Here is a 115,343-nt window from a genome sequence, read left to right as displayed (position 1 = left end):
GGGGAGGGCAGGCTCGCTTCGCCCGCCGAGATTGCCAAGTTGGGTATCCGCACCCGAGTGCGGCTTGTCTTCACCGACGTCGCCCCTGGTCTTTCGCTGCCGCAATGGACGATCGATGAAGATGCGAGCCGGTCAGCCGTCCGTCCGTGGCGCTGGGATGCTGCGGGCGTTATCGGGTCTGTCGGGGAATAAGTCTGTGCGCTGGTGCTCGCTTGAGCGGAGATTCGCTCAGACGGCGTCGGCAGAAACCTTTCTGTCGCGCAATAACCGCTTGGTACTGGGTTTGCCGGCAGAGTCATCGGGCTTCCCGAAATGGCGCTTTATCAATTCTTCGGTGCTTTGAAGATGCTCGCATGCCAAGGCTTGCGCCGTCGCGGGGTCACCTTTCCGGATGGCATCAACGATCGCCGTGTGTGCAGCGAAGTTTTCGCGTATCTGGTCGTGCTGGCCGTGTATCAGGAATCCCAGTCTCATCATATGACTGCCGAGCTCCGCGATGGCGCTTTCCATCAACGGATTTCCGACGCTGCGCGCAAGGACGGAGTGGAAATCCATGTTCGCGTCAGGCCAGGATTCCCAGTTCCCGGCAGCGATGAGGTCCCGCTGGCGGGCGAGTTCTGCGTCGAGCTTTTCCAGCACCTTGCGGCGGGGATTGGACGCAAGCGTCCTTGCACAGTAGCCGTCGATTGCCGCCCGGAACTCGAGTATGTAGGTCAGGTATGCGGGGTCGATCAGGGCGATTCTGACGCCTCGGTGCGGGATTAGTTCAACGAGTCCCTCGGAGGCGAGTTGTAGTAGCGCTTCCCGCACCGGACTGCGGGATACGCCCATCTTGTCGGCAAGGCTTTGTTCGGAGTAGAGCTCCCCGGCCGGTAGCACGCCAGTGATGATATTGCGCCGGATTTGCTCGAGCGCCTGGGACCGCAACGAAAGGGGTCGGGATACTGAAAACATGTCAACCTGCCAGTGGATAGTAGCGATTGGTCTCGGTCCTGAAGGACCCTGCAAGGCGTATTTTGGTGGAGTCGGCCCGCGCGCCCGTCGGCGCCAAAACGGCCGGTATGGACGCAGAGAGTGGCGCGGTCTTGGCGCGTATGCCATCCATAACGGTGTTCTGGGACAGCGGACTCGTGCGAACTGATTCGCTCTCGCTAACTAGTATGTTGCATTCGGCGTGATTGTGGCATACCCCTCTCTACCGTGCAAGGGCGCGGTTGGGCCACTCGTCACGCTTTCGACTGGAGGGGGACGAGCGGTAGTTTCTCACGCGCATGCTGTTGCTGCTTGCCGCACGGCCCCTGGTTGGCGAATTTTGGAGGAAAGTCGCCGTCGTCCAGGTACTCAATCTCGATCAACTTTGCGTTGTCGTCTCAGGCGCCGGTTGTTGGTCATTGTCGGTGGTGTGGTGCATCGCGCGTTGCTGTGGCAGTGATCGCGATGTTTGTAATCGAGATTGACGCCTTCGTCATCTCATCGTTTGGGGACGTAATCGAAAGGATGGCGGTTTCGCCTCGGCAAACGAGAATTTCTCACGTCGGACATGAAAAATCTTCGTTTCCTCCCGGCGGACGGACGGCCGATCATCCCGCGTAAGGCCTTGCGCAACGTTGCCGCGCTTTGCCCACTAACTAAAACATTATCGGAGACATCATGGCTTCTATTTCGGAGATTGCGTACGAGCGACACAACTTCCGCACGCTAGGAACAGTAGCGTTGTGCGCGCTCGTTACTTTACTCGACGGTTTTGATTTACAGATGGTCGGCGCCTTGGCTCCGTCGCTCGCGCGCCACTTCTCTGTGCCGGTCAGTGCATTGGGACCAATGTTTAGCGCGAGCTTTTTGGGGCTCGGTATTGGCGCTATTGCAATTGGACCCATCGCGGACTGCTGGGGGCGCAAGAAACCGCTTATCGCTTCGACGCTGTTGTTTGGAATCTGTTCGCTTTTAACCATCAGAGCTACTTCGTTAGATCAGCTTGTCATTTTTCGTTTTCTTACGGGGCTTGGACTTGGCGGCGCGATGCCGACTACAGTAGCGCTGTCTGCTGAGTATTCGCCCCGACGCCTTGCCGGGTTTACGGTGTCGGTTATCGGCACGTGCGTACCGGTAGGCGGTCTCCTTGGTGGGCTTGCGGCGGGAGCAATACTGCCTAGATGGGGGTGGCAACCGCTCTTTGTGCTTGGCGGCATCGTTCCGTTGCTCATCGCAATCTTTCTCGTTTCCTTGCTGCCCGAGTCACTTAGCTTTCTTGTGGCACGAAAGGCAGACGCCCGGTTGATCGAAAAAGTGTTCCGCCGGGTCTATTCGCGCGATGTCACGGACGAAGAGCTCAGGAGGTTGAAATCGGTCGGCCCTACCAACCGGAGTCCGGTCAGCGAACTTTTTACTGACGGGCGTGCCCCGACGACGGCGCTGTTATGGCTCACGTATTTCATGAATATGCTGATCGCGTACTTCATCGTCAATTGGCTACCGTCGTTGCTTGGTTCTATAGGCTTGCCGCCCGGAGCGGGTGCGCGATCCATCGCATTTTTCAGTGCGGGGGCGATTGCCGGCGGTCTCATGCAAAAGCGGATGGCACGATTTTGCGGCGCCTCTCCAGTGATGATGGCTGAGTTTGTGATTTTCATCGGCGCGAGCCTAATGTTGGCCAAAGGAAGCGTCGACTATGGCTCCACGATGGCACTGGCATTCGCGATGGGTTTCTGCATCATTGGCGTACAGATCGGCCTTAACATGTTTGCGACTGCATTCTACCCAACAACTGCACGCGCAACCGGTCTTGGATGGGGTTTGGGTATCGGCCGAGGCGGCGCAATCGTCGGTTCGCTTTTGGGTGGAGTCATGCTCCAGGCGCAGTGGTCGATAGCAGAGATCTTTCTGGCGGGCATCGTGCCTGCAGCAATTGCTGGGTGTGCGGTTGCAGCGAACGGTGTGCGGGTCAGGGCTCGCTTTGGGATTGAAGCAGGGCAGTGATCATAATCTCAAGGATGCGAAGTCTTTGATAGGGGGCAGCGCGGGTGTCGCGGGACGATACCGGCTGCGCTCAATGTGCTTTATCTGAGTTCCAATTCCCGCAACTCAGCGGCAGCGGCTTCGCAATATCATGCTGTTTCAACTGATACCATGTGCAGCCATCCGGGGCGAGTTCTTTCTCGGCTTCGCCTCGATGCACAAGATAGTTCAGGTGTGCGATGCTCTCACCGGTGGCCATGCCGAGCAACGCCGGCTCAGATCCTATAGGGCGGGAGAAAAGCTGTTCGAACACATCCACTGCGCGCTTCGGTTGTACTAGCGCACGCCGTAGCCGATCGAGCGCTGTATGCTGACTGCGGGTCAAGTATTCCAGGCGGGCATGAAGCCCCCGGAACGGCTCGTTGTGTGCAGGTAGCACGAGCACGTCATCTGGAATCAATTGCCTTAGCTTATTAAGAGATGATAACCAGTCGGCCATAGGATCGGCATCCGGTTCGGTTGGGAAAACCGATACGTTTGAAGATATCCGCGGCAGAACCTGGTCCCCCGAGATCAATAGTTTCAACTCCGGACAGTAGAAGCAGGCGTGCTCAGGTGAGTGCCCATTACCGATCACCACTTGCCACTGGCGCCCCCCGATGTCCAGCAACTCGCCATCATGCAACCGACGGTAGCTATCCGGTAAAGCGTGAACAAACTTGCCAAAGCCGCCAAAGCGGGCCCGATAGGTTTCGATTGCGTCGTTGTCCCAACCCGCTCGCTGGTAGAAGCGCACACCGTCATCCGGTGCCCCACGCCCGCTGTCTGCCGCGAGGACCCGGCACATCAGATATTCAAGCCTGGTCATCCACAGCCGGCAACCGAATTTGTGTGTGAGCCAGCCTGCCATGCCGATATGGTCAGGATGCATGTGAGTAGCGAAGAGGCGCGTCAGCCTGCTCTGTGCCATAGCACCATCGTCGGCAAACAATTTGCGCCAGGCTGCAGCGGTGTCGCTAGTTTGCAGGCCGGCATCGACGGCCGCCCAACCGTCGTCATCGCGCAGTGCCCACAGATTGATGTGATTGAGCCCGAGCGGCATCGGCATGCGTATCCACAACACACCGGGAGCAACCTCGCTGGCCATGCCCGGTGCCGGTGCTTCGCCGCATGGATAATCCAGGATGGGCCTGTCTTTTGAAGGGGGGGTGAGAGTTTCGTCGCTCATGATGTAGCCAGTTTGACCTGGGCGCGTGTGCGCTGTTACTTGATGACGCGGATACCTGTCCCGAAGCCCCCTTTTTTCGACTGCTACAAGCAACCTAGCGTACCGGCGGCCGTTGGCGATAGGAATCGTCTACGCGATACACCCTATCAACTTGCGTGTCTGGGGGAATACGGAAAAGCACCTCGGCATTCCGGAGGAGCAGCGCGGATTTTGGTGGAGGACGTACGTAAAGACCGGCCAGCTATGCGAGGCGCTGAGGGCACAGCAAGACGCCGGCGTTGCCGACGTCTTGTCAGAGCTACTCGATCAGAGCCTGGACACTTCACTTTTTGACTGTCGTATGTGACGGCGAATACGGCGAAAAAACAAGTCGGGATCACCCGAGCCCATTCGACTTCAAACCTGGCTTAAGCAATAAAATTCTCTACCAATGCTTCCGTCGCGAATACATCAACCATCACACAACTGGTCACGTTTGTTGCCAGATGTCCGGAGCAATTTGGACGCCAGTAACTCATATCACGCCGGAATTCCGTAGACGCTCGATCTCGTCTTTGCTGATGCCGAGCAGCCCTTCGTAAATAGCCTCGTTAGACGAACCGAGTCGCGGCCCGGTGTGAACGACCTTGCCTGGCGATTTCGATAGTTTGGGAACCACACCTTGCATTCGAACAGGTCCCAATTCGTCATCGTCGAGCGCAATTATCATTTCCCGTTCAGCAATATGCGGATCGGTGAGAAGGTCGTATCCGTTTTTCACGGCAGCGCCAGCCGCCAGGTACTTGGCGAATAGGGCATCGATATCGTCCAGGTTCCGCTCAGCCATCCAGGTGGTGACCTCTTTCATAAACGCCTCGTGATTCTCCAAGCATCCATCCCACGTGTTGAAGCGCGAGTCCTCTTCCATGCCCATGGCACGGAGCACGTCCACGGCGCTTTTATCAGTGAATGCTGAAAATGTGTAGTAGCGATTGTCCTTGGTCTTGAAAGACCCTGTGTAAGGGATATTTCGGTGGAAATTGCCGGCACGCGAGATCGGCGCGCCAAACTGATCGGCAACAATGATTTGCTGTTCGATCTGCCTGTAAATGCCTTCGTAAAGACCGATGTCAATCACCTGGCCGACCCCGCCGCCTTGGGCGTCGCGCCAGTACAGCGCCATCATTACGCCCATTGCGGCCCAAACGCCCGCTACGGTGTCGCCAAGTGCCATCGTCGAATGCATGGGAGGGCCGTCTGCCTCGCCTGTCAGATGGGCGAAACCGCCGAATGCTTCACCGATACGTCCATAGGCGCGGCGGTCCTTGTTGACGCCGGTTTGGCCGTAGCTCGACAACCGGCAGAACACAATTCGCGGGTTGATTGACGATAGAGTGTCCCATCCCAGCCCCAGTCGCTCCATAACGCCAGGGCGATAATTCTCGACCACCACGTCGGATTCCGCGACGAGCTGTTTGAAAATCTCGACGCCCTCAGGCGACTTCAGATTCAGTGTGATCGATTTTTTGTTGCGGGCCTGTACCTTGAAGTAGAGCCCGACGCCGTCCTTCGGATGCATCTTCCGGAGCGGATCCCCAACTTTCGGCATTTCGATTTTCAGCACTTCCGCGCCGAAATCGGCCATGACGGACGCGGCGAGGGGGCCGGCGACGATATGACCGACATCCAGCACACGGATTCCTTCGAAAACGGCTTTGGGTGACGGCGAGTTTGTGCCCGCACTTTCTTTCTCACTGGTTTGTTGCATTCGGCGTCTCCTTCTCACTGATATGTTGTACTCGAGGTCTTCGTTTGATTCGTAGGTCCGTAGTATACCTGGGTAACTAGTATGCTGCATACATGTGCAGTGTGGCATACTACACGCTACTGCGCAAGGACGCTGCTGGGCGAGCAGATCAGTATCATCGTTGCGAATGCAGTCTGCTAACTGTAGAAATACTATACACGTGCGTGCCCACGCTTGTTTTGATGTGCGTTTGCCGTGGTTCGGGCTATGAATGATAGGTTGGTGAGATGCTTAAACTAGTATGCTGCACGCAATATTCTGACTGACGTAGGAGAGGAGACATCATGACGATTGAGGCTGAAGTCGAAACCGCCAAAGCCATGCGCAACAAATACGCCGTCGCTGGAGTAGGCGAGACCGCCTATGTTCGGGGTGCAGGAAAGACCACGCGGAGGCTCGGCGCCGAAGCCGTCCGAAAGGCAATTTCCGACGCCGGCCTGGAGCCGGGGGATGTCGACGGCATGTTGTCCTATCAGTTCAACGATTCGGCATTCTCGACTGCGGTCGCCAGCGATGTCGGAATCCGCCTCAATTTCCACATGGACGTTTTCGGCGGTGGTTCTTCGATAGAAGCGTTGATCGGCATTGCGTGCGGGGTCATCGAAGCCGGTCTGTGCAAGGCCGTCGCTATATTTCGCGCTATGAATGGTTATTCCGAGATTCGCATGGGCGGCACGGGTGCGCGCTCTGCGATACCAGTCACAGGCGACATGATGCATTCCCGGCCTTATGGTTGGTACTCGCCGGCGCAGATGTTCAGCCCCACCTTCATCCGGCACATGCACGACTACGGCACGCGGCCGGAGCAGGTCGCGGCAGTCAAGGTTATCCACAGTGAGCACGCCTCCAATAATCCGAAGGCGCTCTATCGCAAAAGGGTCTCGGTGGCCGACGTGCTCGACAGTAGACTCATTTGCGCTCCGATCCACCTCCTCGACTGTTGCGTCGAGACCGACAACGGCGTCGCCATTATCGTGACAAGCGCAGAACGGGCAAGGGACTGCCGGCACCCGTTGGTGCTGATCAGTGGTGTTGTGGGGCGATGTTGCAAGCCGAGAGTGGATATGCATTATCAGACCGGACCCGTCTCCATGGCTGCGGGGTATTTTGCCCGCGACATTTTGTGGCGGAATGCCGGCGTCGGCCCTCAGCACGTCGATGTGACCGGCGCCTATGATGCCTTCACGTTTACGACTCTCATGCAGTTAGAGGCTTACGGGTTTTGCAAGCCGGGGGAAGGTGGTGACTACGTCAGCGACGGGACAATGCGCTTGGACGGGCGTCGTCCCAACAATACGAGCGGCGGCCAACTGTGTGAGGGTTACACGCATGGCGTCAGCCTGGTAATCGAAAACGTGAGGCAGTTGCGGCATGACGCCGACGACACCTGTCCAATCGGCCGGGATGGCAAACGGCAGCATACCTATGACTACAGCGAAGGTGGTTGCCGCCAGGTCAAGCAAGTCGACGTCACCGCAAATCTGGGATGGGCAGGCCCGCAGATCACTTCCGCCGTGGTGATGTGCCGCGGCTGACCCCACAGAGGCGGGTGTAGTCATACCGTTTACAGAGAGGGGCAGACTATTTCCGTAGGCAACGACTCGCAATACGGCTTGGCCGCATACGGTGTGCAGCCACGGATGCGCTTCGGGTTCATAGAGTTGAAAGAAACATCAATGTGGGAACAGTAGGCGTCAACTATTGGACGCGGATTGATCCGCACCGCTCCTAGAGTGATGTAAGGACCAGGGGTATCAAAAGAAAACGGTCTTGCTGATTTGCTCACCGATATCGACGGAGAGATGATTTCCGTTTTGCAGTTCTGACAGAGGATTGAAAGCAACAGGGTGCAGTCGATGACGTGTCTGCTAGACGCGCACCCGATGCGGATTGTCGGGCTCGCTACGGTCTCGCTAATGCTAGTGATATATCGAAAAACTATTCTCGAATCATCATTTTGATTAGTAATACATAATATTAAATTGATGGAGATGACAAGTTTTTGTAAACAAAAAATCTATATCCGGAGATCGTCAACATGAAAAAAACACTGCTGACCATAGCGTTTCTCAGCGCTTTTCCCATATCCACTTTCGCTCAGAACAGCATTGCTTTGTTTGGCATTGTAGATGCTGGCATAACGTATACGAACAATTCTGCCGGGAAAAGCCTTGTACAGGCTCAAAGCGGAATTGCGCAAGCGAACCGATGGGGACTGAGAGTCATTGAAGACATTGGAGGGGGAACAAAGGTCATCGCTACGTTGGAGAATGGCTTTAATGGCTTCACTGGAAAACTCGGGCAGGGAGGGTTGGAATTCGGGCGGCAAAGTTTCGTCGGAGTTACGAATCCAACTTGGGGGACTTTGACGCTGGGGCGGCAATATGATCCTGTAGTGGACATGGTTCAGACAACTACCTTCAACGGTCACGCAGGCCCGTTTTTTGCCCATCCAAGCGACATCGACAATACCGACAATGCGTTCCGTGTCAATAATGCGGTGAAGTACGTGACGCCTACGTGGAACGGTCTGACGGCGGAGGGCATGTATGCATTCGGTGGTCTTGCAGGGAACTTTCGCGGGAACAGCACGATAGCGGCGGCTCTGAGCTACGTTAATGGGCCGCTTTATCTGGCTGCCGGCTATTTTTATGCACTTAACCCCGCACAACAATTCCCGGATGGAAATTTCCAGCCGAACGGCGCACCGGGGGTATCGAATGGTGAAGGCACTTTTGGATACGTCGGGAACCCCCGGAACATGCAAACGATTAGTGCAGGGGGAACGTACACGCTAGGCGCACTACAACTCGCTCTAAATTACTCTACCGTACGATTTGACAATGCGGACGGCATTGTTGGAAACACCGTTTCTTTTGATAGCTACGAGACTTGGGCTCTTTACTACGTTACTCCGGTAGCATCAGTTGGCGGCGGATATACCTTTACTGAGGGCAAGGTGGACTTCAACAATGCCAGGCCGAAGTACAATCAGTTCAACCTGTTTGTCGATTATGCGTTGTCAAAACGTACTGACGTATATTTGATGGCCGCCTATCAAAAGGCCTCAGGCGGTGCAAACGCCGATATCTATCAGGGGATCGTGGGACAGCAATCGAGCACTACTGGGCAAGTGGTGGCGCGGATCGGTATGCGCCACAAGTTCTGATTCCCATCAAGTGGCAGATGAGTGGAAACGGTCGATAGCGATCTCCGGTCGGCGTAAACCGGAATTTCGCTAACAATGTATCTGTGGTTAAAGTTGAACGACATGGGGCGCGCCGGGCCAAGACATCGGCGTGGTGCGTGCCAAGTTCAAGGTTCGGCAATGGCTAAGTCGCTCTCATCGAGATTAGCTTGCGCGCGCAAACCTTATTCAAGGACATAACTTTGCGGCGTGCTGCGGCGCAATAATTTACGTGGAAGTGTCCAATTGAGAGGTACGGTCGAAGGCACGCCAGTTCGTGACAGATTTCCCAAGTGACCTCTATAACAACCGTATGAAGCGGTCATCTCGCCGCGGTTCCTTGGCGCTTGTTGTGACGTACTAAATGGAGACAACTTGAAAGCGACATTACGGCCGAACATCGCTGCACTTCGTGCCTTGGAGTCGGCGGTGAGGCATCAGAGTTTTTCGTTGGCCGCAGACGAGCTCAACGTCACGCACAGCGCGGTAAGTCATCAAATTCGGCAACTGGAAGCGCTGCTCGACAATACGCTCTTCTTCCGCGTGGGGTCTGAAGTAATCCCGACGCCAGTGTGTTCGCAACTTGCGGAGCGGCTGCGCCACGGTCTTGCAGAAATCGACGCAGCACTCAATGACGCCGCATCGCGAGGCGCACCGCTGCGAAGACAGCTCAACATAAGTGTCATGGCGGATTTTGCGAATGTATGGCTAATACCGCGACTGGCGGATTTCTCGAATCGATACCCTGATATCGATCTGTCGATGACGGTGCATAACGACCTCGTCCCGCCGGATCCACACGCCGTGGACCTAGGCATATGGCATCGCCGGATCGACCGGGAAGGTTTCCGGTCGGAGGTGTTTTTGCAAGACCAGGTGATCGCTGTATGTAGCCCGGAATTCATGGCAGAACATGCTCCGCTTACATTGGATCATCTGCCTGAGGTTCCGCTTCTTCATTTCAGTCGACGTTCATGGAGTGATTTCTTTCAGGCGGCAGGACTTGGCGACAGAAGACCGAAGTCCGGTCCCACTTTCAGCGACGCTTCGTCGTTGCTGAATGCCGCGATTGCGGGATTAGGTGTCGCGCAGATGCGTCAGCAGCTAGCGCATCCATTTTTAGAAAATGGCGCGCTGGTCCGCGTTGGAATGGTCCAGATTCAATCGCACCTCGACTATTACTTCGTCTGGCAGGAAGATAGTCCGCGTGAAATGGCCATTCAGTGCTTGCGAGAATGGTTGAAGCAACAATTTGCAATTCCGGGTGACGCGGCAAACGGTGAGCCTGACGAGCCACCTCTGAACGTGGCCCACAGCCGCGCGCGTTGAATTTGCGTTCATTTACCATCCGAGCGTCAGTGCAAACTGTAAACCGCCACTGCGGCGACCACCACGACAAGTCCAATCCCCCACAACCAGGTGCGGGCCCCGCGTGACGGCACTTCCTCAACGGGTTGCCGCATCGGCGCAGCGAGTGGTGGCGCGCCGGCATCTTGGTGCGGTACGTCGGCCTCTGCGCTGGCTGGCTCCATGATTGCAGCGGTGAATTGACCAAAAAATTCTTCGGCCATCTTTCTGGCGACGCCGTCGATCAAACGCGCGCCCAACTGGGCAAGACGGCCACCCACTTGCATATTCGCGCGGTACGAGAGTCTTGTGCTATCACCATCGGGTTTAAGATTTACCTGCGCGCTGCCCTTGCCAAAGCCAGCGGCGCCCCCTGAACCTTCGAACGTCAGCGAATACGACTCGGGCGCGTGCAGATCGGTCAAAATCAGCTTGCCATTGAAACGTGCCTTGATTGGGCCGACCGCCGCAGCCATTACCACCTTGTATTGATTTTCTTCGATAAGTTCTAGCGATTCGCAGCCAGGCACAGACGCACGCAGTATTTCTGGATCGTTTAGTGCCGCCCATACCCGTTCGCGTGGCAATTGTAAAACCTGTTCACCGGTCATTTCCATATGGTTCTCCTTTTGTTGGGGACAACACGCGTACCTACAGTGCGGTGTTGAACAAAGCGCTTTTTCGGTGAGGCATCGAATGCGGGAGCCCAGTCGACGCTGATCACTTCAGTGACGGCCCATCGCGCCGCGTTCTGGCAGCGAGTCGCCCTCTTCAACGCTGAGTGAACAAATGAGTATGCACGCGCTTGCTATGCCAATACCTATGCCGGCGAAGTTTGTCTCGACGACAGCAGCATTCAAGTGGCCACCTTCGGTATTTCCGCCAGAATGGACTGCTTGAGTTCCCGCTTCAGAATCTTGCCGTAGCTGTTCTTGGGCAGATCATCCTGGTACCGGATGAAACGAGGCTTCTTGTAACCAGCCAGATGCTCCCGGCAGAGCGTGAGGAGTTCGCCCTCTGTCGGGGACGCCCCAGGGCGGGGGCGCACCACAGCCATAACGGATTCGCCCCACAGACGATCCGGAATACCGATCACGGCTACCTCGAGTACGCCCGGGTGCAAAAGGAAGACCTCTTCGAGTTCGCGAGGATACACATTCGCGCCGCCGGAAATGATCATCTCTTTCTTGCGATCGAGAAGGAAGACATAACCATCGGCGTCTCGCATGCCGAGGTCGCCTGAGTGATACCAGCCGCCCTTGAATACTTCGGCCGTGGCTTCCGGCATGTTCCAGTAACCACGCATCACGATTTCACCACGTATCGCGATCTCACCGATTTCACCCTCGGGGACTTCATGATCTGCTTCGTCCAGAATGGCGAGTTCGATGTCTTCGCGGACTCGTCCCGCTGACGCGAGACGGCGTTCGGCAGCGGGATCGCCGGGCAATTTATGATCCTCGCGCTTAAGCAGCGAGATGGTCATTGGAGATTCGCCCTGACCGTAGACCTGGCAAAGGATCGGTCCCCATTGCTGGATGGCGCGCTTGAGATCTTCCACATACATGGGCGCGCCGCCGTAGCCAAGGAAGCGCAGTGATGAAAGGTCGTGGCGATCGATGGTTGGCGCGTTGAGGAGCATGGTTATCATGGTCGGCGCAATGAAAGCGATCTTCGTCACCCGGTGTTTCTCGATCAGCCTGAAAATCTCGTCCGGATCGAAGCTCGTGCCGCTCGGAATGAGATGGGTGCCAGCGCCTGCAGTAATTGGAATCGACCACAGGCCGCTGCCGTGGGTGAGCGGGCCTGGGTGCAGCACAACGTCATGCGGGCCGAGTTGGTAAACCTCGCGAGGGTAATGGTCGGACATGAACTGAAGATTGGCGTGGCAGTTCATGGCGCCTTTAGGCTTGCCTGTCGTACCCGACGTATAGAACAGCCAGGCGAGGTCGTGCGGCGCGCAATCGACGTCGGCGTCGGCCGGATCGCCACTTGCGACGAGGTTCTCGTAGGGCGTCGACCAGGTCGAGGCCGCACCAATGGCGATGAAGATGCAGAGATCAGGCAACGCGTGGCGTACCGTATCGAGACCCGCTACGAAATCCTCCTGGAAGACAACTGCGCTACAGCCTGAATTCTCGAGGATGTATGCATATTCTTTCGGGTGCGAGCGCGCGTTGATCGGTACCGCCACGGCACCTGCCTTGAACGTGGCGAACAGGGTTTCGAGCAACTCGGGGCCGTTGCGCTGCAGAATGCCGACCCGGTCTCCCGGGCGAATACCGAGCGCGCGGAATTGCGAGGCCAGCCTGTTGGCGCGCTCGTTGAACGCCCGGTAGCTGAGTGTCTTGTCGCCGTGGATGATCGCGATGTGATCCGGATGCGCAGCCGCTGCCTGCGTGAGCGTCGAGCCGATATTCATGCCTTTAGTCCTTGCGGTAGATATGTTCCGTCCTTAGCATGCAAGCCCGCTATGTTTAACGTGGGGCCGGAGTGCCGAGGATTATTTGAAGAGTTCGTCTTTACTTTTTTTCCTGGAGTATTTCTGCCGCGTCGAGTACCGCAGCGACGATGCCGTCATAGCCAGTACATCGGCAGAGATTGCCCGACATTCCTTCGCGGACGCTTTGCTCGGTTTGCACCGGCTGGCGTCGCAGAAGGTCGACGGCGGTCAAAACCATACCTGGCGTGCAGAATCCGCACTGCAGGCCATGCTTGCGGCGGAACGCATCCTGAACCGGATGGAGTTGTCCCGCCTCTGCGAGACCTTCCACCGTCGTCAGCTCGTGGCCTTCGGCCTGGACAGCGAATAGCAGGCAGGAGCGCACCGTGACACCGTCAAGAAGAACGGTGCAGGCGCCGCACACACCGTGTTCGCAGCCCACGTGTACACCGGTCAGGCCGAGCTCGTAACGGAGGAAGTCGGACAGGAGCGTGCGAGGCTCGGCGACACCTGAGCGCGCCTGCCCATTCACGGTAATCGCGATGTCGAGTTTGTCAGTTACTGGCATCAGATAACTCCTTTTGATGCGACGCATTCGCAAAGGCGCGCCGCAGTACAGTGTTCAGGAGGTGACGGCGGTAGGCCTCGGGATAGTGAGGATCGCCGTCGATCTCGATGCTCTCGACGGCCTCTCGAATGGCCGAGGTCTCCTGGGCCGAGCCGAGCGCACGTCCGCCTAGTAGCGCCGACTCCAGCCCGGCGAGCCGCCTTGGCGCTCCAGTGCCGCCGGCTATCGCCGCCCGGATGAAAGAGATGCGTCCGTCGGGTGCGATGTCCAGTACGACAGCCGCGGCGGCAATCGCGAAATCGCCGTGGCGGCGGGAGACTTCGACAAAGCTGGATCTGCTCGACACCGGCGGCACGTGAACGCGAACTGACCGTATATATTCATCGTCCTTGCGGGTCGTATCGAGGCCGCCCTGGATAAAGTCGGCAACCGGCGTGGTACGGGCTCCACCTGTCGATCGCAGTTCGACCTCAGCGCCCAGGGCCACGAGGGCGAGCGGCATTTCCGCGCCTGGATAGGCCAGTGCCAGGGTACCGCCCAGCGTGCCGCGGTGACGCACCGTGCGGTGGGCCACGTGGCGCGCCGCATCGCGCAACAGGGGGCAAGTCGATGCGATGGTCGCGGAGTCCTCAACGGCAGCGTGCCGTGTTAGCGCGCCGATCTGCAGAATGTCACCGTCTGACCTGACGAAATCCAGCGTCGGCAATACGTTCAGATCGATCAGCACCGCCGGCGAGACGATGCGAAAATTCATCATTGGGACTAGGCTCTGACCACCCGCCAGCAAGCATGCGTCGTCGCCATATTCGGCGAGTGCTGCGACCACCGCATCCTCGTCCGCTGGCTGTACGAATTTGAACGGCGCAGGTTTCACGAAGCCTCCGAGATCTGTGTCCACAGTGCTGCGGGCGTGACTGGCAGAGAATGGGTGAAGATCCGGTACTGAGTCAGTGCATCATCGATCGCGCTCGCAATGGCGGCGGGTCCCGACATGGCGCTGTTTTCACCGCAGCCCTTCACCCCCAACTCCGTGAAAGGGGAAGGGGCGCCATGATGGCCGATCGACATCAACGGTGCTTCGGAGGCGGTGGGGCATAGATAATCCATGAAGGACGCAGAGAGCATCTGGCCGCCTTCGTCGTAGTCGAGGTGTTCATACAACGCGCCTCCGATACCATGCACAATGCCGCCGGCAATTTGACCGTGAATCAGTTGTGGATTGATCGCTCGTCCCACGTCGTGCATGGCGATGTACCTCCTCACGCGCGGAATGAATGTCTCAGGATCGATCTCGACCATTGCGAGATCAGCCATGAAGCCGTAGGTCGCCGCAGAATTGACCCGGTTTTGCGAGTCAGGCGAGGCGAGGTTCGGGGCGGTGTAGCTTTCGCTGACGTGGAGCTGGATATCGGCGCCGGGCGGGAAGTCACCGCGATTCCACTGAACCGCACCTGCGATTTGCCGGAGCGACAAGGTGTTGTCGCTCCCCGGCCATGAGAACCTGCCGTTGCTGATCACGATCTCGTCGGGTGGTGCCTTCATCAAATATCCTGCGATGACCCGCAGTTGCTTCGCAAGCCGCAGCGTTGCGCGTTGCACCGCGCCACCGACCATCACCGAAAACCGGCTTGCATACGAGCCAGTGGTGATCGTCCACGGCGTGACGTCGGTATCAATGCGGTTAATGACATCGACGTCTGTCACTGCAAGGCCAAATTCGCGAGCGACAATTTGCGCCACGGTTGTCGCATGTCCCTGACCGGAACCGGCGGTGCCGACCTGGACACGCAGGCGTCCGGATGGATCGAGCGCTATCTGGGCGAAGTCGCCGCTTCCGGACTTCGGGTTGTATCCTGGCCGGGAGCGCTCCTCCGGCGTGAGTGACAGCGTCACATAGCCAATATTTGAGCCGGCGGAATGGACTGCGGTAGCGATGCCGATGCCTACAAACCGCCCCTCGCGTCGCAACGCATCGCGCTCGGCTTCCCAACCTTCTTCGTTCGCGATTTCCAGTGCCTTGTCGAGGCAACCCGCGTAATCGCCACTGTCATACAGGCTTCCGGTCGTAGTTCGATAAGGAAACTCCTCCTTTGCGAGGAAATTCCGACGGCGCAGTTCGATGCGATCGATGCCCATTTCCAGGGCGATGCGATCCATCAGACGTTCCAGCGTGAACATATATTGCTGGCCGCCATAGCCTCGATTGAGCCCAGTGGGCAGTTTGTTCGTCAGGACGCACGCTGCTTCGATCTCGCCGCTTTCGATACGGTAAGGGCCGGAGAAGGTCGTAAGCGAACGCATCACGCAAGACGGTTCCGGTGCGCGAAGATAGGCCCCGACGTTTTCCTGCAGGTTCATACGGATGGCATGAACTCGCCCATCGCTGCTGACGGCAGCCTCGACGTGCGAGTTGCGGTCAGTTCCACTGGCGCTACCGAGCAGGTGCTCGCTGCGATCCTCGATCCATTTGACGGGGTAGCCCACAAGACGGGCACAGGCTGCGATCAAGGCCATGTAGGGGTAGATCATCGCCTTGTTGCCGAAGCTTCCGCCGATATCCTGCGGAACGATCAGCCGGATGCGGGAATCCGGTACGCGCAACGCTCGCGCCATCACGGGCATCAGCGAAAACGGACCCTGGAAGTTGCCGTTGATGACATAGCTATCGGTCTCCTCGAGATATTCGGCGATGACGCCATAGGTCTCGAGAGGAGTGGTGCTGTACTTCGGAAAGTGCAGATCGACGGTGACGATCTTGTGGGCTGCGGCGAAAGCCGCATCTGGGTCGCCGTAGCGGTAGCGTTGCGACCAGACGATGTTAGACGCGAGCGAGTCATGGAGCCGCGGGGCGTCTTCGCGGCACGCCTCGGTGATTTCGACAGCTACCGGTAATGGATCATAGGTGACCTCGAGCACGCCCGCGCCGTCCTCGGCCGCGTAGCGATCTCGTGCGAGAACCACGGCAACGGGTTCGCCCACATAGCGGACGCGATCGATGGCGACCGCCCGATAGGGCGGTGCTTCGCGGATGATATTCGGGAACGCATCCAGCACACGCGCGATGTCTGCTCCGGTGTAGACGGCTCGGACGCCTGCGGTGGCAAGCGCGCCGGACGTGTCGATGCCGGTGATGTGCGCGTGGGCGTGGGGACTCCTGACGATTGCCGCGTGAAGTGTGTGTGGGCCGACAGGAAGATCGTCGATATAGCGGCCGCGTCCGGATATAAGACGCAGGTCTTCCAGGCGGCCTTCTATCTGAGGGAACGGTGCGTCATTTGAGACCATGTCAGCTCGCACGTTTAGCGCCCTGTGAACCTGGCCGGGCGCTTTTCCTTCCAGGCGGCGACGCCTTCCTGGAAATCTTCCATGCCACACAGCACGGTCATGGCTTTTCCTTCCATCTGGAATCCACCTGCCAGTGACGTATCCGGCGCATGAGACACGACTTGCTTCGCGAACGCTGATGCCAGGGGCGAAAGCTTCGCAAGGTGATGCGCGAGGGCATCGACCTCCTTGTCGAGTTCGTCGGGCTGGTAAAGCCAGGTGACGAGACCCCACCGCTCCGCCTGCTCTGCTGTGATGGGCCGACCGGTTTGCACCAGCGCGCGGGCCCGCCCCACGCCCATCAGGCGGACGGCGCGCTGCGTGCCACCACTGCCCGGGAGCGCACCGAGCGTGACCTCAGGGAACGCGAAGCGACCGGCGGGCGTTGCTATACGAAAGTCGCAGGAGCAGGCGAGCTCAAGGCCCCCGCCATAGCAGTGTCCGTCGATTACGGCAATTACAGGCTTCGTGCAGCGCTCCGGCGCGGACATCGAATAGGCAAGATTGGCAAGCTGGCGAGGCGGCACTTCAAGGAATTGGGGGATATCGCCGCCGGCGCTGAAACCTCGTCCGGCAGTGGCACCACGCAAGACAATGACGTGGATCCGTTCGTCTTCCTCAATCATGTCGAAGAAGCGGACTATCTCCTGACGCATCGCCATCGTGATGGCGTTAAGCTTGTCCGGCCGGTTGATAAACAGACGGCCGATGGGTGCGTCTTTATCGATCTCGAGCCGGAGGTTTTCGGAAACGTAGTCAAAGGTCATGGCGTTGGTTCAGTAAAAGGTAGCGGATGTGGGTCAGTCGACGTCCTGGGACCTGATGATCCGGGCAAAGACGGGGAGGATCTGGGTAATGGCGAACTCGTGCCATGCAGGGTTGGGGCTGGCGCAGCAATCTTCGACGACGGAAACGGCAAAGCCTGCATCGTCGGCATAACGGGCGGCGCTTTCGACCACCAGGTTGGTCGCCGTGCCAGCCAGATAGAGCGTGTTCAGGCGCTTGCTGCGCAGCCACTCGAGCAGCGACGTGCCGAAGAAAGGATTGACACACTGTTTGTGGAAGACCATGTCACCCGATTCAGGCGCGACCGTGTCATGGAATGCGGCACCCCAGCTACCTAGCGTCGCCACCTTGTTCTCGCGGGCCTTGGCGATTCGCGGGGCAACGCTGAGGACATCCGCGTAATCATCCCGGTAACCGAGACCGACATAGACGACTTTGCCGCCATTGCGGCGTACGTTGGCGATCAGGGTGTGCAGATTAGGGAGCACGTTACGCTCCGCAACGATCTTCGCTAGTCCTTGCGTGCCGATCTTTCCATCGGGGTGCACGAGATCGTTTTGTACGTCCAGCACGAGCAGTGCAGTGTCATTCAATTGGGCCATTGTCGTTTCCGGGTTCTCTTGAGTGGATAGTTGGATTCGGGCGGAGCTTTGACCGAGGGTTATCCGGCTGCTTCAACCAGCGCTCTCAGCCTGTCATCGTCGATCGGACGCTTCGTGCGCAGGGCCTCAGCCTTGATGCTGGCGAGGATTGCCGGGATTTGGTCCGTGGGTACCGTCAGCCCGAGTGCGGCCAGTTTCGCCTCAACTGAGGTGACACCCGATTTCTTGCCGAGGACGACGCGGCGAGATTGCCCGACGAGTTCCGGCACATAACTCTCCGCCGTGAATGGATCTTTGAGCAGTCCGGCAACCACCATCCCGGATTCGTGCGCGAATGCGCCACGCCCCACAACGGGCTTGTGCGCCTGGAGCGAGATGCCGGATCGCTCTTCCACGAGTCTGGAGACGTCCATGAACTGCGATAAGTCGACGCCGCAATCGACGCCGTGCAGCACTCTGAGAGCAAGCACCGTCTCTTCAAGCGAAGCGTTGCCGCTACGCTCTCCAATCCCGTTCACGGTGACCGACATGTATTGGGCTCCTTGTGCGAGGCCGGCCACGGTATTGGCCACTGCCAATCCAAAATCGTTGTGGCAGTGAATCTCGATCGGGATGTCCGATACCGCGCGCATCCTGAGCACCAGCAGCCCGATAATCTCCGGCGTCGCGCAGCCTGTGGTATCGACGATGCGCACGCGGTCGACGGTTTTTTCCTGTGCGAAGGTTTCAAGCAGACGGGCGAGAAAAGGAAAGTCCGCGCGAGTCGTATCAAACGGGCTGAAGATGCATTCCAGACCGCGCTCTTTCACCATGGCGGCGGATTCCAGCGCGAGCTTGATGTACTGATCGTCGTCAAGCTTCAGCTTGGCGTTGCGCTGAATCGTGCTGATAGGCAGGCTGATGCGCGCACCCCATACGCCACATTGCGCCGCTAGATCGATGTCGTCGCGCCGTCCTCTCACGAGGGCGCTAATTTTGGCTCGCAATCCCAATCCTGAGATTTCTTCGATAGCGGCACGATCCTCGTCCGATGACGCGGGCGTGCCGGCCTCGATCTCATAGATACCCAACCTGTCCAGCGCGCGCGCGATGTCTACCTTGTCCTGCCGTGTGAAGACGATGCCAGCCTGCTGCTCGCCATCGCGAAGCGTGCAATCTGTAACGCGGACGTCCGAATGGAAATGCAGCGCAGCATGCGCTTCGTCGGTGAAGGGGCTCGTTTCCCAGAGTTTTCTGGTTTCGTCTGACATGGTGTCTCCAATGTGCTTGACGCCTGCAGGGGCGGCTAAGTCGCTGGAGTCAGAATGCATGACCGACTGGTTCGCGGGCAAACGAAGAATTCTCATCTCCGGTGTGAGAAAGTTTCTTTTCCCCACAGCCGGCGGACAGTCGATTATTTCGAGTGCAGGCTAGCGCTGTAGCCGTGCCGCGCATACCGGCGAAGACGAAAAACATATCGGGAGACACTGTGGCTTCTATTTCAGAGATCGCCCATGAGCGATATAACGTCCGCACCGTGAGCACAATCGCGTTGTGCGCGCTGATCACGTTGCTCGACAGTCTGGACGCACAGGCGGTGGGTACGTTGGCGCCATCGTTTGCTCATCGTTTTTCAGTGCGGGTTAGCTCGTCAGAGCCGATGTCCGTCGCAGCGAAGTAGAAATCATGGACAGTGTGGATATCGAGGTCCTGAAGTCCACTGCCCGATGGCTCAAGCAGGGACATCGCGCGCTATTGGTAACTGTAGTCAGGACGTGGGGCTCGTCACCGCGTCCGGAAGGCGCGATGCTGGCCATCCGCGACGACGGACGCGTGGTCGGATCAGTGTCGGGCGGTTGTATCGAAGACGATCTGATTGAACGGGTCAGGCAGCGCGGCATCGAGCAAACGCTGCCGCAGGCGGTCAAGTACGGTATTACTGCCGAAGAGGCGCATCGCTTCGGGCTGCCGTGCGGCGGCACGATCCAGTTGGTTCTTGAACCGCTGAGTCAGCAGAGTGGAATCGAAAAGTTATGCGACGCGGTTGAAGAGGGCCGTCTGATCGCACGGCGCGTCGACATGGGCAGCGGTGCGGTGCACCTCGCTCCCGCCGAGACCACCGCCGGCGTTGACTTCGACGGCCAACGAATATTGACGATCCACGGTCCGCGCTACCGCATGCTCGTGATCGGAGCGGGGCAATTGTCGCGTTACCTCTGCAATATCGCGGCGGGGCTCGACTACCAGGTGACCGTCTGCGATCCACGCGAGGAGTACACCGATGAATGGGATATCCCCGGCACGATGATCGTACGCACGATGCCCGACGACACCGTGCTCGACATGAAGCTCGACGCGCGCTGTGCAGTGATCGCCCTGACACACGACCCGAAGCTCGATGACCTGGCATTGATGGAGGCGCTTAAAACACCTGCGTTCTATGTCGGGGCGTTGGGGTCACGGCGTAACAACGCAGCCCGTCGGGAGCGGCTCAAGGAGTTTGATCTGAACGATACAGAATTAGCACGGCTGCACGGGCCGGCGGGTATCTATATCGGCAGCAGGACGCCGCCCGAAATCGCTGTGTCAATTCTCGCTGAAGTTACGGCGGCAAAAAACGGTGTGTCGCTCCCTACGCTGCTTCAAGTCGAAGGTGCGAAGGCGGCGCGTGAAGTTGCCGCGAGCGGTGGCGCGGCCTGCAGCGTGTAGTCGCTGTTTGCCCGTTACAACGTGTTGCGGGATGACGGGGAGCAAGTTGCGAGGCCCCAATGCCTGTAGCGGAGCGTCAATAGCGCAAAACGCATGCCGAGCTTGTTCGCGGGCAAACGAAGATTTCTCATCTCCGCTGTGAGAAAGTTTCTTTTCCTCTCTGCGGGCGGACAGTCGATCATCCGGATACGGATTTGTGCGGCAGTTGGCCGACACATTCCCGACAAACACAAACGTATATTGGGAGACACCGTGGCTTCTATTTCAGAAATCGCCTACGAGAGATATAACGTCCGCACTGTGAGCACGATCGCGTTGTGTGCGCTCGTCACGTTACTCGACGGGTTCGATGCCCAGGCAGTGGGTGCGTTGGCGCCATCGCTTGCGCAGCACTTTGCTGTGCCGGTCAGTGCGCTAGGCCCGATGTTCGGCGCCGCGATGTTCGGGCTAGGCATCGGAGCTGTTGCAATGGGTCCGATCGCCGACCGCTGGGGCCGCAGGAAGTCGCTGATCTTGTCGACCTTGGTGTTCGCAGTCTGCGCGCTTTTGACTACGCGAGCGGCTTCGCTGGATCAACTGGTGATCTGTCGTTTCGCAACCGGTCTTGGACTCGGAGGTGCGTTACCCAACACGTTGGCGCTGGCGGCTGAGTATTCACCCCGCCGCTCCGCGGGGTTCGCAGTGGCCGTGGTTAGCGCGTGCGTGCCAGGAGGAGGGCTTCTTGGCGGGCTCGCAGCAGGAGCGATTCTGCCTCGGTGGGGATGGCAATCGTTCTTTTTCCTTGGGGGCACCATTCCGTTGCTCATAGCGATCGCTCTGGTTTTCTTTCTGCCCGAATCCTTGAAGTTTCTCGTCGCACGAAACGCCGACGCCCGATTGATCAGAAAGATTTTTCGCCGAATGTACTTACGCGATGCCACGGATGAAGAGTTCGAGCAGTTGAAACCTGTGCGTGTTGTCAGCGGAGGCCCGATCAGTGCGCTTTTCACTGAAGGACGTGCTCCCACGACAGCTTTGCTATGGCTTACGTATTTCATGAACTTGCTGATCATGTACTTCATTGTCAGCTGGTTACCTTCGCTGCTGAGTTCAATCGGTTTACCTTCGTGGACGGGTGCCCGGTCCATCGTGCTTTTCAGTCTGGGCGCGATTGCCGGCAGTCTGATGCAAAGGCGGATGTCGCGATACTGCGGCGCTTCTCCTGTGATGATGGCGGAGTTTGCCGTTTTCAGTGTCGCAAGCCTATGGCTGGCCAATGGACACCTCGACTACGACTCCACTATCGCAGTGGCGTTCTTAATGGGCTTCTGCATCGTTGGCGCACAGATTGGTCTCAACATGGTTGTAACCGAGTTTTATCCGATCACTGCCCGTGCGACTGGGCTTGGCTGGGGTCTCGGGATCGGCCGCATTGGTTCAATTGTGGGTCCGCTGCTGGGTGGCTTCATGCTGAGAGAACAGTGGTCGGTGGCGGACATCTTTCTGGCGGGCATTGCGCCGGCTGTAATTGCCGGATGTGCCATGGCAGCGTACGGTGTACGGGCTAGAGCCCACATCGCCATCGAAGTCAAGCGTTAAGTGCTTCGATTGAAACGCGACGCAGCTCGAGTGGTTTCTCGCAACATCGCTCACTGTCACTCTTGCAAATTTGGAACGGGAGATTTCAATGTCAAAGAGAAATGTGATCGTTACCGGCGCAGCGGGCGGTATCGGACTGTCGTGTGCCAAGACGTTGTTGAGGGAGGGACACAAACTGGCGGTAATGGACATTTCCGCAGACCGGATGGACCAGCAGTTTGGGGACGAACCCAATGCCATTCAGATACACCTTGACGCTGGTTCGACAGAAAGCTGTCGGGCGGCAATTGATGAAGCTTATGACCGACTCGGCTCAATTGATGCCCTCGTGCATTTTGCGGCGGTCTGGTCGGGAACGGCGTGGGACAGGTCGTGTGCTGACGAGTGGCACCGCGTGCTGACGGTGAACCTGACGGGTAGCTTTTTGTTGGCGCAGGCTGCTGCTGAGAAGATGCTGCAGGATGGCGGAAGTATTGTTCTCACAGCATCCGATTCGGCTCGCGTGGGCGGGGTTGCCGGCGGTCCTGCCTATGCGTCCTCCAAGGGGGGGGTAATTGCATTGACGCGTTCGCTTGCCCGAGCTTTGGGGCCTAAAGGCATCCGGGTCAATGCGATTAATCCGGGTGTGGTCGAGAGTCCGATGACTGAGAACTGGCCTCGTGCACTGATGGAGCAGACCGTTGCCCGTACCCCGCTTGGGCGTATTGCCAGGCCCGCGGACATCGCGGACGTCGCCTGCTTTTTGGCTTCCGATGCTGCGCGCTTTATCACAGGCGAGATCATTGAAGTGAACGGTGGGTTCTACTTCGACTAACGAAACTCCCTGGGTGGTGTCGAGGATCGTTCGTTGAGAAATAAAACGTACCTTAGTCCGCACAATGGAGAGAGAGCATGGTTCTGCATGAATCAAAACGGATTACTGTCGTCGGTGCCGGGTTCATGGGATGCGTAATCGCCACCATGTATTCGAATTACGGCTACGAGGTTGTTCTTAACGACGTGAAAGAGGACTTGCTTAACACCTATGCCGCGCGCGCATTGCCGATTGCTGCCGGACTTGCCCGTAGCGCCGAGGAGGCACGAGCCATCGTGGGTCGGGTGACGACGGAGGTGGACTTCGCGAAGGCGGTTGATGGCGCGTCGCTCGTCCATGAAACCATCCACGAAAATCTGGATGCAAAGCGTGAACTGTTCAACCGGCTCGACGCGCTTTGTGTGCCCGAAGTCATTCTCGCAACGAACACATCTTCGTTTCTCCTATCAGACATTTGCAAGGATGTGCACAGGGCAGAGCGAACCGTGGGCATTCACTACGTAACGCCGGCTCACGTGATCAAGACGGTAGAAATCATCAAGGGACCGAAGACCAGTGACGAGGTAGTCCAATGGGCGAAGGCGTTCGTACATACATTGAATCACGTCGGAATCGTCTGTGAGGAGCGTCCGGGTTTCATTGTCAACCGGCTTCAGTTTGCAATGCTTATGGAGATATATCGGATGATCCATGAGGGTTATGCGGTTCCGGATGATATAGACGAAGCGGTGAGGGGGAGTCTGGGGCCACGCCTCGCGCTCTGGGGTCCTTTGATGTGCGAGGATCTTGTAGCCAGTAAGTCAACGATGCTTGCGGTCACGGACTATCTAGGCGGAGAGACAGGACAGGCGTCGTTCGATCCGTCTGCCGTTTTGAGGGAGCTTGTGTCGGCTGATCGGCAGGGCGCCACTCACGGCAAAGGATGGTACAACTGGAAGCGTCCCTATCCCGAACTTGTCGAGGAGAGAGACCGACAACTCGCGGACCTTTTCGAGTGGTTGGAGCAACGCAAATCGGTAGAGTCGCTTCGTGCAGTTAAGTGTTGAACTCTCTGCTCCGCAGAAACTTGCCGCCGCCGTTAAGACAGTGGCTAGGCCAACGGAGCCCACTTGTTATCAACAAGGTGCGGTTTATCGAAGAACAGATGGCAGCCGAAGCATGCGTGGCGATCGCAGGTCTGTGTCGCAAGCGTAGGTATTCCGGGCGCAACGTCCTTACATACGTGAATACTTGGTACTGTGGCGTCAGATGGAAATTGGGCTGCCTGATTGACAGCGCACCGGATCTTGTGCGTTCAGGGTAATTGAGTGTGTTCGGAAATGAATAGTCTATACATAAATGCACAGCTGTCTCTTCATAATGTAAGAATCTTCTACGTATCGTTCCTATGCCGGGCCGAGGATTGGCACCGTCGTGGACAGCGCATATCGACCGATTGGGACGATATCTCGTCGCGGGTCACGCGAGGCATAAGCGACATCCACCGAGACGATCGGCAGCTAAATGACCACTTCGATCAGGATGAGCGGCGGCGTTTTGTGACTCGGTATCTAGTTCAAACGATTCGGTCGCTGGCCTTTTGGGTTTCTTGCGGGAATTCGTCGCGAGGAGTGTTACGCCGTGACGCCGCAAGCACGCACACCGCTGTGACGAAAAGTAACGACGCGATCCAGATCAACCCACCTTTGAAGTTGCCAGCAGCATGATTTGCCACACCTACGACAAACGGACTGACTGCGCCGCCAAGCAGTCCGATGGTGCTGACCGTAGCGATTCCGACAGGACGCGTATGGGGCGGAAATGCAAGGGTTGCAATGGTCCAGAATATTGCTTGTGCAGCAAAACTACCGGTGATGGCCGCTGTGAGCCCTAGAAGGCGTACGACGGGAGTATTGCTGAAGGCAATCAGGAGCCAGCCGGCGGCCGCGACGAGGACGGGGAGAACGGTATGCCAGACCCGTTCGCCGCTGCGGTCAGAACTCTTTCCCCACAGCGACATCACTACTACGCACACTAGGGGAGGGAGCGCGAGGATTTCGCCAAGCCTCAAAAAACCTGCCTTGGGAAGAACATCCTGCACGATAAGCGGGGCCCATGCCGCATAAGAACTAAGGCTGGACGGTAATCCGAAATATGCGAGGCCCAGAAGTAAAACAGCCGGATTCCTTAGCACTTTCGGTAGCAGTCGCCACTGACCGCGTTCGACGTAGTCCGTGTGATGACCGAGAATCGCTGCCAACTCGCTCTTTTCGCTACTGGACAGCCAACGCGCCTTCTCAGGTTTGTCGGTTAGGAAAAAAAGGCCGACGATTCCCAGTGCAACGGCCGGAAGGCCTTGCAGGATGTATAGCCACTTCCAGCCTGCAAGTCCTGCGATGCCGGTCATACCGAGCATCTGTCCAGAAATTGCGCCCCCGAGCACAAAGGTAACCGGTTGGGCCAACAAAAAAATACTGGTTGCTCTCGCGCGGCTTGATTCAGGAATCCAGTAGGTTAGGTAAAGAAATACGCCCGGCAAGAAACCAGCTTCGGCAAGTCCCAGCAAGAAGCGCACTAGAAAAAAGCTGCGAGGACCAACCACCAGGGCTGTCGCCGCTGCGGCGATACCCCAGGTGATCATGATACGGCTAAGCCAGACTCGCGCGCCGAACCGCGACATGGCGATATTGCTCGGAATTTCCGCAATGATGTAACTGATCCCGCCAATCCCGGCTGCCAATCCAAAGACTGCTGGATCCAGCCCGAGATCCTTGTTCATTGCAAGGGCAGCAAAACCCAGATTGATCCGGTCGAGCGTATGAAAAACGAGGCAGATGACAAGAAAGGGAATGACGCGACGAAAAACTTTAGCGGTCACGCGTGTCTGAGCAACGCTGGTACTGGAATGGGGTATGGCTGGTTGCATATGGTCTCCTATATAAGTTTTGAACTGACTTGGATCAGGCATATGTCAGGCGTGAGAGTTTCGGATCAATCGCGCTGGACTTGGACTGTCAGATTGTGGTGGTGCCAGCGAATCGCTGGCGCATGATTCATGTGTCGAGTAGTAGATAGAATTTACAACCCCACTCTAGTCTGAAACCTCGGGAACAATTGCATTGCGTTGCCTTGCATGATAAGCGCGCGATCCGCCGCGTTGAAGGGTTCAAAGTTGTCGAATGCAGTCATCGCTGGCGCAATTTCTGATTCGGGCATCATGGGGTAATCGAACCCCATCAACAGCCTCGATGGTGGGACAAGTTGCCTCAGTCCCTCCAGCGAAACGCGACTGGTCCCCGCCGTCAGATCGAAATAGAAGCTGGATAGACCCTTGAAAATTTCTTCACTGCTCAGCATGAGCCGACCAGGCCCTGCGCCAAAGATTGGTTCCAGGATCGAAATTCGCGGCGCCAGGTAAGGGATCGTGCCGCCAGCATGAGTGCAAATGACGTTGATGTTACTGAACCTCTCTTTGGCGCCCGTGAGTACCATGTTCGTCGCCATGCGTGTGGTTTCGAACATGAACTCGAGAATTGCAGGGTTCAGGCACGGCTTGGAAACATCGAACCCCGGCGGCCACGTTGGATGAACGAACAACGTTACCGACCTCCGATGCATTTCGGCAAACAGTTTGTCGAAGTGCGGCTCGCCCAGATAGCAGCCGTTGACATGGGTGCTGCTTGAAATGCCGTCGAGGTGAAGGACATCCAGTGCATATGACATCTCGTCAAGAGCCGCATCGATGTCATCCATCGGCAATATCGCAAAGGCGCCGAATCTGTCCGGATTCCGGCTGATGATTCGTGCGAATTCTTCGTTCATGGTTCTCGCCAGTTCTCGTGCTTCCCTCCCGCCGGCCCTGATGATCGAAGTGGCACTCGGCCACGACAGGACGCTTACGGCGATGCCATTGGCGTCCATCACGGCAAGGTGTTTGGCTTCACTCCACGTCGGAACAGGCGCCCCCGCAATTTTCGGTTGTACTCCCGGGGCGGTAGTTTTTCGCAAAGCATCGAGCCATACCGGAAGCAGCGCATGTGAATGCACATCGATGATGGCCGGCAGGTGATGCAGCGATGGGGCAGGATCCGGTAGGCCGTCGGCTGCGTCAGGTTTGTCAGCATAGGTGCTCATGACTGGATGGTCCTATGGATGGTCAATGCATATATCAAATCATATAAGATTATATTTTTCAACAAAAATGATGTCGTCGGCAAGGCTGTTGCGATGAGCAGCTTCATCGTTGCAGCGATCACTGTGGTAGCAAGATTGGACAAATATCGATTCTCCGCAGCGCGATTTTTCTTGAATCACATAATCATATGTGATTTAATGTATGGCAGGTAGCATGTAACACTACGGAGCCTGGACATGAAGGAACAGACGCAGTCGGCGCCCCCTGCCACTCATGATTTGCAATCGCCGCGCCTCAGCGAAATTGTCCTGAAAACTTCCCGCTTTGAGGTTGTCAGGGATTGGTATCAGGTCGTACTCAGCTCGACACCGAGCTTCGAGTACGAACGCCCCTTGAATAGCGAGGACGGGGGAAGCTCGAGGGTGGAAAACTTTCGGCGCCTTTGCTTCCTGAGAGTTTTCGCTGAGTTTCCCTACACGCAGGTCCTGGCAATTTTCGATGTTCCGAATCTCATCGGTACCGCTGGAAACACGGGTCTGCATCACATGCAGTTTCGCGAGCGTTCACTGGAAAGTCTCGTCATTCGTTACGAGCGACTGCTGCAATTGGGCGTCGCACCGTATCAGAGCTTCAATCATGGTCCGTCTACAAGCTTTTACTATGAAGATCCTGACGGCAACCTCGTCGAACTGTCCGGTCCTAACTACGAGACCGAAGAGGAGTATTTGAATTTTTTCAAGACGCCGGCGTTTCAAAAGAATCCGTCTGGCATCGAAATCAATGTTGCCGATTTCGTCCGCCGATATCGGGCTAAAGAACGCCTGCAGACGCTGATTCGGCTGCCAGACTGAAAATAGAAAGGGGCGCAATACCATGTTGTTGAACATGAATTCGGATGTTTCAGGAGGGGTTCCGGTCGTCATTGTTGGAGCGGGGCCGGTGGGCCTTGCCTTGGCAAACGATCTGTCGTGGCGTGGAATCCCGACTGTGTTAATTGACCGTCGCACGGAGCCGTTGAATTTTCCGACCAGCGAATCTATTCATACACGCACGATGGAGCAGTTTCGCAGATGGGGAATCGCGGACGAAGTCCGTTTCTCCGGTTTCCCTCCCGATATGCCGCGCGACGTCCACTTTGCAACGCGTGTAACCGGATATCGACTTGGGCGAGTGACTCGAGCATCGAACCGGCAGCAACAGGAGCTGAGCAACTCGATTAGTCCGGAAGGGCCGATCTGGTGCCCGAAATCTCTTTTTGAGTCTGTCATGCGCAAGACGCTCACGAAGGACCGCGCCACGCAGTTTCTGTTCGGCCACGATGTTCTGAATTTCGACGAAGACGAGACTGGCGTTAGTGTCTCCGTGAGGGATCTAGCGACCGGTAGGGACTTTTCGTTGCGCTGCCGATACCTTGCGGCGTGTGATGGCGCTTCAAGCGGCATCCGAAAATCGTTGGGTGTTTCCTTCCACGGAACCTTTGCGGAGGGGAAGAATCTCGGGATTTTCTTGCGATCCACCCAGTTGCGCAGCCTCATGGAAGACCGCGCTGGCGTGATGATCGACATTGTAAATCCGGATTTCAGTGCCAACCTTTCCGCCGTAGACGGGCGAGAACTCTGGCGATTGATCATTTTCATGCGCGACGGGGATCCGAACGAGCTCGATCCGGCAACTTGCGTCAGGCAGGCGGTAGGCCGCGATATCGATGCCGAGATACTTGATGCCCGTGCCTGGGCGGGACATACAGTTGTTGCTGAACGATTCAGGAAGGGTTCCGTTTTTCTGCTTGGCGATGCCGCGCATCTTCTCTGGCCGCGCGGCGGTTTCGGAATGAATACCGGCGTGGGAGATGCCGCTGACCTCGGCTGGAAACTTGATGCGGTGCTCAAAGGTTGGGGCGGACCGGGTCTTCTCGACAGCTACGAGGCGGAACGGCGTCCTGTCGCCTTGCGCAATGTCTCCGAAGCTGCTGCGAATTACCACTCCGAGGCGTCGTTGCCAGTGTCTCCCGCGCTGGAAGACGCCGGCCCTGCAGGTGACGCGCAGCGGCAGGCGCTTGCCCAGGCTATCGTCGAAACTCGTTCCCGGGAATGGAACACGATGGGCTTGCAACTGGGCTTCCGTTACGACGACTCGCCTATCTGCTGGCCCGAGCGCAGTCCTGCTCCACCAAACGACAATGCGCAATACATACCGACCACGCGCGCAGGGGCGCGAGCTCCGCATGCGTGGGTGCGACAAGGAGTATCCACGCTGGACTATTTCGGCCATGGTTTTTGCCTTGTACATCATGGCGGACAATCGACGGCTGATTTCGAGGCTGCTGCGGCAAGTCGTCACGTTCCGTTGACGACACTCGAACTGGAAGAGGACGCGCCTGCAGAGCTTTATGAACGCAGATTCGTGCTTGTACGTCCCGATGGTCACGTCGCCTGGCGCGGCAACGAGCTTCCTGCCGATTGCGGGTGCATACTGGATCGTGTGACAGGCACCAACTGAACATGATACTGACCGCGCCAGAACCTCCTGCGGGCGCGGTTCCACGCAAATTTAACGGAGTCGATTATGTCCTTACCGGAGAACGGAAGCGTTGAGTTCGCCCTTACTCTATTGTTGAATCGTTTCTTTGTTTACCTGGACGACCGAAAGTACGACGAGCTGATCCGGCTCTTTGCCGCAAACGGCGTGTGGCATCGCCAGGGTGTAACGCTGGAGGGGCCAGCGAAGATCCTGGATGCACTTCAAGCTCGACCTGCTGACCTGACTACGCGCCATCTCCTGACGAATGTGGTTCCTGTCGTCGAGTCGGCCGACTCCGTGCAGGCTGTCATGTATATCACCGTTTTTGCGGACAATGGGCCGCAGCAGCCGAGTCCGTTACCAATGGCACTCCCACTGCAGGTCGGTGTTTATCGTGCACGCTTTGTGTTGATCGACGAATGGCGAATCGCGGAGCTTCGTGGAGACCCCACATTTCGCAGAGCCGACCGGTGAACATAGATGAAACTCGTGAGCTTTAGTCACAATGGTCGTGATTCATTCGGCGTGTGCGTTGGCGATCGAATTGTGGACATCGGACGACGCTATGCAGGTCAGTTTGCGACGCTCAAGGATGCGATAGCCGGAGAGTTGTTCGAGGTAGATTTCACGGTTCCTGCGGCTGACGCAGCCGACCCGTCGATCGCTGAGGTGCGTTTACTCCCACCGGTCCCACGTCCGGACAAGATCATCTGCGTGGGCCGTAACTATCGCGGCCACATTGCCGAAGCGGGACTTAAACTGCCCGACTATCCGAACTTATTCGTTCGGCTGGACAATACGCTCGTTGCTCATGGCGGCGCTTTGGTTAGGCCGCAGGTTTCGACCAGCTTCGATTTTGAAGGCGAATTGGCCGTGGTTATCGGTAAGACAGCGCGTTACGTGGCACGCGATAAGGCCTTGGACTACGTATTTGGCTATGCCTGTTTTAACGATGCCACCTTGAGAGATTTTCAGTTCGATCATTCGCTGACGGCGGGCAAAAACTTCGAAGCAACCGGAGGTTTTGGGCCATGGATTGCGACTTCGGATGAAGTCGGCGATCCCCGCGAGCTTGCGCTGACGACCCTTGTCAACGGTACGGAAATGCAGCACGGGCACCTCAAGGACCTCATTTTCGACATACCCTATCTGATATCCTACGTGTCCCAGATTACGACGTTATCCCCTGGCGATATACTTGCTACGGGGACACCCGACGGAGTCGGGTTCGTTCGCAACCCGCCGGTATGGTTGTCCCCGGGAGATGAGGTTGAGGTGCGTATCTCGCGGGTCGGCGCCTTGGCCAATTCAGTTATTTCATCTGCGGGTCAGGCGAGCTAGTTTTTCGTGGTGTCACTAGACCGCGAATTGAATCCGGCCTGTTTAAACCTGCTATCACGGAATCCAACCAACTTGGCGATGCTCTTTGATCCGGACGTTCCACTGCATCATCAGATTTACCAGCAGATGCGTTCAGAAATTCTTGACGGTGTGTGGGTAGGGCGAGACGACTTTCCTGGTGAAGAGGATCTGGCTACCCGTTTCGACGTGAGCGTAATTACCTCGCGTCGCGCATTGATGCGCCTCGCGGACGAGGGTCTTGTCGTCAGGGAGCGCGGCAGGCGCCCGCGTGCCACCTTCGAACCTTCCCGTGTAGGGCGCCCTGGGAAGAGTCCCGTTGTCTTTCCCATCGGCCCTCAGCGACCGTACGTGTACAGGGTAATCGAAATCGAAAACAGAGTCGCTTCGGCAGAGGCGTGCGCCGTGTTTGGTCTGCATTACGGTGATTCTCTGTGGCATTGCAGCCGCCTTCGTCTGTTCGAGGGGAGACCCCACAGCGTCGTGCTGAACGTACAGCGCAAGGCAGTGGGCGAGCGCCATTCGAACAAGCAGCTGGAAACGCTCCCCATGAACCAGATTTTGATGAGTGAGGGTTTCAAGCTTGGCGTCATCAAAAGGAAAGTCGCGGGAAGGCTGCCAGGACCGCTTGTTGCCGAGCAATTGGGCATATCGATGCAGACGGTCATTCTTGTCTACACGTTTGTGTTGACCGACGATACCGAGTCGCCGCTTGAATGGGTTCAGATTTCCCTTCACCCTGACGACGAACCTCCGCTTGAAGTGTTTGATCTGCGGACCGGAAGTGCATGGACGACGGACATTGTGTAATTTGCGCGGATTATTTGAGCGGCCTTGTTAAACGGCAGGCAGCTCGGCATCGTGAGCGCCTTCACGTCTGCCAACGCTTCAAACACTTTCGATGAGGAGATCGGGATGCCAACGCGCAGCGAGACCAACAAACCTGTCACGGTTCGTTGTACGTGCCGATAACATAGGGTCATGTGCTAGGGCCCAAGTGTCAACCACCCGAACTGCCCCGTAGGGCGTTCGATTCAAGGTTTTAGCGCCAGAATTTCTAGTTTCCTTCACAGGTGTCCCATGATCCCGCCCGCAGAGAGTTTCTACGATGACATGGCGTCCTCTTATCACATGATTTTCGATGATCGGGATAAAGCGATCGAGCGCCAACGGGTGGTTCTGACGCGACTTATGCCTACGCCCGATGCGCTCGGAACCGTCCTGGATTGCGCATGCGGGATTGGTACTCAATCGTCAGGTCTTGCACGCGCTGGCTATGACGTTGAGGGAACGGATATATCGAGGGCGGAAGTCGAGCGGGCATCTCGTGAGGCAGCCCAGCGGAAGCTCGACGTGAAGTTCCGGGTCGACGACATGAGGCAGCTTGCCACGTGCGAACCGCAACGGTTCGGCGCGGTAGTCGCTTTCGATAACGCCATTCCGCACCTGGATAGCGACAAGGACGTGGCCGAGGCGCTGGCTGCTATGCCCAGGAGTCTACGAACGGGCGGAAGCATATTCGTTAGTCTGAGGGACTATGCCGCGTTGCTGGTTCAACGCCCGAGTGTAATACCACCGTCAATGTTTGTGGACAACGGCCTTCGCCGCATCGTGCATCAGGTCTGGGACTGGCACGACGACCGGCGATACTCGGTGCATTTGTACATCACTCGCCAGACGAGTGGCTTAGACTTGAAATCGAGCCATTTTGTTGGGCATTATCGGGCCATCACTCCGGACGAGGTGGCGTCTCTTGCCTCGCGGGTCGGATTCAATGACGTTCGGGTTCTTTCGCCAGCGAGCACCGGCTACTACCAGCCGATCGTCACGGCCGCGACTGCCTAGTCCGCATGCACGTGCGCGGCCCCTCTCAGGGGACGCGGACCTAATAGGCACATCGCGGCCAACAAGCAACGGTTAAAATTCGATCTGTTCTTGACCAGCTATCCTCGCAGGCCGGTGCGAGACAACAAATGCTCAAGCGTGGCATGCTCGTGCTGGCGCTCGCTGGCGCGCTTGATGGCACGGTTGAGCTAGTCGTCTAAAAGCTCGCGAAAACGACGGCCTCGGATTAAGGGAACCCGCACCACGCGACTCTATCCGACCGCATCTTGATGTATTCAGGATCAGAGGATAACGAAGGAGAGACTTCGCTCCAGGTTAACTCCGATGGCGGTCCAAAATAAAGGATAGCAGTCGAACTGCTCCTGCATTACATGAGAGCGGATAGGATCAGCATAAATTTCTTCCGCGACACCATCGTGCATGGTGATCATGGCGTGCGGATAATACGATCGAAAGCTCACTACTCCAAGCGGAGTGCCACGAATCGGCGCGAGACTTGGAACCCCCCAAGAATTGACATCGGGCTGTAAAGTTGCCAAGTCGATAAGCACCGTGGTCCAGACTGAATAAACTTTGGCGCTCTGGCTTTCCAGCAACGAAACGATGGAATTCGCTGGCGCGTTGAATCGCCGCTCTGCCTCCTCCTGGTCTTTCATTTGCCAGTACGGATTCTTGCGCAAAAAGTGCATGCCGCCGTAGACGACCAACGCGCGGCGCTGCTTGGCTAGCACTTCGCGTTGGATAATTTCCACCGGACAACTATTCCGGTCGGCCATTGTTCTGAAGGCTTCATCGAATTCGCCGGCGTTGTTGATTTTCGACCAATCTACCGGCGGATCTCCCAGCAAGACGCGAATCTGACGGTCTTCTGGCAGCGAGGCATTCAAATCGCGCACTTCACGAAAAAACCCCTCAAAAATAGGACGATCCCACCCATCATGGGGCTGCGTAGTGTTCTGCCAAGCTTGGCGCAGTTCTTTTTCGGTATGTCTTCCCCAGCAACGAACCGGTCCATCATCCCCTGGTAGAGAGAATTTCCGCTTTCGACTACGATATCGTTCACGATGTCGGCAAACCGGGGGCCCGGATCAGCGAGACCCTCAAAGCATAGGCTTGTTCACAGCCATGGCCGCCATCGCAGAGCGCGACGACGTCATGGAATTTGAAGGCTTCAAGAATGCCAGTGACCGGATCAATGGGAGTTGCAGCTGTTGTCATCGGTTGGGCTCCGTCTCGCCAGCAAACCATTATAGGTCCCAGTGCACCGCTTTCCACGACCGTTAGACAGTCCACTAAAGTTCTGCGTGCGGCAGTGGGTTCGAATATCCGGTATCAGTCACCATGACCGTCTCTTGTGAGGTGTGAGCAGGAGTTCGCCCTGGGGCGGGGGCGCTCAGATGCTGCCAGTAATCGCAGCACGGAGCTCGAGCATGAACGGTTTCTCGCTATCCATTAGTGGGTGTCTGCTGACCAGCGGGGGCGCAGTCACACTGGACGCGAGCAGCGTTCTCAAGCTGTCCGATTGGCTATCGTGCGCACCAATCTTATGTGGGGAAAATCAAAATGATGAAGAAGACGAGAATTTCGAGCATTCTGCTCGTGCTGGCCGCGCTCAGCCCGCTGGCGCATGCGAGCCTGGCTACAGGTGCTCATGAGTTCGACGATCGCACGCTTAGCTAAGTCGATATCAACTGCGACAGCGCCGTCGTTCTGCCGCCAATCTGTGATGCCCAGATCGTGGCTGGCGCCTGCCTAGCCATTTTACGCGCTAACTGCCGATAACACGGCCTTGCAGCGAGGGGGGAATTGTCACCGAACAACCCGCCGACCAGAAACGTCCGACTGCATCCAACTGTCGTGGAATTAGGGACTCAGCTGCTATGTGATGTGGGTTTGGACGCCTGGCAGTTGGCGTGTGGCGTCATCGGACTCCGTGCGGCCATTTTTAGACGTTCGACCGTACCGTAAGCCGGTGACAATCATCGCTCTCCGACAAGTATCGACTCAAATGAGCAAAATTGAACTGTTGAAGCCGACGACAGCATCGCTGCCGAGCTACGTTGCGGCCCTGGAGGCAGGGTGGTCTCCCGACAACGTTCGCGAGGAGGCAACTGCGCGTGAACAATTACTCGCTATCAAAATGAACGCGGATGCGTTTGTCGACGGCCTTGATGATCCGACCGCGTCGGGTGGACGGATTCCTTTGCCCGATGGCACAACCATCGCTCGTCTGCCTGGCATCGTTCGATGGATTTGGGACGGAGACATTAGCGGCGCGATTGGATTTCGTTGGCAAGCTGGAACTGCCGAATTGCCACCGAATGTGCTTGGCCATATCGGTTTTTCAATCGTGCCGTGGAAGAGAGGCAACGGCTACGCCAGGCAGGCGCTCAATTTAATGCTGGGCGAAGCGAAGCGACAAGGCTTGGCCTACGTCGAGCTAACCGTTGATCCTGACAACATTGCCTCGCAGAAGGTCATCGCAGCTTGCGGCGGTGTCTTGGTCGAGCGTTTCAGAAAGACGGCGGCGTATGGATTCGCTGAGACTCTGCGATACCGTATTGAGCTGGGAGGTTGAGGAACGTGTTCGGCCGGGCCCGGCCACTCGACGCAGACACATGGATCGTCGACTATGGCTAGAACATCCGAGTTTGGAGATTGGCATACCACCGAAACGAAACCCGGGCAAGGTCCGGATTTCGGTTGATAGGCTTTGTCACTGGACGTGGTTGGGTAAGTAGATACTGTTGCAGCCTGACCAGTCCCTGCGAAATCACGCCTGGGTGGGAAAGACATGACCGGACGCCAGTTTCCGGATCATTCATGGGCCTAAATGTTCTCGATGACTTGACGGCGAGCGACGCAGCCGCTTGTGTGCGCTGTGCTTGTCGCAGCGGAGAGAACGCTCGCCTGTCAGGAAGCGGGAGCTACTGATGCCCCGACGACGCCGTGACGCGCCAAGGCATTCGCAACGAAGCCGGAGGATTTCATTGCGTCGACAAACGCGTGCAATGTAGCGGCGGCCGCTTCACCCCGGCCTTTGGGCGTGCCCATCGCCTGTTGAATGACCATGAAGCGCGCGTTCAGTATCCGCAGTCCCGGTGTGACGCGGGCGTCGGCCTCGAGTTGTTGCCTGACGCCCGCGGCGACCTCCAGATTTTGTTCGACGAAAGTCTGAACTACCGCAGGTGAGGTTGGTGCGCGCACGATCCTCGCATGCTTCAGTTCGCGTGAGAGGAACAGATCGTACGCGCTTCCCCTGCCTACTGCGACACGATTGTGCGGCTGGTCCACGTCCGCATTTTCAGAAATAGACGAGTCTTTACGGACCAGATAGAACCCTTCGATCAGCACATAGGGCGACGTGAACAAGATACCTGCGCCGCGCAGCGGATCGATGGCGAAAAATCCGATGTCGGCCTCGTTCGCAGTGACTGCCGCGACAGCCTCGCCGGCGGATTCGAACACACGAAGATCGATGTCGACGCGGAGCATCTGTGCGAACCTCGTCGCAAGATCGATGGATACGCCATATAGCTCACCGGTTATCGCGTCGCGATTCGCAAGAATCGGGTTGCCGACGTTGATCGCAGCACGAAGTGTTCCTGTGGGTGAAAACCTGCGGACGACTGCTTCGTCCACGCGCGGATGAAGATCTGTCATGGACGTGAGCTGCTTTTCGAAAAGAGGTTTCGTTTATCGCGTTTCAAGCCGTGAGGCCATTGCAACGGTGCGATTCATATCGCACGGGTCTCGCCGCCGTCGACGTCGAGAATGGCACCCTGTGCGAACGCAGCGGCTCCAGACGCGAGAAAGGCCACAGCTTGGCCGATTTCGTCCGGCGTGCCGAACCGCTTGATCCCGCATTCTTTTAACAGCAAAGCGATGGCTTCCTCGGTGTTAAGGCCCGACGACTCTGCAATGCGCTGTATGTTGCGTGTCAGCCTGTCGGTCTCGATCCTGCCGGGATTGACTGCACACACGCGCACGCCGTCGCGCTTTCCAATATCGGCCATCGCCTTGGTGAAGTTTATCAATGCCGCATTGACCACACCGCCAATCGTGAATTCGCCGATGCCGGTCCATGCGCCGACGCCAACGATATTGAGGATCGTGCCTTGAACTTCGACGAGCCGCGGCCATGCTGTGCGCGTCATCCGCACATATCCGTGCAGCTTGAGCGCGAGTCCGTCCTGCCAGTCCTCGTCGGTCAGGTCGAAGAAATCGGCCCGCCGCGTGGCGCCGGCATTGTTGACCAGCAGGTCGATTCGCCCGAACGCGCCGAAGGTCTGCTCAACGACCTCTGCGGCCGATTCAGGCGCCCTTAGATCACATGGCAGCGTGATGACGTTGCGACCCGTCCGCTGCCTGATGTCGTCCGCAGTACACTCAAGCCGGTCCGCGTCGCGCGCGACCAGCGCGACATTCATGCCCTCGAGCGCGAGCTGCCGGGCGACGCCCGCACCGATGCCGCGATTCGCGCCGGTGATGATTGCTACTTTGTCCCGCAGGTTCAGTTCCATGTTGTCTCCTCGTCCCGTATGAAGGCAGCGCGCTGGTTCGCGCGTGGTCCATCTATCGCTGCGCTTCCTGTCCTTGACGCTCACTTGAATTGCACGAACACCCGCCTGTCGACAATGCGGACCGGAAAGGACAGCACGTCCTCGGTGAGTGGGCTGCACAATGCCTTGCCGGTACGGACGTCGAAGCGGCCCTGATGAAGTGGGCATTCGATTTCCGTACCTTCAAGAAAGCCATCGCACAGCCGGGCGTGACCATGCGTGCAGACGTTGTCGGTAGCGAATACCTCGCCATCGACGACATAGAGCGCGATTTCACGATCTCCTGCGCGTACGGCGATGACGTCGTTCGCGGGCAAATCCACTTGTGCGGCAACGTCAATCCATTCTTCGCTCATATAAACATCCTCTTGATAGTCGATCAGGCTGGCAAGGGTATTGCATCGGGCTGTGCAAAGAACGCATCCGCATAGATGTGTTCGGCACTCAGGCCTTTTTCGATAAGCGTTTGACGCACTGCGTCAACCATCGGCGGCGAGCCGCATACATAGGAGCGGAAGCCGTCGAGTGTGGTCCAGTCGGAATCGATCGCATCGGTCACGAGACCCGCACGGTGCCCGTCGCGCGAAGGGCCCGTCGCGATCACCGTATGGACGCTCAGGTTCGGGAAGCGCTGGGTGATTGCCGCAAGTGTCTGAGCGCCGTACACGTCCGCTTCAGAGCGCACACCGAAGTAGAGATGAACGGCTCGGCGGTCACCGGCTTCAAGTATTGCGCGTGTGATCGATAGCACAGGGGCAAGGCCAGTCCCGCCCGCGACGCAGATGACCGGTCCGTCGTGCTGTCTGCGCAAATATGAGGTACCCAGCGGTCCGCTTATGCGTGCGGTGTCGCCGCACTTCAATTCATTCGCGACATGTTCGCTCACGACGCCGCCCGGCACGATGCGAATGTGGAATTCGATCAGTTCGTCCGTGTCGACGCCCGCCATCGAGTAAGGCCGTTCCCTGCCGGGCACGAATTGTACGGACGCGTACTGACCGGGCGAGAATGAGAGTGTGCGGTTTAGGCTCATCCTCACGACGCGAACGTCGCTGACGGGCGCGTCGATCGACACGACAGTACCTTTCACGATGCGCGCAGGGTGGACGACAATTTCGTCAGGCTCAGGAATTTCGATCGTACAGTGGTCGGTCAGAGTCGCCTGGCATGCAAGCACGGTGGCGTCGTCTGGATCCGCATCTGGCGATGCAGACGTTACCTCGACGGAGCCTGCGATCACTTTGCACCGACAAGTTCCGCAACGGCCGGACGAGCAACTGTACGAAATGGGAATCGCCGCGCGCCGCAACGTATCCAGCAGATTGGCACCGGTCTCGAATTCAATCGATTCACCGAGTGGTTGTACGAACAACTGCATGATGTCTCCCGCCATAAGATCTGTTTTTTCGATCTTAAGTGGGACGGTGCGGTGCAGGAACCCATTGTCAGCAATGGACGATATTCCTGAGCCGAATAACGTAGATGGGCGCTAGGGCGTGGGCACCGTTGTACCGGGTAGAGCCTTCGGTTCGCCTTCTCGAAACGTGTCGAACATTACGCTGCGCAGCCATTGGTTAGCGGGATCGCGGTGGTATTTGGCGGACCAGAACACGTTCAGCGGAATCGGTTCTAGTCGCACGGGCACGGGCGCCCAGGCGAGATTGAACGGTACGAGACTGCGATTGACGAGCCGTCCGGGCAGCGTTGCGATCAGTTCCGTCTCACTGAGAATATGCCCAACCGCCGCGAAATGCGGGATTCTCAGCTTGATGTTGCGCCGTATACCCATGCGTTCAAGGTCGTGATCGACCATCATGTGACCAGTGCTTGCCGCGACCACGACGAGATGGTCGGCGGCGGAAAACTCCTCCAGCGTGACCACGCCCTTATCCAGCGCATGATCCTTGCGGAACACGCAGGCGTATTGGCTCGAAGTCAGGCGCCGCTGGAAAATGCCTGCATTCAGGTCCGGCAGCCACCCGACCGCCAGGTCGACGGCACCGGTCTCCAGGTCATCCTTCAGGTTCGATGCCGCTTTGCGCACCGTGCTCAATGAGACTTGCGGCGCAATGCGCTCGAGTCCACGCATCAGGTTGGGCAGGAAGTCGATCTCGCCGATATCCGTCATCGCAATGGTAAAGCTGCGGTCGCTGGTGGCCGGATCAAAATCCATCTCCATGTTCACGACACCGTGAATCAGCCTCAGGGCTTCATTCAGCGGGCCGGCGAGGCGCTCGGCGTAGGGCGTTGGTTGCATGCCGCGACCGGTACGCAGCAGCAGATCGTCACCGAGCAGCGTGCGCAACCGGTTCAGTGCATTGCTCATGCCGGGCTGCGACATGCCGAGATTCAGCGCGGCTTTGGAGACGCTCTTTTCTCGGACCAGTTCGGCAAAAACGAGCAGCAGATTGAGATCCAGGTCCTGTAGTTCCATTGGAATCGTCCTGATATTGCTGCGGATTATATCGTGCATTCACGGCCGTTTATGGATCGCCGAGGCGCTCTGGCGGATCATGTGTCCAGCAAGAACTACTGTGGAGACGTCGTATGAACATGGAACCTGTTCCGATCTCGTTCGTTCCAAAATGGAAGGACGATGGACAGAGCCGCATCCCGTTCTGGGTCTATACGGACCCATCGGTTTATCAGCGTGAACTCGAACGCATCTTCTACGGCAAGCACTGGAGCTTCGTCGGCCTCGAAGCCGAACTGCCGAATTCCGGTGACTTCAAACGCACGTGGGTTGGCGAGCGTTCGATCATTCTCGCGCGCAGCGAAGACGGCACGATCAGCGCGGTCGAAAACATCTGTGCGCACCGCGGCGCCGCGTTTTGCCGCGAACGCAGCGGTAACCGGAAAGAATTTCTCTGTCCTTACCACCAGTGGACCTATGACCTTAAGGGCAACCTGATGGGCGTACCGTTTCGCCGCGGGTTAAAAAAAGATGGCGAAGTGCGCGGAGGCATGCCGGCCGACTTCAATCCCGCCAATCACGGCCTGAACAAGCTGAAGGTCGCCACACGCCACGGCGTGATCTTCGCCTCGTTCGACCACGATACCGAGCTGCTCGAAGCCTACCTTGGGCCGGAGATTCTGCCTTACTTCGACCGCACCTTCGACGGCCGCAAACTGAGGATCCACGGTCACGCGCGCCAGCGCATTCCGGGCAACTGGAAGCTGATGCAGGAGAACATCAAGGACCCGTATCACGTCGGATTGCTACACACGTGGTTCCTGATGTTCGGCCTGATTCGCGGTGACCAGAAGTCACGCATCGTGATGGATGCGCATGGTCGGCACGGCGCGATGGAGTCGACGCGCGAGGCAACGGGCAAAGGCGCGGTCAGCGAAGGGCTGAACAGTTTCAAGGAAGACATGAAGCTGAGCGACGAGCGGATCGTCGACATCAAAGCCGAGCCGTGGTGGAACGGGCCGACGGTCGTGATGCTCACGCTGTTCCCCAATCTGATCGTACAACAGCAGTCGAACAGTATGTCGGTGCGTCAGATCATTCCGCGCGGCACGGGTGCCTTCGACTTCGTCTGGACGCACTTCGGTTTCGAGGACGACGACAAGGACATGGAAACTCGCCGCCTGCGTCAGGCCAACATGTTCGGTCCGGCAGGATACGTTTCAGCAGACGACGGTGAAGTCCTGGAGTTTTGTCAGGAGTCGTACGAGCAAGGTGACAGCGGTCGCACGACGATTGCCGAACAGGGCGGCAAGGACTGGAATGGGTCAACTCATACGATTACCGAGAACGTCCTTAGGGGCATGTACGCGTATTGGCGCAATCTGATGGGGATCTAGGCAATGCAGGGTCTGAACGATTTCATGGACGTGTTGGCGCTTCACGGCGAATACTCCGCCTGTCTCGATGCAGGGGAATTCGAGCGCTGGCCAGATCTCTTCCTCGAGAACTGCGACTACCGGATTCAGTCGCGAGAAAATTATGACGCGAGATTGCCACTATCGATCATGTGGCTGGAAGGCAAAGGCATGTTGAAAGACCGCGTCTACAGCGTGCGTGAAACGCTGTATCACGATCCGTACTATCAGCGGCACATCGTTTCTGCGCCACGCATCGTGGCGGTGAACGAAGACGAGATTCAGGCAGAAACCAACTACCTGGTAATCCGGACGAAGCGTGACACATTCTCCGAACTGTTCAACGTAGGCCGCTATCTTGATTCGATGCGCCGCACGCCGGACGGACTGAAATTCAAGTCGCGTGCGTGCGTGTTCGACAGCGAGTGGATCCGTAACTCGATCATTTACCCGATCTGACGTGCGAACGCACCGATATGGCGCTTGAGGAGAAGATGAAATACACCAAACTGGGCAATAGCGGCCTGAGCGTATCGAAAATCGCACTCGGTATGATGTCATACGGCTCATCGGAATGGCGTCCGTGGGTGCTCGACGAAGCACAGTCGCGGCCGCTCGTGCAGCGCGCGGTGGAGTTGGGCATCAACTACTTCGACACCGCCGATATGTATTCTGCCGGACACTCTGAAGTGTTGACGGGAAAGTTTATTCGCGAGTTTTACCGGCGCGAGGAAGCGGTGATCGCGACCAAGGTCTTCTATCCTGTCGAGATGGGCTTCAAGGGCGGTGCAGCAGGTGGCGCGAAGCCGCTTAAGCGGGCCAATGCCGACGGTCTCTCGCGAAAGCACATCATGCATGCGGTGGACGCCAGTCTCACGCGGCTTGGTACCGACTATATCGACCTGTACCAGATTCACCGGTTCGATCCCGGCACGCCTCTGGAAGAAACGATGGAAGCACTGCATGACGTGGTGAAAGCCGGCAAGGTGCGCTATCTCGGCGCGAGCAGCATGGCCGCCTGGCAGTTCGCGAAAGCGCAGCAGATTGCGGGCGAATACGGCTGGACGCGGTTCATCAGCATGCAGAACCACTACAACCTGGCGTACCGCGAAGAGGAGCGCGAGATGATCCCGCTGTGCCACGATCAGTGCGTGGCTGTCATTCCGTGGAGTCCGCTCGCACGCGGTTTTCTTGCGGGCAACCGGGACACCGTCGACGCATCGCGTAGCGCGACGATCCGCGCGCAGTCTGATGATGTCGCGCAGAAATACTACGGCCGCGCAAGCGACTTGCGTGTGCTGGAGAGGCTCACCCACCTCGCGAAGCAGAAAGATGTCAGCAATGCGACGCTGGCGTATGCGTGGCTGCTTCACAAGGGCGTGACGGCACCGATCGTAGGCGCGACAAAATTGCCACACCTCGAACAGGCCGTGAGCGAGCTCGACGGCTGGCTCACCGACGAAGAAGTCGCGCTCCTCGAAGCACCCTATGAACCGCACCCCGTGATCGGGCATTCGTGAAGACGTCGCCGCTTACGCGGTACAGGTTTCAATCAATCGACGAGAGAGTTTCAGATGGACACTTTGCATGACGTGAAATCCGGGCATATCCGCGTGCGCGACGGCACGCGAATCTCGTACGGTCTTCATGGCAACGTCGACAGCGACATCCGGATGGTGTTGCTGCATTCGCTCGGGATGGACCGGCATTTCTGGCAGCCTGTCGTCGAACGCCTGTCGGCCCAGGCGCTGGTGCTCACCGTCGACTGTCGTGGACACGGCGAATCCGACAAAACGGAGGGGCCGTTTACCGTCGAACTGTTTGCACGCGATGTCTTCGATCTCGTGTCCGCATTCCGTTTCGACGATGTGCTCGTCGCCGGTGCGTCCATGGGTGGTTGTGTTGCCTTGCAGTTTGCAGGCACGTGGCCACGCCTGACACGTGCGGCCGGTCTGATCGATACGACTGCGTGGTACGGTGAAGCGGCGCCTAAAAACTGGGATGAGCGCGCGACGAAGGCGGAACACGGCGGACTCACGCCGTTGGTCGAATTTCAAATCACACGCTGGTTTAGCGATGCATTTCGTGCGACGCATCCGGAAATCGTGCAACGCTGCGTTGATACGTTTCTTCGCAACGACGCGCAGGCGTTCGCGTCGACTTGCCGGATGCTCGGGGCGTTCGACGGGCGCGCATTGCTGTCAAAGGTGCGCGTACCTTGCAGCGTGATCGTGGGCGAAGAGGATTATGCTGCGCCGGTGGCGATGGCGCAGGCGTTGCACGACGGCATCGCCGGTTCCTCGCTCACAGTTATCCCGAACGCGCGTCACCTAACGCCGCTGGAAACGCCGGATGTCGTCGCCGGTGAACTCGCCAGGCTGCTCGCGTTGACGTGTTAGTGCTACCGCGAGCACGCGCAAGATTAAAAAAGCAAATGGAGACAATTGATGCAACATTCCGCAGGTACTCCCGGCCGAGGCACGACCGAAGCCGCGTCTCTGGCAGGTGACGCTTTGCCTGGAGCAGAACACTCGCCCGTCTGGTATCGCTCGCTGAACAAGGCGCAGTGGAGTGCGCTCTTCGCGTCCAATCTCGGCTGGCTGTTCGACGGATACGAAACGTACACGTTGATTTTGACAGTTGGCATTGCGCTGCGCCAGTTGCTCGAACCGGCGATGTATGGGCAGATTCCGTTCTATGCCGGACTGACGATTGCGCTCACGCTATTGGGGTGGGGCATAGGTGGACTCGTTGGAGGCGTGCTGACCGACTATATTGGTCGTAAGCGGATGATGATGCTGGCTATTCTCGCCTACTCGTTGACGACTGGTCTGAGTGCGTTTGCGTGGAACTGGGAGTCGTTTGCGGTCCTGCGTTTCGTTGTTGGACTGGCAATGGGTTCTGAATGGGCAACGGGGACGGCCATGACCGCCGAGCTGTGGCCCGATCGTCATCGCGGCAAGGGCGCGGGCCTGATGCAATGCGGACTGGGGATGGGCTTCTTTGTCGCGTCTCTCGTCTGGCTGTTTATGAGTCAGACCGGCGAAGACGCATGGCGCTACATGTATCTGCTGGGTGTACTGCCGGGGTTCGTCACACTGTGGATGCGAAGGGGCATTCCCGAATCAGAGCAGTGGGAGCGCGTGAACGACAAGCGCAAGCAGACCCGCGCGCGCAAGCGCAAAGGCGGCGAACTGTCAGCGCACGAAGAGGTGCTGAGCCGTTTCACGCTAGTTGATCTGTTCTCGGTGCCGGCACTGCGTCGCCGGACCTTGATCGCCGTATTTATGTCGCTTACGACGACGCTCGGATGGTGGGGCATCTCTACCTGGGTGCCGCCGTACATCGGTTCGGTCGCCGCTCACGCCGGCCTGCCGGCCGCGCGCTGGGCCAGTTTCGCGGGCATGGCTTATAACGTCGGCGCGATTGCCGGCTATGTCGGCCTCGGCTTTCTCGCCGACGCATACGGCCGCAAGCGCGTCACGTTCATGTTCTTTCTGATGGCGTTTCTGTTGACGCCCGTGTTGTTCCTGTGGACACACGATATCGGGCTACTGTTGCTGGTTTCCGCCATCACGGGATTTTTCAGTCTCGGGCAATACACGTGGATGCCGACCTGGCTTCCGGAGCTATATCCGACCCGTATCCGCGGCACGGCGATTGCATTTTGCTTCAACGTGCCGCGCCTGCTGGCGTGGTCCGGGCCGCTCGTCGCTGGAACTCTTATCGCGCGTTTCGGAGGATATGGCCACGCCGCGGTGACCGTCGGTTTCATCTACCTCTTTGGTGTCGCGCTGACCCCGTTCTTGCCTGAGACCAACGGTAAGCGTCTTCCAGAAGACGTGTAGGGCAGTGTCAATCGCATAACGAAGGGCGCGCGCCGCGTCTAGTTAGTCACTCCGTCGACGCACCTCCGTGGCAGGGCGGCGGCTCGCGCTGCCCAATTTCATCCATATCAAAAAAAAATTTGGAGACAGAAGAAGATTAAAAAAATATATTTAGGCGTGCTTTATATATTGTTATATGGGTCATCGGCTCGGGCACAAAGCAGTGTCGTGTTGTACGGTAGTATCGATGAAGGCATCACCTTCAACACCAACGCGCAAGGCAGCCGGACTGTCACGGTGGGTCCAGTTGCTGTTCCAGACTTCTACGGCGTTCGCGGTAAGGAAGATCTCGGCGATGAGTTGAGCGCTGTCTTTGCCCTGCAAAATGGCTTTAAATCCAACACTGGCCAGGGGACGATTGCCGGCGATGCATTCAGCCAGTTCGCATGGGTCGGGTTATCAAGTCCTCGGTATGGGACGCTCACGCTCGGTCGCCAACTAGATCTGGCGACCGATGCGCTGCGGATCAATTCGAACGGTAGCGTGCAATACAATTTCTATCTTTTCCATCCCGCCAATCTCGACAATCTGGGCATCACTGGCGATTCGATCAGTAACTCCGTGAAATACACCACGCCGACTATTGACGGATTCAGCGCCAACGGCATTTACGGTTTCGCCGATTCGAGCACTCAGCCGGGCAGGGTCTACAGTGCGGACCTTGTCTATTCTCGGGGACCGTTCCGCGCGTCCGCGGTGTATAGCAGTTGGCGAAACCATGTGATCAATCTCGTCTCGGGTCTGGGGGATACGCATTTCCTCGGCGAATCGCTTGCCAACGGTGCACTCTTTACCGCGCAGCGTCAGGACATCATGGGACTGTCTGCGTTATACAAGGCGACGGACAAGTTCCAGGTTCATGGCGTGTTCACGCAGGTGAACCTCGCTGCCGTGGCCAACTCCGTGCGAATGCGCACGGTCGAACTGGGTGCTGACTACAGCACCAACTTCGCGAATTCCTTGACGATGGGCGGATATGTATCATGGCTCGGCGGCACGCAATATGACGAAATGGGTGTAGGAGATGTGTACTCACTTTCGAGGCGCACCATCGTCTACGCTCAAGTCACGTATCAGCGCACGGCCGGCGTCGGCAATGCTGCGATGCCGCTGCTGGCGCCCGCAAACGGATCGAACCAGACGGCGTTTCGCGTGGGTATGCATCATTTCTTTTGAGGCTATCGGTCTGCGCCAGCCAGCATTGTGGGTCCCTGGGCATTCGACGGGGCAGCATGTACGGCACGATATATAGCTTGGACGCAGTTGTCAGGCCGGTGATGGATCACAAGAGAGCTTCCCGCGAGATGGTGACTGAGTAGTCGCTCCCGATCGGATTCGTAGACTGCCAGGAGTCTGCTTTCTTGAAGCGCGAACGTGTGCAAAGGGTCGAGGCGGTGTGAAAGCGAGTCATTTCCTCTCGCGACGCGATGGGCAGAACCAGACTGCAGGCAGACGCCGCTGCAGGCGCAGTTCCTGTCCCCTGGGTGCCAAAAACGATATGTGCGTCGAGCCCGGTACGAGCCTCGGCTTATGAGGATCTAGTAGTTCTCGCGGGCCACGACCGGGCACTTGAGTTGACACCACGCGCCGACTGTCTGTCCAGTTTCGTGGCATCATGTTATATGCCTTTACACCGCTGCCGGAGTTAAAAATCATGGCGACTTACATTGTATTCACACTAGAAAGCACGCAGGATCAGGCCGAGCTCGACATCTACCGAAGCAAGGTCCGCGAGACCTTTAAAGGTCACCCGGTCAAGATCCTCGCTGCCTATGGACCTCAGCAGGTACTCGAGGGCGATGCGCCCGAGGGAGTCGTGATCATGGAGTTTCCGTCTGCCGCGGAAGCTCGTGCCTGGTACGACAGCCCGGAGTATCAGGAAGCCGCACGGCGCCGTTTCAATGGGGGGCAGTATCGTGCTGTTCTCGTCGAAGGTGTCTAACGAAAGACGGCGACGGTCAGACCTACTGCGGATTCGCCCGCACGGTATTTTTACGGCGTAGTCTCGAAGAGGTTAAGGCAATCATAGCCTTGACGTGCTACCCGCCCCAATGTCAGCCCCAACAGGCGCAATGTTTCGCCAAGCATCGTCCTGGTGCGAAACCCCTTCGATGGTCTATTTGCGCAAGCGTCTGGGTGAGTGCGCCACATGAAGGCCGACTAGGAAGGCGAGGGTACCTCACAGAGTTCCGCGCAGCCCACCGCATCAGACCGGGCTGCTGGCTTCAGCCCGAACGCCAAGAATTTTCCGTGCCTCACGCGGCGAAGCGATTTCGCGCCCGGCTTCCCGTGCGATATTTGCCATCGCATCGATCAGATACGCATTTGACGTCGCACGCTCGCCGTCCGGCAGGTAGAACGTATCTTCGAGGCCGGTGCGAAGCTGGCCGCCCAATTCCGCGGTACGACGATGCAGCGCCCAGATGTTCGACCGTCCGATGGCCGTCACCTGCCAGTTGGAATCAGGGCGCAGCAGGCCAATCAGAATGGGCAGCAGATCGAGATGAGCAGGCATGCCCGATTCGACGCCCATCACGAAGTTGTAGTTGGCCCTGCTCCTGAAGAGTCCCGCGCGTGCATACATATCGACGCAACGCACGATGCCGACGTCAAAGCATTCGAATTCGGGCACTGAGCCGGTCTCCTCCATCATCTCGAGAAACGACTGGATTTTCTTGACCGGGTTGTCGAACATCAGTGGCGGCCACGCCCACGTGCCATCGGTCTTGACTTTGAGGTAGTTGAGCGAACCTGCATTGCAGGCGGCAATTTCCGGTTTGATGGCGTGGATGCAGGAGAGCGGCCCGTCGATGTCCGGGCCGATGATGCCAGTGGTCTGATTAAGAATCACGCCCGGACAGGCTTCCCGGATCGCCTGGTTGATCTCGCTGGCGAGTTCGGGATCCCACGACGGCAGATGGCCTTTACCATCCTCCTGGCGGCGAAAGTGTATGTGCATGCACGATGCACCAGCATCGTAAGCACCTCTCGCTTCGCGGGCCATCTGCTCGGGGGTGACAGGGACATTGAACTGCTGCGGGTCAGTGAAAATTCCGTTCAACGCACAGGTGATGACAACGGGCTTGTTCATGAGATTTTTCCTTGCATTGAATTTCGTCTGCGCTTAACCGGGTAATGGTTCGAGCTGCGCGAGAATCTGTCCAGGCGCGACCTGTTCGCCAGTCCGTATGCCGATCGACATCACTTTGCCGGCGAACGGCGCTGCAATCGCGTGTTCCATCTTCATCGCTTCAAGCACCATCACGGTTTGACCCGCTTCCACCGTCTGGCCTTCCGTGAGGTCGACTGCGATCACCCGGCCGTTCATCGGCGCGCGCAGGATGCCATCGGCCTCGGCCTCGTCGCTGCTTTTCGCGCCGTCGCGGTTATGCGATGCGAAGAGGTAGTCATCGCCATCCAGGTGCAGCCAGAGATGGTTGTTTTCCCACGCGTGGCGATAGCGGAACGTACGTTCGCCGATTGTGACGGAGGCCAGGTCGCCCGGGCGTCCCGGCGTATCGTGGAGGAGGAGCGGCTCGCCTTCGTCGAAGCGAACCCATGCCGAGTGACTGCCGAGCAGCACGGTGCCGCGCCGTGTCGCGGACTGATTTTCCGCCCGCGCGCCGAGCCACGCGAGGCGGCAGGGTACCGGCAGCGCGGCACCGCTTCGCCAGCCACGCCACGCAGGTCCTTGCGACTCGGCGCGATCCGTACCGGCGGCCGAAAGCCATGCGGCCAGCGACCATGCTACATGTCCGGGCTTGTTGATCCGGCTCTCGTTGGTAGGGAAATGTTGCGCGATGAATGCGGTCGAAACCAGACTGCCTTCGATGAAGGCTGGATGGCGCAGCACGCGCGAAAGGAAGCGCCGGTTGCTCGTCACGCCGAGGAGTACTGTCTCATCGAGTGCGTCGGCGAGCCGCTCGATTGCCTCAATGCGTGATCCTCCATGTGCGATTACCTTGCCCAGCATCGAATCGTAGAACGGACTGATCGACATGCCGTCCGCCAAGGCGTGATCGCTGCGCACATGCGGGCCCGGCCGCCATACGAGAACGTTGCCGGTCCGCGGCAGGAAATCGTCGGCTGGATCTTCGGCACAGAGCCGCACTTCGACGGCGTGCCCGGTGATGCGGATATCCGATTGCGCGAGCGGCAGCGGTTCACCCTGAGCGACTCGCAACTGCCATTCGACGAGATCCTGTCCAGTAACGAACTCCGTCACCGGATGCTCGACCTGCAGGCGCGTATTCATTTCCATGAAATAGAAATGTCCTGCGCGATCGAGCAGGAATTCAACCGTGCCCGCGCCGGTGTAGCCGATTTCGCGGGCGACGGCGACCGCCGCGTCGCCCATGCGCTTGCGCAATGTCTCGTCGACGGCAGGCGAGGGCGCTTCTTCGACGATCTTCTGATGGCGACGCTGCACGGAGCAGTCGCGTTCGCCAAGATGAACGACGTTACCGTGCGAGTCGGCAAATACCTGGATCTCGACGTGCCGGGGTTCGATGACGGCTCGCTCGAGGATCATGCGTCCATCGCCGAAAGCCTTTTGCGCTTCCGACACGGCAAGCTTCAGTGCTTCGGGCAACGCGTCGGGTGTATCGACGCGGCGCATGCCACGTCCACCGCCGCCGGCCGACGCTTTCACCATGATCGGAAAACCGATGCGTGCAGCCTCAGCGAGGAGAAGGGCTTCGCTTTGATCGTCACCGTCGTAGCCTGGCACAACCGGGATGCCGGCTTCGGCCATGCGGCGGCGCGCGCGGGCCTTGTCCCCCATTGCGTCGATCGCGCTGGCTGGCGGACCGACAAAGACGAGACCCGCCTCGCTCACACGGCGCGCGAAAGTTGCATTCTCGGACAGGAAGCCGTAGCCGGGATGAATCGCCTGGGCGCCGCTTTGCCTTGCTGCGTCGATAAGCTTGTCGACGACGAGATACGATTCGGCGGGTGTCGTGCCGCCGATCGATACCGACGTGTCGCAGGCCGCGACGTGCGGATTATCGCGATCGGCGTCCGAATAGACGGCGACAGTCGTAATACCAAGCTGTTTGGCCGTGCGCGCGACACGCACGGCGATTTCGCTTCGATTAGCGATCAGAAGACGTGTGAACCGGCGTTCCGTCATGAGAGTTCCGGTGTGGTGGGCGCTGCGATGCGCCAGCTCGGCGCACGTTTTTCGGCGAGAGCCACGAGTCCCTCGGTCACCGTGCCCGATCGTAGTGCCATTGCGAATGCGTCGGCAGCCGCGTCGAGTACCAGCGGCAATTCACGTTTGGCGGCGTCCGCGACAATGCGCTTCGTCGCGCGTTGCGCGACGGGTTCAGCTGCAAGCACACGTGACAATTCGCTTTGCAACACGATGTTGAGCCCGCCCGGGGTAGCGGTTTCATCGGCCAGGCCCGCGTACAGTGCCTCGGCCGCCGATAAGCGCCTACCGGTCAGCATCAGCCAGCGCGCCCGGGTTTTGCCGATGCGGGCGACAATAAACGGCGCGATTTGTGCGGGCGGCAACCCCAAGGTGGTTTCGGGCATCGAGAAATGCGCGTCGGCTGCCATGATTACGTGGTCGCAAGCTGCGGCGAGACCGCAACCGCCGCCTGCCGCCGCACCTTCGACCACAGCGATCGTCGGCATCGGCAGTGCCGCGAGCTTCTCGAGCAACGCGCCGAATTGCCTGTTATAGCGTGCGATTGGATCGAGCCCCACGGACGGCGCAGGCTCGCGCATCAACGCCTTGAAGCCGGAGAAGTCGCCGCCCGCACAGAAGGTGCCGCCGGCGCCGCGCAGCACGAACGCGCGGACCCTATCGTCGTCGGCGACTCGATCACACTCGGCGCTCAAAGCGACCACAAGATCGTCGCTCAGGGCGTTGCGTTTGTCCGGCCGGTTGAGCGTCGCATAGACAACACCGTCGACGAACCGGGTGAGCAAGGGGGCGGAGGATTGCGAAGTGAGCGTACTCATGCGTTCACTCCTTCGGCAACGTGCCGAGTTTTTTGCAGATAATCCCGAGCATCACTTCGTCTGCTCCGCCGCCGATCGAAAGCAGGCGCATGTCGCGATAAGTGCGCGAAACGCTGGATTCCCATGCGAAACCCATGCCGCCCCAGAACTGCAGGCAGCTATCAGTGACCTCGCGCGCCAGGCGGCCGGCCTTGAGCTTGGCCATCGACGCGAGTGCCGTTACGTCACCGCCGCCGATGTAAAGCTCGGCAGCGCGATAGGTGAGGGCGCGGAGCGCTTCCACTTCGGTCTTGAGTTCGGCGAGCCGGAAATGGACGACCTGATTGTCGAGTACAGGTCGGCCAAAAATCTTGCGCTGACGGGTGTAGTCGATGGTTTCGTCGATGGTCCGGTCAAGTACTTGCAACACGCCAGCAGCACCGTACAGACGTTCCTCCTGAAACTGCACCATCTGATAGGTAAATCCCTTGCCTGCCTCGCCGATCAGATTGCGTTGCGGCACACGCACTTCGTCGAGGAAAATTTGGGCGGTATCCGAGGAGTGCATGCCGATTTTGCGGATCTTTTTCTCGATCTGCACGCCCTTCGATTTCAGCGGCACGATGATCAACGACTTGTTACGATGAGCCAGGCCGTCGGACGTGTTAGCGAGGCAGCACATCCAGTCGGCTTGTGTGCCGCTGGTAATCCAGAGCTTGGTGCCGCTGATGACGTAGTCGTCGCCGTCCTTGCGCGCCGTTGTGCGAATCGACGCGACATCCGAGCCAGCCCCCGGTTCGGAGACGCCAATACAGGCTACCTGCTCACCCGTGATCGCCGGCACGAGAAACTCGCGGCGCAGTGCGTCTGAGCCGAAGCGTGCGAGCGCCGGAGTCGCCATATTCATCTGCACGCCAATCGCGAGCGGCACGCCGCCTGCCTGGCAAACGCCCATTGCTTCAGCCATCACCATTTCAAAGCTGTAGTCGAGCCCGCCACCGCCATATTCTTCCGGTTTGCTGAGCCCCAGCATGCCCAACTGACCTAGCTTTCTGAACACCTCATGCGCAGGAAAGATACCCGCTTCTTCCCATTCGTCGACATGCGGATTGACTTCGTCTTCGATGAAGCGCTTGACGGTTCGTGCGACCGCCTCGTGTTCTGTGGTGAATTGCATGTTGTCTCCTATATCAGGGGCGCGCCACGCCGAACGTGAGCGGGTTGACTATTTTCTTGCGACCATCGCGGCAGACGGACAGCGTCATGGCGATCACCTTGCGGGTGTCGCGCGGATCGATAACGCCGTCGTCGAGCATCCGGCCAGAGGTATAGAACGCGTGTGTTTGACGTTCGAAGTTGGCGACGATCTTCTGCCTGAGCGATTCAATGCGTTCAGTGTCGGGTTCCAGGCCTTTCGCGCGCGCGGTGCCTTCCATGACGATTGCCATCGTGAGGGCAGCCTGTTCCGCGCCCATTACAGCGGTGCGGGCATTTGGCCACGAAAAGAGGAAGGACGGGTTGAATCCGCGTCCACACATACCGTAGTTGCCTGCGCCAAATGCCGAGCCACACAGGATCGTGATTTGCGGGACAGTCGCGTTGGAGACGGCCTGGATCATCTTCGAACCGTGCTTGATCATCCCGGCACGCTCGGAGTCCTTACCGACAATAAAACCTGTCGTGTTCTGCAGGTAGACAAGAGGGATGTCGCTCTGGCAACAACTCTGGATGAAATGCGTCGCTTTCGTGGCGCCCGCCGGATCGAGCGGGCCATTGTTCGTAATGATGCCAACTGGGATGCCGTGTATGCGAGCGTGGGCGCAAACGGTCGCTGGACCGTATAGCGGCTGGAATTCGAGCAGATCGGACGCGTCGACGATGCGTGCGATGACCTCTCGCATGTCCGTTGGTTTTTTACCGTCGCGCGACAGCACGCCGAGCAGATCCTCGGGATTCAACTCAGGGTCCGGACCGACAGGCAGCGACGACTCGCGCGATGTCCAGTCGAGCTTGTCGATCAATTCGCGAACGATGCGAATGCCGTCGGCATCATCCTCGGCCAGGTACTCGGCGAGCCCGGACGTGCTTGCGTGCATCAGGGCGCCGCCGAGTTCTTCGTCGGTAGCGATCTCACCTGTTGCAGCCTTCAGCAAGGGCGGACCTGCCAGAAACGCCTTTGCGCGATCGCGAACCATCACCACATAGTCTGACAGTCCTGGCATATAGGCGCCGCCCGCGGTTGATGAACCGTGGACGAGCGTGATGACCGGGATGCCGGCAGCGGATAGCCGCGCCAACTGGTAGAAGTTGCCGCCACCGTTGATGAATTCCTCGACGCGGTACTGCATCAGGTTCGCACCGGCTGATTCGACGAGATGCACGAAGGGCAGGCGGTTATCGAGCGCGATTCGTTGCAGACGCTGAAATTTCTCGAGGCCCATCGGCTGCAATGCACCGGCGTCGATGCCGGAATCGGCGACGACGATCAGACAGCGAGTGCCGCTGATGTAGCCGATGCCCGCGATCAGACCGGCTCCTGGAACTGACTTGTCCGGATCGGTTTCGCCGACGAGATAGCCAGCGAGCGCAGCAAGTTCGAGAAAGGGCGAGCCGGAGTCGACGAGCAAGGCCAGCCGTTCGCGCGGCAGTAGCTGGCCGCGCTTCGCGAAGCGCGGCCTCGCCTTTGCCGATTCAAGCGAAGCGCGCTCCTGCAGCGTATGCAACTGGCCGATCAACGTCTGTAAATGCTCGACGTTGTCGCGAAATACTGGGCTGGCTGTATTGAGACGGGAGTGGAATGCCGGCATGGTCAGTTCTTGAAGATATCTGGCGTCACCGCGCGATGGAAGCCGTCAAATGCAGGCGATGGCTCTGTCGGTTCAAGTGCGTAATGACGACGTGCGTTTGGCGCGCCACCGTCGACGCGCAGGCAAGTGCCGTTAATAAACGCCGCGCCGTCCGACAACAGAAACGTTATCGCGGCTGAGACTTCCGCCTCGTTGCCGATCCTGCCGAGCGGGACGTGTTTCGGCAGGTTACGAATCATTGGCTTGATCGCATCGGGGTACGTGTCCATGCCGCTTGACGCGATCCAGCCTGGCGCGACCGCGTTGACGCGCACCGGCCCCCATTCGGCGGCCGCAGTCTCGGTGAAGTTGAGCATCCCGGCGCGTGCGGCGCCGCTATGCCCCATGCCGGGCATGCCGTTCCACATGTCGGCGATGATGTTCACGATTGCGCCGGTGCGGCGTGGTTTCATCGACTGTGTATAACACTCGCGCGCGACGAGAAATCCGCCCATGAGGTTGGTATTGAGTACGGCCTGCCAGCCTTTCGCGCTGATGTGCTCAAGCGGAGCAGGGAACTGGCCGCCCGCGTTGTTGACCAGCAGATCGATGCGGCCGTGCCGCTCGACGATCTGCGCGATCGACTGGCGAACGGCTTCCTCGTCGCGGATATCGCAGGCGACAGCATCGACGATGCCGCCGTCTTGACGGATTTCCGCCGAAACGCGCTCGAGCTTTGCCGCATCGCGGCCCAGCAGCACCACGTGTGCGCCGAGCGAGGCAAGCTCATGCGCGCAGCAGCGGCCGATCCCGCTGCCGCCGCCTGTCACGAGCGCTACTTTGGCAGTGAAACTGCCGGCTCGAAGTTGAGAGCGGTAGGACATGGTTCTCCTCAGTCCAGGAACAGATCGTTGGGAAACTCGGTAGTGCCGGGCACGACCGCGTACTTGGAGAAATCGGTTTCGCCCTGCTCGGCGAGTACCGTTTCATCGATGAAGAACCGGCCGGTTTGCGTCGTCGCATCGAGCCTCAGGATGCGAATGGCGGCATCGGCCATGATCTCGGGTGTGCGACAGATTTCGGGCGCAACGCCCGGAATCATCTGCAGCGCGGCGGTCTGAATCACCGTGCGCGGCCACAGCGCATTGACTGCGATGCCCCACGGGCGAAACTCTCCCGCATGCCCGAGCACAGACAGGCTCATGCCGAATTTCGCCATCGTGTATGCGACATGCGGCGCAAACCATTTCGGGTTCAGATTGAGCGGCGGAGAGAGCGTCAGCACGTGTGGATTGTTACCTCGTTCGGCCGCCTGCTTCAGGTAGGGGAGCGCTGCCTGAGTGCAGGCATAGGTTCCTCGAACATTGACGTCGAACATCAGGTCGCACTTCTTCATCGGCGTATGCGCCGTTTCGGTGACGCTGATCGCACTGGCGTTGTTGACAAGAGCGTCAATGCCACCGAAATGGGCCGCAGCTTGTTGCATTGCCGCCGCAACCTGCATTTCGTCGCGGATGTCGACCTGCAGCGCAAGGCAGCGTCCACCTGCGGCTTCGATTTCTGCGGCGGCGCTATAAATGGTACCTGGCAGCTTTGGATTGACCTCGGCCGTCTTGGCGGCGATCACCACGTTGGCGCCTTTGCTGGCCGCTGCCTTGCCGATCGCGAGGCCGATGCCGCGAGAGGCGCCGGTAATGAAGACGGTCTTGCCTTCCAGGGTCGTCATGGGTACGTCTCGAATGTTGTTGTTTCGAAGTGAGATCATCCTAGCGTGGCTTTTTTAATAAATCAATCGGTTGATTGATTTATTTGTGGGTATCCTCTGGAATTGTCTCCGCCTGCTCTGGAAGCATTCAATATCAGGCGTCGATGCAAACCGGCTGTGCGAGCTGGGCCAGGTCTACTCCCGGATACATCGAGCCGCAAAGTATCGTTCGGCGATACGTGAGCGAGACGAAAGATGAGCGACGGCGATGGGCAGGCCAACTTTCCAAGCCGTGTACACTGGTCGATAATGACCCAATTTCCTTGGCTGGCGGGCTGGTCAAATACGCCAGCTGTGCAGAGAACCCGAGTACTTGTTCTATGAACGCCATTCCCCAACCAGTGCGCAAACGCGGTCGTCCTTCGAAGGGCGAAAGTGCGACCTTGCGCGACGAGCTGATCCTCAAATCGGCGAAACTTTTCCGTACGCAGGGCTACGAACGCACAACTGTGCGCGACATTGCGGCCGCAGCCGGTGTCCAGGCCGGCAGCTGGTTCTACTACTTCAAGACCAAACAGGACATTCTGGTCGCGGTGATGGAGGAGGGGCTGGCAAGCGCACTTGAGCGTATCGAGGCGCTCGATGTCGATAATCTTTCGCCGCGCGAGGCCTTTCGCGCGCTGGTGCAGGCCCACGTAAAAACCTTGGTGTCTCCCGATTACGATTTTATTCCGGTCCTGCTGCGTGAGTGGACGTCGGTCAACAAGGATATGCGTAAGAAGGTCCTCGAACTGAAGGACCGGTATGAGGCGATCTGGGATGGTGTGATTGCCCGACTGCATGCGTCAGGCGAATGGGCGACGCCAACGCCCATCGATCGTTTGATGATGTTCGGCGCGCTGAACTGGATGATGCAGTGGTATCAGTCCGAAGGGCCGCTGAAGTTTGACGAACTGACTGATTACGCCGTCCAGTTTTTGTTGCGGACTGAGGCTAAGAAAAAGAAAAAATAGTCGCTCTCTATCCTTGGCAGTCGGGTCGGTAGCGGCTCGCGCGCATCAGAGGAGTATGGGCAAGCGTCTGATACGCTTGCCCGTCAAGCGATAGAGCGCATTTGCGACGGCCGGCGCAACGGGCGGAACGGCCACCTCGCCGACGCCGGAGGGGGGCTCGGCACTGGCAATGAGATGTGTCTCGATGAGCGGGGCGCTCGCCATCGTTACGACGGGGTAATCGGTGAAGTTCGATTGCACGACCTGTCCACCCGCAATCCGGATGTCGCCATACAATGCGGCGCTCAAGCCGAAGATCACACCACTTTCTACCTGCTGACCCACGATCTGCGGATTGACGACGAAGCCGCAGTCGATCGCACAGACGATCCTGTGAACCCGCACCTGGCCGTCCTGCAGCGAAACCTCGGCGACCTGTGCGGCAACGGAGCCGAACGACGCGTGCATTGCGATGCCGTAAGCTTGCCTGCCGTCACCGGACGCCGCTGGCATTGACCCTTCAATGCCGGCGGCCTGCGCCGCGGCGTCGAGCACGCGAACGTGACGCGGGTGAGCGCGCAGTAGGGCGCGCCGCAATTCCAGCGGGTCGCGGCCTGCCGCGGCGGCTATTTCATCGACGAAGCACTCGAGAAAGAACGCGTTGTACGAATGGCCGACGCTGCGCCAGAAGCCGATCGGCACCGGCAGATCGACGTTCAGATGCGCAACGTGCTGATGCGCGAATTCGTAGGGCATGTCGAACATGCCCTCCGTGGTGTATCGGTCGAGGCCGATACCGGGTGCTCCGAAGGTTCTTCCGAGTTCCTGCGCGAGAATCGACTGGCCGACGCTGCGCGACGCGATGGCGATGGGCGTCGTCCCATCAATGCGTGCGCGTAGTCGCGCGTGCACTTGCGGCCGATAGAAGTCGTGGCGCAAGTCGTCTTCGCGCGACCAGATCACCTGGACCGGCCGGCCGTTTGCGTGCAGGGCAACGCTGACCGCCTGTGCGACGAAATCAGATTCGGCGCGCCGCCCAAAGCCACCGCCGATGAACGGCACCTCGATATCGACCTGGTCGCCACTGACGCCGGCTACGCGGGCTGCGACCAGGCGCGCGAGCGTCGCCGCCTGGGTTGGTGCCCACAGACGGACGCGGCCGCCGCTCACCTGCGCGGTGCAGTTGGTCGGTTCCATCGCCGCATGGGCGAGGTAGGGCACGCGATACTCCGCTTCGATCACGGAGCCACCGCGGCTGTCGTCGAATGCATGGAGGCCGTCGCCCTGCGTGCGATAGGTGATGCCGTCGCGCGGGCCTGCGAGTTCGGCCGAGAGCACGGCGTCGATCCGGTCACTGTCGAGCGTTGCATGCGGTCCCTCGTTCCACGTCGGGGACGCGCTGTCGAGGGCCTGGCGCGCCTGCCAGTAATGCTCCCCGATCACCGCGATGCCACATGGTCCGCCTGACAGACCATCGAGGCGCACGACCGCGACCACGCCCGGCATCGCGCGCACGGCTGATTCGCGGAAGCGCGCGAGCGTACCGCCGAATTTCGGGCAGAGCGATACCGCTGCGTAGCGTAGTCCTGGTGGCCGGACGTCGAGTGCGAACACAGCGCTGCCGTCGGTTTTCGGCGCGACATCGACGCGTGGCGCGGGTGTGCCGAGCAACGTATAGGACGAAGCGGGCTTGAGCGTTACCGACGAGGGAGGTCGCAGTCGGGACGCGTCACCCGCGAGATGTTCGATGGGCAGGCGACGTTCATCCGGCCCGATGATCATGCCGTCGCGAATCGAGACCGCGCCGGGATCGACGTTCCAGTTGCGCGCCGCGGCCTCGACCAGGATAGTGCGCGCGCTCGCCGCCGCCTCGCGCAGCGGCTGCCATGCATCGGCGACGCTGCTGCTGCTCGCCGTGATGATGAGGCCCAGTTCCCGCGCGGATTTTGCGAGCATCCAGCGCAGTGCGCGCGCCCACGGCTTGCCGTCGTCGTCCGGATGGATCGGCAGCGAATCCACCAGCGCGGCGACGTTTCCGTAGATCCGCTCCCGGGTGACCGTCTGCGTGCGAACCCGATCGAGCGGCACGCCCAGCTCTTCCGCGACCAGCATCGCAAACGCGGTATCGATACCCTGCCCCATTTCGACTGGCGGCACGGCCACGGTTACCGTTCCGTCCGTGCCGATCTTGATCCAGCCGTTGAGGGCGATCTGACCGGGCGATGCGGGAAACATGTCCGGGACGCCCGTGCGGCTTCTCGGCGGGACTACCCCCCAGCCAATCACAAGCGCGCCCGTCACGCCTAGCGCACCGAGCAGGAAACGCCGCCGCTGCTTATTCCGAGGATGTTCTGTGCCGCCAGCGGGACGCTGCTTCGTCGAGCTCATGGCGAGGGGGCAGACACCGGCGACACGGCGGCGAGCCGGATCGCCGCGCGTATGCGCGGATATGTGCCGCAACGGCAGACGTTGGTGATCGCCGCATCGATCTGTGCATCCGATGGCGTGGGCGTTGCGGCCAGCAATGCCGCGGCGGCCATCAGCATGCCTGATTGACAGTAGCCGCATTGCGGAACCTGCAGTTCGATCCATGCGCGTTGCAGCGGATGTGCATCGCCGGCGCCGAGCGCTTCGATCGTCGTGACGCGTCTGTCCGCGATCGCACTGACCGGCAGCACGCACGAGCGAACCGCGGCGCCGTCCATGTGGACAGTGCAAGCGCCGCATGCGCCGATGCCGCAGCCGAACCGTGTGCCGGTCAGATTCAGATGATCCCGCAGCACCCACAGCAGCGGTGTCGCGGCCTCGCAATCGACCGCGCGGCGGGTGCCGTTCACATCGATGTCGATCATGACGTGCTCCCGTCGCGCGTGTTCAGAAGATATACGCCACGTTGAGGAACGTGATGATCGGCCGCACGCGGACCTTTGTATTGGCGACGATCTCCGTTCCTGTTGCGGTTCGGGCGGTCAGTGTCAAGTTGGTGGAAGTGGGGATGTACATCACGGTCACGCCTGCCGTCCAGTGCTGTGCGAACCGATAGTTCGCACCGACCTGGAAGACCGGATCCCATGAACTGGACGCCTTGGCGCTGGCCGAACCACCGGGTCCGACGAGACTGGTAACGAACGACTGGTTGGTGATCTTCGCATTGGTGTACCACGTGTAGGCCACGCCGATTCCCGCGAACGGCCGGAACTTGCTGTCTGCTGACATGAAGTGGTAGTTGAAGATCAGTTGCGGCGACCAGGGCCGGCCTTTACCGAGGACTCCATAGCTGGCCAGCGTTCCGCTGCCTTTGAGATTCATGTAGGTCGGATAGCCGCCCAGCATCGATACACCGATGTTGTCGGTGAAGTAGTGTTCGAGGCCCACGCCGACGGTATCGGCATTCGTTGCGTCTGCCCCGGTTCCTTCCTTCGGTTCATTAACCGGGTGGCCGGCGATGCTTGTCACGGTGAGTGGATCGCTACTGCTGATGGGGCTGATATGTACCCAGCCGAAACTGGCGACCGTGTTGCCGGCGCTTTGTGCATACACCCTGTGCGAGGTTGCAATAGTAATACTAATTAAGAGTACTAATTTTATTGAATTTTCCCAATGCCTTGCCATTTCGAGTCTCCGTCCATAGTTATTTGTGGTTTCGAAAATTCAGCTGCGGGTCAATCTGATTCAGGTAGGAATGATGGTCGCTGGGTCTCCTCGGTAGGTGGGCGCGTCGGCCGCATCGTGCGGACCGGTGTTGCACGACCGGTCCGCTGGTATTCAGATCGATTCCGCCTCCCAGACCACAGGCGTCCGCAGCGCGTACCAGTGATTGAGCCGCGACGTGTAGCGATCCTCGACGCGACCGCGGCGAATCTTGAAAGTGGGCGTGACGAGGCCGCTGGCTTCGTCCCAGATCGCATCGACGACTACGACGAAGCGCATCTTTTCGTGTTCGTCGAGCGCACGGTTGATCTGCTCGAGATGCTCCGCGAGCGACACGGTGAGCGTGCTGCGGCGCCCGTTCCCGCTCAGACGGCGGCCTTCTTCGGAGAGCGCGACGAGTGCGCAGGGCTGCGGCAGGCCCTCACCCACGACACAGCACGCTTCGACATAAGGATGCATCGCGAACCGGCTTTCGATGGGGCCGGGCGCGACGTACTTACCTTTCGTAGTCTTGAAGATTTCCTTGATGCGGCCAGCAATCTTCAGATGACCTTCTTCGTCCAGTTCGCCTTTGTCGCCAGTGCGGATGAAGCCGTCGTCGGTGAACAGCGCCGCGCTCAGATCGGGGCGCCTGTAGTAGCCGGTCGTATTGGCCGGCGAGCGGATCTCGATCTCACCGATGTCAGACAGACGGCTCTCGATGCCGCCAACCGGCTTGCCGACATAGCCCGGACGGGTCTTGCCGAGCGAACTGGTATGCGACAGGCCGCATATTTCGCTCATTCCATACCCCTCCAGCAGTTCGAGCCCGAGGTCGCGATACCAGACGAGCAGTTCGGGCTCGAGAGCGGCCGCCGCACTACCGGCGAGGCGGATCTGGTCGAGGCCCAACTGTTGCAGGATGGTCGGCTTCAGATGTTCGGGAATAGGTCCGGGCGGCAGACGCCCGACGATCGCGCTCCTGAATTTGGCCCACAGCCGTGGCACGGAGAGAAAGAATGTCGGCCGTGCGCGCTGCAGGTCGGCATTGAAACTCTCGAGCGATTCGCTGAAGTAGACGGCGAAGCCGCAGCGCACAGACAGCATCTCGACATACGCGCGCTCGGCCACATGTGACAACGGCAAGTATGAAATCATCCGGTCGGCGGGGCTGAACGACATCACATCGAACAGCGGTTCCGCGCACCAGCCGAGCGAACCGAACGTGTGCATCACGCCTTTCGGCTCGCCGGTCGTGCCCGACGTGTAGACGATCGTCGCCAGTTCGTCCGGCTCGCGATGCACGGTTTCCGTGAGCGGCGCAGTGTCGCGCATGATGTCGTCCCAGCGTGGCCCGTCGAAGACCTCCGGTGCGAGGTAGGGGAAACCGATGCAATGCGCCCCGTGAGGCACACCTGCTCGCATCGCCGGCCAGAGATCGAGCTTGCCGACGAACACCACGCGCGCTTCGCTGTGCTCGAGCACCGAGCGCACCGAGTCGGCGGTGAGAGTCGGATACAGTGGAACCGAAACGTGACCGCTCATCATGATTGCAAAATCGGCCAGCAACCAGTGCGCGCAATTCTTCGACAGGATCGCGATATTCGATTTCGGCGGCAATGCCAACGAGCGGAGGTAGGCTGCCATGCGGCGGGCTTCGCCGACGGCTTCAGCCCAGGTCAGGCTGCGCACCTCGCCATTTTCCATCGGCTGAATCAGGTAAGGTTCCGCGGCACGTTCCCGCTCCCAATGATAAAGGCGGGCTAACGGCAGGTTTTCCGAATCGAGCATGATCAACTGTGTCTCCTTGTGTGGGAAGGTTGCTCAACGTTCCTCGCACCGTAGCATGTCAGTTTAGTTGTGCCGTGCTGTTGTTCGACGCACGTGGATTGCCGTCGCAGTGCGCGCGTTGCCGCAAATGTCGACCGGCCGTGGCACTCCTGACCATCGTCAGGGCATCTCCGCGAGAGGTGCCAGGGATGAAGGCTGTCTTGCCGTGCAAGGATGTCATGGCTATGTCTCGAATATTCTTGTCCTGATAGTGGGCAATCCTAGCGCAGCATTTTTAATAAATCAATCGGTTGATTGATTATTTTTCAAGCAACTTCTGGTTGGGTTGGCTGCATGAAACGCAGGGTGCGCGCGCACGGTGAGCCGATGTGGCCGGCAGATTTCTTCAGCGTTCGGTCTGCCGCCTCGCACCGCCTGGCGCATCAGCGTGCTCGAAATCCAAGGAGTAGCCAGATCGTCAAACACAGCACGTTCGTGTCGTGTATCAATCACCCATTCGTCGTTCCGGACAGTACATCCAGCTGCAAATTTCCCATAAATAAATCAACCGATTGATTTATTAAAAATACCACGCTAAGATAGGCTGACTATCGCTAAAACAATACTCGAGACACATCCATGACATCTCTGGAAGACAACGCTGTCCTCACCGCCGGGGCAGGCGCAGAGGTAGCGGTCGATGCCGTTTTCCATGACTACGCTTGCACGCGTCAGGGTGTCGTACTTCAGATTTGAGAACTCGAAATTAAATGGAGGAGGACAGGTATGGGCTTAGACAGGTTGATCAATCTACGGTACGACGCGTCCACATGCATTCATTGTGGACATTGCAAGATGGTCCCCTTGCCGGTCGTCAAGGACGGCGACTATATGGACCAGTGCCCGTCGTCCATGCATTATCACAACCATGCCTATTCGGGCGGTGGAAGGTCGATCATGGCGCTCGCCCTGATTGATGGCCGCGTCGAGGCCAATAAGGCGATGGCAGATATCGTATTTGCCTGCGATGCCTGTGGCTATTGCGATACTGCGTGCAAGTTCATCATGGATTCTGAGCGGCATCTCGTGAACATGGCTATGCGGGAGCACATGGTCGAAAAAGGCTTGGCCCCGCAGGTCCATACGGACACTGTTAAGTCCCTGAAGCGTTACGACGCATTTCCATCTGAACGACCGCAGTTGCCGGCTTGGGCAAATGGACTAAATCTCCGCCTCGTGCCGGAAGAAGAGGCCGAGGTCCTGCTTTATGCAGGTTGTGATGGAGATGCAGAGGTCGACAAATCTACGGCTCGCAAACTGGCAAAGCTGCTCCTTGCGGCGGGCTTGAACGTTGGTGTCCTCGGGACGGCTGAACCTTGTTGCGGATACCCGGCCTACAGCCGTGGCTACCGTGACGATTTCACCAGAATTGCCAACGCCAACATCGACTTGTTCGGTGAATTGAGCGAGGTTGGCATCAAGACGATCGTGACGCTATCGGGTACTTGCATGGGCACGCTCCGTTCCAAGTATCCGGAATATGCGCATCCTTTCTCCACGCAGATATTGCATGCTACGGAGATGCTTGACTCTCTGGTCAAAAGCAAGCGGCTTCGGCTATCGAAGCCGCTAAAGCGGAAAGTGACTTACCACGACCCTTGCTTTCTCGGTCGGCAGAGTGAGTCACCCGTCAATTATCACGGAGTGCGCCAGGTTTCCTTGAAGCAACTCAGAACCTGGGACCCGCCGAAGAAGGTCAATACGGGCGCCAGTGGTGTATACGATGCGCCGCGAGATCTGCTCAAGGCCATACCCGGTCTTGAGTTCGTGGAGATGCATCGGATCCGTGAGTACGGATTATGCTGCGGCGCTGGTGGCGGTGCTGCGGACGTTGCGCCGGAAATGGCCTATGGGGCCGGCAAGAATCGTGTCGAGGAAGCTCGCGATGTAGGCGCGGATATCATCGTCTCCGCGTGCCGAAAATGCGAGTCACACTTGACGAAGTCCCAGCAATCCAGTGACGGCGCCACACAGACCATGCAGATTGCCGACATCATTGACCTGGTGTTTTCGGCATCGGGATTGGAGAACTAGCCTATGACTGAGACTACCGTTGAGCGCGGGCAGAGGAGCCCTGGTGCCGTCGCCGCCCGGAAGGATCTGTCCGCCTATAGAACGGAAAATCCATTGCTCGATCAAGGCATCAAGCCGGCTGGGGTGATTGTTCCTAAAGACGTGCTCGATCTTCAGGCGATTCTCGCCGATGCCAACGCGCGAGGAACTGCATTGGTTCCTGTCTCTTCGGAGGGTGCACACGTCAAAGGTGGCATCTCGTGCGGCGAAAACCACGCCATGCTCGACTTGTCGGGATGGAAAGAGATTCTGCGCGTCGACCGAAGAAATCGTGTGGCGATGATCGAGCCCGGCGTGACCTACGCCGAGTTATCGGCCGCGCTCGAGCCGCAGGGCATGATGGTGTCCATGCCGCTCGCGCCCAGACGAGGTAAAAGTGTGATCGCGGCGGTGTTGGATCGGGAACCCACTACCTGGCCGAACAGGCAATGGGATCCTATGGATCCGATGGCCAGCAGCGAATTCCTGTTCGGCACGGGCGACCTCTTCCGTACCGGATCGGGAGGCGGCCCCGGCTCCCTTGAGGTGCAGCGCAAAGTCGGCGGCGCGCAAAAATCGTCTCAGGGTCCAGGTCAAACCGACTTCGTGCGGGTGCTCTCGGGGGCACAGGGGTGCATGGGCATCATTTCATGGATCACTATACGAACAGAGCTAAAACCTTCGATCGAGAAGCCGCAACTACTCGGTTCGGACAGGCTGGAGAAGCTGATTCCGTTCGTCTACGACGTGCAACGCCCCTGGCTTGGGGACCATTGCCTGCTGCTGAATCGAACAGCTGCTGCCATGTTGATAAGTGCGGTCCGCAAGGTCGAGTACAAATCGGTGCGGGCAAGTCTCCCCAGCTATCTGTGCTTGCAGAATATTGCGGGGTTCGAACGGCTGCCGAGACAGCGCGTAATCCAGCAATACGCCGACATTAGCGAAAAGGCAAAACTGCACGGGCTAAAGATGGACGAGGGCCTTGGCGGGCTGGCTGCAAGAGATCTTCTCGACGCGGCACGCAAAGACTGCGGAGAGCGTGACTGGCGGCGTGATCTGCAGGGGCACTGCCTGTCAACTTTCTTCCTGACGACGCTTGACCGCGCGCCTCACTTTATCCAGACCATCGAGGCGTTGGCTGGTAAGCACCAGATCGATCCGGAAGCCTTGGGCGTTTATGTGCAGCCGATCGTTCAGAATCATGGATGCCATATCGAATTCATGGTCCCTTACGATCCGACCAAGCCTGCTGACGTGGCCCGGATTGCAGCCTTCGAAAGTGAAGCTGTCAAACAATTAGCGGCTGTCGGCGCTTACTTCAGTCGCCCTTATGGAGAAGCACAGAATATTGTCTTCCAGGCGAATCCGGGGAACTTCGAGTTCGTGAAAACTATCAAGTCGCTCTTCGATCCCAATCGAATTCTCAATCCGGGCAAGTTCGGCCTATAGAGGATGGGGTGATGTGTACGAGTTCCATCGCGTCGAGTGCTTCAGGCTGCACAGTAAACCTTGAGCCCCGCTTCGACGTTGAGGCAGAAATGGAACTGATCAGGCCGTTAAGTTCCTAAGGAATAGACCATGCTGACTAGTGACCAGATGAAGGCAGTTCAGGATATCGTTGGACCACAATGGGTCACCGACGAACCGTGCTGCACCGATACCTATTCGATCCATCGGAATCCTGAATGGACAACCGGAGGGAAGTCACCGTGGTTGCCGCGACCTACCGCGGTAGTGACGCCGGCCACGGCACAAGAAATTGCAGAGCTGGTTCGTTTCTGCAACAAGACGGGACTGATGGTGAAACCGTTGTCGACTGGGCTAGGACCAGAAAGTGCCGTGTCCCGGGAAGGTGTCATCCAGATCGATCTGAAGCGGATGAACAAGATCATCGACATCGACGTAAAGAACCAGATCGCCGTCGTGGAACCCTACGTCAAGGCTATCCGGTTGCAAACCGAGCTCTGGAAACTGGGTTTGAACGTCAATGTCGTGTCCTGTGGGGGTACATCTTCCGTGCTGGCGTCAACGACCTCAGGTTGGGGCTACGGATTCTCCGGGCCAGGTCTCGGCTATAGCGGGCGTAACTACATGGGCGCCGAATGGGTCTCCCCGGCGGGCGAGATCATTACCCTTGGCAGTGCCGGTCATGGAGCGGGGTGGTTCTCCGCGGAAGGTCCGGGGCCGTCGATGCGCGGCATTCTCAGAGGCCAATGGGGGGCCCTCGGCGGCCTGGGCGTTTATACCAAAGCGGCGGTGAAGTTGTACAAGTGGGACGGCCCGCCCCAGCCGGAAATTGTTGGCAGCAATCCCCACTACTACTTGCGCGATCCGCTGCCGAGCAACATGGGATTCTTCATGCTCGCTTGCCCGACCGAGCAAGCGTTGAAAGACATTGGTTACAAGCTTGGCGAGGCCGAGATCGCTTATGCAGATTGCCACCTGCCGGTTTTCCAGTCCGCCTACATTGGCGGTGGCAGCGACTGGAGCAAGGTGGAGGAGGTGATGTCGACTGGATTCTTCCAGAAGATGACCAAGAATTCCCTGATCGTTGCGGTGATCGGCCACAGTCAGCGAGAGTTCGATTGGAAGAAAGAAGCAATCAGGCAGATTGTCAAAGAGGTGGATGGTGCCAGCATGCCTGTCGGGGTCCAGCCCTCGATCGAACAGCTCAAGAAGATCGCGCCGTTTATCAAGGCACTCAACAATCCATTGCGGTTAGTACGCTGGTTAGGTGGGCTAGCCAATGGTGGGAGTAGAAATTCTGCCGAGAAGCAACATATTATTTCCGAACTTTTTATGTTCCTCCTGCGGCACGCGATCAATCTGCAGGGCGCCTACCCGATGCCTAATTCCTTCTTCACCCTCATGGGCTCGCTGGACACCTGGGACAAAGGGGTTAGCGAGGGAGCATGTTCAGACGGCTTGCGGCAGAAGTACATCGATGCAGGCGGACTTATCGACGATGGTGGTCAGGGTGGCATCGGCGGCACCTACGAGAATGGGCACCTGGGCTACATGGAGGCGTTGGCCATGTACACCCCGAGTTCGCGCAAGTCCGTGCGCGCGTTCCTGTCTTATAGCGACGATGCCCACGAGGTGGCAATTAAGGATGGGTATGGCCTTGGGCTGCTTGCGGCGGGGGATGTCAGAAATCGACAGTATGGACCTCACTGCAGTAATTATCACGAGTGGATGGTGAAGATCAAAAAGGCGCTGGACCCGCACACTGCCAGTGACCCTGGCATGTACATCGATCCCGGCAAAGCGTGAGATGAGCGGCAGCCCGCCTGTTTGCAAACAGGCGGTAGTTTGACCGATCCGCGCTCATACATCGGTACCCCAATTTAAAGACGCGACAGTCAATGTCGAAACATGGAGTGATCATGACGGCACAGGATTTATCAGGCTCGAAGACCTACCTAGGCACGGGACGAGGAATCATTGACGTCCATTCTCATGCGTTGCTTCCGGTGTGGCTCAACGCTGTTTCTTCCCTTACCGGATTGCCAGTCGATAAGGTGATGATAGCCGGGACTCCAGTGCCTCAGTGGTCGGTCAACTCCCATCTCGCGATGATGGACGTGAATGGAATTGCCGCCTGCGTGCTGTCCTGGCCGGGCGCAACCTCGTTCCTGAAGGGCAAGCCTGCACGCGACCTTGCGCGTGCGATGAACGAGGAGTTCGCCAACATCGTCTCGCACCATCCAACGCGATTTGGGGCCTTCGCTGTCGTGCCCACTGACGACATGGAGGCATGCGTCGAAGAGATGGCCTACGCGCTCGACGTACTGAAACTCGATGGCGTTTCAACTGGTACGCACGTCGGCGGCGTCTATCTGGGCGACCCGCAATTTGACACGTGGTTCGACGAGATGAATCGCCGCAAGACGACGCTCTTCATACACCCAATGCCACCACCGGGAGCGGAGCACGTCGGCATGACGATCAACCCCGCCATTCTCGAATTCATGTTTGATTCGACCCGGATGGCGACGAACATGGTGCTCTCCGGTGCGAAGAAGCGTTTCGGTGACGTCAAGATGATCTGCACGCACGGGGGTGGCACGATTCCATATCTGGCCTCGCGCATCAGCTTGCTGGAACCCGTGTTCGGCGCAGGTCCTGGCCGGCCGCGGCTGACGGCCAGGGAAGTACTGGACGGTCTTTCGAGTTTTTATTTCGATCTCACGGCTTCGACGGCTGCAACTCCGCTCGCGGCAATGCGTCGATTCGTGCCGTCATCACAGTTGATGTTGGGTTTTGATTTTCCAATGATGCCAGTCGAGACAGTGCCAACCGTCTGGAACATGTTCGACGGTGATCGTGAACTGACAGAGGACGACCGGCACAGCATTGTACAAGGTACAGCGCTGGATATTCTACCCACGCTGTCTCGCCAGATCGCGTCTGGCGCGTAGTCAATCTAGCAACGACCTTTGATAGGCGCAATGTAGGTCGGCGCCTTATGACGTGGCCGTTGGCGAAACAGCAGGGTGACAGTCAGGGACGGGCCTATCCGGATAGGCGCAGGAGACGAAGCATGCAACTTGCGTTAGATGTTTCCCGTCGGGAGCGGCTGTCTGCCCAGCGGAACTCGGACCGAGTGATGTGGATTACGCCTGACCGTCTGTTCTACTCCGGCTTGCTAGGTGCGCCGTCGACGAGAACGATGGGCTCGGTGATGGCCTATGTTGCTGTTGAGGATTCCCTGCACATCAGCATCGATGGCGGAAAATGGCAAGTATGCGAAGTGGCGGTGGTGCCACCGTATGTGCCGCACCGGATACTGTCCGAGGCGCGGTTGATCAATCTGCTCAAGATCGAAGCCGAGACGGTGGATCTCGCCGCGTTACCCGAACCGTTGCGCGGCTGCGGCGCCGTCGTTGCCCCCAGATTTGTTGAACGCATGCGCCGTTGTCAACGCGAACTGTGTGATCTGGGACGCGACCTCGATCTCATGCCGCCTGATTTCGACCTGCTATTTTTCGAAGCGCCGCTGGTGGCGCGCCGCATCGACCGGCGCATACAGGGAGCAATCGACAGAATCAAGCACGATCCCTCCACATCCGCTAGCGCCGAAGAATGCGCACAGGCGGCGCATCTGTCGTTCTCGCGTTTCCTGCATCTGTTCAGGCAGGAGGTAGGCGTACCTTTTCGCAGCTTCCGCACCTGGAAGCGCGCGCGCGGTCTGCTTCACTATGTCAATCGGGCTTCAAACCTGGCGCGTGTTGCGCTCGATACGGGCTACCCGGATTCCACACATTTCAGTCATTCGATCCGCCAGGTGTACGGCCTCACGCCGAAGGAAATCTTTGCCGGCTCGCGCCGGCTCGCCGTGTATGCGCATGCATCAAAATCGTCCGATCGGACTAGGGCAGAAGACTCATCTCATTCCTAGAATGAACTCCAACAGCACGCCCTATCGTGCGCCTGGAGCGAGGAAACCGAATGACCCATGTTGTCACCGAGGCGTGTATTCGCTGTAAGTACACCGATTGCGTTGATGTGTGTCCCGTAGATTGCTTCCGGGAAGGGCCCAATTTTCTTGTGATCAACCCCGACGAATGCATTGATTGCGCCGTATGCATCCCAGAGTGTCCGGTCAACGCTATCTACCCCGAAGCTGACGTACCTGAGAACCAGCGCCAGTTCATCGCGATGAACCGTGAGTTGGCTCAGCAGTGGGATTCGATCTCTACCGGCAAGGGCGCAGCAGACGATGCTGATTCATGGCGCAACGTCGGTGGCAAGCTCGCGTTTCTGGCGCGCTAGGCAGAAGGCCATCGTATTCCTATTCGTTATCCCTCTTCCCTAGATCTACATGAGTGCATTTTACGAAGCCGAAGTTCTGGGCGTGCATCACTGGACCGACAGGCTCTTTTCGTTCACGACCAGCAGGGACCCGACTTTCCGCTTTTCGAATGGGCACTTCACAATGCTTGGTCTGCGAATGGATAACAAGCCGCTTTTGCGTGCCTATAGCATCGTTAGCGCGAACTATGAGGAGTACCTTGAGTTTCTGAGTATCAAGGTGCAAGACGGGCCGCTCACATCCAGGCTGCAGCATATTCGTCCCGGCGACGCCATTGTGATTGGTCGAAAGCCCACCGGCACATTACTGATCGACTATCTGTTACCGGGAAAGCGGCTGTACCTGTTGTCTACAGGCACGGGTCTGGCACCATTCATGAGTATTGTGCGCGACCCGGACACCTATGAAAAATTCGAGAAGGTGATCTTGGTGCACTGTGTCCGGCGCAAGGACGAACTGGCTTACCACGACCTGCTCGAAACGCGGCTGAACGACCACGAGCTGCTCGGAGACCTTGTTGCAGGAAGGCTGCACTATTACCCGACGGTGACTCGCGAATCGTACCGCAATACTGGCCGCATCACGGAGCTGATCGCATCGCGCAAACTGTTTGTCGATCTGCACCTGGAGCCACTCGATCCGGTTCACGACCGCGTCATGATTTGCGGAAGCCCGGAGATGCTTAAAGACCTCAAAGACTTGCTGGAGACGACAGGCTTTGTCGAGGGAAGCACGTCGAGGCCTGGTCAATTTGTTATCGAACGGGCCTTTGCGGAGCGATGAGAATCATGGGCGCGTCCGAAGACTTTTAAAAGGAATTGCCATGCTGGTTGTGGATCATGTCGTGGCTGTGGACGAGATCAAGTGTATAGGCTGCAAGGCTTGCGATCGCGTTTGTCCGACGGGGGCCATCGTGACCGTGGACCGCATTGCTCGCGTCGACGAGCCGCTGTGCACCGGTTGCGACAAATGTGTGGATGCCTGCGTCGACCACGGAGCCATTACGCTGCTGCCTCTGGCCACCGCCCGGACTTTGCGTACTGACTTCCGCACTTGTGATCCGGTAGCGCTTGAAGCGCTTTGTCGCACTGCCCAACTGGATCCTGACGATTCGGTTTGCCCTTGTACTGGTACCAAAGCGCGAGAGATCGCTGCGGCGATTCTGAATGGCGCTCACACGGTTGAGGCTGTCACGCTGCAAACGGGTGTGCGTGGCGCGTGCTCGATCTGGTGCAGCAGCCCTACGGTGCGCTTGCTGGAGATCGCTGGCTTTCCACCTGCGATCGAAGAAAAGGACTGGCGTCTCTACCCAGATGGTGTGGACCCGAAGATGTCGCTATCGGGAATTTCCGAAGAGATCGCAGCCCGCTATCCAGAGTACCACCTGGTGGAGAACCGACAAATACTGGCGACAGAGGGGCGCGTCGACTTGCCGTTTTTTCCTTCTATTATGAGAAAAACGAAATGAGCGTCATGGCTCCCACGGTCTCTCCGCCGCCGCTTTCCCGTTCTAGTCTGGGGTTTGATCTTCCGGATATTCGAGCGGCGCAACTTCCTGGGATGACTTCGGTGAACGTGCGAGATCTGTTCCCCGACATTCCTGAGCCATTGCAAGGCCCAGGCGACAGTGTCGTGGGCGTGCGCAAAGCCGCTGAAATAGCGCTTGAGCAGATCGACATGAGTTGCATCGGTCCTTCCGAAACGGTCAATCTGCTGTGCTCGGAGCACGGCTTCGCGATGAACGGCGGCGAGGCATACGCTGAGCTGATCCGTACGATCAAAGACGTGGTCGAGCAACGCACTGGCAACAGGAAGATCCGGCTCGGCTTTGGCTGCGCATTGAATTCCATTGAGGCGCTGGAAGTTCTCCCGCGCTTCGGTCTGGAGGAGTATTTCGGCGGCCGCACCGTCCATTTCGGCCCCTACGACAAGGGTGTGCCGATCGAGACGGAGATTGGCACGCTCTATGGCGTGGGCCGTGCGTTTAAGGCCGACAAGATCATCCACGTGCACTATGACGATCCTCGCGAGGTGCATTTTCATCGGTTGAATGGGCGAGCGCTCAAGGCTTTCGCGATGAGTTATGCGCGGCTGGAGACGCGCAGCGTGTTCCACAACCATTTCCCTAGCGTGTCGGCGAATCTGGTGCCACGCATGATCTACGAGTCGCCCTTTATTCGCGACAAGTGGGCTTTCGCCGCAATGCTCACCTCGTCTCCGGCGGGCATCACCGGCGCGATGGCGGACAACGATCTGATTCGGCTCGATAAGCGCGTCAATTCCAGGCTACTGCGTCTGTACGGCAAGATGGTGCGGCTCTTTGACGTTATCGAAGACTGCATTGTCGTGATGGACGGTCACCGCTGGATTCACTATTGCCACGCGGGCGGGTTGACCAGTTGCAATCTTTTTTTCGGACCCACCGAGCATCTTGATCTCGATTTGCGGCAACCGCGCCGCGGAACCAACCGGGCCGTGCGTGCCATCGTGATCAACTACATGTGGAAGTACCTCGGCACTATCTCGGGAATTCCTACCATCACCACAAGCCCCAGCGTTACGGCGTTCTTCAGGTCCACGGATCCTCGCAAGGTGTACCACTATGCCAATGACCTACCGGAGGCAATGGACAAGGCGCGGGAGATCGCGCAGACCGACAAGGTCATGATCTTCGACGGTAGCTACGGAGCTATCAACTGCAGTCCGTCCATGGCGGAATTCCTGCGGCAACGCGCGCCCGAAATTTCGCGCGAGGTCGATGAGGTGTTGCTGCCCAAGTGGCTCAAGCAGCGGGGGTTGCCTCTCGATGAGTGATCCGCGAGACAGATTCTTTGAGCCGGTGGCGCATTTTCGGGTCACCGCCCACGCGATCGCACAGGCCGACGGCATGATCGCTGGTACTGACGCGGTGGTGGCTTCGATGACCGAGATCGGCATCACGCCCGTGCGGTTGGTAGAGGAGGGAACACGAGTAAGCGCAGGTGCTGTACTCGTTGAAATTTCCGGTACTCCGAAGCAGATCGCACTGGCTGAGGAACGGTTGGTTGGTGTGCTGGCGAAGCCTTCGGGCATCGCCACCGCGACGGCCGCCTTTGTCGAGCGCGCCGGGCCCCGCATGCGGGTGGTGTCCGGTGCCTGGAAGAAGCTGCCGTTTTCGCAAAAGGAGATGATCCGTCACGCCATCATCGTGGGCGGGGCCATGCCTCGCATCGCCGAATGGCCCTTCCTCTACATCGACAAGAACTTCGTGCGTATGCAGGGTGGGCTCGCGGCCACGCTCGAGGCAGCCCGTCGTTTCGAAGGTTGGACGCGCATCGTGCAGGTGCGAGGTGAATACGGGGATGTTTCGGTCGAGGCCGTGCATGCCGCGCGCGCCGGGGCAACCATCGTGTTCGTCGATTCAGGCAGACCGGCAGATGCGGCCGCGGTTGCCGAGGCTCTTCGACGTGAGGGGCTGCGTGAAGCCGTATCGCTGGCCTTCGCCGGTGGCGTCCAGCTTGGGGATGTGGAAGCGCTTGCCAGCATGGACGTGGACATCGTTGACATCGGCCGGCCCATTGTCGATGCCCCGTTGCTCGATATCAATCTGGACGTAGTGTGTGTCGAGAGCGCACCCGTTCATTCGGACTGAACCATGACCCATAGCTACTCTTTGCTCGACAAAACCGAACTGACGTTGCAGCCGATCGTGTTAAACGGAGCGAACCTGCGTCAGGTGGCCGACACCGCAGCGGCGGTTCTGGGTCTGGCAAGTGACGAGGTCTACGTGATCGACGCGCGCGACGACCTGCTGACGCTGGATATTCTGCGCAGCGAAATCCGCGCCGAAACACTGGTTGGCAAGAGCCACGAGTTGCTTGCCGCGCTTGGGCGCTTGCCCGGCATCATCGTCGACGACCGCACACGCGTGATGTCCCAAGGCATTCTCGGCTGGATAGCGGGTGATGCCACGGAGGTGGGCGCAGCGTTGCAGGCCTCGAATCGAATAGTCGACGAAATGCGGGCGAACATTGCTCGCCGCGCAGTAGTTTTCGCCACTGGTCCGGAGGTGATCCAGCACCAGATCGTCGACACCAACACGCCGCTGATTGCACGTTTGCTCGCCGCGCAGGGCGTCCGTGTTACGCCCGGCGGCGCGCTGACTGACGATCCGGACGTCATCGCGGGCGCCCTGCGCGAAGCAGTGACAGAACGTGGCTTCGGTCTGGTCGTTACGACTGGCGGCGTGGGTGCAGAGAAGAAGGATTGCACTATTGATGCGGTGCTTGCGCTGGACCCGAACGCGGCGACACCCTATATCGTGAAGTTCCAGGCGGGAAGCGGACGCCATCTGAAGGATGGCGTCCGCATCGCAGTGGGTACCTTTGGCCACGCGTTGCTGGTGGCTTTGCCGGGGCCCAACGAGGAAGTGCAGTTGGCAATCACAGCACTGTGTGAACGGCTGCACGATGGGCTGGATAAACATGCGCTGGCACAGGCTATGGTCGAGCCTTTGCGCCAACGCTTGCGCGGTGGGCACGGTTCCGAAGGCAGTCACCACGGACACGTCGCGCGATGAGAGCTCTCCTTTATGAATGCGCCAGCGGCATTAGCGGCGACATGAATCTGGGCGCGCTTATCGACCTCGGCGTGCCTTACGAGTATCTGGTGGGCGAGTTGGCGGCACTTCGTCTGGACGGCGAGTTCGCGTTGTGCGTCGAGAGGGCTCATAAGATGGGCATTCACGGCACGCGCGCGACAGTTGTTCTTGCAGCGAGCGCTGCCACTCAGCCCGATCATGGCGGCGGCCGCGATCACGACCACCATCACGACCACCATCACAACCACGACCACCATCACAGCCACAATCACGATCACGATCACGATAGCGAACATGAACGTAGTCCGGATACACACGTTCATCGCCGATATCGCGACATTCGCCGATTGATCGAGAATGTAGCCTGCAAGACACAGGTCAAGGCCATCGCCTCACGCATCTTTGCAGCGCTTGCCGAGGCTGAAGCGAAGATCCACGGCATCGAACAGGATGAAGTGGAGTTTCATGAGGTTGGGTCCATCGATTCGATCGTCGATGTATTCGGTGCGGCCATCTGCCTGGACTATCTTGCGGTCGATATCGTGCTCGCCGGGCCGGTGGAATTGGGTACAGGCTTCGTGCGCTGCGCGCATGGACGCTTGCCAGTGCCGACGCCGGCGACCCTGGAGATCCTTCAGCAGATTCCCTGCACCCGCGGCGGGGTGGATGGTGAGGCGACCACGCCCACCGGCGCGGCCATTCTGAAGGCCACTGTGCATCGGTTTGGCGACCGGCTGTCGTTTATGCCGCTGCGTACCGGCTACGGCATCGGGCAGCGCGACTTCGCGATCCCAAACGTACTCAGGGTGAGCCTCTGCGAAGTCGATGACGCCACCGGCAAGTCAAGCGAAATGCCGCCATATCGCGTGGATCGCACCAACGTTGAGATCGCCGCGAATATCGACGACATGTCGCCTGAGGCCATCGAACCGTTGATGGATCAGTTGTTCCAGGCGGGTGCCAGCGACGTCTTCGTCACACCGATCATGATGAAGAAGAGCCGCATGGCCCAAACGATTTCCATACTGGCGCAACCTCACAAGGTCGACGAGCTGGTCGATGTGCTGTTCGAGAACTCGACCACCATCGGCGTGCGGTTGTACGCCGTTGGCAAGCGCATGTTGGTGCGAAAACTCCAGACTGTGGCGACGCGCTTCGGCGACGTACGCGTAAAGGTCGTGACCCTGCCATTCAATGGTCGTCAGCGCTGGAAGGTGGAGCACGATGACGTTCGGCGTATTTCGGTCGAACAGGGGGTTCCTTATCTGAGCTTGTATCGGGAGATAGAGCTGGCGGTGCAGCAGAGCCTTGGCGAGCACTCGCCGGTAGTTGACCGGGAACGGTCATGAGCGAAGTGGCAAAGGTTCTCGACGACTACAAGCGCTCGCAACTGAGCCTCGAAGACGCTTGCGAGGCGCTGTCGCGGGCTTATACGGTGCAACTGGGTCACACCACGTTGGACTTGCAGCGTGAACGCCGGGTCGGCTTCGGAGAAGTTGTCTACGGTGAAGGCAAGACGTCCCGGCAACTGTGTGACATCTTTGCCGCCCTGATCGAGCGCCGCCAAAGCGTGCTGGCCACTCGGGTCAGCGCTGAAGCTGCACTAGCTGTTTGTAGCTGTCTGCCCGGCACCGTGCACGATGCCGTTGCTCGGACGCTGGTGCATCACAATGCCCCGCCGCAGCCGGTTCCCGGCCGGATCGCCGTGGTCAGCGCGGGTACCTCTGACCAACACGTAGCCGAAGAAGCTGCAGTTACGGCCGAGTTTTACGGTAACGATGTACTGCGCATCTCCGATGTTGGCGTGGCTGGATTGCACCGTCTGTTTGCACGCCTCGACGAGATCCGCAGTGCCAGCGTGATTGTTGCGGTCGCCGGCATGGAAGGCGCATTGGCTAGCGTCGTCGGCGGACTGGTGCGCGCGCCGGTGATCGCCGTCCCAACCAGTGTTGGCTACGGCGCGGCGTTTGGCGGGTTGGGAGCACTTCTTGGAATGCTAAATAGCTGCGCCTCCGGCGTGTCGGTGGTGAATATCGATAACGGATTTGGAGGCGGCTACATGGCGGCAATCATCAATCGTCTCAGTGCCGGGCGCGCGGGTGATGCGTTGCGAAGCCCGGACGGCGAATTGCGAACGATGGGAGGTGCGTGATGGATCGGAGTGGACTGCAGTCGAAGCACGATGCGCTGCGTAATTGCTTGCGGGGCATGTCGAGTGTCATCGTGGCATTGTCAGGCGGTGTGGATAGCTCGCTGGTGGCTTATGTTGCGCATCAGGAGTTGGGCGACCGGGCGCTAGCGGTCACCTCCGGCTCAGCGAGCCTGAAGCGGGAAGATCTGGAACTGTGCCGCTGCATCACGGCGGAGTGGGGCATGTCTCACCTCGTCGTCGACACGCCGGAGCTGCACAACCCGGACTATGCCGCCAATCCCGTCAATCGCTGCTACTTCTGCAAGTCGACGCTATATCAGGCACTCGCAGACGTCGCTCGCGAGAAGGGTTTTGCGACAGTACTCAATGGCGCGAACGTGGACGATATGGGAGACCATCGCCCAGGAATGCTCGCCGCCAGAGAGTTTGCCGTGCGTTCCCCGTTGCTCGAGTGCGGTTTCCGTAAAGCGGATATCCGCGCGCTCTCGGCTGAACTGGGATTGCGCAATGCTGACAAGCCGCAGGCCGCGTGCCTGTCGAGCCGTGTGCCGTACGGCACACCCATTTCGCAGGACTTGCTCGACCGCATCGAACGCGCCGAACGGGCTTTGGGCGATCTGGGATTCACGCAATGCCGGGTTCGGCATCACGGTGAGGTCGCGCGGCTGGAGATCCTGCCTGGCGAATTCGAACGAGCGATTGCCTTGCGCGAAGAGGTGTCGCGCGCGCTTAAAGCTTGCGGCTACGTGTTCGTGTGCCTCGACCTTGAAGGGTTCCGCTCCGGCTCACTCAATCATGGCCGGTTGGCTGGCGTTTCGATCGTCACTGTCTGAAAAGCTTTTCGATGAACCGGGGCGCAAGCTGCTCGTGCCCGCAAAAGGCCAGCTTTGGCAAGGCCAATCCTTTTGCCATGCCGTATCGCTGTCGGTAATTAACAGATTTCCTTAAATGCGAGACATTGCAATGAACAATAAAGCTGTAATCACCTGCTCCCTGAATGGCGTGCTGACCGATCCAGTACAGCATTCGGTCCCCGTCACCCCGGAAGAGATGGCACGGGAGGCTCGGAGAGCCTATGACGAGGGTGCATCGGTCATGCACATCCATCTTCGGCAGCAGGAACCCGGCAAAGGCCACTTGGCCAGTTGGGACCCCAAGCTCTCGGCTGAGATTCAGCAGGCCATCCGCGAAGCCTGTCCAGACGTGATCATCAATCACACTACGGGCGTGGTCGGGTCAAAATATGAGGGGCCGCTCGCCTGTCTGCAGGAAACACGACCCGAGATGGCCGCGTGTAACGCAGGCTCGTTGAACTATCTGAAAATCAAAGCCGACGGTAGTTGGGCCTGGAAGCCCATGATATTCGACAACCCGCCAGAGAAGGTGAACGCCTTCCTCGAAGTGATGAAGACCGTCAACTGCTTGCCCGAGTTCGAATGTTTTGACGTGGGCATCGTGCGCTGCGTGAAGATGTATCGCGACGCTGGCATGTACACCGGCGTGTTGGAGTACAACTTCGTCATGGGAGTGGAATCTGGCATGCCGGCGGATCCGGAACTCCTGCCCATCCTGCTCAAGCTGATCGTGCCTGAGTCTAACTGGCAGGTCACTGCCATCGGGCGTCAGGAAATCTGGCCTACTCACCGCCGTTGCGCGGAACTGGGCGGTCACATGCGTTCGGGTCTCGAAGACACGTTTTACCTGCCCGACGGCTCGAAAGCTACGTCAAATGGCCAGTTGGTCGCTTGCCTCGCGACCTATGTGCGCGAGGCCGGCCGCGATGTGGCCACGCCTGCCGAAGCCCGCGAGCTGCTTCACCTACACACCGCACATTGATCGACGCGACGGTCTGGTGAATTCCTCCAGCAAGGATACTTTCCCATGCGCCATACGGTCCACCCAGAAAGCATCGGTGCCGCGCTGCAACGAGCTGCCGAAGTTCATCGTGGATCGGCGGCCTACATTGACAGCGGGGAGATCTATTCATACGACCGAATGAACGAGATCGTCGATCGTGTTGCTTGTGGACTCCTGGCCCTCGGGCTAGAGCGCGGTGACCGTCTGGGTGTGGTCGGACTCAATCAGATTGCGTGGTTGCAACTGTTCTTCGCGGCGGCGCGGATTGGCGTGGCCATCGTCGCGCTAAGTGTGCGGCATCGAGCAGATGAGGTTCAGGTCATGCTGAGCGACGGCAACGTCAAGGCAGTCGCCGCACTGGGGCAGGCCGACGGATTTGACCTGATCGGCCTGATTGAGAAGTTGCGCCCCGGATTACCCAGCCTGCGATATGTGATGAGGGTCGACGACGGAGGCCCGGGCGTCGTCGATCTGGCAGCACTCGCTCGCACCCCTGTGAACCATGAACGGCTCGACACAGCGCGTGTGGCGGTGATGGCGGACGACGTTGCAATGGTGATCTATACGTCCGGCACGACGGGGCGCCCAAAGGGAGCCTTGTTGACCCACCGCACCATGCTTGCGGCGGCCAGATCGCAAGCCGTCCACATCAAGGCAAGTTCTACGGATGTGCTACACCTTGCCATGCCGTTCAATCACGTCGGCGGTATTACATGCGAAGTGCTGATGATGTTGCTGGGTGGTGGCTGTTGCGAACTGGTGCCCGCGTTCAAGGCAGAGGTGGTGCTCGACATGATGGTGCGCAACCCGCCGACGCTTCTCATGGGTGTTCCGACAATGCTGACCCTGTTACTGATGAACCTTGCAAAAATACCGGTGGACATGCGTTCCGTTCGGCTGGTGATCACAGGGGGAGCTAACGCCGATGATACGTTGCTAAACCAATTGATCGAGAACATGCCGCATGCGACTGTGATGCAACTCTATGGACTGTCCGAATCATCCGGGGCGCTCGTGATGACCCCTTGGGACGCGAGCCGGGAAGAGTTGATTCAATCGCTTGGGAGGGTGTTACCTGACGTGCAGGTGCGGGTCGTCGATGCAGATGGCCAGGACATCGCACAAGGAAACGTGGGAGAACTTTGGTTTCGCAGCGCTGGCGTTGTTCCCGGTTATATCGGTGGAGACGCGCAGGCTGATTCGCTTGCTGCCGGTGGGTGGTTGCGTACCGGCGATCTCGGCTACATCGATTCAAGCGGCCTCATCTATCTCAAGGGGCGCAGCAAAGACATGTACATTCAGGGTGGCTTTAACGTCTACACGGCGGAGGTAGAGGGCTTCATCGCGAGGCACCCAAAGGTGCTGATGGTTGCTGGAATCGGCGTTCCCGATCCGGTACTCGGGGAGGTCGGCCGATACTATGTTGTACCCAAACCCGCGAGTGGGTTGACCGTCGACGAGATTCGTGCGCAGTGTGCACTCCATCTCGCCGACTACAAGATACCGCGACAGATCCTGCTTCGCGACGAGCTTCCGCTCACTCCCGCGGGCAAGATTCACAAAGCGGCGTTGCGAGCTGAGACACAGCCTCAGGGAAGTGCGCAGAAGTAAGCCTGACAGTTAATTGTTCCTGCGCGGCGGCATTCGCTGCGGACCGGGTAGCGGGACTCCTCATCGCAGCTAGTTTACGCAAGACCCGCACAATGAGAATGTGTAGGGTGAAGTACCCACCGGAGACGTCACGCGATGTGGCGCGGTGAGCCGATCGATCTACCCATGAATTTCGCAGACCCTTTACTGGCCCAGTGTCCGATCTCGTCCAATGAAGAGTCGCATGCACGCCCGGGTGCACATGCGTCACTGCGCAGGATCACCTAGGCGATGATGGACCATCGGCGCCTGTGGCTGTCACCCAAACTCGACCCCATTAAGCCCTCGCATCGGGATGTGTCGCGCACGGATTTGGAAGAGCATATCTTCAGTGCGGGCGGTGTCAGGCTGATATTGCTTGACGCCCCAGCTGGTTTTGGCAAGACCACGCTGATGCTGCAGATGCGGCAGCGTTTTCAGCATAGCGGCATCCCGACGGCATGGTTGACACTGGATGCCGCCGACAACGATGCGGGTCGCTTCGTGGCTATGCTGGCAGCCGCGCTGAGTGCCGTTCTGCCGCCCATGGCCCCTGCAGGTAAGGATGTTCCCGATGGCACTGACAACGCCACTCGTGATCTGGCAATGCGGCTACTGGACCAGTTGGCAGCACATCCTGCGCCGTTGATCATTTTTCTCGACGACGCCGAAGTCCTGGAAAGCCCGGCTGTGCTAGGTCTGATTTACGAATTAATTGAACAGTTGCCTCGCGGCGTCCAGGTTATCGTCGGAAGCGTTCCAGCCAATTTCCGGATTGGCCGCTTGCGATCGCAACAACGCCTGATTGAACTCGGCGTGCCTCAGTTGGCCTTCAACGTCGAAGAAACGCGGGCCGTGCTGCGGCAAGCCGGGAATCATCATCTCAACGATCAGGATGTGCGCCTGCTGCACCGTGCTGCTGATGGTTGGCCGCTGGCCATCGGGCTCACCGCCAATATATTGCGCCACTGCGCTCGGCCCGGCAGCCTGATCGCCGAGGTCTCGGCATCGACCGTGCCGATACTGGACGCCCTTGTTGCCGCGTTGCTGGTGTACCTGCCCGACACCCGGCAGCGCGATGTGCTACGGCTGAGCATTCTGCCATCGATGAACGCGGCGCTATGCGCTGCCGTCTGTGCGCTCGACACGACGTCCGCCAGCGTCCTGCTGGAAGAACTATCGCAAACGTATGGTCTTGTGTCGCCACTGGAAGGAAGCAGCGGTTGGTACGTATTTCATCGTGCCATCCGGGTGGCCATGCAGTCAGTCTTCAAACACCGGGCACCCGACGAATTGCCCGCTTTGCATCGTCGTGCATCGGATTGCTTTCTGGCGCACGGACGCGCTGCGCCAGCCATCGAACACGCGTTGGCATCTGGCGATCTCGAGCATGCGTTGCCACTTCTGTCTGCGCACGCCGAACAGCTATTGCGGCAAACCCGCATGTCCCTGCTCGTTCGTTGGCTCGACCCGCTGGCGAGCTGCGGTGCGCTGCAAAACTGGCCGCTGCTGCAGGCGGCCCTCGCGTGGGCTGAACTGTTCTTCCACGGTCCGCAGCAGGCCCGACCGCTGATCGATGCATTTATCGAGCGATACTCCAGTGATCCAGCTCTGGCTGGGCATGCCTGGGTGATGCGCCCCTGCCTGTTGACGATGTCGGACCAGCATGAACAGGCACTCCCGCTATGCACGTATGAAGGTCCGCAATTGCCGCTCGATTCGGTGTTTTTGCGCGCCATGTATGCTTTTACGATGGCAACCCTCGCGACTCTATCCGGTCGCTATAGTGCTGCGCACCGCTTCTTCGAGGCTGGTCGCCATATGAGCAATCTCAAGAGCGGTTTCGACACCATGTTTGAGGCTCTTGAGGGTGCGTCAGACCTTGCGCAAGGGCGATTGAAGCAGGCTACCGACCGGCTGCGCAGTGTCGCAAGTTTTCATCAGGATCGCAATCGGGACGTGCCCGGCACCACGAATGGAAATGCAGTCGCCAACCTGCTATTGGCGCAGGCATTTTACGAAATCGATCACGGCGACCGCTCCGAACGGTTGCTCAGTGTCTACGTGCCAATGGGCCGCGGCATGGTCTGGCCCGACCAGTTAATTCGCTCGCACACGCTACTTGCCCGTGTTCTCGCCAACCGCGGTGACATCGAACGGGCGAACGATGTGTTGACCGAATTGGAGTTCGTCGGGCGCAGAGGAGATTTGCCGCGTGCCATCGCGTCGGCCAGGCTCGAACGCGCTCATCTTATGGCGATGAACGGGCAGATCGAGGAGGCCGCTCGTGAACTTCAGCGCCCTGAAGATACTGGTTTGTGGGAGCACATGGCGTGTATTGACATTCGCGCCAACGACATTGAAACCCGCAGCCTTGCTTTGATACGTTATGGCATTCGTATGGGGACGGCCTCGCTGGCATCTGAGCAACTTGATGCCGAGATCGCCAGTGCCGTCCGGCAACAGCACGTTCGCCGGGCGCTTACGCTACGAATGCTGCGAGCAGAGGCGCTCTGGGCTGAAGGCCGCAGCACGGAAGCACGAGAGCCATTAGGCGAGGTATTGCGTCTCGCGACCCGCGAAGGTTATGTAAGGCCGTTTGTGGACGAAGGCGCAAGCCTGATTCCCTTACTTGAACACGTCAGTGACTATCCCCAGCGGGGGGCCACTGATGACGCAGTGGCCTTGACGGCGCGCGCGCTGTTGGCCAAATTGCGCGACGCGTTACCCGTGCATACCGCTCGACCTGTGGAACCTGTACCTGGCCATGCCATTTCAAACACGGAAGCACTGACCTTGAGAGAAAGACAGGTGCTGCAACTGCTGGCTGAAGGCATGTCCAACTCAGCGATCGGCGAACATATGTTCGTCGCTACAAACACTGTGCGCACGCACCTACGCAACATCAACGTCAAACTTGAAGTGCGTACCCGTACCGAAGCGGTAACCGTCGCGCGGCGCCTGGGTCTGATCCGTTAGCTCTTCGACACTTCCTCGAACGTGTGCAGCTCCCGCCTGTTATTGCCCGACGCACCGGAACGTCCATTCTGTTGGAGTCCTTTGCATTCAAAATTGTGAAAAATCGGAAGGGCAAGCAGTACTTCGCTTAAGTGACGTTACGTCGGGTGGTCCGACTCATGTATCCGTTGCTCAGGCGGCATCCGCCGTCGTATCGTTGTCGGTCCGCTTCCGCTTGTCTTCGACGCGGTCGTAGATAGGGCCACGCGGCTGAGGACATTCGGCTATCGGCGCGTATGCGAGTTCCCGCGCGTCCTGCTCGCGAATGCCGAACGCCTGAAGCAGCGCGAACATGGCCTGCTCTGCGTAGTCGGCCGGCACCTCACCGGAAAGCAATGTCTCGATGCCGTACATGATGGCTCCAAGGGCAATGTCTCGCGCGACAACGACCGAGACGACGCGAAAGCGTCCGCTGTCCACGGCCAGTTGCAAGTCACGGGTCAGGTATTCATCCAGCAAGCGGCCGCGCGAGCCTCGTCTTGTGCCGATCCGCGTGATGAAGGCTCCCCACAGCGGATAGCGGCACGCCATTTCCATGTAAAGCCGCGAGCCTGTAACCACTCGTCGCGCCGGATCGCTTATTTCGCGCACTAGCGGGTCGATGACGCCCAATACTTCGTCGCTGGTTTCGCCAGCCACAGCAGCAAGTAGTTCGGCGGTTGTGCGGAAGTAGTTGTAGAACGTGCCCCGGGAAACGCCTGCTGCCGCGATGAAGTCGTCAATAAGCGGTGCGTCGGGTCCCTTAGCCGCAAATACGCCAAGTGCGCTTTCAATAAGCCGGTTGCGCGTTTTCTCGCGTCGCAAGGCGCCGACGCGGCTTTGATATTTCTCGGTGGCGTGAGTGTCGACCATGGTTTTGTGGAGTGTGGTTCACGAGAGATCCGCTGACCTGATGATACGGGTTTCTCCTGGAACTTATCTAGTTGACGATTTTATCAAAACGACTAGAATTAGTATTGACAAATATGTCAATACTTAGGCGAGCGAGTACGAACCGAGTAGTCAATCAAGGAGACAGTGATGCGATTCGTCAGTTTTCAGCACAACGGCAAAGCGATGCTGGGCGTGCGTGAAGGGGAACATGTACGCGTGCTTGGAGACGAGATGCTCGAATCGCTGCTGGCGCGCGGGACGGACCTTTGCGACTACGCGAAGACGAATGCTAGTGTGGAAACAATCCCTGCAGCGACCATCAGGTTTCTGCCTCCGCTGAAACATCCGCCGAAAATCATCTGCGTGGGTTTGAATTTCGCCGACCATACCTCCGAAAGCAAGTACGAGCAGCCTGATTACCCAACGCTGTTTCTCCGCGTCGACACCAGCCTGGTAGCTCACGATGAGCCCATGATTCGTCCACGCGTAACTGATTCAGAAGGACTCGATTTCGAAGGCGAAATCGCTGTTGTGCTTGGCAAGGGTGGTCGTCACATTGGCAAAGAGCAGGCACTGTCTTGCGTTGTGGGTTACTCGATTTTCAACGACGCGTCGGTGCGCGAGTACCAGTTCAAAACGCCCCAATGGACGATGGGCAAAAACTTCGATAGCACGGGTGCCTTCGGCCCAGACCTCGTTACAGCCGACGAATTACCTCCGGGCATCAAGGGACTCCGGCTCGAAACGCGGTTGAACGGCAATGTCGTTCAATCGGCGAACACTGATGAGATGGTGTTCGACGTGGCTAGCCTCATCAGCATTATCAGCGAGGGCATCAAACTCGAACCGGGCGATGTCATCGTGTCGGGTACGCCGTCCGGCATTGGCTGGGCGCGTAACCCCAAGCTCCTGATGAAGGCGGGTGACGTCTGTGAGGTGACCGTAGAGAAAATCGGCACGTTGCGCAATGTCATCCACGACGAACCCGCGGAATGAAAGCGCCACGCCGCGGTCCATTCAGACACTTCGACGCAAAAGCCGGCAACAGCAGAATTTGATGGAGACAGTCATGACTGGTATACATGCCGCTAGCCGCGATGCGAGTGTGCACTCGATTGACCACTTTGCCCTCAATGTTCCGTCGATTGAAGATGCAGAGCGTTTCTTCCGCGCATTTGGGCTTGCCGTTTCGCGGGCGGGTCACGAGGATCAGGAACTGGAGTTGCGTGCCGCAGACGGTCACCGCTGGGCACGCGTCATTTCTTCATCGGGAAAGTCACTGGCGTACCTTAGCTTCAATTGCTTTGAGCGCGACCTGGACGCTATTCGTAGTCAGGTCGAGGTAGTGGGTACAACGACCGAAGTAATGCATGATGGCGCTGGTTTCTGGTTCCGCGACCCTGACGGTAATCTGGTTCAGGTCAAAGTCGGCCCGAAAACAAGTCCGTCGACAAAGACACCTTGCATCATCGCTGAACGTGCTTCTGATCAGCGCGGTTCGCACATGCGATCCGAATCGAAGACAGTTCACCCGCGGAGACTGTCGCACGTGCTGCTGTTTACCCCTGACGTCCTCGGTGCGCTTGCGTTCTACGAGAAGACGCTCGGGCTACGGCTCTCCGACAAGTCGCTTGACATCATCGCGTTCACGCACGCGCCGCACGGCTGCGACCATCACCTCGTCGCCTTCGCGAAAAGCAGCGCGCGCGGCTGGCATCACTGCGCGTGGGACGTCGATGACGTCAACATGGTCGGCGAGGGCGCGTCGCAGATGGCCGCGGCCGGTTTCGACAAAGGCTGGGGCACCGGGCGGCACGTGCTCGGCTCGAACTACTTCTTCTACGTCGAAGATCCGTGGGGATCGTTCTGCGAATACTCGGCGGATATCGACTTCGTGTCGGCGGGGCATACGTGGCCGGCCGGAGATTTTCCTCCAGAAGATTCGCTGTACTTATGGGGGCCGCCGGTGCCGGACAACTTCGTTCACAACACAGAAGCGTCCGACGCCGGCTCCGTTCCGGCAGGCTGATTTCTTTATCAACGTAACGAGCAGACGGGGAGCCCCACGCATCGGCTCCGACGGCGCGATGCGCACTTTTTCGGCAGAGGACGCAGATGGCAGAACAGGATATGTTCGATGTTGTGGTGGTGGGGTACGGGCCAGTGGGGCAGGCGATGTCGATCCTGCTCGGTGAGCGCGGTTATCGCGTGGCGGTGTTCGACCGCTGGCCGGCGCTGTATCCGTTGCCGCGCGCGGTTTTTCACGACCACGAGATCCGTCGGGTCTTTCACGCGATGGGCATCGGCAAGGACGTCGAGGCCATTTCGCAGCCGTCGGCGAAGTATCAGTGGTTCAACGCGGACTGGAAGACGCTGGTCGAGATCGACTGGTCGGCCGAGTCGATCAGCGACGGGCCGGTCGGGTATCTGTTCAACCAGCCCTCGCTAGAAGCGCTGCTCGACGGCAAGGCCAGGTCGCTGCCGACAGTCTCGGTCCAGCAGGGCTGGGAGGCTACCGGACTCGCGCATTTTGCCGACCACTGCGAACTCGCGCTCCGCCGCGGCACGATCGAAGCGGGCGCATGGGTACCGACCGGCGAGACCCAGACGGTGCGTGCCCGCTACGTGGTGGGTGCCGACGGTGCGAATAGTTTCGTACGCGGGTCGCTCGGCATCGCTTTCGAGGATCTCGGGTTTCAGGAGGACTGGCTCGTGATTGACCTGAAGCCGAACGAAGGCGTGAAGCTGGACGTTCCAGACATTGGCCAGTGGTGCAATCCGGCGCGACCGACGACGATGGTGCCAGGCGGCCCCGGCTATCGGCGCTGGGAGTTCATGCGCCTGCCGCACGAGACTGTCGAGGAGCTGCAGAAGCCGGAGAAGGTTTGGGAACTGCTGGCGCCGTGGGTCGGGCCCGACAACGCCACACTGGTGCGTTACGCCGTGTACCGTTTCCGCTCGCTGATCGCGGGCACGTGGCGCGTGGGGCGTGCGGCGCTGGCCGGCGACGCGGCGCATCAGATGCCGCCGTTCATGGGGCAGGGTATGTGCTCCGGGCTGCGTGACGTATGGAATCTCGCATGGCGCTTCGATCTGATTTTGCGGGGCATCGCGTCGGATGCGCTGCTCGACGGCTATACACCAGAACGCCGGCCGCAGGTTCGCGCTGTGATCGACGCGTCGATTGCGATGGGGCAGGTGGTCTGCATCTCGGACCACGAAAAGGCTGCGGAACGCGATCGGGCGTATCTGTCGGGACTGGTGCCGCCGCTGCCGCCGTTCCCCGGTTTGACCGACGGGTTGATCTGTCGGGATGCGGAATTTTCGTGCAACGGCATGGCAGGGCTGCTGAGCGTGCACGGCAAGGTGAACGATGATGCGAACACGTTGCGCTACGACGACGCGGTCCCCAATGGCTTCCACGTGATTGCACTTGACGCGGACCCAGAGCAGATTCTCGATGCGGATGCGCGAGCCGCGCTCGCCCGCATCGGCGCACGGACCATCGGCATAACGACGGATCGCAACAAGACGGTGCGCGGCCGCGTCGTGTTCGACGCAAGCGGGAAGTACCGGCAGTTTTTCGATGGTCACGGCGCACGGGCGGTCATCGTGCGGCCGGACTACTACGTATTCGGCGCGGTGCGGTCGCTCGATGAACTGCCGGCGCTCGTTCATGCGCTGTCGTCGCGACTGTCGCTGGCCAGTTCGCATGCGATGAACTAAGCGCGCGAGCCGGCTGTTCTCGTCTGTCGACGTGCGCGTCCTCCACCCCTTACGGAAAGGTCTCTTATGTCGAATACGACACTCCCTTACGCACCGTCCGCTGGGCAGCTCCGCACACATCTCGCGGCGATGAAACGCGCTCAACATGAAGCGGGATCGCCTTCTGCCGAACTGCGCAAGGACCGCATCGCACGCGCGATCGATCTGCTCAGCGCACACCGCGTCGCGCTGATCGACGCGATCTCCACTGACTTCGGTAACCGCAGCACGCAGCAGACGCTGCTGGCCGACATCCTCGCGTCACTCAGCAGCCTGCGATTTAGCCGCGAGCGGGTCGATCTGTGGACGGCCGCGCAGCCCGAACAGCAGCCGTTCCCCGGTGCACGCGCATGGGTCGAGTACCAGCCGCTCGGCGTGGTAGGCGTCGTCAGTCCGTGGAATTTTCCGCTTGTGCTCGCATTTGGTCCGCTCGCCAGCGTGTTCGCAGCCGGTAACCGCGCGATGCTGAAGCCGTCCGAGCACACGCCGCAAACGTCGGCGCTGCTCGCCGGACTGACCGCCCGTTACTTCGATGCGGACGAGCTCACGACGGTGCTCGGTGGTCCGGATATCGGCGCGATCTTCAGCGCATTGCCGTTCGACCATCTGATCTTCACCGGTAGTACCCAGGTTGCGCATCATGTGATGCGCGCCGCGTCGGACCACCTTGTTCCGGTGACGCTCGAGCTTGGCGGCAAGTCGCCAGTCGTGGTCACGTCCGACGCGGATCTGGCGCGCGTGGCCGCGCGCGTGCTCGCCGCGAAAACTTTCAATGCTGGACAGATCTGCCTGTCGCCGGATTACATGCTGATCGACGAAGCGCGCGTGGATGCGTTCACCGCTCACGCGAAGGCGGCCGTGGCCCGGATGTACCCGACGTTGCGTGACAACCCGGACTATACGTCGATGGTCAATGCGCAAGGCTTCGAACGCCAACATGCGCTGATCGACGATGCGCGCCGGCACGGCGCGACCGTCGTCGGCTTGAGCGCTGCGGAGGAGGACCTGTCCGACGCGACGATTCGCAAGGTAGCGCCGACTTTGATTGTCGGGGCAACGGATGCGATGCGCGTGATGCAGGAAGAAGTGTTCGGCCCGGTGCTACCCGTGATGACCTGTCGCACGCTCGACGACGCGATCGACTACGTCAACGGCAAGCCGCGCCCGCTCGCCGTGTATTTCTTCGGCGACGACTTACAGGCACGTGCACGCATATCGTCGCGAACGACATCGGGCGCGCTGGTTGTCAACGACGCGATGACTCATTTCCTCGTCGATTCGCTGCCGTTCGGCGGAGTCGGCGCGTCGGGCATGGGCCACTACCACGGCGAGTACGGGTTTCGCGCGCTGAGCCATGCGAAGCCGGTTTTGCTGCAAAGCGAGGGCGGAGAATCGAACCTGCTGATGCATGCGCCTTATTCGGAGATGACGCTGGCGATGATCGACGCAATGATTGATGGCTGAGCAGGGGGATGTCGTGCTAAGACGCTGGATTTGAATTTGATCCCTAGAAGAGATGATGTTCGAACGGGCCTTGAGGTGGATCATTCGAGCGCGCACCGCTGGGTCACCAAGCTCGTGCGGTCGGTCTAGACGGCGTTTTGACGGTACAAGAGACCGGTTGGCAAGAGCTGGGGGATGGACGACGAGACCTACGTCAAGGTCAAAGGTCAATGGAGGATCTGTACGTCGCCGTCGACAAGCATGGCAGCACGGTTGATTTTTTGTTGCGCGCCGAGCAGGATCACTGGGTCATCAAACGCATCACCATACCAATGATGGGCGTAAAGGATTTCCGGTTGCTCGCATCATCCTGGCCAGCATCGAACTGATGCACCTTATCCGCAAGGGGCAGATGCACGATGATGGCGTCGCCAGAGCGCAGTCGAGCAATTCTGCTGGTTATGTAAATGGTTCCAATGATATCGGGACTTGCTCGTCCCGCCCGCCTTATCGCGGCACAACCTCTTACGCGACCGTTCTGATAATGTCACAAGGTCGCTCTTGCCTACCAGTTCCATCTTATCGACGGTACTATATTTACGAGTCTTTTGATGATAGGCGGGGGGCTTGATGCCAGCCACGCCAGACGTATGTCTTGAGGGGGAAGCCGGTTTTTTAGAGGCACATACGTCACGTGTTTAAGCCCAATTTCAGCTAGTGAGGCGGGAACAATTGAGACACCTATGCCCGCGCTTACGAGTCCTAGTATCATGTGCATACTCCTAACGCGGCGCACCTGACTCGGCACGAGACGCTCTGCCGCAAATGCTGAAAACACCATTGAATCGTATTCAGGGCTGTAGGATGATTCAAAGGCGATGAGTGTTCTATCAGCGAGATCCGCAAGCGAAACGGAGGCTCGCGCCGCGAGCGCTTCTTGATTGTTGATCGCAACGACGTAGTCCTCGCTAAATAGCGGGATGGTCTCTATGCCTGGTTCGCGCCTCATCAACCGTAGGATTCCGCCATCAATCGTGCGCTTTCTGATCGCCACAATCTGCGCCTCGATACTCATTTCCTCGACGTGTAGCTCCACAGCCGGGTATTGCATCCCCATGACTTTAACTATATCTGGAATTGCGCGGTACACGCTGGAATAAATCGCGCCCAGCAATACTCTCCCAGCGACACCCTGCTCCACCTGCCGTGCCATCTCCATGGCACTCTTCGCGGCACTTAACAGTTCCCGTGCCAATGGGTCAAAGGTTGCGCCGGCGTCTGTGAGGCAAACTGACTTATTGGTCCGATCAAACAAACGCACACCTATTTCACCTTCGAGTCGCTTAATGCGCGCACTGAAAGGCGGTTGTGCCATATGCGCACGTGCCGCCGCGCGCGTGAAGTTTAGCTCCTCCACGAGTGCAACGAAACATTGAAGATCCTTAAATTCCATGCCAATACACCTCGGAAAACGATACCGTTTCCGTATCATAGGCTTCGGATTTGGATATTGTACATATGCTCCGTGGTTTGCGAGACTAAGCGCTACGGACAGGAGGCGGCACATGGGTTGCGGTTCAATACAAGGGAAAGAACCTAACTACCCGCTGTAGTCATTGGAGGCGTTCTCATCGGGTTAGCGGTCGCAGGCGAATTGGGTTGGCACGGCATCCGGTGGCGCGGGAAGGGCGGGGCTGTTACTCAAAATAAAATGGATTTAGTCGGAGTTAGTACGGTGGAATTTTGTCGTCTGAGATCTGGACGCTGATGCGTTCGGAAGAGATTTTCCTTTGATTTGGTTGGGGGATGATGCCGCCCAACTCGCTCCGTTTTGCGGAAGCCGCCGCTAGTGTGGGGATCCCGCTCTCCGTATTAGAAGTTAACAATCCGGCGATCCATCGTCTATACGAACGTAAAAGGGATTTAGTTGGATCCGATGGGCACGTCAGATGGAGAGAAAACAGCTTGCCGGAGGATATTTTGAACGTGTTCAACACGCTGCGCGGGGGCTACCCTCATCGCGTGTAATTTTTATCTTAAAGCAATAAGAGGTGCAAAATGAAACTCGTGTCCTACAATGGTGGGCGCCTCGGTGTACTCCTTCCTCACGGTGTCATTGAAATTACAGACTTGTGCCGTCTGCCCATCGATTTTTGGCCACCGGTTGGGATGACTTCGATTATCGCGGATTTTCCGCGTTATCTAGAAGAGATATCCAGGCGTATCCTGGAATCTGTGCCATTGCCTGTTGAACAGATTCGGTTGGAGGCGCCGTTAGCCTACCCTGGAAATATTGTGGCTTTTCCTGCAAATTTCGAATCACATCGTGGCGAAATGAAATCGCCATATAGTGCTTCTTCTCGCGGTTTTTTCTTGAAAGCAACGTCCTCAATAGTCGGTCCAGAGGACGTAATCATGCTGCCAAATATACCTCTGAGGGAAATTCATCACGAGTGTGAGTTTGGCATTGTTATAGGCCGCGAATGTCGAGGGGTTAGCCGAGAGAACGCCATGACGCATGTTTTTGGGTATTGTTGTTTAGTGGACGTGACCGTGCGCGGAACGGAAGAAAGAGTAATGAGAAAATCCTATGACTCTTTCACGCCGATCGGACCATGGATCGTCACGGCTGACGAAGTGAAGAACCCCCACGCCATGGCACTCGAACTCTCGGTAAATCATGAGTTAAGGCAAGATGCAAACACAAGGGATTTAATTGTTGACATTCCCGGGATGATCTCCATGGCATCATCTGTAATGACACTTCGACCCGGTGACATTATTGCTTCAGGAACGCCGGCGGGCGTAGGTCCGTTACGCGCTGGCGATTTTGTTCGCATAGCTGTCGAGGGGGTGGGTTCCATGTCTCTGAAGGTGGAGCAATCAAAGATCGGGATGAATGATGCCTTCGCTGCTGGGAATATAGTAAAAGGGAGCAATGGCGATGCAATCTAACAGACATAAAGATTATTATCACCTGTTGGAGCTTCAATCATTAATGCCCGGGTGGAAGCGAAAGAATCCGAATGTTTGGCCGCATCCGAAATCCAAGTTCAAGCCAGCAATTTGGCGATTTAATGAAGCAAAAAATGCATTGGCAGAGTCAGTTAAATTTCTATCTCCGGAAGATACAGAGCGAAGGAATCTTTTGCTCGTTAATCCTTTCGAGGGAAACTCATATCCCACGACTAGTAATCTTATTGCGGCTTACCAGATGGTTGCCCCGGGCGAATCGGCCCCTGCGCATCGTCATTCGCCTTCGGCTCTTCGAGTTGTACTTAGTGCATCGAAGGGTGCGGTTACGTTTGTCAACGGTCAGCGGATTGACATGAACGAAGGCGACGTCATATTCACACCTAATTGGGCATGGCATTCGCATGCAAACGAGGGAATAGAACCGGCATACTGGGTCGACTTCCTCGATGTGCCCTTTGTACAACACGTAGAAGCGGTGTTTTTTGAGCGATGCGCCGATACTCGGAAATCGATGCAAGTGCCTCCCGATCTAGATCCTAATTTACAATACAGAACGCTGGGCGAACTGGATCGGAAACGTACAGATGTTGCCATACAGTATGATCCAATGCCTACAATTGGCGTAGGCGCCATCCGTATGGAAGAAAGTACCAAACGGTGTCTCCCCCGCTCCACCGCGAGTTCGATCTACACGGTGCTCGATGGAAATGCTTCAATCGTTTTTGAAGATGACGGCTCAGAATTTACTCTAGGTAAAGGAGATGTTTTTGCACTGCCGTGTTGGACGTTAGGCACCATTTTTACGTCGGCGGGTGCTTCTTTACTGCGAGTTTGTGATGAACCACTTCTTCGAATGACCGGATTGTTGCGAGAGGAGCAACGCGTTTAGCATAATTTACTCGTCCGAACCTTTACTCGCCATTTCGTCGTAGGTTGTCATCCGGAGAGGCTACGCGAAGGATCGCGCACAGCGAGGATCGACGCAGCGTCCCATAAGCTTGCTTGAACGAGAGCATTTTCGATAATTATCAGCTCTCCAAAGTAACCTGTCGATTTCTCTAGCGTCAAGCGAGTCAATTGCATCTGGTTATACAGAACGTGACATCGATCCGATGTAGTCGGACATTGAAGGAATCTAGGCAAAACTGGGTTGTAACCCGGCGTGGACTCACGTTTGCTCTTGGATTTTCGAGAGCAAATGAATTCTTTCTTCAGACGGATTGGAATGTAAACGAGCTATTTCTCGGCGGTATGGCGTTGGCCGTGATCACGGCGGCGGCAATCATACTAAACGAGAACCTCAGTTGAGGTTCCTGAGCAACCTGCCGGCAAGTCGATAGCAAGCGTGTCTTAACTCGGCAATTTTATAAATCTAATAATTGAAAAATTTTGGAGACTTCATGAAAAAGCTTGCTGTTGGAGGATTTCTCGCGTCTCTCGTTGGGCAAACGTTTGCGCAGAGCAGTGTGACACTTTACGGGATTATCGATACGGGTATTGAGTACGTTACGCACGCCAACGCAAACGGAGACTCAATCGTTCGAATGCCTACTGTAACCGCATCGCTGCCTTCCTACTGGGGATTACGCGGTGCCGAAGACCTAGGAGGAGGTCTTCAGGCGGTCTTTGTTCTCGAGAACGGATTCAACCTGCGCGGCGGAGACTTTGGGCAAGGCGGTCGATTATTTGGCCGGCAGGCTTGGGTCGGCATCAAGTCGTCCAGCTGGGGTGCGCTATCGTTTGGTAGGCAGTACACAATGTCGTACTGGGGGATTCAGGAGTCCGACATCCTCGGGCCGGATATCTACGCGATTGCGTCATTCGACGCCTACCTGCCTAACGGGCGCAGCGACAATTCAGTCGTTTACCTTAGCCCGAGCTTCTACGGCTTCAGCATCGGTGCTACCTATTCTTTTGGACGTGATTCCGTCGGTACAGGAAATTCTCCTGGGCAAGGCACGTGTGCCGGAGGTGTTCCCGGTCAATTTACAGCCTGTCGCCAGTTGAGCGCGCGCTTGAAGTACGACGGAGGGTTATTTGGTACCTCTGTCGTATACGATGAGCAGAGGGGAGGTGCGAATGCCGCGGCAAACTTCTTTGATGGCGAGGCGCCAGTTCCGACTACATCGAGCGGAGATAAAGACGCGCGCATCGAAGCTAACGGTTGGGCGAAGCTTGGATCAACCCGATTAGGTGCAGGGTGGATTTCGCGTATGGTTACGGGACCCGGCGTTACGGGTGTTCGGGCGAATCTGTTTTATGCGGGCGCAAGCATTCAGGCAACTCCGGCCATCATGGTCGAAGGCGAAGTGTATCGGATGATAGTCTCGCAGCACGACACGCGCGGCACCATGGGCACCTTCCGATGTACGTATCTCCTGTCCAAGAGCACGGCTGTTTATGCTCAGACTTCCTATCTTGATAACAGCCCGAAAGGGCGGTTCACTGTCAGCTCTGGCGGGGGAGGCACCACGCCGGCCGCAGGCGATGGTCAGTTGGGCGCGATGGTGGGCATCAGGCACAGTTTCTGATCGAAACGATGCGTTCTAACCGGTTTTGTCGCGCTAATGGATTTGAATTTGCATTCGATCCCTAGAAGAGATGATGTTCGAACGGGCCTTGAGGTGGATCATTCGAGCGCGCACCGCTGGGTTACCAAGCTCGTGCGGTCGGTCGAGACGGCGTTTTGACGGTACAAGAGACCGGTTGGCAAGAGCTGGGGGATGGACGACGAGACCTACGTCAAGGTCAAAGGTCAATGGAGGATCTGTACGTCGCCGTCGACAAGCATGGCAGCACGGTTGATTTTTGTTGCGCACCGAGCAGGATCACTGGGCCATCAAACGCATCACCATACCAATGATGGGCGTAAAGGATTTCCGGTTGCTCGCATCATCCTGGCCAGCATCGAACTGATGCACATTATCCGCAAGGGGCAGATGCACGATGATGGCGTCGCCAAAGTGCAGCCGAGCAATTCTGCTGGTTATGTAAATGGTTCCAATGATATCGGGACTTGCTCGTCCCGCCCGCCTTATCGCGGCACAATTCTTCTGGCCGCTGATGCGTTGGTTAGATTCGACCACATGGTTCATAATTGGTGCCACGCGCCTGAGCGATCCACCTGCTAGGCACTTACTGATCCGACTCGCACAGACATGCCGAACATCCCGTCCCGTAAGACACCTGATCCTGAACCGGGCCTCAATTCCGTATTCTTGGATCTGTATGAGCAACCAGGTCACCTTTTTCGACGTTCGCAGCAAATATCAGTTTCCATTTTCTACGAAATACTTGGCGACGAGGTGACACCAATCCAGTACGCGATCCTTAGAATGCTGCACGAGCGGCCCGGTACAGACCAGAAGACGCTGGCTGGTCTAGTCGCGCTGGACACATCCAGCACAGCAACGACGGCCGAGCGACTGGAGGCCAAAGGGCTGATAGTCCGTGAACTTCACATTGCAGGACGTCGCCAGCGATTGTTGTTTTTGACGCCCGAAGGGCAGAGGCTGTTAAGCAGTATGGTTGATGGAATGCAGAAGATGCAGAACGAAATGTTTCGCGACTTCCAACCGGACGAGCGGGAGGGCCTGATGCGACTGCTGCATAAGTTCGTCTCTGTGAACAATGCACGTAGCCGCGTACCGCTTGAGATGGCCGGCAGCGTCGATGCGCCGCCGACGAGGGTGTGTACAACGGGTCCAGCAAACAAGCAGCGATAACTTCACTAGCGTTGCGCGATACCTGTTGCCTGGCACGCGCGCAGATTCACGCACGGCCATACGGATGGGGTGCTCGCCTTCGCTCCCGAGCGCGCTCTCTTTTCCTAATCCGACCTATCTGGGACCAACTCTTAGGGATAACCAGAGTACTTTCTGAGTTGAACTCTAGCGATGTGTGGACTACCATTCAGTGTACGGATTGGCATCGGATCACCGAGCGTATCCCGCCGTCAGGTGATGTCGCGGACAGGCTGTTGCATACGGACTGAAACCGACGCGGACGAAACCGGTTGACGCTACGAATTAGCAGAGATGATCTCAATCCCGTAGGTTCCGTAGCCAACCAAATTTAGAAGGAGACGCCACATGAATGCGCCCCATCATACGATGCCGGAATCATCGTCTGCTTTCCCGCTGGATCGCTGGTACGTTGTCGGTTTTTCATGGGAGCTTACCGATAAGCCGATCGCGCGAACGATTCTTGGGCATCCACTGGTACTGTTCCGCACGGCGGAAAAACCTGTGGCACTCGAAGACCGTTGCTGTCACAAGAGTCTTCCACTGTCGCTCGGGACCTTGGAAGAAGGAGGGCTTCGCTGCGGCTATCATGGCCTCCTCTTCGGCGAGGACGGCGCGTGCAAGGATATACCCGGGCAAGCGAATATCCCCTGTGAGGCGAGGGTGCATGCTTACGAGATCAGGGAGCGTGATCAGATTCTGTGGATCTGGTTTGGGTCGTCAGAGCACCCGGCGTCGCAAGCGGAGCCACCAGGTTACTGGGTGCACAGCGACCCGCAATATAAATTCAGAGGAGATGTATTTCACTTCGAGGCTCCGTATCAACTCGTACATGACAACCTGCTGGATCTGAGCCATCTGGGTTATGTGCATCTCAGGACCATTGGCGGCAATGCACGCATCCACGCGGAGGCGGAGATGAAAGTTGAACAGGAGGGTGAGACGATACGCGTCACCCGATATATGCGGGATTCCGAGCCGCCGCCCACTTACACCGCAGCACGGCCTTTCTCAGGGAACGTTGATCGTTGGCAGGAGATTGACTTCCGCGTGACGCACCTGCTGATCTGGGCCGGCGCCGTGGAGCCAGGTTCGGACAGTCTCTCAGACCCTAACCGAGGAGGATTCCACATCCGTGGCTTCCACGGCGTGACGCCTGAAACTGAAACGAGCACGCATTATTTTTGGACGGTAGCCACCAATCCTCATCCAGACATGCAGGATGTGACCGAGATTGTGCGCTCCCAGAGCGAACTCACATTCCAGGAAGACAAGGTCGTGATAGAGGCGCAGTACCGGAATATGTTGCGATTCTCTGGCGCGTCGACTGTTGATGTCCATGTGGATGTAGGACCAAACCGTGCTCGTCGCATAATCGATCGACTTTGCGTTAAACAGCGATGCTGACAACGTAGTTAAGGTGAGCGGCACGCCGCAACGATAACATCGGCCTCAAACGGATCAGTGCGGCGCGTAGCGCCAGCTCGATTGGCGCCCGAATGCTCGCGATACTCAAGGAAAGCAGTGGGGTTTATAAGAACGACACAATCTGCTCATAGGTTGCCATACTAAGATCTTAGTCACTATGCCGGTGAGTACGCTTGAATATCTGCAAACTTGAGAAGCGTAGTTTTGATCGCGTGTACGCATGCTCCCAAGGCGGCCATCTTATCAACCTGTGCGTTGTCGCGGGCTTGCGCCTTGGTGGCTGTGAGGCATATCCGAGTCTTTCTCTGCTGTTCGCGGCTACTTGCTAGCTTGTCGATTGAGCGTAGCTATGTCGAACCGACAGATGCTCCGGGCCTGGGTTGAATGGAGAACTTTGGTTTAGACAGCTATCTCGCAAAGCTCGGTGCGAATGACAGATAGGAGGAGTGAAGGTTGTCACACTTATGAATGACCCTGTTCGATACACCGCATAAGTTCAACATATTGATACCGGATCAATATTGAATTGCCCTAACAGGAGAAGGTGGATGGAAATCACGATGTTGTATATGTGGAACTCGGGTAAGGCTGAGGTACAGCCATTGGCGACCCTCGGTTCGCGCATTCAACTGGAACGTGAAACTAAGTATGTCGTGATTCTGTAGATTGTCAGCACTGTACACAGTGTTAGGAGGTGTGATGCTAGAAGTTCGACTTGGTAGCGAGGGCGGGGAAACGTTCGTCGGTTGGCTGCAACCGGCCTCCACCCGCGGGCCTGGGGTGGTGTTATTACAGGAGATTTTTGGGGTGAACTCGCAGATTCGCTCGATTGGACGTCGCTTTGCTGATTTGGGCTATCCTACCCTCGCTCCGGATCTCTTTTGGCGATCGGAACCACGAGTCAATCTGGGATATTCCGAAGCGGACCGCGCGGTCGCGTTTAACCTCTATCGATCTTTCGACGTAGAAGTCGGAGTCAAGGATGTGGGGTTGGCGGTTGATGTGATGAAATCCCACCCCTCCTGTGACGGCAGGGTCGCGATTTTGGGATATTGCATGGGTGGGCTGCTAGCAGTTCTCGCTGGGGCGAGACATGATCCAAGCGCCGTCGTGGCTTACTACGGTGTTGGTATTGATCAGCATTTAGATGATCTGATTAGATTGACCTGCCCCTCCTTACTTCATTTCGGGAGTCAGGACTCTCACATTCCACAGCAAGCCTTGGGACGCATCCGAGCGGCAACCAAAGCGATGAGCAATATAGAGGTCGCTATATATCGCGGTGCCGGGCATGCTTTCGCGAACGAGCAGCGTACAGATTTATATCAGCGCGACTCGGCGTTGCTGGCCGATGAGCGTACTCTTAAGCTATTGATCGATGCCTTTGATTGAGTGTCGATCCAGAATATTTTGCATTTATAGGATATACGCGATTTTGTCAGAGCTACATATAAAGGAGGATTAACTTTTAAAGTTTTTTCGCGCTAAGGCGTTGGACCTGAATTTGCATTTGATCCCTCGAAAAGATGACGTCCAAACGGGGCCTTGAGGTGGATCATTCGAGCGTACACCGCTGGGTCGTCAAGCTCGTGCCGTTGGTCGACGTGGCGTTTCGACGGCACAAGAGATCGATTGACAAGAGCTGGAGGATGGACGAAACCTATGTCAAGATAAACGGGCAACGGAAGTATCTGTACCGCGCCGTCGACGAGCAGGGCAGCGCCGTTGATTTCTTGTTGCGCGCCGAGCAGGATCGCCGGACCATCAAACGCATCATCAAATCAATGATGGATTTAAAGGACTTTCGGTGTGCTCGCATCATCCTGACCGGCATCGAGCTGATGCACATGATCCGCAAGGGGCTGATGCACGATGATGGCGTCGCCAAAAGCGCCGCCGTGCAATTCTATGCTGGTTATGTAAACAGTTCTAATGATATTGGCACTTGCTCATCCCGCCCGCTTTATCGCGACACAACCGGCGGACGAGCTTACCAACCCTGCCCGGACTTCCGGGCCCGAGCTTCTGCTCACCTATACCGCGAATCAGTTGACGTTTTCCAGTACGGGATACGCGCGCGTGAGAACCGACGGGCCACGGATCCGGAGCGTCGATGTGGTTGGCGGCAATCACTACCTCTAGCGGCAATCTTACACCGTACCGTTCGTCGCAGACCAGATCGCAGCCTGAGTCGAAACCCTATGACGCCGAAAGATAATCTCATGAATTCAAACTCAACTTCATCCCTTACTGTACGCGTGGCGCACAAAATTTTTGAGGCGGTGGACATCTGCGCCTTCGATCTCATTAGTGCCGACGGCACCCCGCTGCCGTCCTTTTCCGCAGGCTCACACATCGACGTGCACCTGCCGAACGGCCTCACCCGGCAGTACTCGCTGTGTAACGACCCGGCGGAGACCCACCGCTACCTCATTGCAGTGCTGAAAGACCCAGGCACGCGCGGCGGGTCCAAGGCGATGCACGAGCTGGTGACCGAGGGGGATACCTTGCGGATCAGCGCACCAAAGAACCACTTTGCGCTCGCTCATGAAGCAAAGCATAGCTTGCTGCTGGCTGGTGGAATCGGAATCACGCCTATCCTGTGCATGGCGGAACGCCTATCGGTATCCGACGCCGATTTCGAGCTGCACTACTGCACCCGTTCGCGGGATCGCATGGCCTTCCACAATCGCATCCGTCGGTCGATTTTTTCATCCAAGACAGTCTTTCATTTCGACGATGGGGATGTGGCGCAGAAGCTGCAACTAGACGCGCTCCTCGGCACCCCGCAACTTGGCACGCATCTGTACGTGTGTGGCCCCAAAGGCTTCATGGACGCGATCCTTGCCAATGCCCGTGCTTGCGGATGGCCGGAGGCGCAATTGCACTACGAGTTTTTCGCAGCCAAACTCGTCAAATCTGATGCAGACGGCAGCTTTGACGTGAAGCTGGCCAGCTCGGGTGAGGTGGTGCACGTGCAGAAAGACAAGACAGTTGTGCAGGCACTCGCCGATGCTGGTGTGGAAATTCAGACCTCGTGCGAACAGGGAGTGTGTGGCACTTGCCTTACGCGAGTACTCGAAGGCGAGCCGGAACACCGAGACATGTACCTGACGCCGGAGGAGCAGGCGGCGAACGACCAGTTTCTCCCCTGCTGCTCACGAGCCAAGTCGCCACTTCTGGTTCTCGACCTTTGAGCAATGATTTTCTTTCCCAGTTCGACTCTAGCAATCATAAAAAGGATTGATATTTTTACTGATAATGCCCGACAACCCCATTGTTTTGGTTCCGTGGAGAGACGATGAAATCCCACGTTGATGTTCTGATCAAGTCAGCGTTGCCTGGACCGGCTGACTCGATAGCCAGAATAGATCAAACACGACGTTGCTCGATTTCCCGAATAGTGTCATCTCACCACTAGAATAAAGTACCTGAGAACAGGACGGTAGCGAATGATCCATCGTGTCTGGCGGAACGGCGTGTCGGAGTCGATAGCATCGGTCAGACTCTTGAACTGGATGTCCTGCTTGTGTAGGTCGCCGACCAGACCGACCAGTTGCTTGACGCTGCGGCCTAGGCGATCCAGTTTCCACACGGCAAGTGTGTCGCCCTCGCGCAGAATTTCCGGCGCCTTGGCCGGACAAGGGCGGTCGGCTTGTGTACCCTTCACCTCGTCCTCTAAGATCGTCTGGCACCCAGCCTTGGTCAATGCTTCCCGCTGCAACTCAAGGTTCTGATCTTGGGCCGAGACACGAGCGTAGCCGGTCAGCATGACACTTCGGTTCCTTGACAATTCGTGTAGTCTGCCGAGTCACAATCTTTCAACTCTTGGTAAAAATGACCTCGACACCAACACCGAACTTGGTCGGATTGAATTCGATGACTTGATAGTTTGCGACACGCTCACGATAGAAGGGATCCTCTGCAAGCACGTCATTCAATTCCTCCCGGTTCAAGCCCTTGACGAGGATGCCCCCTCCTGTTCGCGGCACTTGGGGGCCGGAAGCTAAGAAACGATCTGCTGCATAGTGGCGATCAAGGAAGCGCCGATGCTCCTCAATGCGAGTTTCGCTGGTAGCCAGCGGTTGAACGTAGTGCAAAATGACAATAAAAATTAGGATTTCAAATTTATAAAAATTCATCATGAGCGTAAGCAATCGAGGATGGTGTTTCAAGAACTATTTTCGAGAATTTCAACGCCTCGATTTCGCGTGCCACTTGACGCGCCGCCGGCGGCGACGCGTGCACACCCCGCTGCAAGCCGATTGTGTTTGAATTCGGTGTCTTATAGCTGCCGTCTCAGCGCCCCGAGTCTATGCCGCATGGTCGATGTTGTTCTCGACGAACAGGTTCAAAGAGGTCAATTCACGGACCAGGTCCGGAGCGAAAAGATCGAAGAAGTTCAGTGCGTTCGTGCTCGGTACGGCATTGCGTCGGATACCGATATGCATGCGCACAGTGGGGACGAGTTCACCCAGGTCGACAGATGCGAGTTCGGTGTCTGGCTTCGCTTCTAATGCTGAGCCGCCAACGATGGCGATACCCAACCCTGAGCCCACATAGTGCCGCATGATATCGCCGTCTGAAGTATCTAGCACTATGTCCGGTGATAACCCCCGCTGCGCGAAAGTTTCGACAATAACGGCGCGCGATGCATATCCTTCCTTATAGGTAATCAACGGGTACCGGGCAATATCTTCCAGGGACAGTTGGGGCCGTTTGAGCAGTTCGTGATCAAGCGGCGCGACCAGCAGCCAGCGATGTTCGTAACAGGGGAAAAATGCGATGTCGCAGACCGGAACGCGCGGTGCGGAACACAAGCAGAAGTCCGCTTTGCCGCAGCTTACCGCGTCGATGCTTTGGCTAACGCTCCCCGATATGACGTGAACGCGTGTATCCGGCTTACGTTGCGCAAACTGCTGGATTAACGCCGGAAAAAAGATGCGTGCCGGTGTTGGCGAAGTGGCCACAGTCAGTATTTCAGGCCGGTGGTCCGAGAATTGACGCGCTGTGCGCTGCAGATTCTCCAGCACGATGATCGCTTGCGCCGCAATGGGCAATATCGCTTTACCCGCGAGGGTCAAGCCGAGGAGACGTCGCTTATGACGCACAAACAGCGAGACGCCCAATTCCGCCTCAAGCAATTGAATATGTTTGGTCAAGCCCGGCTGCGATGCATGCAAGTGCTCGGCAGCACGAGTGACACTGAAATCGTGCCGGACAATGGCATTGAAAGAGCGTAACTGATGGAGTTTCATGAGAGGGGCAGTCTCCGTAGTCAAGTCATTGTCAAAACGACGGGCGCCTTCCGTTGTTGCTAACGGATCACATTCCAAAAACGGATGATATGGCCAAATATCGTTATTGGATATAAGGAGTTGCGCTGATTAGAATCGGGTTTCCCACAGCTTGAGACCCTCAGGATGACGAGATTACGGTGCGGCTTTCTGTTTGTCATATTCGCAATACTGAGCACCGTCTCGGAGGCGAAAAATTATCCGAGCCAGCCGGTCAAGTTGATCGTGCCATTTTCCCCAGGCGGCTCGACTGACGCGTCGGCCCGGTTGCTGGCTGCCGCGCTGACTACTCGACTGGGACAACCGGTGATTGTCGAAAATAAACCCGGCGGTGGCGCCAATATCGGCACGGAATACGTTGCACACGCTCGACCCGACGGTTACACAGTGCTTCTGGCCTCGGCGACGCAGGCCATTGATATGGCGATTTATCGGCACCCACATTTTGATCTGAAGCGCGATTTCGCGCCGGTGGCTGAGTTCGGAACGAGCCCGGTCGTGTTGTTGAAGAACGTGGCATTTCCGCCGCGTTCAGTCGCTGAACTGGTGGTGCTTGCCAAACACAATCCAGGGAAATACTTTTTCGCCTCGGCCGGCGTCGGCAGTCTCACGCATTTAACTTCCGAGTTGTTCAACGCGGCCGCGGGTATTGACGTACACCATGTTCCCTATAAGGGAGCGGGACCCGCGATGAATGACGTCGCGGGCGGCCAGGTACAAATGATGTTCGGTCTGGAAGTAGGCGCTGCACCATATATGCAGGCCGGACGCCTGGTTCCCCTTGCCGTCTCCGGGCAGACCCGGATACCAGATCTGCCGGATGTGCCGACGCTCGAAGAGGCGGGTATTCATGGTGTCGACGTTGATTCCTGGTACGGCATCTTGGTTCCCGCAGGCACCCCGCCAGAGGTCATCGCCAAGCTCAACGGCGCGATTGCCGAGTCAATGAAGGATATCGGGGTCAAGCTTCACGCCGTGGGTATCGTGCCTCACATGACAAGTGCCGACGCGTTCGGCCGTTTGCTGGACAACCAGGTGACCATCTGGAAAAAAGCAGTGTTGCAATCACACATGCCAATGCTGGACGAAGGGGGGGACCAATGAACGATGCATCCTCGAACACGGCACTTGCCGGGATCCGTGTGCTCGATCTGTCGACTCGGTTCGGCTTCTATACAGGCAAGTTGTTTGCTGATATGGGCGCGGACGTCGTTCTGGTCGAGCAGCCTGGTGGATGCGCGCTGCGCGACGAGGCACCATTTCTGGGCAATCAGGCGGGGACATCGCTCGGCATTCCTTTCAATTACCTGAACACCAGCAAGCGCGGGATTTCGCTCGATCTGACGCAAACAGCCGATCTCGCTGTGTTCCGCGAACTTGCCGCCGTCGCCGACCTGATTATCGAGGACGGCCCACCTGGTACGCTTCGACGTCGTGGCATCGATCATGAGCAATTGGTTGCGCGCAATGCCGCACTGGTGCTGACCAGCATCACCCCGTTCGGTCAGTCTGGCCCATACGCACAGTTCGCGGCGACCGACTTGACGCTGCTCGCGCTCGGCGGCTTTCTCAACATGATGGGTTATCCAGACGGACCGCCGACCCAGGCATACGGCAATCAGGCGGTAGCAATCGGCTGCATGTTTGCTGCGGTCGGGTCCATGATGGCCGTCTTGGCGGCACAGGTGGATGGTGTCGGTCAGCGGGTCGACGTGGCGATCCATGAGTGCGTGACGATGGCGATCGAGAATGCTGCGCAGTTTTATGACCTTGCGGGCGTGGTGCGTAAGCGCTTTGCTGGAGAGATGCGCCATGCTGGAACGGGGGTGTTCGAGTGCTGCGACGGGTATGTTTATCTGTTCGCTGGCGGCATGGGGGCGGCGCGTTTCTGGAACAATCTGGTGAGATGGTTGCAAGAGGAAGACGTGGCGGGCAGTCAGGTATTGAGCGAACCACGCTGGACCGATTCGCGGTTCATGGACAGCGGCGAAGCGAAATCAATTTTCGACGAGATTTTTCCGTCATTTTGTGCTCGGTGGCGCAAGGAAGATTTGTACCATGAGAGTCAGCGTCGGAACGTGCCGTTATGCCCGATTAATGATGTGGAAGATGTCCTGAACAACGCCCAAATGCGTCACCGGGGCCTGTTCGTTGGTGTACCGCATGAGCGCTTCGGTGAGGAGATTCTGATGCCCGGCGTACCATTCCACCTGTCGGCTTCGCCGGGACGCATCGCGCATCGCGCGCCCGAGTTGGGCGAACACAACGATCTCGTGTTGGCGGAGTGGGGCGTCAGGCACACACGGTCGCGCTCGGCGGTGGAAGGGAGGGGCGCATGAGCGCAGTGCCAGGTCCGCTTGCCGGAATAAGGATCGCAGATTTCAGCTGGATCGGTGCCGGCTCGTTCACCACCAAGCTGTTCGCTGATTTTGGCGCCGACGTCATCAAGGTGGAAACGTCGCTTCATATGGACACGTTGCGCTCGACGCCGCCGTTTAAGGATGGTGTACGCGGCGCCGAGCGCAGCGGCTACTTTGCGGATCGCAATAGCAGCAAGCGTGGCATTCGTCTCAACATAAAACACCCGCGTGGCTTGGACATTGCGCGAAGGTTGATAGCCTGCAGCGATATCGCCGTCAATAATTTTCGTCCGGGAGTAATGGAGCGTCTGGGACTCGGCTATGCCGCGGCTTGCGCAATTCGGCCTGATATCGTTTACCTCGCCATGTCGATGCAAGGAAGCGAGGGCCCGCATGCGGGGTATGTCGGCTTCGGGCTGACGATTGGCGCGCTGTCTGGCATTCACTACGCGAGCGGCGTCGCGGATCGCCCGCCAGCCGGTACCAACACGAATTATCCGGATCACGTACCCAATCCGACGCATGCTGCGTTCGCAGTGCTTGCCGCGCTGAACTACCGGCGACGCACGGGCCTCGGCCAATATATCGATCTGGCGCAGACCGAACCGACTGTTGCTTTGCAAGGGCCGGCGATGATTGATTTTGCGGTGAATGGCCATATTGCCGCGAGATGCGGCAATGATCATCCAGTCTGGGTGCCGCACGGAGTGTTCGCCTGCGCCGGAGATGACCGTTGGATCGCGATCGCAGTGCAGGATGACGCTCAGTGGCAAGCATTGGCCACTTGCCTGGCGCTGGATGGGCAGCGGTGCGCACAGTGGTCAATAGCGGAGATGCGTCGCGCGCACCGAGGCGAGATTGCCAACTGGCTCGCTGCGGTCACTCTCGAGCGCGATGCCTTCCACTTGATGCAGCAATTGCAGCGAGCCGGGGTTCCGGCGGGGGTGGTTCAAGACGCCCGGGATTTGATTGAGCATGACCCTCAGCTTGCGCACCGTGGCCATTGGCAATATCTGACACATCCCGAAATGGGCCCCACCCTGTATAACAACGTGCCGTTTCAGCTTTCGCGCACACCGGGCAGGCTCTCTCGGCCGGCGCCGCTTCTTGGTCAGCACACCGAGCAGGTATGCACCGAGCTTCTGGGTTTATCTGTGCAGGAAGTGGCAGAACTGGCTGCGCTTGGAGTATTCGAATAATCGTTTGCCGGGCGCCGCGTGGTGCCAGCAATCAATGGAGCGGATGATGGCGATTGATGTCGATATAAACGATGGTATTGCGGTGGTAACTTTCAACCGTCCCGAAGCGATGAATGCCATTGACCCAGAGACCCGGGAAAAACTTTATCGGATCTGGGACCAGTTGCGCGAGGACGAGGGCGTCCAGGTAGTGATCGTCACGGGCGCTGGCGGACGAGCGTTTTCAACCGGTGCCGACCTCAAGAAAACGGCTCCGCCGACGGAGAGTTTCGCCGAACTACTATTCATGCACGACAACCCAGGCACCTTTCTGCACGGCTTCGGGATGGACAAACCGATTATCGCTGCCGTCAATGGATATGCGCTGGGCGGTGGCATGGAACTCGCACTGGCCTGTGACATCTGCATCGCCTCTGAACGCGCACGCTTCGGCATTACCGAGGCCTGCGTAGGGAGCGTGCCAGGCTCTGGCGGCGTGCAGCGGTTACCACGCAGTATCAGCAAAACCAATGCAATGCTGATGATCCTGACAGGCGACGTGATTGATGCACACGAGGCGCTGCGCATGGGCTTTGTCAGCAAGGTCGTGCCGCACGAGGAATTGATGAGCGTGGTGCGTGCCATTGCCGATCAAATCAAACGCAATGCACCTATATCGGTCCGTGCACTGAAGCGGTCGATCCAGATGGGACTGGACATGCCACTGCAGCATGCGCTGGAGATGGATAAGTATGTCTACGGGCTGTTGCGTGACACGGAAGACCGAATCGAGGGGCGAAAGGCTTTTCAGGAAAAACGTACTCCGAAGTATCGCGGAAAATGAATCCGAACAGATTTCCCTATCGACACGCTGTGCAGAGGAACTTGAGCAGGAAACGACTATGAAACGGAGCGTAGCGGTGATCGGCGTGGGGCGCAGCGATTGGCGCGGTGAAGATGCACGCGTGCGCGCCGGTGAAAAGCCACACGATGCTCACGGCTACGCCGCGCTCGCGTTGCGGGCCGCGCTCGTGGATGCCGGCGTTGACCGCGGCGCGATAGACGGGTTGATCGTCGGGCCCAACGTCGCCTACGAGCGTATGGGCGAAATCCTTGGCATCAACCCGCGCTGGGGCAGTCAAGCCGGCGATGCGGGCCAGGCACTGGCGCAAGCATGCTCGGCTATTGAGTCGGGCTACGCTGAGGTCATTGCGGTGATTCACGGTACTGACCAGCGCTCTGCTGGGGCGCAATATGGGGGCGCTAACGCAGTCAGCGGCAACCGCTTCCTAGCTTATGTATATCATGCACCATGGGGCTTCACTTCCCAAGGGGCGCTCTACGCGCTGATGTTTCAGCGCTATCGGCACCTGTACGGCTTCGATGAAGCGTCACTCGGCGCGGTGGCCGTAGCGCAGCGTGTCGCGGCAATGCTGAACCAGCACGCGCTGCTACACAAGCCGCTCTCGATCGACGACTACCTCGCTTCGGCCTATCTGTGCGAACCATTGCGTTATCCAGACTACTGCTTGGTGAACGACGGCGGCGCGGCATTGATCGTCGCCGAGGCCGGGGTGGCGCGCTCGCTGTCTCGCTCATTGTCGCATCATCCCGCGTTTATCCTTGGTCTTGGACGTGCCGATATCAATAGCGATTCGACCAGCTTGCAGCCGCGGCTAATTGACTTCTATCGGCCTGCCCAGCAGATAGCCGGGCAGGCCAGTTTCGATATGGCCGGACTCGGGCCGACGGACATGGATGTGCTGCAGGTGTACGACAGTTTTTCGTTGCATGTGCCCCTGGCGCTTGAAGGATACGGCTACTGTGAGCCCGGTGAGGCGGCGCGCTTCATTGCTGATACCGGTATTTCCTTGGCCGGCGGGCTCCCAATCAATACCAGCGGCGGCCATCTGGCTGAGAGCTATATGCACGGCTGGAACCACCAGATCGAAGCAGTCTGCCAATTGCGTGGCAATTGTGATGCGCGACAAGTATCTGATTGTCGCTTCGTCCATTACTGTTCCGACGTCTCTGGCAAGGCTGTGTCGATTGTCTATGGGCACAGCGATAACTGATCCGACAACCGCGGACCTCGAATCGAGCGATATATGGGCACCTCCCGCCGAATTGAATCAATCTACGATCAGCCTCTGTGGGCAAGCATACAGGCCCGCGCAATGCGCCTGCAGCGCTGTGTCTGTTGTGGGCATTTTCGTTATCCTCCGGCTCCGATCTGCGCGCGCTGCCTGAGCGATAGCGCGGAGTGGCTCACGTTGCAAGGGCGGGGGACGATTCTTTCCTGGGTGATATTTCATCGCCAATATTTCGATGACTTCGCGCCCCCATACAACGCGATCGCTGTCCAACTCGCAGAAGGCCCAATCATAGTCAGCAATCTGGTGGGCGTAACACCGCCGGGCGACTGGATCGGATCCGATGTCGAACTGATTTACGAAAGAGGTGGAGAGTGCCTCTTGCCACGCTTCAAATTACGAGCGCAACCGCTCATCGACGCGGATCGTCAACTGGCCTACCCCTAGCGGACCTGATTCTTTCTGTGCCGGTGATTCGTGGAAAGGCGCTGAACTGCCGCAGCGGGAAATGGCACACGCCGGTTTGTCACGTGGAAGACGAGGCTTGGCTGATAGATCAATCGCTGCGAGAGCGCGTTTCCCCTGAGCACGAACTCGAGCGCCAAACGGTTCAGGAGAGCCGCGACCACGATTTCAGGGATAAAGCTGATACGTCGCATTCGAAAAGGGCAGTTCGACCTGGTCGCACTTGGGCTCAAATATACTCCTGCGACCCGATGGTCGGAATGTTGTTCTGACAAATCTATAAGTCATCCTTATCTACAAGGGAAATCCAGATAGAACGACTTATTTTGGCCAACGTCTTGGGAACGAGACGAAGGCTGGAAATCAGGCGCGAGGGCAGGAAAATACTCTGGGGCAAGGCTGATTCATCCGAGCCTTACTTTCGACGAACAGGAGGAGATTCAAGGTATGGAGAAGCAGGTAAACAAAAACCGCGGAGACTATTTCGGTGGCACATTGATGTTTTTGATCGGCTTGGGCGCGATGCTGCGGGGCAGGTCATACCACATCGGTACGCTGACCGACATGGGCGCGGGCTTCTTTCCCGTCGCACTCGGCGTAATCATTGCGCTGGCCGGAATTGCCCTCGTCGTCAGTGCAAGGCTGTCGACCCTGAAAGAAGTGGAAGAGAAGCTCACGCCCGAATGGGCTGCCTGGATCTGTATTCTTGCGGGCATCGCAGCGTTCGTGATCCTCGGACGGTACGGGGGCCTGGTGCCCGCGACGTTTGCGATAGTGTTCATCTCCGCGCTGGGCGACCGCCAGAACACCTGGAAAAGCGCTCTGGTTCTCGCATTCGGCATGGTCGTTCTGGCCGTGGTGGTGTTCTGGTGGGCATTGCAACTGCAATTCCCGTTGTTTTCTTGGGGTTAAGCGATGATCGGACAGTCCTTGGTTGATCTGTTGCACGGTTTCGGCGTCGCGCTCGAAGTGCATAACTTGATGTGGTCGTTTTTTGGAGTCGTGATGGGCAACCTGATCGGGGTACTGCCCGGCATGGGCCCGCTCTCGGCCATCTCGATTTTGCTGCCGCTCACCTACACGATGCACCCGGTGCCCGCGGTTCTGATGCTCGCGGGTATTTTCTACGGTTCGCAGTATGGCGGCGCGATCGGCGCGATCCTCCTGAATCTACCGTGCCATCCGCCGCATGCGGTGGCCTGTCTGGACGGCTACCCGCTGACCAGGCAGGGTAAAGGTGGCACGGCCTTGGGGGTGACGATGATTTCTTCGTTTTTTGCTGCCTCGTTCGGCATCCTGGTAATGGTGTTCGCCTCGGCGCTGTTGGTTAAGGTGGCCTTCAAGTTTGGGCCGGCAGAGCTTTTCTCGATCATGCTGCTGGGTCTGATTGCGGGTGGCACGATGTCGAGAGGTTCGCCGCTTAAGGGCATCTCGATGACCGTGTTAGGACTATTGCTCGGAATGGTGGGGACGGATGTGAACAGCGGTGTGATGCGCTATACGTTCAACGTGTATCAACTATCGGACGGCGTCGAGCTAGTGGCGCTGGCCTTGGGCCTGTTCGGGGTGGCCGAATTTCTGCGCAACGTGAACCGCATGCACGCGATTGGCAGCGGCATCAAGTTGCGCTTGCGCGACATGCGCCCGAGCAACGCTGAGCTCAAACTGGCGTTTTTCCCGATGGTGCGCGGCACGTTGATGGGTACCCTGTTCGGTGCCATGCCGGGCACTGGTCCGACGATAACCACTTTTCTTGCCTACGCGGTCGAGAAGAGGATATCCAAGACCCCCGAGCGTTTCGGGCATGGCGCGCTCGAAGGCGTGGCGGCCCCGGAAGCGGCCTCACACTCGAAGACCCAGGTGGATTTCATCCCGACCATGAGCTTGGGCATTCCGGGTGACCCGGTGATGGCACTGATCCTGGGTGCGCTGCTGATTCAGGGTATACAGCCCGGCCCGCAACTGATCACCCAGCACGCGGACTTGTTCTGGGGCCTGATCGCCAGTTTCTGGGTTGGCAATATCCTGCTGGTGGTGCTCAACGTGCCGCTGATTGGCGTTTGGGTGAAGTTCTTGCAAGTGCCCTATCGATACCTGTTTCCATCTGCTCTATTTTTCATCGCGGTCGGGGTGTACAGCACGAACAACAGCTTGTTCGAGGTGGGGGAGGTGCTGGTGTTCGGGGTGATCGGTGCGGTCTTTCTCGCTCTCGAATTTCCAGTCGCGCCGATTCTGCTCGGCTTTGTGCTCGGGCCGCTGGTCGAGGAGAATTTCCGCCGTTCGCTGCTGCTTTCGCACGGAAGCATGATGGTCTTTTTGCAACATCCGATCAGCGGCGCCTTCGTGGGCATCTCGACTCTGTTGATCCTTGCGCAAATCGGCTTCGCTCTGCGCGGTGCAGTGCGAAAAAGGAAGGCGGAGACTCAATCGTTCGCCGCTACCCGCTCGCAACACACTTCGTGAACTCGGCGCCGACGCGCATGGACACTATGAGGACCTTTCCCGGCACGTCGTGGTTTGCACGTGCGTCGATTGTTCAAGCGTTCCCGCACTTTCACCACTCCCAACGAGTCCGCTGTTGAGCTGTACGGAAAGGACGGTCCGATGAACCGTATGCGATCCTTTAACAACATCTCTCGATGAGAGAGGGAAGCGAGTATAGATGGGACGGTGGTAAGATTTTTGAATGATCGAGTTCCCCACGCTAGATGCGCTTTCGCGAGAGGCTGAATTTTCAGCAGATGCGATGCTTCATGGGGTGTCACCCCCGTACGTCCGCGACAACATCCCGGGCCATGTTTGGGTTGAGGCCGCCGGCCGAGCCGAATGCCTTCGCTTCTATGGAGCAGCGACTGGAGTGCCGCCGGTCATATTTCTTGAAGGCGATATCTTCCGTCGAAGGGATGATGGCGAACCCCATTGGACTGTTGGCGAAGGATACGACGAGATCGCACCATGGCAAATGCAAGCGGAGGCAGAGCAGTATGCAATCGCGATCGGACGAACCTTTGTGAACCTGGCCAGGCCTGGTACGTACGGCTCTTCAGGCAATCACCATGAGAGGCGACGTGAACGAGAAGTTGCACTCGTAGATTGTGCTCTGGATCGGTTGAAGAATGCTTTCGGATGGCAGAGCATTAACCTTGCCGGGCTATCCGGCGGAGGCCATCTTGTCGCCGCGCTGATGGCGCGTCGCGGGGATATAGATTGCGCCGTCATTGCCTCCGGAAACGTAGCTGTCCGGATGCGCAATCAAGAGCGTGGCATGCACGTAGACGTAACGGGGTATTCAGATTTCGTTGACCCGATCGACCTTGTCTTGGACGTCGCACGGCATCCTCCGAACAAGGTCATTATGCTGACCGACCCAAGAGATCAGATCGTTTCGGCAGTCGTGCAGACCGCTTATGTTCGAGCTCTGCATTATGCTGGGGTAGCGGTCGAGCACCGATTTCTCCCCGCTACCGACGCACAGCATCATATCCTTCGACAGGCAGCCATTCTCGCGGCTGCAAGGTATTCCGCGCAAGGCATGTGAGGTTGATATTTAATCTGCCATATTCTAGGGCAGGAGCGCGTCATAATCATCGACGGTCTTCGCCAGCGGGAGACGCTGGAACAGCCAGGTGAGATAGCAATGTGGTTCGATGCCGTTAGCTTTGCAGGTTTCGACCAGCGTATAAAGATTTGCGCTCGCGTTCGCGCCATCGACGGTGTCGGCGAACAGCCATGAGCGGCGTCCAACGACAAGCGGCCTGATCGAATTTTCGCAAGGGTTGTTCGAGATGGGCCAGTTGCCATTCTCGACGTCACGCACCAGCTTGGGCCACTGCTCGTGCAAATCGATCAGCGCCTTGCCGAGTGAGCTTTGAGGTACGACGCCGGGCGACTGTTCGAGCATCAGTTTTTCAATGGCATTGAGCACGCGTGCACTATATCGTCGTCGCAATCGCAATCGCAATCGCAATCGCAATCGCAATCGCAATCGCAATCGCAATCGCAATCGTCGCCCAGCGGTCCACGTTTCACTGCGCGCCTCCGGTGCGAACAGCTTGTAGATTAGTTTGATGAAGCGCGTCGCGAGCAGGTCAGGCGAGCGTGCAGCTTCCGGCACGTTGTTTTCGGCTTTCACAAAGCACCGTCTCGCGTGAGCCCAGCATCCAAGGCGCACGAGCAGTATCAGCTCGTGCACCTTGGATGCTGAGCTCATATCCGTCGGTCATCAGAACCGCACCCTCCCGGACACCGGCGAACAGTTTCTCGGCCAGCTTCGCGCCGCGGCCAGCCGTATAGACGTAACAGCGCATGGGTATTCCCGAGCCGGCCATCTGCGGCCATAGATAGCTCTTCGTCTGCGGCCGGTGGCCTTCTTCCTTCAGAACATGGAAGGTCGTCTCGTCGCAATAGATCAGATCGGCATCGAGCAGCGCATCACGCATCAGGTTGATGAGGGGCTGCGTCGCCAGACTGACGCGGACCATGCTCGCGGTCAGCGTGTTCGACGAGATGTCGCCGCCAAAGCGCCGCAGCAGGCCGGCCTGGCGATACAGCGGCATGCCGAACTGTTACTTGCCGGTGGCGACCCATGCGAGTGCCGATTCCGTCAGCAGTTCACACGGGATGATGCGCGGCGACGCCGGCGTCACATTGATGCCAAGGTCGCAGCACGGACAGGCATACTTGACGCGCTGGTGCTGGATGACGCGAACCTGTTCGGGGATCACGTCGAGCTGCTCGCTGGTCTCGACGCCGATCTCGACGAGCGCATGGCCGTCGTGGTTACAGAAACGTTCGGCTTCGGGAGGTTCGTGCCGTACGACCTCGCGCGGCAGACTGGGATCGAGAGGCTTGCGATGACCGTGATTCTTGCGCGTGTGCGCGGAGATCGCGGTTTCGGGCGTGTCTTCCTGCGCGGGTGTCGCGTTCGTCCCCAGCACTTCGGCTTCGTTGAACAGACCGGGCTGATCCGAGGCGCGCGCCTCGCTCTTCGCGCCAAACAGTTCACGACGATACACACGCAGTCGTTCCTCGGCGAGATCGCGCTCCGCCGTCACGAGGCGCAGTGCGCTGCGTAACCCGTCGCGCGCTGACTGAATGGCGCCATGCTCTTGTCGCATCGCGAGGAGCGCCTTGAGTTCGTCGGCGTTGATGGTCACGTTGATCGGCATACCACTTAGACCGGTATGCCGATGACGTGTTCAGCTCGCGCGGGCATACTATCGCTTCGGATGCCGCTGGAGAGCTGCGATGTCGGCACCCCCGAGAAGCCAGTGGAGCAGTTCGACGGTCAATGTCACGACCTCACTCTTACGGTCGGGCCAGACGAAGCGATCATTGGCCTCGAGTCTCTTGAGCATCAGCCAGAAACCGTTGTCCTGCCAGCCCAGTATCTTGATGCGATCGCATCGCCGGTTGATAAACACGTAGAGCGAGGAGTCCATCGGATTCAGACGTATAGCCTGGTCGACGAGAATCGACAGGCTGTTCATGCCATACCGAAAATCGACCGGATCGCGGTGCAGGTACACCTGCAGCTTTTCGTCGAATCGGAACACGGCTCCTCCCCTGAACCATGAACCATGGTGCTCAGCTCGTCGATGGTCGCGATTGCTCCGCCGAATTCAAGCTCGACACCATTCGACAGCCGCACATGAAATGCGAGCGTCATCGACGGGGATGACGGTGGGGGCTGCAGCGCCGACGGTGCCGAACTACCGGCACGAACGCGGGTGGCGTTGCCGGCGCAGAGATGGATTTGAGCGAACCCGGCAGATCGATGGCCACGCCGTCCGTCACTTCGGAGTCAGCTGGCAGGTCCCGTTCGCCGTCGTCATAGTCCTGCGGTGTCAGCACGATGCCTTTCTCGCGCTCCATCAGATATTTCGTGATCCACTTGCGTAACAGATTGGCATTAATCCCGTACTCCTTCGCGAGGCGGGCAACCGACACGCCAGGACGAAGCGCCGCCTCGACGAGCGCCCGTTTGCCTTTCTCGTCATAGCGACGACGGCCATCGCTGCTTCGACGAACTACCGTCAGCTCTGAGTCTTTGCCAGCCATAGGCGTCCACCTCCAGATAGGTGGACGCCTATGCTCCTCGCTCAGAGCACCAATTGATAGACGTCGATAATGGATCGCTTACGATGAACCAAGAACGACCTTCGCCTCGTTTGCCAGCTTGTTTCACGTCAGACGGCCGCAGTTTCCTGGAAGAATCTACGTAGGACTATTGCCTACACGCATCACGCTTGGACGAGAGCCGTTGAACGTTCCTTGTCGAAGCTGCCGCCACATGCTGGCCAACTAT

The 115,343-nt window shown here is 58.1% G+C and carries 98 protein-coding genes and 5 pseudogenes (1 of these 103 running past the window's edge); 64 read left to right on the top strand and 39 right to left on the bottom strand.

The window, feature by feature from the left end:
- A protein-coding gene (locus PQR40_RS26965; RefSeq protein WP_408510221.1) for a Zn-ribbon domain-containing OB-fold protein crosses the window boundary here: on the top strand, positions 1 to 192 show its 3' end. It extends 387 nt beyond the left edge of the window; the window shows 192 of its 579 coding nt (coding positions 388-579); its start codon lies beyond the left edge, outside the window; its stop codon occupies positions 190 to 192.
- Positions 193 to 228: 36 nt separating this feature from the next.
- On the opposite strand, the gene PQR40_RS26960 is transcribed toward PQR40_RS26965, so the two are convergent.
- A complete protein-coding gene (locus tag PQR40_RS26960; RefSeq protein WP_408237570.1) occupies positions 229 to 954 on the bottom strand; it encodes a GntR family transcriptional regulator in 726 nt (241 codons plus the stop codon).
- A 696-nt stretch (positions 955 to 1,650) separates the two neighbouring features.
- Between PQR40_RS26960 and PQR40_RS26955 the strand changes: the two genes are divergently transcribed.
- Entirely contained in the window at positions 1,651 to 2,976 is a 1,326-nt protein-coding gene (locus tag PQR40_RS26955; protein ID WP_408510220.1) for an MFS transporter, read from the top strand.
- A 70-nt stretch (positions 2,977 to 3,046) separates the two neighbouring features.
- On the opposite strand, the gene PQR40_RS26950 is transcribed toward PQR40_RS26955, so the two are convergent.
- Together PQR40_RS26950 and PQR40_RS26945 are read right to left on the bottom strand one after the other, a co-directional pair.
- A complete protein-coding gene (locus tag PQR40_RS26950; protein WP_408510219.1) occupies positions 3,047 to 4,183 on the bottom strand; it encodes an MBL fold metallo-hydrolase in 1,137 nt (378 codons plus the stop codon).
- 514 nt (positions 4,184 to 4,697) lie between these two features.
- On the bottom strand, positions 4,698 to 5,930 hold the full coding sequence (locus PQR40_RS26945; protein ID WP_408341143.1) for a CaiB/BaiF CoA transferase family protein: 1,233 nt from the start codon (positions 5,928 to 5,930) through the stop codon (positions 4,698 to 4,700).
- Positions 5,931 to 6,253: 323 nt separating this feature from the next.
- On the opposite strand from PQR40_RS26945, the gene PQR40_RS26940 reads away from it, so the two are divergent.
- From PQR40_RS26940 to PQR40_RS26930, 3 genes are all read left to right on the top strand, one after another.
- Positions 6,254 to 7,504 (top strand): thiolase C-terminal domain-containing protein, encoded by a 1,251-nt coding sequence (locus PQR40_RS26940; protein ID WP_408510218.1) that lies wholly within the window; start codon positions 6,254 to 6,256, stop codon positions 7,502 to 7,504.
- Positions 7,505 to 8,007: 503 nt separating this feature from the next.
- The gene (locus PQR40_RS26935; protein WP_408237585.1) at positions 8,008 to 9,138 is read left to right on the top strand and encodes a porin; all 1,131 of its coding nucleotides are present in this window, start codon (positions 8,008 to 8,010) and stop codon (positions 9,136 to 9,138) included.
- Between the two features lie 393 nt (positions 9,139 to 9,531).
- A complete protein-coding gene (locus tag PQR40_RS26930; RefSeq protein ID WP_408510217.1) occupies positions 9,532 to 10,485 on the top strand; it encodes a LysR substrate-binding domain-containing protein in 954 nt (317 codons plus the stop codon).
- Between the two features lie 26 nt (positions 10,486 to 10,511).
- Here the strand turns inward: PQR40_RS26930 and PQR40_RS26925 are convergent, their stop codons facing one another.
- The 8 genes from PQR40_RS26925 to PQR40_RS26890 form a co-directional block, all read right to left on the bottom strand.
- Positions 10,512 to 11,120 (bottom strand): SRPBCC family protein, encoded by a 609-nt coding sequence (locus tag PQR40_RS26925; protein WP_408237591.1) that lies wholly within the window; start codon positions 11,118 to 11,120, stop codon positions 10,512 to 10,514.
- Positions 11,121 to 11,359: 239 nt separating this feature from the next.
- Entirely contained in the window at positions 11,360 to 12,925 is a 1,566-nt protein-coding gene (locus PQR40_RS26920) for a class I adenylate-forming enzyme family protein (protein WP_408510216.1), read from the bottom strand.
- Between the two features lie 100 nt (positions 12,926 to 13,025).
- Entirely contained in the window at positions 13,026 to 13,514 is a 489-nt protein-coding gene (locus tag PQR40_RS26915) for a (2Fe-2S)-binding protein (RefSeq protein ID WP_408510215.1), read from the bottom strand.
- The gene (locus tag PQR40_RS26910) at positions 13,501 to 14,388 is read right to left on the bottom strand and encodes an FAD binding domain-containing protein (protein WP_408510214.1); all 888 of its coding nucleotides are present in this window, start codon (positions 14,386 to 14,388) and stop codon (positions 13,501 to 13,503) included. Before PQR40_RS26910 ends, PQR40_RS26915 begins: the two co-directional genes overlap by 14 nt.
- Entirely contained in the window at positions 14,385 to 16,799 is a 2,415-nt protein-coding gene (locus PQR40_RS26905; protein ID WP_408510213.1) for a xanthine dehydrogenase family protein molybdopterin-binding subunit, read from the bottom strand. The genes PQR40_RS26910 and PQR40_RS26905 overlap by 4 nt, the downstream gene beginning before the upstream one ends.
- A gap of 14 nt (positions 16,800 to 16,813) precedes the next feature.
- Positions 16,814 to 17,605, bottom strand: a complete 792-nt coding sequence (locus tag PQR40_RS26900) for an enoyl-CoA hydratase/isomerase family protein (RefSeq protein WP_408510212.1) — start codon at positions 17,603 to 17,605, stop codon at positions 16,814 to 16,816.
- A 33-nt stretch (positions 17,606 to 17,638) separates the two neighbouring features.
- Positions 17,639 to 18,226 carry a cysteine hydrolase family protein gene (locus PQR40_RS26895; RefSeq protein WP_408510211.1) on the bottom strand — a complete coding sequence of 196 codons (588 nt, stop codon included), beginning with the start codon at positions 18,224 to 18,226 and terminating at the stop codon, positions 17,639 to 17,641.
- A 59-nt stretch (positions 18,227 to 18,285) separates the two neighbouring features.
- The gene (locus tag PQR40_RS26890; protein WP_408510210.1) at positions 18,286 to 19,476 is read right to left on the bottom strand and encodes a LeuA family protein; all 1,191 of its coding nucleotides are present in this window, start codon (positions 19,474 to 19,476) and stop codon (positions 18,286 to 18,288) included.
- A 415-nt stretch (positions 19,477 to 19,891) separates the two neighbouring features.
- Here PQR40_RS26890 and PQR40_RS26885 point away from each other — a divergent pair, with 415 nt between their 5' ends.
- The 4 genes from PQR40_RS26885 (at position 19,892) to PQR40_RS26870 (ending at position 24,352) form a co-directional block, all read left to right on the top strand.
- Positions 19,892 to 20,914 (top strand): XdhC family protein, encoded by a 1,023-nt coding sequence (locus tag PQR40_RS26885; protein WP_408510209.1) that lies wholly within the window; start codon positions 19,892 to 19,894, stop codon positions 20,912 to 20,914.
- 93 nt (positions 20,915 to 21,007) lie between these two features.
- Positions 21,008 to 22,492 carry an MFS transporter gene (locus PQR40_RS26880; RefSeq protein WP_408510208.1) on the top strand — a complete coding sequence of 495 codons (1,485 nt, stop codon included), beginning with the start codon at positions 21,008 to 21,010 and terminating at the stop codon, positions 22,490 to 22,492.
- A gap of 88 nt (positions 22,493 to 22,580) precedes the next feature.
- A complete protein-coding gene (locus tag PQR40_RS26875) occupies positions 22,581 to 23,306 on the top strand; it encodes an SDR family NAD(P)-dependent oxidoreductase (protein WP_408237623.1) in 726 nt (241 codons plus the stop codon).
- A 77-nt stretch (positions 23,307 to 23,383) separates the two neighbouring features.
- The gene (locus PQR40_RS26870) at positions 23,384 to 24,352 is read left to right on the top strand and encodes a 3-hydroxyacyl-CoA dehydrogenase family protein (protein WP_408510207.1); all 969 of its coding nucleotides are present in this window, start codon (positions 23,384 to 23,386) and stop codon (positions 24,350 to 24,352) included.
- 509 nt (positions 24,353 to 24,861) lie between these two features.
- On the opposite strand, the gene PQR40_RS26865 is transcribed toward PQR40_RS26870, so the two are convergent.
- Positions 24,862 to 26,211: an MFS transporter gene (locus PQR40_RS26865; protein ID WP_408510206.1), complete on the bottom strand. Its 1,350-nt coding sequence runs from the start codon at positions 26,209 to 26,211 to the stop codon at positions 24,862 to 24,864.
- Between the two features lie 152 nt (positions 26,212 to 26,363).
- Entirely contained in the window at positions 26,364 to 27,419 is a 1,056-nt protein-coding gene (locus tag PQR40_RS26860) for an amidohydrolase family protein (RefSeq protein ID WP_408237632.1), read from the bottom strand.
- A gap of 237 nt (positions 27,420 to 27,656) precedes the next feature.
- On the opposite strand from PQR40_RS26860, the gene PQR40_RS26855 reads away from it, so the two are divergent.
- The 6 genes from PQR40_RS26855 (at position 27,657) to PQR40_RS26830 (ending at position 33,144) form a co-directional block, all read left to right on the top strand.
- On the top strand, positions 27,657 to 28,271 hold the full coding sequence (locus tag PQR40_RS26855) for a VOC family protein (RefSeq protein WP_408510205.1): 615 nt from the start codon (positions 27,657 to 27,659) through the stop codon (positions 28,269 to 28,271).
- A 22-nt stretch (positions 28,272 to 28,293) separates the two neighbouring features.
- The gene (locus PQR40_RS26850; RefSeq protein ID WP_408510204.1) at positions 28,294 to 29,919 is read left to right on the top strand and encodes an FAD-dependent monooxygenase; all 1,626 of its coding nucleotides are present in this window, start codon (positions 28,294 to 28,296) and stop codon (positions 29,917 to 29,919) included.
- Between the two features lie 66 nt (positions 29,920 to 29,985).
- Entirely contained in the window at positions 29,986 to 30,414 is a 429-nt protein-coding gene (locus PQR40_RS26845; protein ID WP_408510203.1) for a nuclear transport factor 2 family protein, read from the top strand.
- Positions 30,415 to 30,420: 6 nt separating this feature from the next.
- A complete protein-coding gene (locus PQR40_RS26840; protein WP_408237644.1) occupies positions 30,421 to 31,281 on the top strand; it encodes a fumarylacetoacetate hydrolase family protein in 861 nt (286 codons plus the stop codon).
- A 78-nt stretch (positions 31,282 to 31,359) separates the two neighbouring features.
- Positions 31,360 to 32,109: a GntR family transcriptional regulator gene (locus PQR40_RS26835; protein ID WP_408237809.1), complete on the top strand. Its 750-nt coding sequence runs from the start codon at positions 31,360 to 31,362 to the stop codon at positions 32,107 to 32,109.
- Positions 32,110 to 32,379: 270 nt separating this feature from the next.
- On the top strand, positions 32,380 to 33,144 hold the full coding sequence (locus PQR40_RS26830; RefSeq protein ID WP_408510202.1) for a class I SAM-dependent methyltransferase: 765 nt from the start codon (positions 32,380 to 32,382) through the stop codon (positions 33,142 to 33,144).
- A 281-nt stretch (positions 33,145 to 33,425) separates the two neighbouring features.
- Here PQR40_RS26830 and PQR40_RS26825 read toward each other — a convergent pair whose 3' ends face one another.
- Complete coding sequence (locus tag PQR40_RS26825; RefSeq protein WP_408510201.1) at positions 33,426 to 34,040, bottom strand: hypothetical protein; 615 nt, start codon at positions 34,038 to 34,040, stop codon at positions 33,426 to 33,428.
- A gap of 163 nt (positions 34,041 to 34,203) precedes the next feature.
- A complete protein-coding gene (locus PQR40_RS26820) occupies positions 34,204 to 34,362 on the bottom strand; it encodes a hypothetical protein (protein WP_408510200.1) in 159 nt (52 codons plus the stop codon).
- 790 nt (positions 34,363 to 35,152) lie between these two features.
- Between PQR40_RS26820 and PQR40_RS26815 the strand changes: the two genes are divergently transcribed.
- Positions 35,153 to 35,722, top strand: coding sequence for a GNAT family N-acetyltransferase (locus PQR40_RS26815; RefSeq protein WP_408510199.1), 570 nt, complete (start codon positions 35,153 to 35,155; stop codon positions 35,720 to 35,722).
- A gap of 335 nt (positions 35,723 to 36,057) precedes the next feature.
- Here PQR40_RS26815 and PQR40_RS26810 read toward each other — a convergent pair whose 3' ends face one another.
- From PQR40_RS26810 to PQR40_RS26790, 5 genes are all read right to left on the bottom strand, one after another.
- Positions 36,058 to 36,807, bottom strand: coding sequence for a transporter substrate-binding domain-containing protein (locus tag PQR40_RS26810; protein WP_408510198.1), 750 nt, complete (start codon positions 36,805 to 36,807; stop codon positions 36,058 to 36,060).
- Positions 36,808 to 36,881: 74 nt separating this feature from the next.
- Positions 36,882 to 37,667, bottom strand: coding sequence for an SDR family oxidoreductase (locus PQR40_RS26805; protein ID WP_408237661.1), 786 nt, complete (start codon positions 37,665 to 37,667; stop codon positions 36,882 to 36,884).
- Between the two features lie 80 nt (positions 37,668 to 37,747).
- A complete protein-coding gene (locus PQR40_RS26800) occupies positions 37,748 to 38,062 on the bottom strand; it encodes a non-heme iron oxygenase ferredoxin subunit (protein ID WP_408237664.1) in 315 nt (104 codons plus the stop codon).
- 23 nt (positions 38,063 to 38,085) lie between these two features.
- Entirely contained in the window at positions 38,086 to 39,084 is a 999-nt protein-coding gene (locus PQR40_RS26795; protein WP_408237667.1) for a 2Fe-2S iron-sulfur cluster-binding protein, read from the bottom strand.
- 111 nt (positions 39,085 to 39,195) lie between these two features.
- On the bottom strand, positions 39,196 to 40,140 hold the full coding sequence (locus tag PQR40_RS26790) for a LysR family transcriptional regulator (protein WP_408339725.1): 945 nt from the start codon (positions 40,138 to 40,140) through the stop codon (positions 39,196 to 39,198).
- 113 nt (positions 40,141 to 40,253) lie between these two features.
- On the opposite strand from PQR40_RS26790, the gene PQR40_RS26785 reads away from it, so the two are divergent.
- The 7 genes from PQR40_RS26785 (at position 40,254) to PQR40_RS26755 (ending at position 47,363) form a co-directional block, all read left to right on the top strand.
- Positions 40,254 to 41,516 (top strand): aromatic ring-hydroxylating oxygenase subunit alpha, encoded by a 1,263-nt coding sequence (locus tag PQR40_RS26785; RefSeq protein ID WP_408510197.1) that lies wholly within the window; start codon positions 40,254 to 40,256, stop codon positions 41,514 to 41,516.
- 3 nt (positions 41,517 to 41,519) lie between these two features.
- Positions 41,520 to 41,993: an aromatic-ring-hydroxylating dioxygenase subunit beta gene (locus PQR40_RS26780; RefSeq protein ID WP_408237673.1), complete on the top strand. Its 474-nt coding sequence runs from the start codon at positions 41,520 to 41,522 to the stop codon at positions 41,991 to 41,993.
- A 35-nt stretch (positions 41,994 to 42,028) separates the two neighbouring features.
- Positions 42,029 to 43,054 carry an aldo/keto reductase gene (locus PQR40_RS26775; RefSeq protein ID WP_408510196.1) on the top strand — a complete coding sequence of 342 codons (1,026 nt, stop codon included), beginning with the start codon at positions 42,029 to 42,031 and terminating at the stop codon, positions 43,052 to 43,054.
- 54 nt (positions 43,055 to 43,108) lie between these two features.
- Positions 43,109 to 43,933 carry an alpha/beta fold hydrolase gene (locus PQR40_RS26770; protein ID WP_408237679.1) on the top strand — a complete coding sequence of 275 codons (825 nt, stop codon included), beginning with the start codon at positions 43,109 to 43,111 and terminating at the stop codon, positions 43,931 to 43,933.
- Positions 43,934 to 43,981: 48 nt separating this feature from the next.
- Positions 43,982 to 45,382, top strand: coding sequence for an MFS transporter (locus PQR40_RS26765; protein WP_408510195.1), 1,401 nt, complete (start codon positions 43,982 to 43,984; stop codon positions 45,380 to 45,382).
- Positions 45,383 to 45,538: 156 nt separating this feature from the next.
- On the top strand, positions 45,539 to 46,597 hold the full coding sequence (locus tag PQR40_RS26760) for a porin (RefSeq protein WP_408510194.1): 1,059 nt from the start codon (positions 45,539 to 45,541) through the stop codon (positions 46,595 to 46,597).
- A 478-nt stretch (positions 46,598 to 47,075) separates the two neighbouring features.
- A complete protein-coding gene (locus tag PQR40_RS26755) occupies positions 47,076 to 47,363 on the top strand; it encodes a DUF1330 domain-containing protein (protein WP_408237688.1) in 288 nt (95 codons plus the stop codon).
- 264 nt (positions 47,364 to 47,627) lie between these two features.
- Here PQR40_RS26755 and PQR40_RS26750 read toward each other — a convergent pair whose 3' ends face one another.
- From PQR40_RS26750 to PQR40_RS26720, 7 genes are read right to left on the bottom strand one after another with little or no spacing between them, the layout of a single operon-like run.
- Positions 47,628 to 48,512, bottom strand: a complete 885-nt coding sequence (locus tag PQR40_RS26750; RefSeq protein WP_408510193.1) for a beta-keto acid cleavage family enzyme — start codon at positions 48,510 to 48,512, stop codon at positions 47,628 to 47,630.
- 33 nt (positions 48,513 to 48,545) lie between these two features.
- Entirely contained in the window at positions 48,546 to 50,552 is a 2,007-nt protein-coding gene (locus PQR40_RS26745) for an acetyl/propionyl/methylcrotonyl-CoA carboxylase subunit alpha (protein WP_408510192.1), read from the bottom strand.
- Positions 50,549 to 51,391, bottom strand: a complete 843-nt coding sequence (locus PQR40_RS26740) for an enoyl-CoA hydratase/isomerase family protein (RefSeq protein WP_408510191.1) — start codon at positions 51,389 to 51,391, stop codon at positions 50,549 to 50,551. The genes PQR40_RS26745 and PQR40_RS26740 overlap by 4 nt, the downstream gene beginning before the upstream one ends.
- Before the next feature lie 4 nt (positions 51,392 to 51,395).
- On the bottom strand, positions 51,396 to 52,547 hold the full coding sequence (locus PQR40_RS26735) for an acyl-CoA dehydrogenase family protein (protein WP_408510190.1): 1,152 nt from the start codon (positions 52,545 to 52,547) through the stop codon (positions 51,396 to 51,398).
- A 13-nt stretch (positions 52,548 to 52,560) separates the two neighbouring features.
- A complete protein-coding gene (locus PQR40_RS26730) occupies positions 52,561 to 54,177 on the bottom strand; it encodes an acyl-CoA carboxylase subunit beta (RefSeq protein WP_408510189.1) in 1,617 nt (538 codons plus the stop codon).
- Positions 54,178 to 54,179: 2 nt separating this feature from the next.
- Positions 54,180 to 55,040 (bottom strand): SDR family oxidoreductase, encoded by an 861-nt coding sequence (locus PQR40_RS26725; protein ID WP_408237705.1) that lies wholly within the window; start codon positions 55,038 to 55,040, stop codon positions 54,180 to 54,182.
- Positions 55,041 to 55,048: 8 nt separating this feature from the next.
- On the bottom strand, positions 55,049 to 55,882 hold the full coding sequence (locus PQR40_RS26720; RefSeq protein ID WP_408510188.1) for an SDR family oxidoreductase: 834 nt from the start codon (positions 55,880 to 55,882) through the stop codon (positions 55,049 to 55,051).
- A 359-nt stretch (positions 55,883 to 56,241) separates the two neighbouring features.
- On the opposite strand from PQR40_RS26720, the gene PQR40_RS26715 reads away from it, so the two are divergent.
- Entirely contained in the window at positions 56,242 to 56,874 is a 633-nt protein-coding gene (locus PQR40_RS26715; protein WP_408510187.1) for a TetR/AcrR family transcriptional regulator, read from the top strand.
- Between the two features lie 45 nt (positions 56,875 to 56,919).
- Here the strand turns inward: PQR40_RS26715 and PQR40_RS26710 are convergent, their stop codons facing one another.
- The 4 genes from PQR40_RS26710 to PQR40_RS26695 form a co-directional block, all read right to left on the bottom strand.
- Entirely contained in the window at positions 56,920 to 59,241 is a 2,322-nt protein-coding gene (locus PQR40_RS26710) for a xanthine dehydrogenase family protein molybdopterin-binding subunit (protein ID WP_408510186.1), read from the bottom strand.
- The gene (locus PQR40_RS26705) at positions 59,238 to 59,702 is read right to left on the bottom strand and encodes a (2Fe-2S)-binding protein (protein WP_408237815.1); all 465 of its coding nucleotides are present in this window, start codon (positions 59,700 to 59,702) and stop codon (positions 59,238 to 59,240) included. Before PQR40_RS26705 ends, PQR40_RS26710 begins: the two co-directional genes overlap by 4 nt.
- A gap of 25 nt (positions 59,703 to 59,727) precedes the next feature.
- Positions 59,728 to 60,393 (bottom strand): OmpW/AlkL family protein, encoded by a 666-nt coding sequence (locus tag PQR40_RS26700; protein WP_408510185.1) that lies wholly within the window; start codon positions 60,391 to 60,393, stop codon positions 59,728 to 59,730.
- A 225-nt stretch (positions 60,394 to 60,618) separates the two neighbouring features.
- Positions 60,619 to 62,274 carry an AMP-binding protein gene (locus tag PQR40_RS26695; RefSeq protein WP_408510184.1) on the bottom strand — a complete coding sequence of 552 codons (1,656 nt, stop codon included), beginning with the start codon at positions 62,272 to 62,274 and terminating at the stop codon, positions 60,619 to 60,621.
- 765 nt (positions 62,275 to 63,039) lie between these two features.
- On the opposite strand from PQR40_RS26695, the gene PQR40_RS26690 reads away from it, so the two are divergent.
- From PQR40_RS26690 to PQR40_RS26610, 17 genes are all read left to right on the top strand, one after another.
- Entirely contained in the window at positions 63,040 to 64,347 is a 1,308-nt protein-coding gene (locus tag PQR40_RS26690) for a (Fe-S)-binding protein (protein WP_408237723.1), read from the top strand.
- A gap of 3 nt (positions 64,348 to 64,350) precedes the next feature.
- Positions 64,351 to 65,814, top strand: coding sequence for an FAD-binding oxidoreductase (locus PQR40_RS26685; protein WP_408237726.1), 1,464 nt, complete (start codon positions 64,351 to 64,353; stop codon positions 65,812 to 65,814).
- Between the two features lie 129 nt (positions 65,815 to 65,943).
- Positions 65,944 to 67,638, top strand: a complete 1,695-nt coding sequence (locus PQR40_RS26680; RefSeq protein WP_408237729.1) for an FAD-binding oxidoreductase — start codon at positions 65,944 to 65,946, stop codon at positions 67,636 to 67,638.
- Between the two features lie 113 nt (positions 67,639 to 67,751).
- Positions 67,752 to 68,786 (top strand): amidohydrolase family protein, encoded by a 1,035-nt coding sequence (locus tag PQR40_RS26675; protein WP_408510183.1) that lies wholly within the window; start codon positions 67,752 to 67,754, stop codon positions 68,784 to 68,786.
- A gap of 122 nt (positions 68,787 to 68,908) precedes the next feature.
- Positions 68,909 to 69,766: a helix-turn-helix transcriptional regulator gene (locus tag PQR40_RS26670; protein WP_408510182.1), complete on the top strand. Its 858-nt coding sequence runs from the start codon at positions 68,909 to 68,911 to the stop codon at positions 69,764 to 69,766.
- A gap of 50 nt (positions 69,767 to 69,816) precedes the next feature.
- A complete protein-coding gene (fdxA, locus tag PQR40_RS26665; protein WP_408510181.1) occupies positions 69,817 to 70,140 on the top strand; it encodes a ferredoxin FdxA in 324 nt (107 codons plus the stop codon).
- 49 nt (positions 70,141 to 70,189) lie between these two features.
- Positions 70,190 to 70,963, top strand: coding sequence for a ferredoxin--NADP reductase (locus tag PQR40_RS26660; protein WP_408237740.1), 774 nt, complete (start codon positions 70,190 to 70,192; stop codon positions 70,961 to 70,963).
- A gap of 40 nt (positions 70,964 to 71,003) precedes the next feature.
- Entirely contained in the window at positions 71,004 to 71,648 is a 645-nt protein-coding gene (locus PQR40_RS26655; protein WP_408237743.1) for a (2Fe-2S)-binding protein, read from the top strand.
- On the top strand, positions 71,645 to 72,994 hold the full coding sequence (locus PQR40_RS26650; protein WP_408510180.1) for a hypothetical protein: 1,350 nt from the start codon (positions 71,645 to 71,647) through the stop codon (positions 72,992 to 72,994). The genes PQR40_RS26655 and PQR40_RS26650 overlap by 4 nt, the downstream gene beginning before the upstream one ends.
- Complete coding sequence (locus PQR40_RS26645; RefSeq protein ID WP_408237749.1) at positions 72,987 to 73,811, top strand: beta/alpha barrel domain-containing protein; 825 nt, start codon at positions 72,987 to 72,989, stop codon at positions 73,809 to 73,811. Before PQR40_RS26650 ends, PQR40_RS26645 begins: the two co-directional genes overlap by 8 nt.
- Positions 73,812 to 73,814: 3 nt before the next feature.
- On the top strand, positions 73,815 to 74,738 hold the full coding sequence (locus PQR40_RS26640; RefSeq protein WP_408510179.1) for a molybdopterin-binding protein: 924 nt from the start codon (positions 73,815 to 73,817) through the stop codon (positions 74,736 to 74,738).
- The gene (gene larC, locus PQR40_RS26635) at positions 74,735 to 76,108 is read left to right on the top strand and encodes a nickel pincer cofactor biosynthesis protein LarC (protein WP_408510178.1); all 1,374 of its coding nucleotides are present in this window, start codon (positions 74,735 to 74,737) and stop codon (positions 76,106 to 76,108) included. Before PQR40_RS26640 ends, larC begins: the two co-directional genes overlap by 4 nt.
- Positions 76,105 to 76,911, top strand: a complete 807-nt coding sequence (gene larB / locus PQR40_RS26630; protein WP_408237758.1) for a nickel pincer cofactor biosynthesis protein LarB — start codon at positions 76,105 to 76,107, stop codon at positions 76,909 to 76,911. Before larC ends, larB begins: the two co-directional genes overlap by 4 nt.
- Positions 76,911 to 77,744, top strand: coding sequence for an ATP-dependent sacrificial sulfur transferase LarE (gene larE, locus PQR40_RS26625; protein WP_408510177.1), 834 nt, complete (start codon positions 76,911 to 76,913; stop codon positions 77,742 to 77,744). The genes larB and larE overlap by 1 nt, the downstream gene beginning before the upstream one ends.
- A gap of 130 nt (positions 77,745 to 77,874) precedes the next feature.
- The gene (locus PQR40_RS26620; protein ID WP_408510176.1) at positions 77,875 to 78,747 is read left to right on the top strand and encodes a beta-keto acid cleavage family enzyme; all 873 of its coding nucleotides are present in this window, start codon (positions 77,875 to 77,877) and stop codon (positions 78,745 to 78,747) included.
- Between the two features lie 45 nt (positions 78,748 to 78,792).
- Positions 78,793 to 80,379 carry a class I adenylate-forming enzyme family protein gene (locus tag PQR40_RS26615; RefSeq protein ID WP_408237767.1) on the top strand — a complete coding sequence of 529 codons (1,587 nt, stop codon included), beginning with the start codon at positions 78,793 to 78,795 and terminating at the stop codon, positions 80,377 to 80,379.
- Between the two features lie 270 nt (positions 80,380 to 80,649).
- A complete protein-coding gene (locus PQR40_RS26610; RefSeq protein WP_408510175.1) occupies positions 80,650 to 83,376 on the top strand; it encodes a LuxR C-terminal-related transcriptional regulator in 2,727 nt (908 codons plus the stop codon).
- Positions 83,377 to 83,547: 171 nt separating this feature from the next.
- Here PQR40_RS26610 and PQR40_RS26605 read toward each other — a convergent pair whose 3' ends face one another.
- Entirely contained in the window at positions 83,548 to 84,267 is a 720-nt protein-coding gene (locus PQR40_RS26605) for a TetR/AcrR family transcriptional regulator (protein ID WP_408510174.1), read from the bottom strand.
- A gap of 168 nt (positions 84,268 to 84,435) precedes the next feature.
- On the opposite strand from PQR40_RS26605, the gene PQR40_RS26600 reads away from it, so the two are divergent.
- The 5 genes and pseudogenes from PQR40_RS26600 to PQR40_RS26580 form a co-directional block, all read left to right on the top strand.
- A complete protein-coding gene (locus PQR40_RS26600) occupies positions 84,436 to 85,284 on the top strand; it encodes a fumarylacetoacetate hydrolase family protein (RefSeq protein WP_408510173.1) in 849 nt (282 codons plus the stop codon).
- 73 nt (positions 85,285 to 85,357) lie between these two features.
- Positions 85,358 to 86,317 (top strand): VOC family protein, encoded by a 960-nt coding sequence (locus tag PQR40_RS26595; RefSeq protein ID WP_408237779.1) that lies wholly within the window; start codon positions 85,358 to 85,360, stop codon positions 86,315 to 86,317.
- 86 nt (positions 86,318 to 86,403) lie between these two features.
- On the top strand, positions 86,404 to 88,014 hold the full coding sequence (locus tag PQR40_RS26590) for a bifunctional 3-(3-hydroxy-phenyl)propionate/3-hydroxycinnamic acid hydroxylase MhpA (protein WP_408237782.1): 1,611 nt from the start codon (positions 86,404 to 86,406) through the stop codon (positions 88,012 to 88,014).
- A gap of 66 nt (positions 88,015 to 88,080) precedes the next feature.
- Positions 88,081 to 89,517, top strand: a complete 1,437-nt coding sequence (locus PQR40_RS26585; protein ID WP_408510172.1) for a coniferyl aldehyde dehydrogenase — start codon at positions 88,081 to 88,083, stop codon at positions 89,515 to 89,517.
- A gap of 40 nt (positions 89,518 to 89,557) precedes the next feature.
- Positions 89,558 to 90,127 (top strand): annotated as a pseudogene (locus tag PQR40_RS26580) (DDE-type integrase/transposase/recombinase); the annotation flags it as partial.
- Here PQR40_RS26580 and PQR40_RS26575 read toward each other — a convergent pair.
- A complete protein-coding gene (locus tag PQR40_RS26575; protein ID WP_408339761.1) occupies positions 90,062 to 90,949 on the bottom strand; it encodes a LysR substrate-binding domain-containing protein in 888 nt (295 codons plus the stop codon). The pseudogene PQR40_RS26580 and the gene PQR40_RS26575 overlap by 66 nt on opposite strands.
- A gap of 605 nt (positions 90,950 to 91,554) precedes the next feature.
- On the opposite strand from PQR40_RS26575, the gene PQR40_RS26570 reads away from it, so the two are divergent.
- The 9 genes and pseudogenes from PQR40_RS26570 (at position 91,555) to PQR40_RS26530 (ending at position 100,840) form a co-directional block, all read left to right on the top strand.
- Entirely contained in the window at positions 91,555 to 92,451 is an 897-nt protein-coding gene (locus PQR40_RS26570; RefSeq protein ID WP_408510171.1) for a fumarylacetoacetate hydrolase family protein, read from the top strand.
- Positions 92,441 to 93,361 carry a cupin domain-containing protein gene (locus PQR40_RS26565; protein WP_408510170.1) on the top strand — a complete coding sequence of 307 codons (921 nt, stop codon included), beginning with the start codon at positions 92,441 to 92,443 and terminating at the stop codon, positions 93,359 to 93,361. Before PQR40_RS26570 ends, PQR40_RS26565 begins: the two co-directional genes overlap by 11 nt.
- A 511-nt stretch (positions 93,362 to 93,872) precedes the next feature.
- Entirely contained in the window at positions 93,873 to 95,003 is a 1,131-nt protein-coding gene (locus PQR40_RS26560) for a porin (RefSeq protein WP_408510169.1), read from the top strand.
- Positions 95,004 to 95,049: 46 nt separating this feature from the next.
- Positions 95,050 to 95,435: pseudogene (locus PQR40_RS26555) on the top strand (DDE-type integrase/transposase/recombinase); the annotation flags it as partial.
- A 195-nt stretch (positions 95,436 to 95,630) separates the two neighbouring features.
- Positions 95,631 to 96,197 (top strand): MarR family winged helix-turn-helix transcriptional regulator, encoded by a 567-nt coding sequence (locus tag PQR40_RS26550; protein ID WP_408510168.1) that lies wholly within the window; start codon positions 95,631 to 95,633, stop codon positions 96,195 to 96,197.
- Positions 96,198 to 96,563: 366 nt separating this feature from the next.
- The gene (locus PQR40_RS26545) at positions 96,564 to 97,622 is read left to right on the top strand and encodes a Rieske 2Fe-2S domain-containing protein (RefSeq protein ID WP_408510167.1); all 1,059 of its coding nucleotides are present in this window, start codon (positions 96,564 to 96,566) and stop codon (positions 97,620 to 97,622) included.
- A gap of 720 nt (positions 97,623 to 98,342) precedes the next feature.
- Positions 98,343 to 99,035: a dienelactone hydrolase family protein gene (locus PQR40_RS26540; protein ID WP_408510166.1), complete on the top strand. Its 693-nt coding sequence runs from the start codon at positions 98,343 to 98,345 to the stop codon at positions 99,033 to 99,035.
- A gap of 125 nt (positions 99,036 to 99,160) precedes the next feature.
- Positions 99,161 to 99,553 (top strand): annotated as a pseudogene (locus PQR40_RS26535) (DDE-type integrase/transposase/recombinase); the annotation flags it as partial.
- 312 nt (positions 99,554 to 99,865) lie between these two features.
- Positions 99,866 to 100,840 carry a PDR/VanB family oxidoreductase gene (locus PQR40_RS26530; protein WP_408510222.1) on the top strand — a complete coding sequence of 325 codons (975 nt, stop codon included), beginning with the start codon at positions 99,866 to 99,868 and terminating at the stop codon, positions 100,838 to 100,840.
- Positions 100,841 to 101,118: 278 nt separating this feature from the next.
- On the opposite strand, the pseudogene PQR40_RS26525 reads toward PQR40_RS26530, so the two are convergent.
- The 3 genes and pseudogenes from PQR40_RS26525 to PQR40_RS26515 form a co-directional block, all read right to left on the bottom strand.
- Positions 101,119 to 101,415: pseudogene (locus PQR40_RS26525) on the bottom strand (recombinase family protein); the annotation flags it as partial.
- A gap of 49 nt (positions 101,416 to 101,464) precedes the next feature.
- Positions 101,465 to 101,788 carry a YciI family protein gene (locus tag PQR40_RS26520; RefSeq protein ID WP_408510165.1) on the bottom strand — a complete coding sequence of 108 codons (324 nt, stop codon included), beginning with the start codon at positions 101,786 to 101,788 and terminating at the stop codon, positions 101,465 to 101,467.
- A 168-nt stretch (positions 101,789 to 101,956) separates the two neighbouring features.
- Positions 101,957 to 102,901, bottom strand: a complete 945-nt coding sequence (locus PQR40_RS26515; protein WP_408510164.1) for a LysR substrate-binding domain-containing protein — start codon at positions 102,899 to 102,901, stop codon at positions 101,957 to 101,959.
- A 165-nt stretch (positions 102,902 to 103,066) separates the two neighbouring features.
- On the opposite strand from PQR40_RS26515, the gene PQR40_RS26510 reads away from it, so the two are divergent.
- The 9 genes from PQR40_RS26510 to PQR40_RS26470 all read left to right on the top strand — a co-directional run bounded on the left by PQR40_RS26510 (position 103,067) and on the right by PQR40_RS26470 (position 112,574).
- Entirely contained in the window at positions 103,067 to 104,044 is a 978-nt protein-coding gene (locus PQR40_RS26510; protein WP_408510163.1) for a tripartite tricarboxylate transporter substrate binding protein, read from the top strand.
- Complete coding sequence (locus PQR40_RS26505) at positions 104,041 to 105,279, top strand: CaiB/BaiF CoA transferase family protein (RefSeq protein WP_408510162.1); 1,239 nt, start codon at positions 104,041 to 104,043, stop codon at positions 105,277 to 105,279. Before PQR40_RS26510 ends, PQR40_RS26505 begins: the two co-directional genes overlap by 4 nt.
- The gene (locus PQR40_RS26500; protein ID WP_408241971.1) at positions 105,276 to 106,499 is read left to right on the top strand and encodes a CaiB/BaiF CoA transferase family protein; all 1,224 of its coding nucleotides are present in this window, start codon (positions 105,276 to 105,278) and stop codon (positions 106,497 to 106,499) included. The genes PQR40_RS26505 and PQR40_RS26500 overlap by 4 nt, the downstream gene beginning before the upstream one ends.
- The gene (locus PQR40_RS26495; protein ID WP_408241973.1) at positions 106,483 to 107,322 is read left to right on the top strand and encodes an enoyl-CoA hydratase/isomerase family protein; all 840 of its coding nucleotides are present in this window, start codon (positions 106,483 to 106,485) and stop codon (positions 107,320 to 107,322) included. The genes PQR40_RS26500 and PQR40_RS26495 overlap by 17 nt, the downstream gene beginning before the upstream one ends.
- Before the next feature lie 76 nt (positions 107,323 to 107,398).
- Entirely contained in the window at positions 107,399 to 108,553 is a 1,155-nt protein-coding gene (locus tag PQR40_RS26490) for a thiolase family protein (RefSeq protein ID WP_408510161.1), read from the top strand.
- A 33-nt stretch (positions 108,554 to 108,586) separates the two neighbouring features.
- The gene (locus PQR40_RS26485) at positions 108,587 to 109,018 is read left to right on the top strand and encodes a Zn-ribbon domain-containing OB-fold protein (RefSeq protein ID WP_408241976.1); all 432 of its coding nucleotides are present in this window, start codon (positions 108,587 to 108,589) and stop codon (positions 109,016 to 109,018) included.
- Positions 109,019 to 109,483: 465 nt separating this feature from the next.
- Positions 109,484 to 109,948: a tripartite tricarboxylate transporter TctB family protein gene (locus tag PQR40_RS26480; RefSeq protein ID WP_408241978.1), complete on the top strand. Its 465-nt coding sequence runs from the start codon at positions 109,484 to 109,486 to the stop codon at positions 109,946 to 109,948.
- A 3-nt stretch (positions 109,949 to 109,951) separates the two neighbouring features.
- Entirely contained in the window at positions 109,952 to 111,499 is a 1,548-nt protein-coding gene (locus tag PQR40_RS26475; RefSeq protein WP_408241980.1) for a tripartite tricarboxylate transporter permease, read from the top strand.
- A 223-nt stretch (positions 111,500 to 111,722) separates the two neighbouring features.
- Entirely contained in the window at positions 111,723 to 112,574 is an 852-nt protein-coding gene (locus tag PQR40_RS26470) for a hypothetical protein (protein WP_408241982.1), read from the top strand.
- 24 nt (positions 112,575 to 112,598) lie between these two features.
- On the opposite strand, the pseudogene tnpC reads toward PQR40_RS26470, so the two are convergent.
- From tnpC to PQR40_RS26455, 3 genes and pseudogenes are all read right to left on the bottom strand, one after another.
- A pseudogene (gene tnpC / locus PQR40_RS26465) lies at positions 112,599 to 114,204 on the bottom strand (IS66 family transposase).
- Positions 114,205 to 114,252: 48 nt separating this feature from the next.
- Positions 114,253 to 114,591 carry an IS66 family insertion sequence element accessory protein TnpB gene (gene tnpB, locus PQR40_RS26460; protein WP_408241984.1) on the bottom strand — a complete coding sequence of 113 codons (339 nt, stop codon included), beginning with the start codon at positions 114,589 to 114,591 and terminating at the stop codon, positions 114,253 to 114,255.
- A gap of 109 nt (positions 114,592 to 114,700) precedes the next feature.
- Positions 114,701 to 115,096: a transposase gene (locus tag PQR40_RS26455; RefSeq protein ID WP_408241986.1), complete on the bottom strand. Its 396-nt coding sequence runs from the start codon at positions 115,094 to 115,096 to the stop codon at positions 114,701 to 114,703.
- Between the last annotated feature and the right edge of the window lie 247 nt (positions 115,097 to 115,343).

Source organism: Paraburkholderia sediminicola, from assembly GCF_046026855.1.
Lineage (GTDB): Bacteria > Pseudomonadota > Gammaproteobacteria > Burkholderiales > Burkholderiaceae > Paraburkholderia > Paraburkholderia sediminicola_A.
Note: the sequence above shows the minus strand (reverse complement) of the source record. Positions and strands in the feature narration are given on the sequence as shown.

Bases quoted from the DNA above. Each gene is read 5' to 3' on its own strand.
- PQR40_RS26485 (WP_408241976.1), top strand. From the start codon at position 108,587: ATGGGCACCTCCCGCCGAATTGAATCAATCTACGATCAGCCTCTGTGG.
- PQR40_RS26860 (WP_408237632.1), bottom strand. From the start codon at position 27,419: ATGAGCACCTATGCTGACAAACCTGACGCAGCCGACGGCCTACCGGAT.
- PQR40_RS26690 (WP_408237723.1), top strand. From the start codon at position 63,040: ATGGGCTTAGACAGGTTGATCAATCTACGGTACGACGCGTCCACATGC.
- PQR40_RS26790 (WP_408339725.1), bottom strand. From the start codon at position 40,140: ATGGAACTACAGGACCTGGATCTCAATCTGCTGCTCGTTTTTGCCGAA.
- PQR40_RS26815 (WP_408510199.1), top strand. From the start codon at position 35,153: ATGAGCAAAATTGAACTGTTGAAGCCGACGACAGCATCGCTGCCGAGC.
- PQR40_RS26805 (WP_408237661.1), bottom strand. From the start codon at position 37,667: ATGGAACTGAACCTGCGGGACAAAGTAGCAATCATCACCGGCGCGAAT.
- PQR40_RS26745 (WP_408510192.1), bottom strand. From the start codon at position 50,552: ATGACGGAACGCCGGTTCACACGTCTTCTGATCGCTAATCGAAGCGAA.
- PQR40_RS26770 (WP_408237679.1), top strand. From the start codon at position 43,109: ATGGACACTTTGCATGACGTGAAATCCGGGCATATCCGCGTGCGCGAC.
- PQR40_RS26780 (WP_408237673.1), top strand. From the start codon at position 41,520: ATGCAGGGTCTGAACGATTTCATGGACGTGTTGGCGCTTCACGGCGAA.
- PQR40_RS26855 (WP_408510205.1), top strand. From the start codon at position 27,657: ATGAAGGAACAGACGCAGTCGGCGCCCCCTGCCACTCATGATTTGCAA.
- PQR40_RS26755 (WP_408237688.1), top strand. From the start codon at position 47,076: ATGGCGACTTACATTGTATTCACACTAGAAAGCACGCAGGATCAGGCC.
- PQR40_RS26480 (WP_408241978.1), top strand. From the start codon at position 109,484: ATGGAGAAGCAGGTAAACAAAAACCGCGGAGACTATTTCGGTGGCACA.
- PQR40_RS26845 (WP_408510203.1), top strand. From the start codon at position 29,986: ATGTCCTTACCGGAGAACGGAAGCGTTGAGTTCGCCCTTACTCTATTG.
- PQR40_RS26600 (WP_408510173.1), top strand. From the start codon at position 84,436: ATGCGATTCGTCAGTTTTCAGCACAACGGCAAAGCGATGCTGGGCGTG.
- PQR40_RS26810 (WP_408510198.1), bottom strand. From the start codon at position 36,807: ATGACAGATCTTCATCCGCGCGTGGACGAAGCAGTCGTCCGCAGGTTT.
- PQR40_RS26530 (WP_408510222.1), top strand. From the start codon at position 99,866: ATGAATTCAAACTCAACTTCATCCCTTACTGTACGCGTGGCGCACAAA.
- PQR40_RS26615 (WP_408237767.1), top strand. From the start codon at position 78,793: ATGCGCCATACGGTCCACCCAGAAAGCATCGGTGCCGCGCTGCAACGA.
- PQR40_RS26920 (WP_408510216.1), bottom strand. From the start codon at position 12,925: ATGAATATCGGCTCGACGCTCACGCAGGCAGCGGCTGCGCATCCGGAT.
- PQR40_RS26540 (WP_408510166.1), top strand. From the start codon at position 98,343: ATGCTAGAAGTTCGACTTGGTAGCGAGGGCGGGGAAACGTTCGTCGGT.
- PQR40_RS26925 (WP_408237591.1), bottom strand. From the start codon at position 11,120: ATGGAAATGACCGGTGAACAGGTTTTACAATTGCCACGCGAACGGGTA.
- larE (WP_408510177.1), top strand. From the start codon at position 76,911: ATGGATCGGAGTGGACTGCAGTCGAAGCACGATGCGCTGCGTAATTGC.
- PQR40_RS26605 (WP_408510174.1), bottom strand. From the start codon at position 84,267: ATGGTCGACACTCACGCCACCGAGAAATATCAAAGCCGCGTCGGCGCC.
- PQR40_RS26885 (WP_408510209.1), top strand. From the start codon at position 19,892: ATGGACAGTGTGGATATCGAGGTCCTGAAGTCCACTGCCCGATGGCTC.
- PQR40_RS26660 (WP_408237740.1), top strand. From the start codon at position 70,190: ATGAGTGCATTTTACGAAGCCGAAGTTCTGGGCGTGCATCACTGGACC.
- PQR40_RS26640 (WP_408510179.1), top strand. From the start codon at position 73,815: ATGACCCATAGCTACTCTTTGCTCGACAAAACCGAACTGACGTTGCAG.
- PQR40_RS26650 (WP_408510180.1), top strand. From the start codon at position 71,645: ATGAGCGTCATGGCTCCCACGGTCTCTCCGCCGCCGCTTTCCCGTTCT.
- PQR40_RS26785 (WP_408510197.1), top strand. From the start codon at position 40,254: ATGAACATGGAACCTGTTCCGATCTCGTTCGTTCCAAAATGGAAGGAC.
- larB (WP_408237758.1), top strand. From the start codon at position 76,105: ATGAGCGAAGTGGCAAAGGTTCTCGACGACTACAAGCGCTCGCAACTG.
- PQR40_RS26900 (WP_408510212.1), bottom strand. From the start codon at position 17,605: ATGACCTTTGACTACGTTTCCGAAAACCTCCGGCTCGAGATCGATAAA.
- PQR40_RS26680 (WP_408237729.1), top strand. From the start codon at position 65,944: ATGCTGACTAGTGACCAGATGAAGGCAGTTCAGGATATCGTTGGACCA.
- PQR40_RS26955 (WP_408510220.1), top strand. From the start codon at position 1,651: ATGGCTTCTATTTCGGAGATTGCGTACGAGCGACACAACTTCCGCACG.
- PQR40_RS26895 (WP_408510211.1), bottom strand. From the start codon at position 18,226: ATGGCCCAATTGAATGACACTGCACTGCTCGTGCTGGACGTACAAAAC.
- PQR40_RS26510 (WP_408510163.1), top strand. From the start codon at position 103,067: ATGACGAGATTACGGTGCGGCTTTCTGTTTGTCATATTCGCAATACTG.
- PQR40_RS26890 (WP_408510210.1), bottom strand. From the start codon at position 19,476: ATGTCAGACGAAACCAGAAAACTCTGGGAAACGAGCCCCTTCACCGAC.
- PQR40_RS26945 (WP_408341143.1), bottom strand. From the start codon at position 5,930: ATGCAACAAACCAGTGAGAAAGAAAGTGCGGGCACAAACTCGCCGTCA.
- PQR40_RS26715 (WP_408510187.1), top strand. From the start codon at position 56,242: ATGAACGCCATTCCCCAACCAGTGCGCAAACGCGGTCGTCCTTCGAAG.
- PQR40_RS26735 (WP_408510190.1), bottom strand. From the start codon at position 52,547: ATGCAATTCACCACAGAACACGAGGCGGTCGCACGAACCGTCAAGCGC.
- PQR40_RS26620 (WP_408510176.1), top strand. From the start codon at position 77,875: ATGAACAATAAAGCTGTAATCACCTGCTCCCTGAATGGCGTGCTGACC.
- PQR40_RS26765 (WP_408510195.1), top strand. From the start codon at position 43,982: ATGCAACATTCCGCAGGTACTCCCGGCCGAGGCACGACCGAAGCCGCG.
- PQR40_RS26505 (WP_408510162.1), top strand. From the start codon at position 104,041: ATGAACGATGCATCCTCGAACACGGCACTTGCCGGGATCCGTGTGCTC.
- PQR40_RS26655 (WP_408237743.1), top strand. From the start codon at position 71,004: ATGCTGGTTGTGGATCATGTCGTGGCTGTGGACGAGATCAAGTGTATA.
- PQR40_RS26740 (WP_408510191.1), bottom strand. From the start codon at position 51,391: ATGAGTACGCTCACTTCGCAATCCTCCGCCCCCTTGCTCACCCGGTTC.
- PQR40_RS26545 (WP_408510167.1), top strand. From the start codon at position 96,564: ATGAATGCGCCCCATCATACGATGCCGGAATCATCGTCTGCTTTCCCG.
- PQR40_RS26475 (WP_408241980.1), top strand. From the start codon at position 109,952: ATGATCGGACAGTCCTTGGTTGATCTGTTGCACGGTTTCGGCGTCGCG.
- PQR40_RS26575 (WP_408339761.1), bottom strand. From the start codon at position 90,949: ATGGAATTTAAGGATCTTCAATGTTTCGTTGCACTCGTGGAGGAGCTA.
- PQR40_RS26590 (WP_408237782.1), top strand. From the start codon at position 86,404: ATGGCAGAACAGGATATGTTCGATGTTGTGGTGGTGGGGTACGGGCCA.
- PQR40_RS26710 (WP_408510186.1), bottom strand. From the start codon at position 59,241: ATGAGCTCGACGAAGCAGCGTCCCGCTGGCGGCACAGAACATCCTCGG.
- PQR40_RS26550 (WP_408510168.1), top strand. From the start codon at position 95,631: ATGCCGAACATCCCGTCCCGTAAGACACCTGATCCTGAACCGGGCCTC.
- PQR40_RS26585 (WP_408510172.1), top strand. From the start codon at position 88,081: ATGTCGAATACGACACTCCCTTACGCACCGTCCGCTGGGCAGCTCCGC.
- PQR40_RS26500 (WP_408241971.1), top strand. From the start codon at position 105,276: ATGAGCGCAGTGCCAGGTCCGCTTGCCGGAATAAGGATCGCAGATTTC.
- PQR40_RS26565 (WP_408510170.1), top strand. From the start codon at position 92,441: ATGCAATCTAACAGACATAAAGATTATTATCACCTGTTGGAGCTTCAA.
- PQR40_RS26725 (WP_408237705.1), bottom strand. From the start codon at position 55,040: ATGTCCTACCGCTCTCAACTTCGAGCCGGCAGTTTCACTGCCAAAGTA.
- PQR40_RS26570 (WP_408510171.1), top strand. From the start codon at position 91,555: ATGAAACTCGTGTCCTACAATGGTGGGCGCCTCGGTGTACTCCTTCCT.
- PQR40_RS26645 (WP_408237749.1), top strand. From the start codon at position 72,987: ATGAGTGATCCGCGAGACAGATTCTTTGAGCCGGTGGCGCATTTTCGG.
- PQR40_RS26875 (WP_408237623.1), top strand. From the start codon at position 22,581: ATGTCAAAGAGAAATGTGATCGTTACCGGCGCAGCGGGCGGTATCGGA.
- PQR40_RS26935 (WP_408237585.1), top strand. From the start codon at position 8,008: ATGAAAAAAACACTGCTGACCATAGCGTTTCTCAGCGCTTTTCCCATA.
- PQR40_RS26470 (WP_408241982.1), top strand. From the start codon at position 111,723: ATGATCGAGTTCCCCACGCTAGATGCGCTTTCGCGAGAGGCTGAATTT.
- PQR40_RS26560 (WP_408510169.1), top strand. From the start codon at position 93,873: ATGAAAAAGCTTGCTGTTGGAGGATTTCTCGCGTCTCTCGTTGGGCAA.
- PQR40_RS26750 (WP_408510193.1), bottom strand. From the start codon at position 48,512: ATGAACAAGCCCGTTGTCATCACCTGTGCGTTGAACGGAATTTTCACT.
- PQR40_RS26915 (WP_408510215.1), bottom strand. From the start codon at position 13,514: ATGCCAGTAACTGACAAACTCGACATCGCGATTACCGTGAATGGGCAG.
- PQR40_RS26455 (WP_408241986.1), bottom strand. From the start codon at position 115,096: ATGGCTGGCAAAGACTCAGAGCTGACGGTAGTTCGTCGAAGCAGCGAT.
- larC (WP_408510178.1), top strand. From the start codon at position 74,735: ATGAGAGCTCTCCTTTATGAATGCGCCAGCGGCATTAGCGGCGACATG.
- PQR40_RS26730 (WP_408510189.1), bottom strand. From the start codon at position 54,177: ATGCCGGCATTCCACTCCCGTCTCAATACAGCCAGCCCAGTATTTCGC.
- PQR40_RS26800 (WP_408237664.1), bottom strand. From the start codon at position 38,062: ATGAGCGAAGAATGGATTGACGTTGCCGCACAAGTGGATTTGCCCGCG.
- PQR40_RS26675 (WP_408510183.1), top strand. From the start codon at position 67,752: ATGACGGCACAGGATTTATCAGGCTCGAAGACCTACCTAGGCACGGGA.
- PQR40_RS26880 (WP_408510208.1), top strand. From the start codon at position 21,008: ATGCCGAGCTTGTTCGCGGGCAAACGAAGATTTCTCATCTCCGCTGTG.
- PQR40_RS26950 (WP_408510219.1), bottom strand. From the start codon at position 4,183: ATGAGCGACGAAACTCTCACCCCCCCTTCAAAAGACAGGCCCATCCTG.
- PQR40_RS26835 (WP_408237809.1), top strand. From the start codon at position 31,360: ATGCTCTTTGATCCGGACGTTCCACTGCATCATCAGATTTACCAGCAG.
- PQR40_RS26670 (WP_408510182.1), top strand. From the start codon at position 68,909: ATGCAACTTGCGTTAGATGTTTCCCGTCGGGAGCGGCTGTCTGCCCAG.
- PQR40_RS26520 (WP_408510165.1), bottom strand. From the start codon at position 101,788: ATGATGAATTTTTATAAATTTGAAATCCTAATTTTTATTGTCATTTTG.
- PQR40_RS26795 (WP_408237667.1), bottom strand. From the start codon at position 39,084: ATGCAGTTGTTCGTACAACCACTCGGTGAATCGATTGAATTCGAGACC.
- PQR40_RS26850 (WP_408510204.1), top strand. From the start codon at position 28,294: ATGTTGTTGAACATGAATTCGGATGTTTCAGGAGGGGTTCCGGTCGTC.
- PQR40_RS26610 (WP_408510175.1), top strand. From the start codon at position 80,650: ATGATGGACCATCGGCGCCTGTGGCTGTCACCCAAACTCGACCCCATT.
- PQR40_RS26820 (WP_408510200.1), bottom strand. From the start codon at position 34,362: ATGACAACAGCTGCAACTCCCATTGATCCGGTCACTGGCATTCTTGAA.
- PQR40_RS26940 (WP_408510218.1), top strand. From the start codon at position 6,254: ATGACGATTGAGGCTGAAGTCGAAACCGCCAAAGCCATGCGCAACAAA.
- PQR40_RS26870 (WP_408510207.1), top strand. From the start codon at position 23,384: ATGGTTCTGCATGAATCAAAACGGATTACTGTCGTCGGTGCCGGGTTC.
- PQR40_RS26905 (WP_408510213.1), bottom strand. From the start codon at position 16,799: ATGGTCTCAAATGACGCACCGTTCCCTCAGATAGAAGGCCGCCTGGAA.
- PQR40_RS26685 (WP_408237726.1), top strand. From the start codon at position 64,351: ATGACTGAGACTACCGTTGAGCGCGGGCAGAGGAGCCCTGGTGCCGTC.
- fdxA (WP_408510181.1), top strand. From the start codon at position 69,817: ATGACCCATGTTGTCACCGAGGCGTGTATTCGCTGTAAGTACACCGAT.
- PQR40_RS26515 (WP_408510164.1), bottom strand. From the start codon at position 102,901: ATGAAACTCCATCAGTTACGCTCTTTCAATGCCATTGTCCGGCACGAT.
- PQR40_RS26695 (WP_408510184.1), bottom strand. From the start codon at position 62,274: ATGCTCGATTCGGAAAACCTGCCGTTAGCCCGCCTTTATCATTGGGAG.
- PQR40_RS26865 (WP_408510206.1), bottom strand. From the start codon at position 26,211: ATGCAACCAGCCATACCCCATTCCAGTACCAGCGTTGCTCAGACACGC.
- PQR40_RS26775 (WP_408510196.1), top strand. From the start codon at position 42,029: ATGAAATACACCAAACTGGGCAATAGCGGCCTGAGCGTATCGAAAATC.
- PQR40_RS26595 (WP_408237779.1), top strand. From the start codon at position 85,358: ATGACTGGTATACATGCCGCTAGCCGCGATGCGAGTGTGCACTCGATT.
- PQR40_RS26840 (WP_408237644.1), top strand. From the start codon at position 30,421: ATGAAACTCGTGAGCTTTAGTCACAATGGTCGTGATTCATTCGGCGTG.
- PQR40_RS26960 (WP_408237570.1), bottom strand. From the start codon at position 954: ATGTTTTCAGTATCCCGACCCCTTTCGTTGCGGTCCCAGGCGCTCGAG.
- PQR40_RS26720 (WP_408510188.1), bottom strand. From the start codon at position 55,882: ATGACGACCCTGGAAGGCAAGACCGTCTTCATTACCGGCGCCTCTCGC.
- PQR40_RS26830 (WP_408510202.1), top strand. From the start codon at position 32,380: ATGATCCCGCCCGCAGAGAGTTTCTACGATGACATGGCGTCCTCTTAT.